General features: G+C 62.6%; 87 protein-coding genes and 1 tRNA gene. 46 read left to right on the top strand and 42 right to left on the bottom strand.

What is annotated here, in order from left to right; genetic code table 11:
- A partial coding sequence (locus ABZ728_RS20950) for an integrase core domain-containing protein (protein WP_366658341.1) occupies positions 1-299 on the top strand: 299 nt, incomplete at its 5' end.
- A 71-nt stretch (positions 300-370) separates the two neighbouring features.
- Here ABZ728_RS20950 and ABZ728_RS20945 read toward each other — a convergent pair.
- Complete coding sequence (locus ABZ728_RS20945; protein ID WP_366658340.1) at positions 371-1405, bottom strand: glycosyltransferase; 1035 nt, start codon at positions 1403-1405, stop codon at positions 371-373.
- Between the two features lie 202 nt (positions 1406-1607).
- Between ABZ728_RS20945 and ABZ728_RS20940 the strand changes: the two genes are divergently transcribed.
- The gene (locus ABZ728_RS20940; RefSeq protein ID WP_366658339.1) at positions 1608-2915 is read left to right on the top strand and encodes a porin; all 1308 of its coding nucleotides are present in this window, start codon (positions 1608-1610) and stop codon (positions 2913-2915) included.
- A gap of 133 nt (positions 2916-3048) precedes the next feature.
- Here ABZ728_RS20940 and ABZ728_RS20935 read toward each other — a convergent pair whose 3' ends face one another.
- The 6 genes from ABZ728_RS20935 to ABZ728_RS20910 form a co-directional block, all read right to left on the bottom strand.
- Positions 3049-3225, bottom strand: coding sequence for an entericidin A/B family lipoprotein (locus tag ABZ728_RS20935; protein ID WP_366658338.1), 177 nt, complete (start codon positions 3223-3225; stop codon positions 3049-3051).
- A gap of 576 nt (positions 3226-3801) precedes the next feature.
- The gene (locus ABZ728_RS20930; protein ID WP_366658337.1) at positions 3802-5127 is read right to left on the bottom strand and encodes a TRAP transporter large permease subunit; all 1326 of its coding nucleotides are present in this window, start codon (positions 5125-5127) and stop codon (positions 3802-3804) included.
- 3 nt (positions 5128-5130) lie between these two features.
- A complete protein-coding gene (locus tag ABZ728_RS20925; protein WP_366658336.1) occupies positions 5131-5628 on the bottom strand; it encodes a TRAP transporter small permease subunit in 498 nt (165 codons plus the stop codon).
- A 94-nt stretch (positions 5629-5722) separates the two neighbouring features.
- Positions 5723-6826: a TRAP transporter substrate-binding protein DctP gene (dctP, locus tag ABZ728_RS20920; RefSeq protein ID WP_366658335.1), complete on the bottom strand. Its 1104-nt coding sequence runs from the start codon at positions 6824-6826 to the stop codon at positions 5723-5725.
- Between the two features lie 111 nt (positions 6827-6937).
- On the bottom strand, positions 6938-8116 hold the full coding sequence (locus tag ABZ728_RS20915) for an iron-containing alcohol dehydrogenase (RefSeq protein ID WP_366658334.1): 1179 nt from the start codon (positions 8114-8116) through the stop codon (positions 6938-6940).
- A 192-nt stretch (positions 8117-8308) separates the two neighbouring features.
- On the bottom strand, positions 8309-8995 hold the full coding sequence (locus ABZ728_RS20910; RefSeq protein ID WP_366658333.1) for a TetR/AcrR family transcriptional regulator: 687 nt from the start codon (positions 8993-8995) through the stop codon (positions 8309-8311).
- A 285-nt stretch (positions 8996-9280) separates the two neighbouring features.
- Here ABZ728_RS20910 and ABZ728_RS20905 point away from each other — a divergent pair, with 285 nt between their 5' ends.
- From ABZ728_RS20905 to ABZ728_RS20865, 9 genes are all read left to right on the top strand, one after another.
- Positions 9281-10681, top strand: a complete 1401-nt coding sequence (locus tag ABZ728_RS20905; protein ID WP_366658332.1) for an NAD(P)-dependent oxidoreductase — start codon at positions 9281-9283, stop codon at positions 10679-10681.
- Positions 10682-10723: 42 nt separating this feature from the next.
- Positions 10724-12004: an NAD-dependent dihydropyrimidine dehydrogenase subunit PreA gene (gene preA, locus ABZ728_RS20900; protein ID WP_366658330.1), complete on the top strand. Its 1281-nt coding sequence runs from the start codon at positions 10724-10726 to the stop codon at positions 12002-12004.
- A 125-nt stretch (positions 12005-12129) separates the two neighbouring features.
- Positions 12130-13362: a Zn-dependent hydrolase gene (locus tag ABZ728_RS20895; RefSeq protein WP_366658328.1), complete on the top strand. Its 1233-nt coding sequence runs from the start codon at positions 12130-12132 to the stop codon at positions 13360-13362.
- A 100-nt stretch (positions 13363-13462) separates the two neighbouring features.
- A complete protein-coding gene (locus ABZ728_RS20890; RefSeq protein WP_366658343.1) occupies positions 13463-14233 on the top strand; it encodes an ABC transporter ATP-binding protein in 771 nt (256 codons plus the stop codon).
- 24 nt (positions 14234-14257) lie between these two features.
- On the top strand, positions 14258-15199 hold the full coding sequence (locus ABZ728_RS20885) for an ABC transporter permease (protein WP_366658327.1): 942 nt from the start codon (positions 14258-14260) through the stop codon (positions 15197-15199).
- Positions 15196-16383, top strand: coding sequence for an ABC transporter permease (locus ABZ728_RS20880; RefSeq protein WP_366658326.1), 1188 nt, complete (start codon positions 15196-15198; stop codon positions 16381-16383). Before ABZ728_RS20885 ends, ABZ728_RS20880 begins: the two co-directional genes overlap by 4 nt.
- 73 nt (positions 16384-16456) lie before the next feature.
- The gene (locus tag ABZ728_RS20875) at positions 16457-17467 is read left to right on the top strand and encodes an ABC transporter substrate-binding protein (RefSeq protein ID WP_366658325.1); all 1011 of its coding nucleotides are present in this window, start codon (positions 16457-16459) and stop codon (positions 17465-17467) included.
- Positions 17468-17569: 102 nt separating this feature from the next.
- Complete coding sequence (gene hydA, locus ABZ728_RS20870) at positions 17570-19006, top strand: dihydropyrimidinase (RefSeq protein WP_366658324.1); 1437 nt, start codon at positions 17570-17572, stop codon at positions 19004-19006.
- An 85-nt stretch (positions 19007-19091) separates the two neighbouring features.
- A complete protein-coding gene (locus tag ABZ728_RS20865) occupies positions 19092-20684 on the top strand; it encodes an efflux transporter outer membrane subunit (RefSeq protein WP_366658323.1) in 1593 nt (530 codons plus the stop codon).
- Here the strand turns inward: ABZ728_RS20865 and ABZ728_RS20860 are convergent.
- The 5 genes from ABZ728_RS20860 to ABZ728_RS20840 all read right to left on the bottom strand — a co-directional run bounded on the left by ABZ728_RS20860 (position 20571) and on the right by ABZ728_RS20840 (position 28197).
- On the bottom strand, positions 20571-21164 hold the full coding sequence (locus ABZ728_RS20860) for a hypothetical protein (protein WP_366658322.1): 594 nt from the start codon (positions 21162-21164) through the stop codon (positions 20571-20573). The genes ABZ728_RS20865 and ABZ728_RS20860 overlap by 114 nt on opposite strands.
- A 50-nt stretch (positions 21165-21214) precedes the next feature.
- Complete coding sequence (locus ABZ728_RS20855) at positions 21215-23242, bottom strand: CocE/NonD family hydrolase (RefSeq protein ID WP_366658321.1); 2028 nt, start codon at positions 23240-23242, stop codon at positions 21215-21217.
- A gap of 59 nt (positions 23243-23301) precedes the next feature.
- The gene (locus tag ABZ728_RS20850) at positions 23302-24597 is read right to left on the bottom strand and encodes an ATP-grasp domain-containing protein (RefSeq protein ID WP_366658320.1); all 1296 of its coding nucleotides are present in this window, start codon (positions 24595-24597) and stop codon (positions 23302-23304) included.
- Positions 24598-24686: 89 nt separating this feature from the next.
- On the bottom strand, positions 24687-27335 hold the full coding sequence (cphA, locus tag ABZ728_RS20845; protein WP_366658319.1) for a cyanophycin synthetase: 2649 nt from the start codon (positions 27333-27335) through the stop codon (positions 24687-24689).
- Positions 27322-28197, bottom strand: a complete 876-nt coding sequence (locus ABZ728_RS20840; RefSeq protein WP_366658318.1) for a cyanophycinase — start codon at positions 28195-28197, stop codon at positions 27322-27324. The genes cphA and ABZ728_RS20840 overlap by 14 nt, the downstream gene beginning before the upstream one ends.
- 238 nt (positions 28198-28435) lie before the next feature.
- On the opposite strand from ABZ728_RS20840, the gene cysG reads away from it, so the two are divergent.
- Genes cysG through ABZ728_RS20815 form a run of 5 tightly spaced genes read left to right on the top strand, consistent with a single transcriptional unit; the run spans position 28436 to position 33195 of the window.
- Positions 28436-29851: a siroheme synthase CysG gene (gene cysG, locus ABZ728_RS20835; protein WP_366658317.1), complete on the top strand. Its 1416-nt coding sequence runs from the start codon at positions 28436-28438 to the stop codon at positions 29849-29851.
- Between the two features lie 46 nt (positions 29852-29897).
- On the top strand, positions 29898-30263 hold the full coding sequence (locus tag ABZ728_RS20830; RefSeq protein WP_366658316.1) for a DUF2849 domain-containing protein: 366 nt from the start codon (positions 29898-29900) through the stop codon (positions 30261-30263).
- Between the two features lie 52 nt (positions 30264-30315).
- Positions 30316-31980 (top strand): nitrite/sulfite reductase, encoded by a 1665-nt coding sequence (locus ABZ728_RS20825; protein WP_366658314.1) that lies wholly within the window; start codon positions 30316-30318, stop codon positions 31978-31980.
- Entirely contained in the window at positions 31967-32479 is a 513-nt protein-coding gene (locus ABZ728_RS20820) for a DUF934 domain-containing protein (RefSeq protein WP_366658312.1), read from the top strand. The genes ABZ728_RS20825 and ABZ728_RS20820 overlap by 14 nt, the downstream gene beginning before the upstream one ends.
- A complete protein-coding gene (locus ABZ728_RS20815) occupies positions 32479-33195 on the top strand; it encodes a phosphoadenylyl-sulfate reductase (protein ID WP_366658311.1) in 717 nt (238 codons plus the stop codon). The genes ABZ728_RS20820 and ABZ728_RS20815 overlap by 1 nt, the downstream gene beginning before the upstream one ends.
- A 33-nt stretch (positions 33196-33228) precedes the next feature.
- Here ABZ728_RS20815 and ABZ728_RS20810 read toward each other — a convergent pair whose 3' ends face one another.
- From ABZ728_RS20810 to ABZ728_RS20780, 7 genes are all read right to left on the bottom strand, one after another.
- Complete coding sequence (locus ABZ728_RS20810; RefSeq protein ID WP_366658310.1) at positions 33229-33468, bottom strand: hypothetical protein; 240 nt, start codon at positions 33466-33468, stop codon at positions 33229-33231.
- Between the two features lie 79 nt (positions 33469-33547).
- On the bottom strand, positions 33548-34552 hold the full coding sequence (locus ABZ728_RS20805; protein WP_366658309.1) for an Rpn family recombination-promoting nuclease/putative transposase: 1005 nt from the start codon (positions 34550-34552) through the stop codon (positions 33548-33550).
- A 79-nt stretch (positions 34553-34631) separates the two neighbouring features.
- Entirely contained in the window at positions 34632-35849 is a 1218-nt protein-coding gene (locus tag ABZ728_RS20800) for a threonine synthase (RefSeq protein WP_366658307.1), read from the bottom strand.
- A 54-nt stretch (positions 35850-35903) separates the two neighbouring features.
- A complete protein-coding gene (locus ABZ728_RS20795) occupies positions 35904-36152 on the bottom strand; it encodes a hypothetical protein (RefSeq protein WP_366658306.1) in 249 nt (82 codons plus the stop codon).
- A gap of 68 nt (positions 36153-36220) precedes the next feature.
- The gene (locus ABZ728_RS20790; RefSeq protein WP_366658304.1) at positions 36221-37102 is read right to left on the bottom strand and encodes a DUF296 domain-containing protein; all 882 of its coding nucleotides are present in this window, start codon (positions 37100-37102) and stop codon (positions 36221-36223) included.
- On the bottom strand, positions 37099-38712 hold the full coding sequence (locus ABZ728_RS20785; protein ID WP_366658303.1) for an acyl-CoA synthetase: 1614 nt from the start codon (positions 38710-38712) through the stop codon (positions 37099-37101). The genes ABZ728_RS20790 and ABZ728_RS20785 overlap by 4 nt, the downstream gene beginning before the upstream one ends.
- Positions 38709-39881, bottom strand: coding sequence for an acetyl-CoA acetyltransferase (locus ABZ728_RS20780; RefSeq protein ID WP_366658302.1), 1173 nt, complete (start codon positions 39879-39881; stop codon positions 38709-38711). Before ABZ728_RS20780 ends, ABZ728_RS20785 begins: the two co-directional genes overlap by 4 nt.
- On the opposite strand from ABZ728_RS20780, the gene ABZ728_RS20775 reads away from it, so the two are divergent.
- The 5 genes from ABZ728_RS20775 (at position 39880) to ABZ728_RS20755 (ending at position 45622) form a co-directional block, all read left to right on the top strand.
- A complete protein-coding gene (locus tag ABZ728_RS20775; RefSeq protein WP_366658301.1) occupies positions 39880-40215 on the top strand; it encodes a DUF4177 domain-containing protein in 336 nt (111 codons plus the stop codon). The genes ABZ728_RS20780 and ABZ728_RS20775 overlap by 2 nt on opposite strands.
- A gap of 205 nt (positions 40216-40420) precedes the next feature.
- Positions 40421-41110, top strand: coding sequence for a metal-dependent hydrolase (locus ABZ728_RS20770; protein WP_366658300.1), 690 nt, complete (start codon positions 40421-40423; stop codon positions 41108-41110).
- Positions 41111-41146: 36 nt separating this feature from the next.
- Entirely contained in the window at positions 41147-41596 is a 450-nt protein-coding gene (locus tag ABZ728_RS20765) for an RbsD/FucU domain-containing protein (protein WP_366658298.1), read from the top strand.
- A gap of 22 nt (positions 41597-41618) precedes the next feature.
- Entirely contained in the window at positions 41619-43376 is a 1758-nt protein-coding gene (locus ABZ728_RS20760) for a metallophosphoesterase (protein ID WP_366658297.1), read from the top strand.
- Between the two features lie 371 nt (positions 43377-43747).
- Entirely contained in the window at positions 43748-45622 is a 1875-nt protein-coding gene (locus ABZ728_RS20755) for an acyltransferase family protein (RefSeq protein ID WP_366658295.1), read from the top strand.
- 55 nt (positions 45623-45677) lie between these two features.
- On the opposite strand, the gene kynU is transcribed toward ABZ728_RS20755, so the two are convergent.
- Positions 45678-46922 (bottom strand): kynureninase, encoded by a 1245-nt coding sequence (gene kynU, locus ABZ728_RS20750; protein ID WP_366658294.1) that lies wholly within the window; start codon positions 46920-46922, stop codon positions 45678-45680.
- A 116-nt stretch (positions 46923-47038) separates the two neighbouring features.
- Here kynU and ABZ728_RS20745 point away from each other — a divergent pair, with 116 nt between their 5' ends.
- The 7 genes from ABZ728_RS20745 to ABZ728_RS20715 are packed head-to-tail and all read left to right on the top strand — an operon-like array spanning position 47039 to position 54019.
- On the top strand, positions 47039-47731 hold the full coding sequence (locus tag ABZ728_RS20745; RefSeq protein WP_366658292.1) for a TetR family transcriptional regulator: 693 nt from the start codon (positions 47039-47041) through the stop codon (positions 47729-47731).
- A gap of 32 nt (positions 47732-47763) precedes the next feature.
- A complete protein-coding gene (locus tag ABZ728_RS20740) occupies positions 47764-48840 on the top strand; it encodes a C4-dicarboxylate TRAP transporter substrate-binding protein (RefSeq protein WP_366658291.1) in 1077 nt (358 codons plus the stop codon).
- A 38-nt stretch (positions 48841-48878) separates the two neighbouring features.
- Entirely contained in the window at positions 48879-49460 is a 582-nt protein-coding gene (locus ABZ728_RS20735) for a TRAP transporter small permease subunit (protein ID WP_366658290.1), read from the top strand.
- Positions 49457-50773: a TRAP transporter large permease gene (locus ABZ728_RS20730; RefSeq protein ID WP_366658289.1), complete on the top strand. Its 1317-nt coding sequence runs from the start codon at positions 49457-49459 to the stop codon at positions 50771-50773. Before ABZ728_RS20735 ends, ABZ728_RS20730 begins: the two co-directional genes overlap by 4 nt.
- Positions 50774-50830: 57 nt before the next feature.
- Positions 50831-51613 carry a cyclase family protein gene (locus tag ABZ728_RS20725; RefSeq protein ID WP_366658288.1) on the top strand — a complete coding sequence of 261 codons (783 nt, stop codon included), beginning with the start codon at positions 50831-50833 and terminating at the stop codon, positions 51611-51613.
- Positions 51600-52577 (top strand): 3-keto-5-aminohexanoate cleavage protein, encoded by a 978-nt coding sequence (locus ABZ728_RS20720; protein ID WP_366658287.1) that lies wholly within the window; start codon positions 51600-51602, stop codon positions 52575-52577. Before ABZ728_RS20725 ends, ABZ728_RS20720 begins: the two co-directional genes overlap by 14 nt.
- Before the next feature lie 11 nt (positions 52578-52588).
- The gene (locus tag ABZ728_RS20715; RefSeq protein WP_366658286.1) at positions 52589-54019 is read left to right on the top strand and encodes a M20/M25/M40 family metallo-hydrolase; all 1431 of its coding nucleotides are present in this window, start codon (positions 52589-52591) and stop codon (positions 54017-54019) included.
- Positions 54020-54022: 3 nt separating this feature from the next.
- On the opposite strand, the gene ABZ728_RS20710 is transcribed toward ABZ728_RS20715, so the two are convergent.
- Together ABZ728_RS20710 and ABZ728_RS20705 are read right to left on the bottom strand one after the other, a co-directional pair.
- Positions 54023-54589 carry a PAS domain-containing protein gene (locus tag ABZ728_RS20710; RefSeq protein WP_366658285.1) on the bottom strand — a complete coding sequence of 189 codons (567 nt, stop codon included), beginning with the start codon at positions 54587-54589 and terminating at the stop codon, positions 54023-54025.
- 6 nt (positions 54590-54595) lie between these two features.
- A complete protein-coding gene (locus tag ABZ728_RS20705) occupies positions 54596-55543 on the bottom strand; it encodes a DMT family transporter (protein ID WP_366658284.1) in 948 nt (315 codons plus the stop codon).
- A gap of 218 nt (positions 55544-55761) precedes the next feature.
- On the opposite strand from ABZ728_RS20705, the gene ABZ728_RS20700 reads away from it, so the two are divergent.
- Positions 55762-57174, top strand: coding sequence for an amidase (locus ABZ728_RS20700; protein WP_366658283.1), 1413 nt, complete (start codon positions 55762-55764; stop codon positions 57172-57174).
- Positions 57159-57770 (top strand): helix-turn-helix domain-containing protein, encoded by a 612-nt coding sequence (locus ABZ728_RS20695; protein WP_366658282.1) that lies wholly within the window; start codon positions 57159-57161, stop codon positions 57768-57770. The genes ABZ728_RS20700 and ABZ728_RS20695 overlap by 16 nt, the downstream gene beginning before the upstream one ends.
- Here the strand turns inward: ABZ728_RS20695 and ABZ728_RS20690 are convergent.
- The gene (locus ABZ728_RS20690) at positions 57765-58658 is read right to left on the bottom strand and encodes a DMT family transporter (protein ID WP_366658280.1); all 894 of its coding nucleotides are present in this window, start codon (positions 58656-58658) and stop codon (positions 57765-57767) included. The genes ABZ728_RS20695 and ABZ728_RS20690 overlap by 6 nt on opposite strands.
- Positions 58659-58863: 205 nt before the next feature.
- Here ABZ728_RS20690 and ABZ728_RS20685 point away from each other — a divergent pair, with 205 nt between their 5' ends.
- Positions 58864-59883, top strand: a complete 1020-nt coding sequence (locus tag ABZ728_RS20685; protein ID WP_366658279.1) for a DUF3137 domain-containing protein — start codon at positions 58864-58866, stop codon at positions 59881-59883.
- On the opposite strand, the gene ABZ728_RS20680 is transcribed toward ABZ728_RS20685, so the two are convergent.
- Both ABZ728_RS20680 and ABZ728_RS20675 read right to left on the bottom strand, forming a co-directional pair.
- Positions 59868-60971 (bottom strand): AI-2E family transporter, encoded by a 1104-nt coding sequence (locus tag ABZ728_RS20680; RefSeq protein WP_366658278.1) that lies wholly within the window; start codon positions 60969-60971, stop codon positions 59868-59870. The two genes, ABZ728_RS20685 and ABZ728_RS20680, sit on opposite strands and share 16 nt — an antisense overlap.
- A gap of 110 nt (positions 60972-61081) precedes the next feature.
- Positions 61082-61981: a LysR family transcriptional regulator gene (locus tag ABZ728_RS20675; RefSeq protein ID WP_366658277.1), complete on the bottom strand. Its 900-nt coding sequence runs from the start codon at positions 61979-61981 to the stop codon at positions 61082-61084.
- A gap of 350 nt (positions 61982-62331) precedes the next feature.
- Here ABZ728_RS20675 and ABZ728_RS20670 point away from each other — a divergent pair, with 350 nt between their 5' ends.
- On the top strand, positions 62332-62658 hold the full coding sequence (locus ABZ728_RS20670) for a hypothetical protein (protein WP_366658276.1): 327 nt from the start codon (positions 62332-62334) through the stop codon (positions 62656-62658).
- A gap of 183 nt (positions 62659-62841) precedes the next feature.
- On the opposite strand, the gene ABZ728_RS20665 is transcribed toward ABZ728_RS20670, so the two are convergent.
- Positions 62842-63378 (bottom strand): peroxiredoxin-like family protein, encoded by a 537-nt coding sequence (locus ABZ728_RS20665; protein ID WP_366658275.1) that lies wholly within the window; start codon positions 63376-63378, stop codon positions 62842-62844.
- A 113-nt stretch (positions 63379-63491) separates the two neighbouring features.
- The gene (locus ABZ728_RS20660) at positions 63492-64283 is read right to left on the bottom strand and encodes an IclR family transcriptional regulator (protein ID WP_366658274.1); all 792 of its coding nucleotides are present in this window, start codon (positions 64281-64283) and stop codon (positions 63492-63494) included.
- Positions 64284-64412: 129 nt separating this feature from the next.
- Here ABZ728_RS20660 and ABZ728_RS20655 point away from each other — a divergent pair, with 129 nt between their 5' ends.
- The 6 genes from ABZ728_RS20655 (at position 64413) to ABZ728_RS20630 (ending at position 69326) form a co-directional block, all read left to right on the top strand.
- Positions 64413-65084 (top strand): amino acid ABC transporter permease, encoded by a 672-nt coding sequence (locus ABZ728_RS20655; protein WP_366658273.1) that lies wholly within the window; start codon positions 64413-64415, stop codon positions 65082-65084.
- Positions 65081-65731, top strand: coding sequence for an amino acid ABC transporter permease (locus ABZ728_RS20650; protein ID WP_366658272.1), 651 nt, complete (start codon positions 65081-65083; stop codon positions 65729-65731). The genes ABZ728_RS20655 and ABZ728_RS20650 overlap by 4 nt, the downstream gene beginning before the upstream one ends.
- Positions 65718-66449 (top strand): amino acid ABC transporter ATP-binding protein, encoded by a 732-nt coding sequence (locus ABZ728_RS20645; RefSeq protein WP_366658271.1) that lies wholly within the window; start codon positions 65718-65720, stop codon positions 66447-66449. The genes ABZ728_RS20650 and ABZ728_RS20645 overlap by 14 nt, the downstream gene beginning before the upstream one ends.
- A gap of 27 nt (positions 66450-66476) precedes the next feature.
- On the top strand, positions 66477-67265 hold the full coding sequence (locus ABZ728_RS20640; protein WP_366658270.1) for a transporter substrate-binding domain-containing protein: 789 nt from the start codon (positions 66477-66479) through the stop codon (positions 67263-67265).
- Between the two features lie 94 nt (positions 67266-67359).
- Complete coding sequence (locus ABZ728_RS20635) at positions 67360-68385, top strand: succinylglutamate desuccinylase/aspartoacylase family protein (protein ID WP_366658269.1); 1026 nt, start codon at positions 67360-67362, stop codon at positions 68383-68385.
- Positions 68382-69326, top strand: coding sequence for a pyridoxal-phosphate dependent enzyme (locus tag ABZ728_RS20630; protein ID WP_366658268.1), 945 nt, complete (start codon positions 68382-68384; stop codon positions 69324-69326). Before ABZ728_RS20635 ends, ABZ728_RS20630 begins: the two co-directional genes overlap by 4 nt.
- 634 nt (positions 69327-69960) lie before the next feature.
- Here the strand turns inward: ABZ728_RS20630 and ABZ728_RS20625 are convergent.
- Genes ABZ728_RS20625 through ABZ728_RS20610 form a run of 4 tightly spaced genes read right to left on the bottom strand, consistent with a single transcriptional unit; the run spans position 69961 to position 73619 of the window.
- A complete protein-coding gene (locus ABZ728_RS20625; RefSeq protein WP_366658267.1) occupies positions 69961-70611 on the bottom strand; it encodes an HD domain-containing protein in 651 nt (216 codons plus the stop codon).
- A gap of 27 nt (positions 70612-70638) precedes the next feature.
- Positions 70639-71925: a TRAP transporter large permease gene (locus ABZ728_RS20620; RefSeq protein ID WP_366658266.1), complete on the bottom strand. Its 1287-nt coding sequence runs from the start codon at positions 71923-71925 to the stop codon at positions 70639-70641.
- A complete protein-coding gene (locus ABZ728_RS20615; RefSeq protein WP_366658265.1) occupies positions 71925-72536 on the bottom strand; it encodes a TRAP transporter small permease in 612 nt (203 codons plus the stop codon). The genes ABZ728_RS20620 and ABZ728_RS20615 overlap by 1 nt, the downstream gene beginning before the upstream one ends.
- A 15-nt stretch (positions 72537-72551) precedes the next feature.
- Positions 72552-73619, bottom strand: coding sequence for a TRAP transporter substrate-binding protein (locus ABZ728_RS20610; protein WP_366658264.1), 1068 nt, complete (start codon positions 73617-73619; stop codon positions 72552-72554).
- Between the two features lie 156 nt (positions 73620-73775).
- On the opposite strand from ABZ728_RS20610, the gene ABZ728_RS20605 reads away from it, so the two are divergent.
- The gene (locus ABZ728_RS20605) at positions 73776-74675 is read left to right on the top strand and encodes a LysR family transcriptional regulator (RefSeq protein WP_366658263.1); all 900 of its coding nucleotides are present in this window, start codon (positions 73776-73778) and stop codon (positions 74673-74675) included.
- Positions 74676-75372: 697 nt separating this feature from the next.
- Positions 75373-76563, top strand: a complete 1191-nt coding sequence (locus tag ABZ728_RS20600) for a DUF3644 domain-containing protein (RefSeq protein WP_366658262.1) — start codon at positions 75373-75375, stop codon at positions 76561-76563.
- 509 nt (positions 76564-77072) lie between these two features.
- Here the strand turns inward: ABZ728_RS20600 and ABZ728_RS20595 are convergent.
- Positions 77073-77159, bottom strand: a tRNA-Leu gene (locus ABZ728_RS20595).
- Between the two features lie 123 nt (positions 77160-77282).
- Here ABZ728_RS20595 and ABZ728_RS20590 point away from each other — a divergent pair.
- On the top strand, positions 77283-77465 hold the full coding sequence (locus ABZ728_RS20590) for a hypothetical protein (protein WP_366658260.1): 183 nt from the start codon (positions 77283-77285) through the stop codon (positions 77463-77465).
- Between the two features lie 18 nt (positions 77466-77483).
- On the opposite strand, the gene ABZ728_RS20585 is transcribed toward ABZ728_RS20590, so the two are convergent.
- Positions 77484-78236, bottom strand: a complete 753-nt coding sequence (locus tag ABZ728_RS20585; RefSeq protein WP_366658259.1) for a competence/damage-inducible protein A — start codon at positions 78234-78236, stop codon at positions 77484-77486.
- An 87-nt stretch (positions 78237-78323) separates the two neighbouring features.
- On the opposite strand from ABZ728_RS20585, the gene sfsA reads away from it, so the two are divergent.
- The 4 genes from sfsA (at position 78324) to ABZ728_RS20565 (ending at position 81041) form a co-directional block, all read left to right on the top strand.
- Positions 78324-79055: a DNA/RNA nuclease SfsA gene (gene sfsA, locus ABZ728_RS20580; RefSeq protein WP_366658257.1), complete on the top strand. Its 732-nt coding sequence runs from the start codon at positions 78324-78326 to the stop codon at positions 79053-79055.
- Positions 79056-79147: 92 nt separating this feature from the next.
- On the top strand, positions 79148-79966 hold the full coding sequence (map, locus tag ABZ728_RS20575) for a type I methionyl aminopeptidase (protein WP_366658342.1): 819 nt from the start codon (positions 79148-79150) through the stop codon (positions 79964-79966).
- On the top strand, positions 79963-80703 hold the full coding sequence (gene radC, locus ABZ728_RS20570) for a DNA repair protein RadC (RefSeq protein WP_366658255.1): 741 nt from the start codon (positions 79963-79965) through the stop codon (positions 80701-80703). The genes map and radC overlap by 4 nt, the downstream gene beginning before the upstream one ends.
- Before the next feature lie 2 nt (positions 80704-80705).
- Complete coding sequence (locus tag ABZ728_RS20565; protein ID WP_366658254.1) at positions 80706-81041, top strand: GIY-YIG nuclease family protein; 336 nt, start codon at positions 80706-80708, stop codon at positions 81039-81041.
- 416 nt (positions 81042-81457) lie between these two features.
- Here the strand turns inward: ABZ728_RS20565 and ABZ728_RS20560 are convergent, their stop codons facing one another.
- The 9 genes from ABZ728_RS20560 to ABZ728_RS20520 form a co-directional block, all read right to left on the bottom strand.
- Positions 81458-83107, bottom strand: a complete 1650-nt coding sequence (locus tag ABZ728_RS20560; RefSeq protein ID WP_366658253.1) for a GMC family oxidoreductase N-terminal domain-containing protein — start codon at positions 83105-83107, stop codon at positions 81458-81460.
- Positions 83108-83117: 10 nt separating this feature from the next.
- A complete protein-coding gene (locus ABZ728_RS20555) occupies positions 83118-83891 on the bottom strand; it encodes an SDR family oxidoreductase (protein ID WP_366658251.1) in 774 nt (257 codons plus the stop codon).
- Positions 83892-83933: 42 nt separating this feature from the next.
- Entirely contained in the window at positions 83934-85064 is a 1131-nt protein-coding gene (gene ugpC, locus ABZ728_RS20550; RefSeq protein ID WP_366658249.1) for a sn-glycerol-3-phosphate ABC transporter ATP-binding protein UgpC, read from the bottom strand.
- Positions 85065-85125: 61 nt separating this feature from the next.
- Positions 85126-85944 (bottom strand): carbohydrate ABC transporter permease, encoded by an 819-nt coding sequence (locus tag ABZ728_RS20545; protein ID WP_366658248.1) that lies wholly within the window; start codon positions 85942-85944, stop codon positions 85126-85128.
- A gap of 7 nt (positions 85945-85951) precedes the next feature.
- On the bottom strand, positions 85952-86830 hold the full coding sequence (locus ABZ728_RS20540; protein ID WP_366658246.1) for a sugar ABC transporter permease: 879 nt from the start codon (positions 86828-86830) through the stop codon (positions 85952-85954).
- A 107-nt stretch (positions 86831-86937) separates the two neighbouring features.
- Complete coding sequence (locus ABZ728_RS20535; RefSeq protein WP_366658244.1) at positions 86938-88257, bottom strand: sugar ABC transporter substrate-binding protein; 1320 nt, start codon at positions 88255-88257, stop codon at positions 86938-86940.
- 234 nt (positions 88258-88491) lie between these two features.
- Positions 88492-88959, bottom strand: coding sequence for a DUF2269 domain-containing protein (locus tag ABZ728_RS20530; RefSeq protein ID WP_366658243.1), 468 nt, complete (start codon positions 88957-88959; stop codon positions 88492-88494).
- Positions 88959-90263: an SDR family oxidoreductase gene (locus ABZ728_RS20525; protein ID WP_366658241.1), complete on the bottom strand. Its 1305-nt coding sequence runs from the start codon at positions 90261-90263 to the stop codon at positions 88959-88961. Before ABZ728_RS20525 ends, ABZ728_RS20530 begins: the two co-directional genes overlap by 1 nt.
- A gap of 66 nt (positions 90264-90329) precedes the next feature.
- Positions 90330-91529 carry a GYF domain-containing protein gene (locus ABZ728_RS20520; protein WP_366658240.1) on the bottom strand — a complete coding sequence of 400 codons (1200 nt, stop codon included), beginning with the start codon at positions 91527-91529 and terminating at the stop codon, positions 90330-90332.
- 135 nt (positions 91530-91664) lie between these two features.
- Here ABZ728_RS20520 and ABZ728_RS20515 point away from each other — a divergent pair, with 135 nt between their 5' ends.
- The gene (locus tag ABZ728_RS20515; RefSeq protein ID WP_366658238.1) at positions 91665-92711 is read left to right on the top strand and encodes a DUF4339 domain-containing protein; all 1047 of its coding nucleotides are present in this window, start codon (positions 91665-91667) and stop codon (positions 92709-92711) included.
- Positions 92712-92860 lie beyond the last annotated feature (149 nt).

Below are 92860 nucleotides of genomic sequence, written 5' to 3'. Positions count from 1 at the left end.
CGGACAACGGTACGGAACTGACGTCGATGGCCATCCTCAGATGGTGTCAGGAGGCGAAAATCGAGTGGCATTATATTGCGCCGGGCAAGCCAATGCAAAATGCGTTCGTGGAGAGCTTCAACGGCCGCCTGCGCGACGAACTCCTCAACGAGACGCTGTTCTCATCAATGCCTGAGGCGCGCACCGCCATTGCCCAATGGAAGGAAGACTACAACAACCACAGACCACATTCAGCACTCGGGAACATCCCGCCAGCCGAGTTCGCGGTGAAAATCAGGCTGGAAAATCAGGCGGCATAGGGCCAGAAAAGAGACCCGGGACTCTCCAAATTGCTGGAGGGAAGACGGGGCTCAGGTCACAGGGTCAAGGGTCACGCGCTCCAGGGAACCAGAACGCGTTCATAGGCGTCGATGATCCGGTCTCGGGCATACGTCGTTTCTGCCTGTTGCCTGCCATTGGCCGCCAGCCTGCGCGCCTCGTCCGGCGAACTGATCAGCGCGGCCAGTTGCTCTTGCAACGCATCCACATCCTCGGGCGGGGCCAGCAGGCCGGTTTCCCCGTGATCGATCAGCCAGGCGGGCCCGTCGACGTCCGAGGCGACGATCGGCTTGCCGCCGGCCCATGCTTCGACCACGACGCTGCCCAGCGGTTCTCTCCTTGACGGGAAGGCGATGATGTCCGCGGCGTTGATCAGCCCGGCGCGGTCTGACCGCCAGCCGAGGAACCGGACGCGGTCAGCCGCACCCAGCTCGCGGGCGAGGGCGGCGAGGGCCGCCTGTTCGTCACCGTCTCCCGCCAGCCATAGATACACGCCGTCCAGCCGGGCAACAGCGCGGATCAGAACGTCAAGCCCCTTTACCGGGTGCAGGCGGCTGAGGGCGAGTATCACCGGGGCGTCGGCCGGCGTCGCCAGTGATTCGCGATTGACCGCGGGAACGTTGAAATCGACGGCGCAGAAATTGGGGATGATCGACAGTTTGTCTTGTGGCCAGCCCTGGGCGGTCAGGTGATTTGCGATTTGCGGCGCAATGGCGATGATGTGATCGCAGTTGCGATAATATTTGACGTTATAGAATCCGCCCACGCGCGCGACGACTCGGGGGCCTGAACGGCCGGCGGCGGGCGCATGCCAGCTTGCCCGCGACATCCAGGTCAGGATCGTGTCGGCGCCAGCCTGCGCGGCTGTGCGGGCGATGATCCGTTTGGTCATGGGGTCGACCAGGCCGCCGAACGGTGCGGTCCTAACCGACACCCCCATGGCCGCCAGGGCTGATTGCCGGCCCTCATGCTTCTTGATCACGGCGGTTTGCCTGATGTTCCGGGCGTGCAGCTCCTGAATCAGCGATACGAAGAAGGTTTCGGCGCCGCCGTTCCGGGCGCTTCCGATCGCGTGGAGAAGGGGCATGAGAGACCTTTGGCAGAGGGGGGCAGGGCGGGTTGTGGCGAAAAGATCACACTGTGTCGCGCACGCACTTAGAAGACATAGTTTTCGTTTTCGAATTGTTAGCAACCGATGTATCTACAGTCTCAAGGGATGAGCGGTGCAGGGCAGCGCGCCGGGTCGGTCCTGATCGGGCAAGTCAACCTAATTCGGAGATGAGGGCAACATGAAAAAGAATTTGCTTCTGGCGACATCGGCGATGGTAGCCACCGGCTTCTTCGCCACGCAAGCCGCCGCACAGATCGAAGTCACCCTGGGTGGCCAGATTGAGTTCCAGGCTGGTTACGCGTTCAGCGAAGACACATCAGCCACCGGCGGGGCCGGCATGGGTGGCGCGCAGGCACTCGGTGGCGGCGTCATTAACAATGATCCCAACGACGCCAACTTCGGTAACGTTGTGTCTGCTGACGACATCAATAACGGCGTCTACAACCCGATCGGCAACAACCTCGGTGTGGCCGCCAACCGGTCTGGCGATTTCACGACGATCACCGATAATATCGCCATCGGCATCTCCAACACTGCCGACAACGGCCTGACCTATGGCGGTCAATACCGTGTCGATACTGGCCGAGTTCGTCTGTACGTCAGTGGTGCTTTCGGTCGGGTCAGAATGGGCCAGTGGGATACTGCCGCTCACGAACTCCGCGTTCGGGTACCCTTCGCCGGTACCGACCGTTTTGGTGGCGATGCAGAAGACTATGTCTTTAATGCTGGCATCGTCGGCGATGGACTGAACGATACGGGCGGCGCGCTGATTAGCTACACGACCACCGGTACGGCGCTGGATGACACAGGTCTGACCCTTGGTCTCTCCTACACACCGAGCACGACCGCTGCGAACGGCATTGATCGTACCGAATCTGCCGGTGGCGAATATAACGACGTCGGATCGGTCGCCTTCAACTACGACAACGAGTTCAGCGGCGTTGGCGTTCGCTTCGGTGCCGGCTACTCCTTCGGCTCGGCTGGCGGAACGGCGACGGTTGGCGATGCTGGCGGTGCAAACTACTTCGTCGACAACAATGGCAACAACGACGTCTATTCGAACCGCAATCTGAGCGCCTGGAATGTTGGCGCCGGTCTGGCCGTTGCCGGTTTTGATGTCGGCGCGCAGTACATCGATCGGAGCGAATCGGGCAACATCAGCGGATTTAACGACGAGACCTGGTTGGTCGGTACTTCGTACACGGTCGGTCCGTGGGTCTTCGGTGTGAGCTACGCCGACGCCAGCCAGGATGTGTCGGTTTCCGGCGTAGACGCAGGCAATGCTACGCGGGCTGGATACTCCGTCGACGAGCAGCGCTTCGGCCTCGGCACGGCCTACAGCGTTGCGCCGGGTCTGGATGTCAAGGGCGACCTGGCCTACATCGACAGCCAGTGGAGCACTTCGGGCGACAACGCCTACGGCGAGAACGTTAGCATCGAGAACGATGCTTGGGTTGGTGTCGTGACCACGGCTCTCAGCTTCTAAGCATTGCCCCGTCAAACGGGCGGCTTATAGCCGAGACGAGAAAAGGGGAGGCCGCTGGCCTCCCCTTTTTCTTTGGTAAACTGCCTGACGCTCCGGCAAACCGGCGCGGCGGAATCCGAACTGCTCGATCCGGTCAGTTCATGTCCCGCTGCACGTCTTCCGACGAGTCTTCCACAGCTTCGCCGCCGGACTGAACGTCACGGCCGAAACCTTGCATCGTTTCGCACGCCGACAGCGCGAACGAGCCGATGAGAATCGCTGCGACCGCCATGGCGCTTTGCGCCCTGCTTCGTGTGAGGCTCCGCGTCATATCGGTTCTCCTTTGCTATTATCATTGCATCGGCCGGTATGGCCGCCATTTCCTAAACACGAACACCCCGCGCCGTGTTCCATTTCGTTGCCATTCCAATGCGGCGGCGGGGGTGGTGATCGGGAAGGGGGCGAGGCGGGAGCGAGCAGCACGAACGCCAATTCCTCGGATGCAAAGCAGCACAAAATGATGCGCCACCGGTCCGGGAACCGCGCAGCGAAGGTTCTTCTGGCTCGTGTGGACCCCGGACGACGCGCTTCGCGCATCTCCGGGGATGGACGTGGCGAGTTCCTGTTTCGTCCCCTGAGAATGTCCGCACGCGGCCATTTTCAGAACGGGGCCATCGGGAAAGGGGCGAGGCGGGAACCAGTAGCACGAACGGCAATTCCCGGATGCGATGCAGCACAAAACAATGCTCTACACCAGTCCGGGAACTACTCAGCCAAGGCTCTTCCGGCTCGTGTGGACCCCGGACGACGCGCTTCGCGCATCTCCGGGGATGAGGAATGAGGCGGCTGTCGTCACTGCCCGCTCAGGGCGGAGTCCCGGGGCGATCAGGGGGCGATCAGGGGGCGATCAGCGTAGCAGCAGTCCGGGCAGGCCGGTCGCGAGACCGGGGAAGACCGCCATGGCGATGCACATCAGCACGATCAGCAGGCAGAATGGAATCACCGCCAGATACAGATCGACGATCCTGATTTCCGGTGGCGAGACGCCCTTGAGGTAAAACAGCGCATAGCCGAAGGGCGGCGTCAGGAACGACGTTTGCAGAATGACCGCCGTCAGGACGATGAACCAGAGCAGGTCGATTCCCATCGCCTCGATGATCGGCAGCATGATCGGGAAGCTGAGCAAAACGATGCCGGTCCAGTCCAGGAACATGCCCAGCACGAAGATGATCGCCAGCATCAGCGCGATCACCCAGAAGGGTGTCAGCCCGGAGTCGAGCAGCAGCTCCTGTATCAGCTGCATGCCGCCGCCGCTGGAAAAGACGCCGGTGAACGCGGTTGCGCCGACGATCACGAACATCACCATGACCGTCGTCTTGCTGGCTTCCAGAAACGTGTTGAAGACTGTTTTGACCGACCGGTCGCCGAATATCAGATAGAGGATAAAGGCGAGAAAGGCCCCGATCGCAGAAGCCTCGGTCGCCGTAGCCAAACCGGTGAACAGTGCACCCAGAACGCCCAGGATCAGGCCGATCGGCGGTACGACGAATTTCGCCAGCATGGCGATCAGCTGCCCCGTCGAGGTCAGCGCCCGTTCCTCGGCCTCGACCGGCGGACCGAAATCGGGGCGAAAATGGCACAGGATAAGCACATAGGCGGCATAGAATCCGCCCAGCAGCACGCCCGGCACCAGCGCGCCGGCGAACAGCTCGCCCACCGAAACGGGCGAATAGCTGGCCATCAGGACCAGCATGATGCTTGGCGGAATAAGGATGCCCAGGCTGCCGCTGGCCATGATGACGCCGGTGCTGAGATGCTTGTTGTAGCCGTATTTCAGCATCGGGGCGAGGGCGATCATGCCCATGACGGTGATGGAGGCGCCGACGATTCCGGTGGTTGCCGCAAGCAGTACCGAGACGATGACGACCGTCAGGGTCAGTCCGCCGCGAAGACGGGCGAGCAGCAGGCGCAGCGCTTCGAACATGCGCTCGGTCACGCCGGAATCGTTCAGGAAACGGGCCATCAGAATGAAGAGCGGTATCGCGACCAGGACGTAATTGTCCATGGCGCGGCCATAGATATTGTTGACGATAATGCCGAAGACCTGCGGTCCCGGGCCGAGATAGGCGCCGATGACGGCGATGCCGCCCAGAACGAACGGCAGCGGATGACCCATGAACAGGCCGACCAGCAAGCCACCGAACATGAGAATTGTAAGGTATTCCGGTCCCATGGGCTATTCTTCCTCGCGAAGGCGGCTGATGGCGCGAAGGACGATTGCGAGGGCCTGGAGTGAGAGGATAACGCCGGATATCACCATGATCATCTTCAGGGGATAGATCGGAATCGAAACAACGCCGTATGTCGTTTCACCTCGTGTCCAGGACCGCCAGGCGAAGCTCCATGTATAGCTCAGATAAATCGCCATGAACGGCACGAAGAAAATCAGATAGCCGAGTATGTCGAGCCAGGCTTGCGTCTTCTTCGACCCGAGATCTTTCAGAACATCGACTTCGACATGGGCACGCGCATAGAGCCCATAGGCCGCCAATAGCATGAAATGGGCCGCGAAGAGCTGCTTTGAGATGTCGAAAGCCCAGTCGCTGGGCCGGCCGATCACGAACCGGACACCAATGTCATAAACGATAACCAGCGTCAGAATGGCGATGATCGGGGCCAGAAGAAATCCGATCCAGCGATTCAACCGGTCGATCGATTCCGCGACGGTGTGCATCGGCGCATAGCCCTTTGTTGGAAATTTTCACCGGGGTGAACCGCCGAAGGCGCCCCCACCTCGGGATCGGTGGGGGCATCGCGGTTTCAGTCCATTACATGCAGGCTTCGATTTCTTCAAGCGAGGGCAGATTGTCCATCGCCCGGCTCATGTTGAACGGTGCCGAGATATCGCGCCACGTTGCATATTCCTGCAGATAGCTGATCTGGGAATGGTAGACGGCGGCGTGATCCGGGTTTTCGCACGCCCCCTCGATGATGACGGCGTTGGAAATCTCCTGGATCCGGTCGAGATCCTCGTCCGGAAGCGGATTGATCTCTGTCCCGGCATCGAGGAAGTCCTGCGTCCCCTGGGTCGAACTGCGCTCGGACCAGGCGATCGACCACGCCATGTTGGCTTGCGCAGCGATCCGAAGCTTGTCCTGAGTTTCTTCGGACAAGGCATCCCAGGCATCGCGGTTGATCATGACGCCGAAGACACTGGCGGATTGGTGCCAGCCCGGGACCGACCAGTAATCGGCGACCTCGTGGAAGCCGGCTTCGAAATCGACGCCCGGCGTTGAAAACTCCGCACCGTCGACGACACCGCGTTCGACCGCCTGATAGATCTCCTCGCCCGCCAGCGTGACCTGAGATCCGCCCAGTTGTTCGAGCACACGACCCTGATCGCGCCCGGACAGGCGCAGGCGCAGGCCTTCGAGATCGGCGATCGACTCGATCGGCGTATTGCCGCGGAAGCCGGACTCGTTGTTGGTGATGCCATAGGGAAGATAGACCATATCGAACTGGCCGTAGATTTCGTCGTAGAGTTCAGCGCCGCCCCAGCCGTAGATCCAGTTCAGGTAGTCGACGCCGTTGAACAGCATCGTGTGGGTTGCCAACGGCGAGAAGGCGGAATTGGTGCCGGCCCAATAGCCGGGCCAATCGCCCGCCGCCTCGATGCTGCCGGTCTCGACAGCGTCGAATACCTGGGTGCCGGGCATGAGGGTGCCGCCGGCCCGGAAATCGATCTGCAGGTCGTCGCCGGTGATCCGGTTGACCATATCGACCCAGTTTCGGTCGATTTCGATCAGGGCGATCGAGTCGGGCCAGGTGCTGGTCATGGTCCAGTTTTCCTGGGCCGAGGCCTGCGCGGCGGTCAGGGCGACGGCGGCCGCCATCGTGCCCATGACAACTGTGCTCTTCTTGATCATCGTCATGAAAGTCCTCCCATTTTGCGTTTGGACGCCGGTATGTGGCGTATCGTGATGATATCGGGGACCAATACGTGGCAACTTCTCCGGGAAAGGCGTTCGAGGCTCATCGGTCTCTCATTCGCCCCAGACGGAACGGTAAAGGCCGACGATTTGTTCGTGAGCGGGTACCACGGGATTGTTGGCCGGGCTGCCGGATGCCAGTGCCTGGTCGGCCATGACGTCGAGGACGGCGTCATACCGGCTGCGATCGATTCCATAGGCAGCGGGCGTCGGCACCTCAAGATCGTCGTTCAAGCGTACCAGACCCTCGATCAGCGTCCGCCCGGCTGTGGTATCGTCGGCGTTCGGTTCCGCCCATCCGGTGGCGCGGGCGCAATCGGCATAGCGACCCGGCGCCCCCGCAATCGAGAACGCGGTGACGGCCGGCAGCAGCATGGCGTTCGACAGCCCGTGAGGTACGTGGAAAAAAGCGCCAATGGGCCGACTCATCCCGTGGACGAGACAGACGGAAGCATTGGAAAATGCCATGCCGGCCTGCATGGCGGCCAGCATCATGGCCTCCCGCGCGGGGGCATTGCCGGGGTCGAAACAGGCCGTGCGAATATGGGCCGCAATCAGGCGCATGGCGTTCAGCGCAAGCATGTCTGTGTGCGGATTGGCCTTGCGGCTGACATAGGCTTCGATGGCGTGAGTCAAGCTGTCGACACCGGTATCGGCTGTCAGTCGAAACGGTTTCGCCATGGTCAGCGTGTAGTCGACGATTGCCGCGGCCGGCAGTGCCGCCATCCCCATGATGAGCATTTTCTCGTCGGTTTCGACATCCGTGATGACGGTGACACGTGTTGCTTCCGACCCCGTGCCGGCGGTGGTCGGAATGCAGATCAGCGGCATCACCGGCATGTCGGGCGACGCCGGAACCTTGTGGTCGCGCATGCGTCCGCCGCCGGCATGCAGGATGCCCATGGCCTTGGCCGTGTCCATGGAGCTGCCGCCGCCAATGGCGATCATGCAGTCATAGGGTCCGTCCGCCGCCCCCCTTGCCAGAAGATCGACTCCGGCGGTAACGGCCGTCGTCGTCGGATCGGGCACGGTGTCGGAATAGCTGTCGTGGGGGATTCCGGCGGCGGTCAGGGCATTGGAAAGACGCTGATAGGGCGGGGCCGTGGCGATGAAGGGATCCGTCACGATCAGCGGTCGGGACACATGAAGCCGGGCCATCACGTCAGCGATACGCTCTACCGCGTCGGCGCCGATCAGCATCAGTTCTGGTGATGTCACCGTTGCGATCGTCATCCATCCCCCGGTTCACAGGCCCAGTTCACGGGCTCTGATTTCGCTGACCGTGCATTTGCCTGCCAGCGTTCTGGTGGCATGCGTCGATCATCAGCGCTTGCCAGCAGGAGAACATTTTCGCGCGTACCCTGCAATGCGGAAGATCGTTTGCGGGCCGGTTCCCGCAGCACGGAGGAAACGACGGTCTGCGCGTCAGCCGCCTTTTGGCGGTGCAGCACGATCGAGGCCGCAGCCGCGCAGTACGAAGTCGATGGCATGATCGGTCGCGCGGTCGAATTCCGCGTCGGACAGTGCGTCGACGGCCAGGACGTGGCGGATCTGGACGTCGAAATCGGCATAGGTCTGCGTCATTGCCCAGAGCGTGAAAAACAAATGGTGCGGCGCGACCGGTGCCATCCGGCCATCGTCGATCCATTGCCGGATGATGCCGGTACGATAGTCCAGGGTCTGGCGCAACTTCGTCGATAGATAATGCTCGACATGCTGGGCGCCGTGGATGATCTCGTTGGCGAAGACCTTCGATGCCAGCGGACGCTCACGCGACCACGTCATCTTGTCGCGAATATACCGTTCCAGCGCCGTCGCCGGGTCGGCGTCGGGCGTGAAATGGTCGAAGGCGTCGACCCACATGTCCAGAATCGTGTCCAGCAGCGTCCGATACAGGACTTCCTTGGTGCCGAAATAATAATGGACATTCGCTTTCGGCAGGCCCGCCCGCTCGGCAATTGCCTGCATCGTGGCGCCGTTGAAGCCGGCTTCGGCGAAGACGGCTTCGGCCGCCTGCAGGATCCGTGCTTCGTTGGCCCGGCGGGTCCGTCCGCCGGCCGGCCGCGACGGGGCGAGGGCGGCATGGCTTTCCCTCGGGCGTCCCGCGTCCATTTTCGATGCATTTTCTGCGGATGATTTCATCATCGTGCCTATCTGCGCAACAGGTGGTCAAATTTTCAACAGCAGAGACAAGAAAAATTTTGACCGATCGGTCAAGTTCTGGCTAGCCTACAGTGAGATGGGCGAATATGGAAAACGTCCAGTTCGGCGTGGCCCATTTCGGGTTGGCGATGAACCGGGGTCAAGCTCGGGCCGAAACAGATAATAGCGGCATTGGCCGATAGAGCCAGCCGGGAACAGGAACGGGGAACAGGCCCGAGAAGAGGAAGGTCGGAGATGTCGATCGGTGAAGAGACTGCGGACGCTGTCCGCCGCGATGCGGGGCCAGACATTCGTTCCGGCCGACTTGCGCCGGCGCGGCTGGCGGAGAATTTCGGCGACGCCCATCCGCCGCTGTCGGCGCAGCAGGCCGTCATCGAGGCAAGCCGCTGCTATTTCTGTTACGACGCCCCCTGCGTCGAGGCGTGCCCGACCGGCATCGACATCCCCTCGTTCATTCGATCGATCCAGACCGGCAACACGACCGGCGCGGCGACCACGATCCTTAATGCCAATATCATGGGCGGCATGTGCGCGCGGGTCTGTCCGGTGGAGGAACTGTGCGAAGAAGCCTGCGTACGCAACCTGGCCGAGGACAAACCGGTCGGCATCGGCGCGCTTCAGCGATTCGCCACCGATCACCTGTTCGACGAGGGGCGGCAGCCGTTCACGCGGGCCGCGCCGACCGGGCGCCGTATCGCGGTGGCCGGTGCCGGGCCTGCCGGTCTGGCCTGTGCGCACCGGCTGGCGGTTCTTGGGCACGACGTGACTGTCTTCGAAGCGCGGGAAAAGGGCGGCGGCCTGAACGAATTCGGCATCGCGGCCTACAAGACGGTCGACGATTTCGCCCAGCGGGAACTGGCGTTCATCCTGTCGGTCGGCGGCATTACCCTGAAAACGGGTGTGGCGTTGGGGCGCGACATCGCGCTGGCCGATCTGCGCCGCGACTATGACGCCGTCTTTCTGGGGCTCGGACACAATGCGGTCAACGCGCTCGGCGCCGACGGTGAAGACTTCGACGGTGTTGTGGACGCCGTCGACTATATCGAGGCGCTGCGCCAGGCGCCCGACAAGGGCACGTTGCCCGTCGGACGCAAGGTCGTGGTCATCGGCGGCGGCAATACGGGCATCGATATCGCCACGCAGATCAAGCGCCTTGGCGCGGAAGACGTGACGCTGGTCTATCGCCGCGGCCCGGAAAGCATGTCCGCCACCTGGAAAGAACAGGAATGGGCGCAGACCAACGACGTCCGGATCAAGCACTGGGCGCGCCCGGTGCGCCTGATCGGCTGGCCCGGCGGGAACGGGCGCCGCGCCGTCAAGGAGATCGAGTTCGAATACACCCAGCTCGATGACCGGGGCCGTCTGGCCGGAACGGGCGATACCTTTACGCTGCTGGCCGACCAGGTGTTCAAGGCAATCGGCCAGACGTTCCAGGCATCGACCGCGTTCGGCGGCGAGGGGGCTGAAATCCTCGACCGGGCCGGCGACCGGATCGCCGTCAACGAGGACCGGATGACCTCGCTGGCCGGGGTTTTTGCCGGCGGCGACTGCGTTCCCGGCACGGATCTGACCGTCGCCGCGGTCGAGGATGGAAAGATCGCCGCCAACGCCATCGACCGACTGCTGCGCAATTGAGCCACCGGTGCCGGATTTGAGGCCAGATTTAAGGGGTTAGCCATGTCGAGCCTTGCCAATGACTTTCTCGGGATCAAATCCCCCAATCCGTTCTGGCTGGCCTCCGCACCGCCGACGGACAAGAAATACAATGTCGAGCGTGCGTTTCGCGCCGGCTGGGGCGGCGTCGTCTGGAAGACGCTGGGGGAAGATCCGCCGATCGTGAACGTCTCGTCGCGCTACGGGGCAGTCTCCTATAACGGAACGCGCGTTGCCGGCCTCAACAACATCGAGCTGATCACCGATCGGCCGCTGGACATCAATCTGCAGGAAATCGCCGAGGTCAAGAAGGCGTGGCCGGACCGGGCCGTCGTCGTGTCGCTGATGGTGCCGTGCGAGGAAGAGAACTGGAAGTCGATCCTGAAGCGGGTCGAAGCGACAGGTGCCGACGGCATCGAGCTGAATTTCGGCTGTCCCCACGGCATGTCCGAGCGGGGCATGGGGTCGGCCGTCGGGCAGGTTCCGGAATATGTCGAGATGGTCACGCGGTGGTGCAAGCAGCACAGCCGCATGCCCGTGATCGTCAAGCTGACCCCCAACATCACCAATATCCTGGGGCCGGCACGGGCGGCGCGACGCGGCGGCGCCGATGCGGTATCGCTGATCAACACCATCCAGTCGATCGTATCGGTCGATCTGGATCTGATGGCGCCTGAGCCGGTCGTCGACGGCAAGGGCACGCATGGCGGCTATTGCGGCCCGGCGGTCAAGCCGATCGCGCTGCGCATGGTGGCGGAGATCGCCCGCGACCCCGAATGCCGCGGAATGGCGATATCGGGGATCGGCGGGGTCTCGACCTGGCGCGAGGCGGCGGAGTTCATCAGTCTGGGCGCGGACAACGTTCAGGTCTGCACCGCCGCGATGACCCACGGTTTCAAGATCGTCGAGGATATGAATCTCGGGCTGGCCAACTGGATGGACGAAAAAGGCTATCCCGACACGCCGGCGTTCAAGGGCCGTGCGGCGCCGAATTTCGTCGAGTGGCAGGAGTTGAACCTGAACTTCGCGACGGTCGCCAACATCGATCAGGACCTCTGCATTCAGTGCGGGAAATGTTATATTGCCTGCGAGGATACCTCCCACCAATCGATTGCCGCTCTGCGCACCGAGGCGGGCACACGGCGATATGAAATCATCGAGGAGGAATGCGTCGGCTGTAATCTTTGCATGCATGTCTGCCCCGTCGATGACTGCATCACCATGGTGCCTGTCGAGTCGGACAAGCCGTATCTGAACTGGGGCGGGCATCCGAACAATCCCATGCGCCGGGACGCGGCAGAATAGGTTTCCGGCAGGGTATCGAGTGAGTCCGATGGCATGGCATTTGCGGGCGTGAATGCACAGAATACGTAAACCGGGGCGAACCGGGGACGAAACCAGGACGAGAACAGGAAGGCCAGGATCGAACGATGCAAAACCTCAGAATCAATGCCGAGCGGCTTTGGGACACGCTGATGGAGACGGCCGAGATCGGCAAGACTCCCAAAGGCGGTATCAAGCGGCTGACACTGACGGATCTCGATCGTCAGGTGCGCGACTGGTTCAAGGCCAGGGCCGAAGAGGCCGGCTGTACGGTGCATATCGACGACATGGGCAACATGTATGCCATCCGCCCCGGCCGGAACAACGATCTGGCGCCGGTAGCCTGCGGGTCGCACCTGGATACCCAGCCCACCGGGGGCAAATATGACGGCATCCTGGGCGTTCTGGCCGGTCTGGAAGCTGTCCGCACGCTGAACGATGCGGGCTATGAAACCGAAGCGCCGATCATGGTCGTCAACTGGACGAACGAGGAAGGATCGCGGTTCGCCCCGCCGATGCTCAGTTCCGGCGTCTATGGCGGCGCCTTCACCCTGGACTGGGCTTATGCACGCGAGGACCGCGACGGTACGAAATTCTCCGAGGCGCTGGAGGGGATCGGCTATCGCGGGACCGAGCCGACCGGCGAGCGGCCGATGCAGTGTTTCTTCGAGATCCACATCGAACAGGGGCCGATCCTTGAGGCCGAGGGCAAGCAAGTCGGCGTCGTTACCGACGGTCAGGGCCAGCGCTGGTACGAAGTGACGTTCACCGGATTCGAAAGCCATGCCGGTACCACGCCGATGCCGCTGCGCAAGGATGCGCTGGTTGCGGCCTCCAAGCTGGTGCAGGGCGTGCAGGATATTGCGCAGTCGAAGGCACCTGATGGTGTCGGCACGGTCGGTCTGATGGAAGTCTCACCCAATTCGCGCAACGTCATTCCCGGGTCGGTGTTCATGACGGTCGACTTCCGGCACCCCGATGATGACAAGCTGTCCGCGATGGACCGGGAACTCAAGGCCATGGCCGCCGAAATCGCCAGGGAACAGGGCGTCGAAGCCGAGGTCAAGGACATCTGGTACTTCCCGCCGGTGCGTTTCGACGAGGACTGTATCAAAGCGGTCCGCGAAGCGACGAAACTCTGCGGTTACAGCACGCGCGACATGGTTTCCGGCGCGGGGCACGACGCCTGCTACATCGCCCGCAAGGTTCCGACATCGATGATTTTCGCACCCTGCGAAAAGGGCATCAGCCATAACGAGGTCGAGAACATGACCTCCGAAGAGGCGGAAGCCAGCGCCAATGTCCTGCTGCACGCACTGTTGTCGCGTGCGAATGCCTGAGGCGAGGGAGGGATCGGTGGCTCAGGCAACAGCGATCGACAGCACCGAAACGTACCGGCGGGGCTCCGGGGACAACCGGGAACCTGACAGGGGTGAACCGGTGGTCCAGGCCGAGGGGTTGTCGCTTGTGTTCGAGACGCCGGACGCCCCGATTACGGCGTTGTCGGACATCGACCTGACGATCAGGCAGGGCGACTTCGTCTCGCTGATTGGACCGTCGGGCTGCGGAAAAACGACGCTGATGCGCGCCGTTGCCGATCTGGAGCAGCCGACCGCCGGAACGATGACGGTCAATGGCGTTTCGGCCCACGAGGCGCGGCTGCGGCGGGCGTATGGCTATGTGTTTCAGGCACCGGCGCTTTATCCCTGGCGGACCGTGGCACGGAACGTCCAACTGCCGCTGGAAATCATGGGTCTGGACCGCGAGGAACGGCGGCGACGCTGTGCTCAGGCGCTGGAAACCGTGGGGCTCGGCGGTTTCGAGCGCAAGTTCCCCTGGCAGCTTTCCGGCGGCATGCAGCAACGGGTATCAATCGCCCGGGCGCTCAGCTTCGACCCGAAACTGATGCTGATGGACGAACCGTTCGGGGCTCTGGACGAGATCACCCGCGACACGCTCAATCTTCATTTGCTCAAGCTGTGGAATCAGACGGGGCTGAGCGTGATTTTCGTCACGCATTCGATCCCCGAGGCGGTCTTCCTGTCGTCGCGCATTGTGGTGATGAGCCCGCGGCCGGGGCGAATCCTTGAGGTCATCGACAGCGATCTTCCGACGGAACGGACACTGGATATCCGCGAGACGCCGGAGTTCCTGCGCATCGCCCAGCAGGTTCGCGACGCCTTGCGCCGGGGGCATTCCTATGACGAGTAGCGCGTTACTGCGGGGGAGGCCGTCATGACGGCGGCATCGATGACCACCGTGCCCGGCGCGCCGGGTGGCATACACCGGCGCACGCTTTGGACGCGCCTTTACGAAGGCCGTGTTCTGCCCGTCGTTACCGTGCTGTTCTGCATGTTCGTGATCTGGATCGTTGCGGCGACCTGGATGAACATGGCCCGGACCGTGCCGATGCTGGAACGGACCATGCCGGGCTATGGGCTGACCGACCTCATCGCCGCAACCTGGTCCATGGACCGCCCGGTGCTGCCGACGCCATTCCAGGTCGGCGCCTATATGATCGAGGCGATTTTCTTCGAGCCACCGACCGGCGTGCGCTCGCTGGTTTATCACTCCGGCGTAACGATGGCCTCGACGATCGTCGGTTTCGTCCTGGGAACCGGCTTGGGCATTATCATCGCGATCGGCATCGTGCATGTCCGCACGCTGGACAGGTCGCTGATGCCCTGGGTCATCGCCTCGCAGACCGTGCCGATCCTGGCGATCGCGCCGATGATCGTCGTTGTGCTCGGCAATGTCGGGTTCACCGGGATTTATCCCAAGGCCGTCATCTCGGCCTATCTCAGCTTTTTTCCGGTGACGATCGGCATGGTCAAGGGCCTTCGCGCCCCCGATCCACTTCAGATGGATCTCATGCGGACGTATAACGCCAGCCGCCCGCAGATTCTGGGCAAGCTGCGCTGGCCATCCTCTCTGGGTTTCCTGTTTCCCAGTCTCAAGGTCGCCATCGCGCTGTCGCTGGTTGGCGCCATCGTCGGCGAGTTGCCGACAGGCGCGCAGGCCGGCATCGGCGCGAGGCTGCTGATCGGCTCCTATTACGGACAGATGACCCAGATCTGGGGCGCCCTGATCACAGCCGGCCTGTTGGCGATGCTTTGCATCCTGGCGATCGGGCTGGCCGAGCGGCTGACGGCGGCAAGCCGTGGAGGACGGTTATGACGGGCGCCGAAACCTCTGCCGCATTCCCTGCCCGAATCCCGGGCGTGAGATCGCTGTCGGGCGGCGACTGGTTCCTTTGCTCGATGATGGTGATCATGGCGGTGGCATTCCTGATCGCGCCCGCGGCCACAACCGGCACCGACGATGGCGATGCTGTTGCCACAGCGATGATCGGCGGGTCGGGCTGGGCCCTGTTCCTGATCGGTGCGGGTGCATTCGTGGCCGGTGTCGCGCCGGTGGGGCATCGCGGCATTCGAGGTGTGTTGTTGACGTCCGCCGCCGTGATCATCGGCATTGCCGTGGTCGGGCGCCTTTGGGACGGCTATGCCTTCTCCGGTGCCGGAATGTGGGCGCTTGCCGGCTTGGCTGCCCTGACCGTCCTGGTCTGGGCCGGCATGTCGGCGCTGGCGCGGCATCCGGGACGGATCACCGATATTGCCGTGCCGCTGGTGTTTGGCGGCATCCTGCTGTTTCTATGGGAGATGCTGGCGCTTGGGTACCAGATCCCGCGCATCCTGCTGCCGGCGCCGACGGCGGTGCTGGACGCGATGTCCGCCAATGGTCCGACGCTCTGGGTCGATTTCTACCAGACATTCATTCGCTCGGTCATACCGGGGTACCTGATGGGCTGCGGGGCCGGATTTCTGGTGGCCGTCGCCATCGATCGGTCGCCATTTCTGCAGCGTGGCCTGCTGCCGATCGGGTCGATGGTTTCGGCCATGCCGATCGTCGGCATCGCACCGATCATGGTGATGTGGTTCGGCTTCGACTGGGAATCCAAGGCGGCGGTCATCATCGTGATGACGTTCTTTCCGATGATGGTCAACACACTGGCCGGGCTGCAGTCGGTCGGCGCGATGGAGCGCGATCTGATGAGGTCCTATGCGGCCAGCTATCCGCAGACATTGTCCAAGTTGCGGCTGCCCGGCGCGCTGCCATACATGTTCAACGCGTTGAAACTCAATTCGACCCTGGCGTTGATCGGCGCGATCGTCGCGGAATTCTTTGGCACACCGATCTATGGCATGGGCTTCAGGATCTCCACCGAGGTCGCCCGTCTGAACATCGATATCGTCTGGGCGACCATCGCCGTGGCGGCGGTGGCCGGATCGGTCAGCTACGGTCTGCTGGCCCTGCTGGAACGATCGGTCACCTTCTGGCATCCGTCCCAGCGATCCGGGTGACCCGCCGGCGCCGTGTCGCAGGCGCTTGGTGCGGCATGGGTAAATAATCGCAACGATAGGGAACAGGGTAAGGATGAACATGATGAAAAACGCATTGACGGCCGCAGCGGCCTGCGCACTGGTGTCGGGCGTCTCGTTTGGCGCGCAGGCGCAGGACGATTTCACCTTGCAGCTCAAATGGGTCACCCAGGGACAGTTCGCGGGATATTTCGTTGCCGACGAGCAGGGGTTCTACGAGGAAGCGGGTCTCAACGTCACGATCCAGCCCGGCGGTCCCGATATCGCGCCGCCGCAGGTGATTGCCGCTGGCGGCGCCGATGCGATCGTGGAATGGATGCCGGCGGCGCTGGCAGCGCGCGAACGGGGTGTCGATCTGGTCAATGTGGCTCAGATTTTCGACCGGTCGGGCATGATGCTGACCTGCATGGCAGATAGCGGGATCTCGTCGCCGGAAGATTTCCCCGGCCATACCCTGGGCGTGTGGTTCGCCGGCAACGAGTATCCGTTCCTGTCCTGGATGGCGCGGCTGGGCTTCAGCTTCGAGGGGCCGGACGCCGAGGTTACGGTCTTGCGTCAGGGATTCAATGTCGACCCGCTGCTTCAGGGCCAGGCATCGTGTATTTCGACCATGATCTATAACGAATACTGGCAAATTATCGACGCCGGTATTCCCGAAGAGGATCTCGTTACCTTCTTCTACGAGGATCAAGGCGTCGCAACGCTCGAAGACGGGATTTATGTTCTTGCCGAGAATCTCGAGGACGAAGAATTCGTCGACAAGCTCAGCCGGTTCATCGCCGCATCGCTGAGGGGCTGGGAGTACGCCGCGGAAAATCTGGACGAGGCGGCACAGACCATTGTCGACCGCGATCCTTCCGGCGCCGCGACCTTCGACGTCCAGCGCCGCCAGATCGAGAATGTCGTCGGCCTGATTACCTCGGAAACACCGGGCTACCTTGATCCCGAAGCGTTCGATCAGACCGTGGAAGTTCTGCTTTCCGGCGACAGCGCCCCGGTCATCACCGAGGATCCGGGCGAAGCGGCCTGGTCGCACGCCGCCTACGATCAAATGGCCGACGACTGACCCGTCTGCAAATCAGCCTTGCCGGGGCGGCGCGGATAACGCGACCGGCCCGGCGGCCCACGCTGCTGTAGTATCAATTTAGAGACAAGAAGGGGTTCCGCCATGTCCGTCGTGATCAAGGGTGGCACCATCGTCACCGCGGATCGGACGTATCGTGCCGATGTCCTTGTGGAAGGCGAAACCATCGCCGCCGTCGGTCCCGATCTTTCCGGCGACGAGGTTATCGATGCCGCTGGTGCCTATGTGATGCCGGGCGGCATCGATCCGCACACGCATATGGAAATGCCATTCATGGGCACGACCGCGACCGACAATTTCGAGTCCGGCACCGGTGCGGCCCTTGCGGGCGGAACGACGACCATCGTCGACTTCGTCCTGCCGTCGAATGGGCAGTCACTGATCGCCGCGCTCGATGATTGGCACCGGAAAGCGGAAATGGCGCGGACCGATTTCTCGTTCCACATGGCGATCACCTACTGGGGCGACAGCGTCCGCGACGAAATGGAGGCCGTGGTCAAGCGCGGCGTCACAACCTTCAAGCATTTCATGGCGTATAAGGGCGCCCTGATGGTCGACGATGACGAGTTGTACCAGTCTTTCTGCCGGGTCGGTGACCTTGGCGCGCTGGCGCTGGTTCACGCCGAGAACGGCGATGTCGTCCTGCGCCTGCAACAAAAATACATGGCCGAGGGCGTCACCGGTCCCGAAGGGCACGCCTATTCCCGCCCGCCCGAAGTCGAGGGTGAGGCGACCAATCGCGCGATCATGGTGGCAGGCATGGCGGGGACGCCGCTCTATATCGTGCATACGTCATCCATTCCGGCCCATGAGGCCATCGCCCGGGCGCGCGCCAACGGCCAGCGCGTCTTCGGTGAGCCGCTGATTCAGCATCTGGTTCTGGACGACAGCGAGTATCAGAACAAGGACTGGGACCACGCCGCCCAGCGGGTGATGTCGCCGCCATTCCGCAACAAGAAGCATCAGGAAAGCCTGTGGAACGGTCTGGTGTCCGGATCTCTGCAGGTCGTGGCCACGGATCACTGCGCTTTTTCCACCGAGCAGAAGCGGATGGGCAAAGACGATTTCACCAAAATCCCCAACGGTACCGGAGGGTTGGAGGATCGCATGCCGGTGCTCTGGACCCACGGCGTCGGAACGGGACGCCTGACGATGAATGAGTTCGTCGCCGTAACATCGACGAACATTGCGAAGATTCTGAACATGTATCCCCGTAAGGGCGCGATCATGCCCGGCGCTGATGCCGATATCGTCATCTGGGACCCCGAGGCGACGAAAACAATCTCCGCGGCGACGCAGAAATCGGCCATCGACTACAATGTTTTCGAGGGCATCGCCGTCAAAGGCCTGCCCGCCGTCACGTTGTCGCGCGGGCGGGTTGCCTATAAGGACGGGCAAGTGCAGGCCAAACCGGGCGATGGCGCCTTCGTCCCGCGTGAGCCGTTCACGGCGGCGACCCGGGCATTGCGTCATCGGTTCGAGGCGGTCGCGCCGCAGCCCGTTGACCGCTGGGTTCCCTGATTCCGGTCGCTGCTGCGTTCGCTCAATCTTTACGATCGTCGGCTATCAAGGCCCGGTCTGAAGAGATTGTGCGGCGAGGCGTGTGATGCTGAATGATTGCCGGGTTCGGGGCCGGTTCGGGTTGCCGGCGTATGGCATCGTTCCGGCGTTGCCGGGGGTGGCGTTGGCCGCAGGCCTGCTGGCGGGCTGTGCCGGCGGCACTGGTGGGTCGGCCGACCTGCCGGCCCCGGACCGGGGCGTTCCGGCCGACTACGCCGCGACGCCGGTGGCGGACGACCGGCTGGCGACTGCCGATGTGGATTATGCGCCTGATTCCGGCTCGCTTTGGTGGACCGTCTTTGACGATCCGATCCTGAACCGACTGGTCACCGGTGCGTTGCCGGACAATCCTGACGTCATGGTCGCTCGAAGCAGGCTGCGCGAGGCGCGTGCGCTGGCGCGGCAGGACCGGGCGGGTCTGTTCCCGACCTTCGATTTCGGCGCCACGGGCGAGGGGCGGTCGAATATCGGCCTGGACCCGACGGCACCGGCGGACAACACGGGGCTGTTCGACGCCGGTTTCGACGCCGCGTGGGAGATCGATCTGTTCGGTCGCGCGCGCCGTTCGGCCGAGGCGGCCGATGCCGGCGCACAGGCGGCCCAAGCGCGCCTGGCGGGTGTTCTGGTCAGCCTGACGGCCGAGGTCGCGACCGCTTATATCGACCTGCGCAGCGCCCAGGCCACTCTTGCCGTGGTCGACGAATCGATCGATCTTCAGCGCCACACCCGCGATCTCGTCCATGAACAGATGGTCGTGGGGGTGGCCTCGCCCCTGGACGCCGACCGGGCCGAAGCCGCCCTGTTGCGACTGCAGGCCGGACGACCGTCGATACGGGCCGAAATCGACCGGGCCATCAACCGGTTGGCCGTGCTTTCCGGCCGGCCGCCGGGGACAATGAACCCCACGCTTGCCAATCCTCAACCGATACCCGCCGCGTCGGCTGCGCCAGATCCGGGCGTACCGGCGGATCTGCTGCGCCAGCGTCCGGACCTGCGCGCCGCCGAGCAGGATATCGAACAGGCGGCGGCCGGACTCGATGTCGCCGTCGCCGATCTGTACCCGCGACTTTCGATACCGGGGTCCATCTCGATATCGGCCACCGGACTGGGGACCGGCTCGATCGTGCAGACCGTGGTCAGCAGTCTCAGTGCCGTGCTGTCGGTGCCGCTGTTCGATGGCGGGCGTCGCCGGGCGGCCGTCGATGCTGCCGAGGAACAGGCGCATCAGGCGCTCTTTACCTATCGCCGCACGCTGCTTCTGGCGCTGGAGGAGGTCGAGACGGCGCTGGTCGAGCACCGGGAGGCGAGCGACCGTCTGGATATTCTCGAACGGACGCTTGATACCACCGCGCGTGCGACGAACCGGGCGACCGCCCGATTCCAGGGGGGCATGGCCGATTTCCTTGAGGTTCTCGACGCGCAACGGGAGCGCGTGGAAATCGCGCGCGAACGTGCCCAGGCCCGGGCCGATGCGGCGCGTGCCGTCGTCAGGCTTCACAAGGCAATCGGCGGCGGGGTCGGATGGCTAGAAGCGACGCCGCACGCCGATGCTGAAATAGTTGGAGCCGCCGATAACGCTATCGTAGAGCCCGAAGACGCCGGAGCGGTGATGCAATCGGGTCGTCACCGACCAGGGTGACTCGGCCGATGGGGCGGCCTCGATTTCGATCCCCAAATATTGCAGCGCCCGGCTTGTCCTGGTTTGCCGCGTCTCTTCGACACCGGAACGGCCTGTATTATAGGATGTCCCCGTCGTAACGGCCAGACCGGTATAAAGCCGGTCCGACCAGGGAAAACGGTCCCACCGCGCACCCACCGCCGCGACACCTTCCCAATATTCGCCGCTACCGTAGTGACGGTTGATATGGCCTTCGAGATCGAACGACAGGCCGATGCCTGTATCGAAGAGACGATGCGACACCATTACGCCGGTAAAATACGCGTCAGTGAAGTTCCATTGGAGGGACGAAACTTCATGAATGCCCGACAGTGTACCAAAGCCCTGGTTAATCGTGATCGATGTCCGCGGATCGTCGGCAAACGCGGCTGAGGCTGGACCGAGGATGGCATGGATCGCCGCCCAGCCGATGACGAGGCTCTGTCGTATCCCGGATCCCATCACGGAAGTCTCCTCTGCCGGTGATCACGTGCCGGACGTCGGACAAGACCTCAGACCAGAACACGGGCGATCGTTTCGTCCCATTCCTGCTCGTGGACGAGTGTCTCGCCCTCCCATGCGCGCAGTGTTGCTTGCACACGGAAGGCGGTCGGCGTCGAGGTGAGCGTCGTCTGCGTATGCGTCGTGATCGACCAGCCGTCATGGGCCAGGCCCATCGTCCATTCCGCGCGGCCGCTGACGCCTTGCGGATCGGCGGGGTCTGCCACGTACCGCTCGCGCGCCGTCTTGGTAACGGTGATACCTTCATCTACGAGGCGATATTGGCCCGAGCCATCGCGAACGTCCAGAGTGCAGGCGTCGGTGCCCAGATCGTGGGTCAGCTGCCACCCGCCGCCGGACTCCTCGATCTGCTCGATCGCCGGGCGCGGTGCGCTTTCCGGCGGGTCGAACGCCGGCAATTCTGCATCGGCCGGCGAGGTTGTGCGCACCGGTAAATCCAGAGCGCTGTCGTGCGGGAATACGGTGAGCGTCACCGGCTCCGGCGACGGCCAGATCAGCGGGAAATAGTTGGTCGATATTGCCAGACGCAGCCGGTGCCCCGGCGCGAAACGCTGGGCGACCGGCTTCATCGGCACGCGCACCCGATATGTGCGTCCGGGAACCAGCGGCTCCGGTGTCTCGTGACCGTTTCGATGAGTCAGGTTGAAGACGCCATAGGTGACGCGCGTCACCGCCCCATCGGGTGCGACGTCGCCCAGCCGCACCGCGACCTGAGCAACCGGCCGATCCACCGCCAGTGAAAGGTCGAGTGCGGCGTCGCCGGCGATCTCGAACGGTTCGATCAGCGGGTCGGTCTCGAAGACAAGGGCACCGCCGTCGTCGATCCGCTGATCCACCGGCTGGTCGCCAGGTACTGCGTAGGAACACCACTTCCCGGCCGCCTTGCCGCCCATGAGCGGCGACCGCACGGCAAGCGGTGGGCCGGCCGGTTCGGTTCCCGCGGCAAGCGTGAGCCGTCCCCCGGTCGCGAGGCCGAAGGCCGTGCGCGTCACGCTCGATGACGGCCAGGACGGTTCAGCCACCCAGCGCCCGGCGCGGACGGCATAGCCACCCTGGGGCGGAGCGGAATCCTGCATGAACAGCCGCAACATCGGCTCGTCCATGATGCCGGTCTCGCGGCCTTTCAGCCATTGGTCCCACCAGCGCAGCGTTTCCTGCATGAAGCCGACCGCCGGGCCGGGCTTGCCGAGATGGGGGTATTTGTGAGCCCAGGGCCCGATCAGGCCTTTGCGTGGGCCCGACAGATTCTCCATCAAACGAAAAACCGACCGGCAATAGCCGTCGGCCCAGCCGCTAACGGCATAGACCGGAACCTCGATGCGGGTATAGTCTTCTGCGACAGAGCCGTGCCGCCAGAATTCGTCGCGCGTCTGATGCTCCAGCCAGTTCTTCAGCCACAGCCCGCTGTGCCGCAGCCGGTCGAGCCATAACGCGCGCCACGACTCGCCGCGGCTATGCGGATCGGGGGGCAGGGAATTGCGCGCGAACATCTGGGACGCCCAGGACAGATTATCGAGCAGCAGACAGCCGCCCATATAGTGCACGTCATCGGCATAGCGATCATCCGTCGAACACACGGTGATGATGGCCTTCAGCGCCGGCGGCCGGAGCGCGGCAATCTGCAGCCCGTTGAACCCGCCCCAGGAAATGCCGATCATGCCGACATTGCCGTCGCACCAGGGTTGGGCGGCAATCCAGGCAATGGCGTCGACCCCGTCCTGAAGTTCCTGTGCCAGATATTCGTCCAGCAGCAGCCCCTCGGAGTCGCCGGCGCCGCGCAGGTCGAGGCGGATATAGGCATAGCCGTGACCGGCCAGATATTGGCCGTTCATCCGGTCTTCGGGTGCGCACAGGTCGTTCTTGCGATAGGGAATGTATTCCAGCACCGCCGGGACCGGCGCATGCTCTGCGCCCTGCGGCGTCCAGATGCGCGCGGCCAGCCGCACACCGTCGGGCATGGGTATATCGACATGCCGCCATTCGCACACGGCATGCTCGAATTCGGTCACGGCTTTCATATGGATCTCCGGTGTTCGACAGACGGCGCCCGGTTCGGGAGCCTTGCCGTCTTCACTGTCTATCCATCGATCTCGGCGAACTCGAAGTCCAGTCCTTTCAGGACGCGGTCGTAATTCCACAGCAGCGTCGACTGCTTGTTCGCGCCCATCCAGATGCAGGCGACCGCATAGCTGTAGCTGTCCTGTTCGGGAAGATCGGACAGGCGCATGCCTTCGGTCACTTGCGGCGCGATGAAGGTGCCCGGGACCTTCGCGGCGGCGGCAGCCACTTCCTCGGCCGTCGGCACCCGGGTGACCGTGGCGTCAGCGAAGAAGACGCGATAGAAGAACTCCGCGCCGACATTATAGGCACCCTCGCGGTGAGGCATGACCGGACGCCGTCCAAGTCCGAGATCGATGGTTACCTGCTGGTGGGACAGGCCGTCGACCTTTTCGAACAGGTCGCAATGGGATTGCGCGACCCGGGTATTGATTTCCAGCAGCCATATCCGGTCCTGCACCTCGTCCCAGAAGAACTCGATGTTGAACGCCGAATTGTCATAGCCGACATGAGACATCACCGTGCGGGCAAGGTCGCCCATCTTTTTTTGAACCCGCTGCGGCAACTGCGACGGATACAGATAGTAAAAGAAGCTGAGCACCTGCGGATAACGGATCGAGTCGACAATGCCGTAGGGGACGACGTCACCCTCGTAGACATACCCTTCGAGTGTGCATTGACGTCCGCCGATCACCTGTTCGGCCATGCAGCAACGGCCGCTGACGGCGCGGATTTCCTCCGGCAGATCGGCGTGGTCGAGGACGAAGTCGAACGATTCCGCGACCGAGGCGATGCCCTCGCGAAGCCGGCCGATCGCGAAGTCGAAGTCTTCCGGTGAATCGATCCGGAATGCCAGGCGCGAGCCCGAGGATTTGATCGGCTTGACGAAGAACGGGAACGACATGCCGGCTTCGCCGATCCGGGCAAGTGCGGACTCGTCGAACGGGTCGAACCAGGTGAAACCGGGGATGTGGTCGGGGATCACTTCGCGCTGGACGGTTCGGCTCCAGTATTTGTGCTCGCATTTGAGCAGCGATTCCAGAGAGGTGGCGCGGACACCGAATTTGCGGCACAGAATCGGCAGCATCGTGGAGACCGGGAAATCCATATACCCCACGATGGCATCGATGGTGCCGTCGAAGGCGCTGAGCGTTGCCTCGGCTTCCGCCAGCATGGCCGGAATGTCGTAGTCCTCCATCTCGTAGACCCTGGATGGATCGATAACGCCGTGGAACGTGATATCGTCGACGCCGCGCAGTCTCTGCAGCCGTTGGCGGTTGATCTCGTTGAGACCGATGACGAAGATATTTTTCACGATGTTTCCCTTTCCGGCGGGCCGGGTTTGTGGCGGGGATAAAGGCGATCCAACTGCCCGCGGTCCTATCGGTTCCCGTTTGGGCGCGGTCAGCCCGCCAAAGGCGCCGGCCGCGAAAAGCTGCGACCCTTCAGGCGCTGGACGACGCCGTCGATGTCATCGACCAGCAACAGCAGCAGATCTCCCTGGACCGCCGCGTCGATCGCCTTTTCCACCGCTGCATTCTCGGCCATGACGATTTCGACGGTACAGCCGCCTTCGGCTTCGGCGCCGCGCCGGATCAGATCCGCCGCTTCGCCAATCTTGCGGCCGCGCGGATCGGACTCGCAGATATAGAGATGATCCAGCATCCGGGCAATCTGCGCGCCCAGGGCCATCAGATCGTCGTTGCGCCGGTTGCCGGGCGCGCTGGCCACGCCGATTCGACGTCCGCCCCCGCTGAGGCCTGTCACGAGTGGTTCCAGCGCCGTCAGCGCCGGGACATTGTGGCCGTAGTCTATGAGACAGCGAACGCCGTCGGCCTCGATGAGATTGGTCCGTCCGGGGAGCATGCCCGGTGTGGGGAAGAAGCTCTGCAATCCCATTTTGATGTCGCCCAGGGTCAACCCGAGTGCGAAGCCCGCCGCCGCCGCCGCCATGGCGTTTTGAACGTTGAATGGCGCGTGACCCTCGAAGGCGATCGGCATGTCGTCGATCGCGACCACGTCGGCCTCTACCTGACCCTGGCGCATGACGATCCGGCCGCCGGCAAGGCTGCTGCCGCTGCCGCCGGCGACGGTGAACAGGATGCCGTGATCGGCGACATGGGCGCGCAGCGCTTCGGTTTCCGGGCGCATCGAAAAATAGACGATCCGGCCGCTTGCCCAGTATGTTCCCTGATCCATCACCCGCGGGTCGTCGGCGTTGAGCACCGAGGTGCCGTCCGGCTTGACCGCGTCGACGACCACTGTCTTGCAGCGCGCCAGCTCGTCCAGCGTATGAATGTCGTATTCGCCCAGATGGTCGCTGGCGATGTTGAGCAGCACACCCACGTCGCAGGTGTCGAATCCCAGGCCCCGGCGCATGATACCGCCCCGGGCGACTTCGAGCACAGCGTGGTCGACGGTGGGTTCCCTGAGCACGATCTGGGCCGCCATTGGTCCGCTGTAGTCACCGCGCATGATGACGTGATTGTCGATCTCGATCGTGCCGGTGCAGGCCATGCCCACCTGGCGCCCGGACTGGCGCAGCAGATGCGCCAGCAGCCGCGTCGTGGTTGTCTTGCCGTTGGTGCCGGTGATGGCGGCGATCGGAATGCGGCCGTCGTCCGCGGGGTCGGGAAACAGCATGTCGGTGACGGCTTCGCCGACGGCACGGCCCTTGCCGTGGGTCGGCGATAGATGCATGCGGAAGCCCGGCCCGGCATTCACTTCGACGACGCCGGCGGACTGCTCGTCAAGCGGCCGGGTCAGCGTTTCGGCAAGCAGGTCGATGCCGATGATATCGAGGCCGATCAGGCGGCCGATGCGTTCCGCGGCGTATTTGACCTCGGGGTGGACATCATCGGTCACGTCCGTTGCCGTTCCGCCGGTCGAGATGTTCGCGGTCGGCTTCAGCCAGACGACCTCGCCTTCGGGGATCGTGCTGTCGAGGCTCAACCCGGCCTGCGCAATCAGGCGTTCGGTCTGCCGGTCGATGTCGATCTGCGTCAGCAGGTTTTCATGGCCGATGCCGCGCCGTGGATCGCTGTTCTCGCTGTCGATCAATTGCTTCAGTGTCGACCTGCCGTCGCCGGTAACATGGGCCGGACGGCGGCGGGCGGCGGCGACAAGCTTGCCGTCGATCACCAGCAGCCGGTAATCGTCGCCCCTGATGAAACGCTCGACGACCACAGTCTCGTGGCGGGCGAGGGCCGCTTCATAGCCGACCCGCAACTCGGCCTCGTCGGTCATATCGGTGCTGACGCCGCGACCATGATTGCCCACGAGCGGCTTGGTGACGACCGGATAGCCGATGGCCTCGGCCGCCAACACCGCTTCTTCCCAGGTGTGGCAGACACGGCCTGCGGGAACCGGTATGCCGGCGTCACCGAGGATCTGCTTGGTCCAGTCCTTGTCATCGGCGATGCCGTGGCCAAGGATCGACGTTTTCCAGGTGACGGTTGCCTGCAGGCGCTGCTGCCTGGCGCCGTGGCCAAGCTGGATGTAGCTCGTATCATCGGTCAATCGGTACCAGGGTATGCCGCGGGCCTTGGCGGCATCGACGATGGCGGCGGTCGAGGGGCCGAGCATATGCGCGTCGCGGACAACCTTGAGGCGCGCGATGACGGCGTCCATGTCGGCATCGCCGCCGTTGAAAAGGCGGTCGACGATGTCGACTGCTTCGCGCCCGGCGGCCAGACCGCAGGCCTCGTCGCGATAGCGATAGCAGACATTGTAGATGCCGGGATCATAGCTATCGACCGTCTTGCCGTAGCCGACCGAGAAGCCGATCATGTTCTGCAACTCGATCGCCACATGTTCCGTGATGTGGCCGGCGTAGGTTCCGTAAGCGACCCGCTGCAGGAACCCGCCGCGTTCTCCGACCGAGCAGCGGTGTTCGACGATGCCGGGCATCAGTTGCTGCAAACGGTCGACCATTCCGGGAACCTGGTCGCTGGGTCTGGTCTCAAGTGCGCCGATATCAAGGCGCATGAATATCGTCAGGTAGCGGTTATAGTAGTTCGGGCCGCGAAGTGCCCGTTGTTCAAGAATCTGCAATTCTGGCGTCCCTTTTTGCCCGATCGACCTCGTCGGGCTGGAGAAATCGACGTGTGCCGACGTCGAAACCATGGCCGCTGGTCAGGGCATGCATAATGACGTGTTCTAGTGCCAGCGGATCGCCGTTATGCGCATCGGTTACATTGGAACTGCGCAGGTCGGAACTGTCAACGACGATAATATGGCCCGGCCCGATCGCTTCGAGTATCGGTCCGCGGGATCCGGGATACAGAATTACCGCTGCGTCTTCGCCGATTCCGACGCCGGTGTACTCCGGATTGGTCGCACCGACCTCCATCAGCCGGGTGAATCGGCCGCGTTCCAGGAAATGACTGTCGATAACGATGCCTTCAACGAAGCCCAGACCTGCACTCATGTTAACGGCCCCCTTTTTCAGGGCGTCGGCGGCAGCGCCGTTATAAATCATCGTGGCCGACATCGCGGCGGCACCTGCGCTGGTGCCGGCGACCACGGCGCCTTCTGTGCGCCTTTTTCGAATGGCTTCCAGCAAGGGCGAGCCGCCCAGAACATGGGTCAGGCGAAGCTGGTCGCCGCCGGTGATGAAGATCGTGCCGCAGGAGCGGACAGCGTCGATAGTAGCTGAATCGCGTGCATCCTCGCGCTTGCGAACGTTCAGGTGAATTACCTCCGTCGCGCCCAGCTCTTCGAACACGGTTTCATACTGTGGATAGACTTCGTCGGGTATGCCGCTTGCGGTTGTGAGGACGCCGACCTTCGCGTTGTCGGGGGGCGCATAACTGAAGAGGCGCTTCATGATTTCCGAGTCGGACGTCTTGTCTTCCGCGCCGCCAATGGCGATCAGCGCCCCGATCGACAATGATCCTTCATTTGTTGCTGTCATTCGTGACCACTTTCGATCCTCGGGAACTCGATGGCGGTGGCGATGCCGGAGCCGCCCATGGCGAAGCATCATACCATGCGAAAGGTTAACGGTGTTCGCACCGCACAACCATCATAATCCGGCATTTTAGCCACCTGCATATACAACATAATTTGCATGTAAAAATGTAAAAACTCTTTTCTCCACGCTGTGAATGTGTTTATGTCGGAAATGCACCTTCGAACTGGAATATATAGATATGCTGCACTTTCCGGTTTTCATGAAATTCAGCCGCCGCCCGGTCCTGCTGATCGGGGCGGGTGACGCCGCGGCCGCCAAGGCGTCACTGCTTTTGGCGGCGGGCGCCGATCTGCGCGTTCTGCCTGCTGGCGACACGCCGGTGGCGGCGATGGAAAGCCATGTCCGTGACCGCGGCGTCACCATCATCGATGGCGCGATCGAAACCGTCGACCTGACAGACAAACATGCCTGCGTGGTATCCGCCTGCGGCGATGGCCGCGACGAAGTGGTGGCCGCGCGCATGGCCGGATCCGGCACGCCGTTCAATGCCGTTGATCGGCCGGATCTGTCGACCTTCATCGTTCCGGCCATCGTCGATCGCGGTGATGTCGTCGTGGCCGTCGGCACCGGCGGTGGCGCACCGGTCCTGGCCCGGCGGTTGCGCGAACGGATCGAAGCACTGCTTCCCGAGGGCATAGGCCGGCTTGGTGCCTTCATCGCCGCCCATCGCGCGCCGATTGCCGCCTGGTCGACCGCCGCCCGGCGCCGGTTCTGGGAGCGGGTGATCGACGGTCCGATCGGCGCGGCGGTGTTGGCCGGCCGCGAGGGCGAGGCGGCAGCAGGTGTCGCGTCGTTGCGCGATGCGCAAACAGGCGAGGACGCGGTCGGTTCGGTGCAACTGGTCGGCGCCGGTCCCGGCGATCCGGATCTGCTGACGGTCAAGGCCCTGCGTGCGTTGCAGGACGCCGACATCGTCCTTTATGACGATCTGGTGACCGCACCGATTCTGGACCGCATTCGCCGGGACGCCGAAAAGGTGTTCGTCGGCAAGCGCGCCGGGACGCCCGGTCTCGGGCAGGAGGCGATCCACCGGCTGATGATCGACCACGCCCGTTCTGGTCGCGCGGTGGTGCGGCTGAAGGGCGGCGACCCCTTCGTTTTCGGTCGTGGTGGCGAAGAAATCGAAGCTCTGCGGGAAGCGGGGATCGCGTTCGACGTCGTTCCCGGCATTACGGCCGCAGTTGGCTGTGCAGCGTCGCTGGAATTGCCGTTGACGCATCGGCGCCTGGCGTCGCGGCTGGCGACGGTTGCCGCGCACCGGCGCGCCGACGCAGAGGCGGTGAACTGGCAGCCCCTGGCGGACGAGGACACCACCGTGGCGGTTTATATGGGGCGGAGTGCCGCCGCGACGGTCGCCAACGGGCTCATCGCCGCCGGACGCGCGCCGGACACACCGGTTGCTGTCATTGCTTCCGGGACCCGCCCTGATGCCGTGACGCATGTCGGCCGCCTCGACGGTCTGCCGGCATTGGCCGCGCTGACCGCCGCGACGCCGTCGGCGCCGGTGCTGTTCATCGTCGGCGATGTCGTAAGCCTGTCGCGACCCTGGATCGACGCTGCCGAGACGCGCTTCCTTGCTGTCGCTGGCGAATAGCCCGTCCTTTTCCAATCATGTTCGAACCCGCAAGCACGAGGGCAGAATGACGTCTCCCCATCAACAGAAGCTCCGCGTGAAGGGGCCCGTCGTGGTGACCGCGAATGGTTTGGCCGATGGTGGGGTTCTCTGGTGGACCGGCAGCGGCTGGTCGCGATCGTTGCCGGGCGCCATCGTCGTGACGACGGAAGACGCGGCCAGGGCGCTGCTGGTCGATGCGGACGCTGACCCACGCGCCGTGGGCGCCTATGTCGCGCCGGTCATTCGGGACGATGACGGCACGGTCCGGCCAGGGAACCTTCGCGAGCGCATCCGCGCGTCGGGTCCGACAACGCCGATACCGAAATATGCCGGCGACCGGTCAGCCACGGCGGCGGCTGGGCTGGATCCGACAGTCGGCCCCGTTTCCTGAGACCGGCGTTCCGGCTTTTCAGGCCCCCGGCAATGCTATCGAGAAAGCGACCATGTATCAGTACGACGAACACGATCAGGCTCTGGTCTCCGCCCGCGTTGACCAGTTCCGCGACCAGGTGGCCCGCCGTCTTTCCGGAGAACTGACCGAGGACGAATTCAAGCCGCTGCGGCTGATGAATGGCGTTTATCTTCAACTCCATGCCTATATGCTGCGCATCGCCATCCCGTATGGCACCCTCTCGTCGGACCAGATGCGGGTGCTGGCGCATGTCGCGCGGACCTATGACCGCGGCTACGGCCATTTCACGACGCGGCAGAACATCCAGTTCAACTGGATCGCGCTCAAGGATCTGCCCGACGCGATGGCCGATCTGGCGGCGGCGCAGATGCACGGCATCCAGACCAGCGGCAATTGCATCCGCAACGTCACCACCGACGCCTTTGCCGGTGTCGCGCCTGACGAGATCGCCGATCCGCGCATCTGGGCGGAGATCCTGCGCCAGTGGTCCAGCCTGCATCCGGAATTCTCGTTCCTGCCGCGCAAGTTCAAGATTGCACTGACCGGATCGCCCAACGACCGGGCGGCAGTACAGGTTCACGACATCGGCCTGCGCATGCGCCGGCGCGATGGCAAGGCCGACGGGGATGTCGGCTTCGAAGTGCTGGTCGGCGGCGGTCTCGGCCGGACGCCGTTCCTGGGCAAGACGATCGCCGAGTTTGTCGAGCCGTCGGATCTGCTGAGCTATGTCGAGGCGATTCTGCGCGTCTACAACGCCCACGGACGGCGCGACAATATCTACAAGGCCCGCATCAAGATCCTGGTCCACGATCTGGGTATCGACGCCTTCCGCCGCGAAGTCGATGCGGTGTTCGAGACGATCCGCGGCGGGGCGCTGACGCTGACCGATGACATGATTTCGGCGGTCGCGGAGCGCTTCACGGAGCACGCTTATGAATCGCTCGACGGCGACGATCCGGCGCTGGCGGGCGCGCTGATGGAGCCGGCTTTTGCCCGATGGCATCGGGCATCGGTGAGCCCGCACCGCAAGCCCGGCTATGCCGCAGTGACGGTGTCGCTGAAGCCGGAAGACGGCGCGCCGGGGGACGCGACCGCCGCCCAGATCGAGGCCCTGGCCGATCTGTCGGACCGGTTCGGCTTCGGTGAACTTCGGATTACGCACCAGCAGAACGTGGTTCTGCCCCATGTCCGTCAGCGCGATCTTCCGGCACTTTACGCCGCTTTGGCCGAGTCCGGACTGTCGACGGCCAATGTCGGCCATCTGACCGACATCATCGCCTGCCCGGGGCTGGATTTCTGCAGTCTGGCCAACACGCGGTCCATTCCCATTGCCCAGGCAATCACACGCCGCTTTGCCGATATTGACCGCGTGCACGGCATTGGTCCCGTCCGCATCAACATTTCTGGCTGCATCAATGCTTGCGGACACCATCATGTCGGGCATATAGGCCTTCTCGGCGTCGAGAAGCAGGGCCAGGAAGTCTACCAGATCACGCTTGGCGGCCGGTCCGACGACGATGCCACGCTTGGTCAGTTGCTGGGCCCGGCCGTGCCCGCCGACCGCGTCGTCGACGTGGTTGAAGACCTGATCGACACTTATCTCGCCCATAGGCACGGACCCGAAGAGCGGTTCATCGATCTGGTCGGGCGTCTGGGGATCGAGCCATTCAAGGAGCAAGCCAATGCCGCTGCTTAAGCACGGTCGACCGGTAGCGGATGTATGGATTGCCGTTGCGGATGCTACGGCGCCGCCTGCGGGCGACCACCTTCTCCTCACGGCCGACCAACTGGCTGACTACGGTGCGGTGCCTGTGGAGGCGCGGCCCGATGCCCGATGGGGGGTCACATGGCCCAACGACCGGCCGGTGTCGGATCTGGCACCCCATCTGGATCGACTGTCGCTGGTCTGTCTGTCCTTTCCGACCTTCAAGGACGGCAGGGCATACAGCCAGGCGCGTCAACTGCGCGAGCATTACGGCTTCAGCGGCGAAATCCGGGCGACCGGTCAGGTACTCCGGGACCAGTTCGCCTTCATGGTGCGTGCCGGCTTTGACGCCTTGCTGGTCGCCCGCGATGCCGACGCGGACGCGTTCGACCGCGAGGTTGCGAGCATTCCCGTTGTGTATCAACCCGGCGCCGATAACCGCATGACAGCATTCAGAGCCCGCGTAGGCGGGGCGGGAGTGGCCAGCTGATGGTGGACCTGGACGCATCTCTGACCGAAAAGGCCCGCATCCTGAACGCGAGCCTGGAAGGTGCGGCGCCGGAAGTCGTGATCGATGCCATCCGTGAAACCGTTGCCCCCGGCAGGTTCGCGGTGGTGTCATCGTTCGGTACGGAATCGGCCGTGCTGCTCGACGCGATGGCGCGGGTGGATGGCACCATCGAGGTGTTGCTGCTCGACACCGGCTGGCTTTTCCCGGAGACGCTGGACTATCGCGACCGGCTGGTGGACCGCCTGAGGTTGACGAATGTCCGCTCGCTGCATCCCGATGCCGCAGATCAGGCGGAGCGCGACCCGGAGGAATTCCTGTGGGCTTCGGATCCCGATGCGTGCTGTCACATGCGCAAGGTAAGGCCGCTGGAACGCGCGCTGGACGGGATGGCGGCGTGGGCCAATGGGCGCAAGCGCTATCACGGCGGCCAGCGGTCACGCATACCGGTCGTCGAGGTCGAGGGGCCGCGCCTCAAAGTCAATCCGCTGGCAGCGCTTGATCCAAAGGACGTCGAGCAGAGGTTCGAGAGTCTGAATCTGCCGCGCCATCCGATGCAGGACAAGGGGTATGACAGTGTCGGCTGCATTCCCTGCACCTCGCGCCGGCGTCCCGGCGAAGAGGTGCGGGACGGCCGGTGGCGCGGTATGGCCAAGACCGAGTGCGGCATACACATGCTCGGCCCCGTCGGCTGCTGATCGTCTGCTCGTCGCGACGATCAGGCGACGGCCCTAATGCTGCGAGAATCCGTCTAGCACGTGATCAAGTGTCGGTGCGGCCAGCGCCCGCCCGGTCGCTGTTTCAAGCGCCTCGACAGACTGCATTCTGATCCGGTTTTTCACACTCTGATCGAGCGGGTGAAAGCGGGCTTCGAGGACCCGGATGAGGCTTTCGGCCATTCCTTCGGCCTTTCCCTGCACCAGCCCCTGCAGGCGGCCTTCTTCCTGCCATTGACGGATCGCGATCGACATGAAGATATTCTCTTCGTGTGTGGCGGGGCGGGGTGCCAAAGTGACCTGACAAGGATCTCTCCCCGGCAGATCCCTGTCGCTAATGGTGCGTCAATCCGTCGAGCGCCTGCTCAAACGTCGGTGCGACGAGTGCACGTTTGGTCGCCATGCTGAGGGCGTCGGCTGATTGGTTCCGGATCCGGCTCTTGACATCCTCGTCGAGTTCGTGGAAGCGGGTTTCAAGGATCTGGATAAGGCTATCGGCCATTCCTTTGGCCATTCCCTCTGTTATTCCTTCGGCTTTTCCCTCGGCCTTCCCCTGTACCAGCCCCTGCAGGCGGCCTTCTTCCTGCCATTGACGGATCGCGATCGACATGACGGTGTCCTCCTCCTGCGGTCGGGCTGCGGATATCAGCTGTTGCCAGCCATCGCGGTCGATGGAAGGCTGGGTCGTCAGGATATATTGGATCAGCTGTTTCAGCAATTGCGTGTCGGCTGCCGGCAGCTCAAGGATCCGCACCAGGGTGTCGAACGCCGCCGGTTCCTCGCGCAGATGCTTGAGCGCCAGGAACACCGCGGCGACGTCGCGATGGTTGGACAGGGCGTTGTCGGGACGTTCGTTCAGGTGATGGACGGTGTAGCGGAGGTCGCGGAGCTGCTCCTTGAGCGGCGCGTCGGCATCGATGCAATCGATGATCGCGGTCGGGACGCTCCACGGCTGGCGGCCATGGTAGAACACGATCGGGATGATCGGCGGCAGCCGGCGGAAATTCCCGTCCGGAGCATCGCCATGCCGGCGCCAGATGCGCAGCAGATAGGTGCCCAGCTGGATCGGCGTCGCCGGGTCGACCGAACTCTTGTGCTCCAGCAGGGCATAGACGAAGGCCGATCGCCCGTCGCGGGTCTGCACCCGGAACAGCCGGTCGCTCTGGCTGTTGGCGAGGTCCTCGTCGATGAAGCTGCCGTCGATCGGCTCCGGCAGCGCATGCCCCAGCATCGGTGCGATCTCCGGCGGGAGATAGTCGTTCAGAACCGCTGCCGCACGGCGCGGGTCGTCGAGCAGCGCCTTGAAAAGGTCATCATGAGGAGTAGTGGGGGGCGGCATGTCACCAGCGGGGCGGTTCGCAATGTAACGCCCGCACTGGTAGTGGTTTCGATGGGATGTTGCAATTTTTTCTTGTTTACTACAGTGCCGCGTAATCGATCGGGGCGTGCCGGTCGATGCTGCGGGTGACCTCGGGCAGGGGGTATTTCAGGCCGGTGGCGCAGTTGAACAGGACGCAACGATCGGTCGCCGCGACCTTGCCGTCGGCCAGCGCCTGACGATAAGCCGCATAAGTGGCCGCCCCTTCCGGGCACAACAGTAGCCCTTCGCCCGCCGCCACTTCGTCACGGGCCGCCATGATCGTGTCGTCGTCGATGGCGATGGCGAACCCGCCGCTTTCGCGAACAGCGCGCAGGATCAGGAAATCGCCGACTGCGACCGGTACGCGAATGCCGGCGGCGACCGTGTGGGCGTTTTCCCACAGCGGGGCGTGCTCCTCGCCGGCCTCATAGGCCTTGACGATCGGCGCGCAACCGGTGGCCTGGACGGCGACCATGCGGGGTTTCTTCCCCGATATCCAGCCCATGGCCTCCAGTTCGGCGAAAGCCTTCCACATGCCGATCAGTCCGGTGCCGCCACCAGTGGGATAAAAAATGACGTCGGGCAGTTCCCAGCCGAGTTGCTCGGCCAGTTCCAGGCCCATCGTCTTTTTACCCTCGATCCGATACGGCTCCTTGAGGGTGGAAACGTCGAACCAGCCGGCAGCGGCCTTGCCGTCGCCGACGATCTTGCCGCAATCGTTGATCAGGCCGTTGACCCGGTAGACCCTCGCGCCCTGGGCCTGGATCTCGCGGACATTGATCTCGGGCGTGTCATCCGGGCAGAAGACCGTTGCCCGCTGCCCGGCCCGGCCGGCATAGGCCGCCAGAGCGGCACCGGCATTGCCGTTCGTCGGCATGGCCAGATGGTTCAGTCCCAGTTCCTTTGCCATCGCTACCGCCATGACCAGCCCGCGTGCCTTGAAACTTCCGGTCGGCAGATGGCCTTCATCCTTGACCGAGAGTCGGCCGGCCCCGCCGGCGAGCTTTGGCAGGTCGATCAGGGGGGTGACGACCTCGCCCAGCGAAACCCGGTTCTCCGCCCGGCGCACCGGCAGCATCTCGCGGTACCGCCAGAGCCCCTCAAACTGGCGTCCCGCCAGCACATCTTTGGAGAAAGCGGCTTTCAGCGCATCCAGATCGTAACGCACCAGAAGCGGCTTGCCCGCCTTCGAGAGGTTGTGCGGCTGGTCGGCTTCATACCGCTCTCCCGTCATCGAGCATTCGAGATGGGTGACGAAGGTAGGTGTTTGGCTCATGTCGCCGCTATCCTCGGGTCGCTGGGGGTGTTCCATTTGCAGGGCCGCCACCGATCAGTACGGACGGCATTCCGCGCGGGAGACGGTGGCGCCGTCATAGGGCAGAAACGCCCCTGAGTCATCCTCGCGTATTTTGTCGATGAAGGCCTCGCACGTTTCCGCATCGGCAAAGCCCATGATTTCCACCGCCATCTCGGCATTGCCGGGGTCGGCCAGAAGGTCGCGATACGGCGCTCCGTCCGGTACCGTCCAGGATAGAAACAGCATAGCCACGAATGCGACTGATGGTCCTGTCATCATCATACTCTGATCTCCGTTTCCAGTGGCTACAGTTGGAGTGGCGGGCTCGCGGCGAGCAATGACTCCCGGCACTATCGGCTCACGCTACTCTGGCATTGCGTCAGAACGACTTCGAGCGTCATCAGGATCGGGTTGTCCTCGGGCACGAGGCTGCCGCTGCTAAGCGCGCCGGTCAGATCGACGAGGCCGGTTTCGAGATGGCTGTGGTCGCCAAGCGGATCGATCATGCCGTCGGTCAGGAACATTTCGGTCGCGAACGGATCGACCGGCGGCGCGTCGATGTAGCGGGCGCCGATGATGCTGCCGACGCCACCGTGCACACGCGCCCGTTGCCAGCCTACGGCCCGCACCACGCCTTCGAGACTGGTGACGATGTCCTCGTGCGGTTTGAGACGCACGGCCAGTGCCGGGATCAATTCCGGGGCCGGGATTGCGTCATGGCTCCCGGCCGGGACCGGCGTGAACAGAGGGAAGCCGGTCTCGGCATCGGCGTGTGTTTCGAAGGCCGCGCCCTTCAGGCCGATGCCGACGACACGAATGGCGCCGGCGACGATGGTTTCGAACGGCAGGATGTGGCCGCCAGCCGATTTGCCCCCGCTTTCGGTCCAGAAGGCGTGGCAGTGAAAAAAGGGTTCGCCGTCGCGCAGACCCATGGTCACTGCGCCCTGCGATAAGTGCGATGGGCCGGCCGGGCGGAACGTCTCACTGTAATAGGCCGCGTGCTGTTCGTTGGGCGACAGCGCCGGAATCACATAGGCGAACGGATCGAGCGTGCCGCCGGTCATGTGGAACACGCCGCTTTCACATCCGTGCCGGCGGAGGAGGTCGTACAACTGGTCGAGCAGCGGTGCGCCGGGCGCCAGCGTCGCATCGATGTCGACGGCCCCGGCCGGAATTGCGATGGTTCGCGGGTCCGTCGCAGGGCCGGGTTGGGAAACGCAGCGCATCATCATGTCTCCCCGGTTGGTTCCGGCAACAGGCCACGCTCTTCAAGCGTCTGGCGCACCAGCCGCTTTGGCACCTTGCCGTAGCCGGATTTCGGCAAAGCATCGAGAAAAACCACACGTTTGGGCAACTTATAACGCGAAATATGAGTCTCCAGCCATGTCAGCAGCTGGGTCTCGGACAATGCCGTTCCGGGCTTCAGCGCGCAGACGGCGATACCGCTTTCGCCCCATTTCGCATCGGGTACGCCCAGCACCGCCACTTCGGCGACGGCCGGGTTCGTCAGAATCTTTTCCTCGATTTCGCGTGGATAGATGTTGGACCCGCCGGAAATATACATGTCGGACTTTCGGCCGGTTATATAGACAAAGCCCTCGCGGTCCATGTGGCCGACATCGCCGGTGCGAAACCAGCCGTCGCGAAAGACCTCGGCATTGGCCTTTGGATTGTCGAAATAGCCCGGGAACACCGCCGGACCGATAACGCAGATTTCGCCGGTCTCCAGCGGCGGCACCTCCTTCCCACGGTCGTCCTGTACGCTCACCTGCATGCCCGTACGCTCGATGCCGCAGGTGCCGATGCGGGCGTCTGGTCCGTCGTCGAGGGAATGCAGCGCCGGGGGCAGAACCGTGATGTTGCCGGTGACCTCGCCCAGACCGAAATACTGGACGATCACGGGGCCTATCGTGGCAAGGATTCGCTTCTGGTCCTCGCGATACATCGGCGCCCCGGCATAGATGACGTATCGAAGTGATGGATGGGGGCGTGCGGCGGCATCGGGGTGGTCAGAGAGCATGGTCAGAATTGTGGGCACCGTGAACATGTTGGTGATCCGGTGCGCGTCGATCAGCCGCCAGAGCAGGGCGGCGTCGAAGCGGTCGGAATCGGGAAGCACCGTCCGTGCCGCCCGGGCGACCTGATTGAGCATGTGGACACCGGCGCCGTGCGACAGTGGGGCGACGACCAGGGAGGCGTCGTCGCTGTCGGTGCCCGGCACCAGATCGGCCAGATGATTGGTGATCACGAACGCCATCTGCCCATGGGTCAGGATGGCGGCCTTGGACTTGCCGGTGGTGCCCGAGGTAAAAAAGAACCAGCAGGGATCGTTGTAGGTCACGGCTGCCGCCGGTCGGACCGCGTCCGGCGGACAGGTCTCGATCAGCGACGCCAGCGTCGTGTCGCCAAACGTGCCTTCGCACATGCGCACGATGTGCCGAACGGTGGACGCGCGCTCGGCGACGGCCGCGGCGTGCTCGGGAAAGCCACCGTCGCACAGGAAGACGCAAGCGCCCGCGGTCTCGGCCTGGTCCACAACCTCGCCCGGCGTCAGCCGGAAATTCGTCGGCACCCAGATGGCGCCGATGCGGAACACCGCGAACATGGCAATGACCAGCTCGTGGCCGTTGCGCGAATGCGCAAGGATGCGATCGCCCTTGCCGATACCAAGTCCGATCAGCGCCGCCGCCAGACGGCCGGTGTCGCGTTCGAGATCGGCCCAGCTCCAGCGTTGCTCGCCCTTGATAAGTCCCGGGTGCGGCCCCCGGCGCCGCGCCGCCTGGGTCAGCAGAGTCGCCAGATTCATGACGCGCTGGCCCGCCGGGCCTCCTGTCTCGGTCATTTCATCCGCTCCAGGATCGAAACGCAGTTGGCCACCGCCGCGCCGCCCATATTGAATACGGCACCCAGTTCGGCGCCGCCGATCTGCATGTCTTCGGCTTCGGCCATCAACTGCATGCAGGCCATGATATGCATGGAGACGCCGGTTGCGCCGATCGGATGGCCTTTGGATTTCAGCCCGCCCGACGGATTGACCGGCAGCCGGCCGTCCTTTTGTGTCCAGCCTTCGCGGATGGCGCGCGCCCCCTCGCCGGGCGCGGTCAGCCCCATGGCTTCATATTCGATCAGCTCGGCAATCGTGAAGCAGTCATGGGTTTCGACGAAATCGAGATCTTCCAGCGTCGCACCGGCGTCTGTCAGCGCCTTCTGCCAGGCACGACGAGCGCCGTCGAATGCGGTCGGGTCGCGGCGCGACAGCGGCAGCGCGTCGTTCTGCAGGGTCCGGGACCGCAGCCGGATCGCTCGGTCGAGATCGGCGGCGACCGACTCCGACGCCACGACGATGGCCGCCGAACCATCGGAAATCAGCGAGCAATCGGTCCGCCGCAACGGGTTGGCGACGATCGGGTTCTTGTCGGAAACAGTGTTGCAGAACTCGAATCCCAGATCCTTGCGGATATGGGCCAGCGGGTTGGCCATGCCATTGGCGTGGTTCTTGGCCGCGATGCGCGCCAGATCGGCGCTGTGGTCGCCATAGCGCTGGAAATAGCTTTGCGCGATACGCCCGAAGATCCCCGCGAAGCCGCCGTCGATATCGGCCTCTTCCTTGCGATAGCTCGCCGAGAGCAGGATGTCTCCCACCTCGGCCGTCGGCGTGGCGGTCATTTTTTCCGCGCCGACGACCAGTGCGACCCGGCCGCGGCCGCTTTCGATGTGGTCCATGGCGGCATAAAGCGCAGTCGAACCGGTGGCGCAGGCGTTCTCAAGCCGCATCGCCGGAATTGCCGCCAGTTCCGGCGTGGCCGCGCCGACCAGCCCGGCCTCGAATCCCTGGCGCGAGAAACCGTTGTTCAGCACGCCGACGGTGATCAGGTCGATATCCGCAGCGGTCAGGCCGGCATGCTCGATGGCCGAGGCCGCGACACGGCCGGTCAGCGATTCGACGTCCGGGTCGTCGAGCTTGCCGAAGGGGGAATGGGACCAGCCGACGATTACGGCGCTTTCTGACATGACCGATACCCTTGCGCTGATGTTCATGCTTCACTGGCGTTTCCATCTTTGTGCCGCCGAGTTGGACGTTACGCAATCGCATTCGCTGGCACCACGCGATCATGCCGGCCCGCCCTTGCACAATGGGAGACCACCGATGGAAAAATGGGAATACAGGGTCGTGACCCGAAAGGCCGAGGGATGGGTCACCAAGGACATTCCCGAAGACGCCGCCGAGGCGGCGCTGAACGACCTCGGCGCCGACGGCTGGGAACTTGTCGGCGTCGCGCCGATCGTGGGCGAGGGCATGACAACCAAGTCCGTGATGCTGTTCCTGAAGCGACGGCTGGCCTGACGGATCCGTCCGGCCGCCGCAGAGATTCAGGGGAGAGATTGACGGACATGTGTGTACGGTTTGCAACGCGGCCCCGTCGGGTGCCTGCGGCTGTGCCGGAGATCGATCCCCAGGTTGATCCCCAGATTGATCCCGGGATTGATCAGGGACCAGTGATACCCCAAACTCCTGACAGCGAATACCATCAGGTTGAGGTGACGAGGATATGAAGATTACATGGCTGGGTCATTCGGCCTTTCACATACAGACCGACGGCAAGGATATTCTGGTCGACCCGTTTTTTACCGGCAACCCGTCCTTTCCCGAAGGGTACGAAGACACGCTGACAAAGGTCGATATCATCGCCCTGACCCACGGGCATGGCGACCATTTCGGCGATACTCTGCGCCTGGCGAAGGCGTATGACGCGACCGTCGTCGCCATGTACGAGATCGTCCAGTATCTGGGTGCGCAGGGACTCGAAAAGCTGGAGCCGATGAATATCGGCGGTTCGATCGTCACGGGCGGTATCAAGTTCTCGATGGTCAATGCTCAGCACAGCTCGGCGATCATCGAGGACGGCAAGCCGATCACCATGGGTGACCCCGCCGGTCTGGTGATCACAAGCAGCGAGCATGCCGTCTATCATGCCGGCGACACCGGACTGTTTTCCGACATGCAATTGATCCAGCGGGTGTTCAGGCCGGATATCGGCATATTGCCGATCGGCGACCGCTTTACGATGGATCCGGAACAGGCGGCGATTGCCTGCAACGAGTTTCTGGACCTCAAGCTCGTGCTGCCGTGCCATTATGGCACCTGGCCGCTGGTTCCCGGCGATCCGCAGCAGTTCAAGTCTCTGGTAAACAAAGGCGAGGTGCGCATACCCGGGCCGGGCGAAACCATAGACGTCTGATACTGTGTTCGACGCTATCGAAAACTTCGGGAGAGCATGATGCTGAAAGGCGTATCGCCGTTGTTGAGCCCCGACCTGCTGTGGGTTTTGGGCGCAATGGGGCATGGCGACGATGTGGTCGTGGTCGACCGGAATTTTCCCGGTACGGCGATTGCGCCGGAGACGGCGTCGGGGCAGTTGATCCGCGTCCAGGGCGCCGGGGAGGCCGAACTGCTGCAGGCGATCCTGTCGGTCCTGCAGCTCGACGGATTCGTCGAAGCGCCGATTGTCGGCATGGAGGTCGTTGGCGAGCCGGAGACGGAACTGCCGATCCACCGCGAAATGCTGGCCATCGCCGAAGCGGCCGAAGGCCGGTCGCTGACATTGGAGCGAATGGAGCGATTCGCTTTTTACGAGGCGGCCAGGTCGGCATTCGCCATCGTGCAGTGCGCCGAGGCCCGTCCCTATGGCTGCTTCATGCTGAAGAAAGGCGTGATTTTCGGTTGATCCATGACGCGGGGGGCAAGCTGTGCCCCGGTTGAACCGTCGCCCGTTGATCGATCCGCGCAATGGCGATGCCGAGGACGACGTATCGAGCCTGCATGGCCGGTCGCTGCTGACGATCGGCGGGAGTTTGCTGAGTGAGATAAGCTCGGTAAAGCTGGTGATCGCACTGGTCATGCTCGTGATTCTGCCGGCGGCGGCACTGGGCGTGGCGCCGCTTGTCGTCACCGGCTGGATCGCGGCCGTTTCGCGCGGGGTCCTCGATCCTTTTGCCGGTATCTGGCCCCTTTTGGTTCTGTTCATCGGCCTTGTCGCGGCGCGATATTTCGGGCGGTCGCTGCTGCGTGCCGCCGAGCGCAGTTTCTGGGCGCTGAACTCTCTGGCGGTACAGCCGTTCTACGCCATGGGGCGCGAGGGGATACGCCATCTGGTGGAATCCCTTCTGGCACGGCACGAGGATCGGTTATGGCGCGCCCGGCTGCGGTCGCTGGCGGCGATCGGCGCCGGCGTTCTGGTGGCGATTGCCGCGCTGGGGCTGGCCGCAGCCGCGTGGCCCGGCACAAGATGGGTCGGCAGCGTTGCCGATCTGCTGTTTCCTTATCGACTGCTGCTGCCGGCGCTGGCCAACAGCGTCGTGATCGTAGCCGCGTATCTGGCTGCGGCGGCACTCGTGTGGGGTTTTGCCGACGGCACGATGGACCAGCCCCGCGATCTGGAGGCGTTTGACAAGATCGGCGAGGGGGCCGGCCGGGTGTGGCGCGTGGCCCATCTTTCGGACTTTCATACGGTGGGCGGCCGATACGAGTTCAGGATCGAAAGCGGGCGTAACGGTCCGCGCGGCAATCACCAGATGGCCCATGTGCTGGACCGGCTTGCCGAACGACATGCGCAATCGCCGCTCGACCTGATCGTGATTACCGGCGACATGACCGATGCAGGACGGTCCTCGGAATGGGCCGAGTTCCTGGACGCGGTCAACAGGCATCCGTCGCTGGCCGAGCGCATGCTGATGCTGCCGGGCAACCATGATCTGAACGTCGTGGATCGGGCCAATCCGGCGCGCCTCGATCTGCCCACCAGCCCCGGCAAGCGGCTGCGTCAGATGCGGGCGTTGTCCGCGATCGACGCCATACAGGGCAGCCGCGTGCATGTGGTCGACGCCGAGACCGGGCGGGTTGGCGCCACATTATCCGACATGCTGGTCCCGCTGCGCGACGACATAGCCGAATTTGCGGCCCGGGGAACGATGCGCCAGTCGTTCAGGCTCGCCCAGGTCTGGTCCGACGTCTTTCCCATGGTTCTGCCGCCGCCAACGGCAGACGGCATTGGCGTCATGATCCTGAATTCGAATGCGGAATCGCATTTCTCGTTCACCAATGCGCTCGGCGTCGTGCCGGCCGAGCAGGAGCGACAGGTTGTGGCCGTGGCGCAAGCCTATCCGCGGGCGGGATGGATCGTCGCCCTGCATCATCATCTGGTGGAGTACCCGATGAAGTCGCGCGGACTGGCGGAAAGAATCGGCACGGCGCTGATCAATGGCAGCCGGTTCGTCCGGCTCTTGCGGCCGATTGCCGGACGAACGCTGGTAATGCACGGTCATCGGCATTTCGACTGGATGGGCGAGTGCGGTGAATTGCGGATCGCCTCGGCCCCGTCGCCGGTGATGAGCCGCCCGCCGTCGCCGCACTTCCACATTCAAAGGCTGGCAACGGGACCCCACGGTCGGTTGCACCTGCTGCCTCCTGAAGAGGTCGATATCACCCAGGTGCCTGAATACGGCTGATCCGGATCCGAGGGAAAGAGCCCCCGCAGCAGCCGGCTCAATTCCGCTGTGGCTTCAGGCGAATTCTCCGCACCCATTTCGGGCCGGTGCTGTGCGACGGCGTCTACATGAAAATGGTATCCGAAATAGTAAACTATTGTCGAACCAGGCGCTCGTTTCAATTAATTCACCTGGCCACTCCTGCTGGAATCCATTGCCATGATCGGCCAAGGGATTCGCAAAAAAAGAGTGATTTTAGCAAAATAGCCTTGCGCTCGGTTGTACAGATTTTGTACGACGCGGGACGATGCGGAACCGGAGGTTGCGATGCGCTTCTTTCCACTTCGCCAGAAGCATGGTTTCGGATGTAGCTAATCAACATTGGAACGCCAATGATCCCTGAAACTTCGTATCGAGGCGACATCGACGGGTTGAGAGCGCTGGCCGTCGGCGGTGTGGTTCTGTACCACGCAGGCTTCGATTGGATTCCGGGCGGATTCGTCGGCGTCGATATCTTTTTCGTGATTTCCGGCTATCTCATTACAAGTATTATCCTCGCACACGAGGGGTCGGTGCGCGAATTCCTCTTGCGCTTTTACGAGCGCCGGATACGCCGGCTGATCCCCCCGACCATTCCGGTTTTCTGCTTTGTCGGCCTTTTTTCGTGGTTGTTGTTTCCGGGCGAGGGCTTGCGCGATCTCGGGCAGAGCTTCCTGTCTTTTCTTTTTTTCGCTTCAAACTGGTATTTCTGGCTTGGCGATGGCTATTTCGACGCCCCAAGCGAATTAAAGCCCCTTCTTCACACTTGGTCCCTGTCTATAGAGGAGCAATTTTATATACTGTTCCCGGCACCAATATTGTTGCTGAATCGATACGGTATATGTGCAGTACGTTGGTTTCTGTGCGCTGTTTTATTTATTTCGCTTTCTTATGGTGCGACATTAATCGCTATAGAGGATAGTTCCGGGGCGTTTTTTAACTCTTTTGCGCGGTTTTGGGAAATTGCCGTGGGTGGGGTGCTGGCAACTTTGACGTTTCGGGGTTGGTCCCGGTCGGTACGTCACATGGTTGGCGGCGCGGGGCTTTGTGTCATTCTTTTCAGTCTTTTTTACTACGCCGAAGGCATGGCGTTTCCGGGGCTGACAGCGCTGGCACCTACGCTTGGGACAGCTATGGTGATAGCCAGCCGGGGAAGTTTTGTATCCAGGTTACTTGAAATTCGGCCTGTCGTCTGGCTTGGATTGATATCCTACGCTCTGTATCTTTGGCATTGGCCGATCTTTGCTTTTCTTGATTTTGCGCTGATAGCGCCTGCAGCCCATCATCTCTGGGTCGGGATAGCCGCTTCTGTCGGGCTTTCCATCGCCTCCTATTTCCTGATTGAGGGACCGGTGCGCAGGCGAAAGTTCTTCCAATCCGGCAAATCCCTTGGCATCACTTACTTGACATCTACTGCAGCCCTGGCTTCGCTGGGAATTGCGGTGGTCTTGGGTGACGGTTTTCCTGCGAGGTTCCCGGCGGCAGTTGAGTACGAAAGAACTCTTGCAGGCCTGAGGTCTGCGCAACGACAGGCAGCTAGTCGCGCCGACTGTTGGATGGGAGGTGTTGTTGACATGGAGGCTCTCATACGTCGGTGTCTTGATCCAGCATCCAATCAGACTGACGTGCTGCTCGTCGGTGATTCTCATGCGGCGCAGTTCCGAGCAGGGTTGGCATCTGAGTGGCCGAGTATCAACGTCGATCTCCTGGCGACTGACAGTTGTACGATGAATTACGGCTTCAGGGAGGCCTGCGATGAAACTCTCGAGTGGTTGAGTGGTGACGATGTCATAAAATATGAAAGGGTAATAATTAGCGTCTTTGGAAATTCTCGTGAAGACGCCGACGGAATGGCGGAGTTTGCGATTGAGCTTTCAGAGACAGTGCCGGTTACGGTGTTGGGGCCAATTCAGTTTTATCAGCCAAATCTTCCGAGCTTATTTCCAAGATTTTACTCTAGTGTGCCAAGTGAAGATTTGAATTCTTTGCTTGATCGGGCCATTCAGTCTGATCAATTTGAAATTAGCAGGGATTTAGAAGATCTTTTTGACGGTTCTGGCGTACAGTTCGTTTCTCTGCTCAAATATACGTGCCCGTATGGTCCGGTTACATGCATGAATCTGGACAGTGAGGGACTTCCGGTAACCATCGATAATTCGCATTTGAGCGTCAATGCGGCGGGAGTCCTGGTGTCTCAATTCGCGCCACAAATCGTAATTTCGAATTGAATCCGGCGCATCCCGACCAAAGACGAAGAATCACAAGGCGGCTTCGGTCTCTCAGTCAGGTGACCTTGCGCCGGTGCCTGAACTGTTCCTGATCCCAGAGCCGCTCGTTGACGACGCGTTCCAGCATCTCGGCGGCGGCGATGACGTCGTGATAGCGCAGGTAGAGCGGAGTAAAGCCGAAGCGCATGATGTCGGGTGCGCGAAAATCGCCGATCACGCCATGGGCGATCAGCGCTTGCATCATGGCGTAGCCCTCAGGCGTCCGGAATGACACCTGGCTGCCGCGCCGGTCGGCCTCGCGCGGGGTCACCAATTCCAGTTGCGGGCACCGGCGCTCCACTTCGTCGATGAACAGATTGCACAGTGCCACCGATTTCCGGCGTACGGCCTCCATATCGACGTCCGCGAACACGTCCAGCGCCGCATCCAGTGCCGCCATGGCCAGGATCGGCGGCGTGCCGACCTGCATCCGCCTGATGTCAGGTGCCGGGCGGTAGTCGGGATCGAAGGCGAAGGGGGCGTCGTGGCCCATCCAGCCGGCGATCGCCGGGCGCAGGTGGGCCTGGTGTTCCGGTGCAACAAAAAGGAATGCCAGCGCACCCGGGCCGCCATTCAGGTATTTATAGCCGCACCCGACCGCGAAATCGGCGCCGCAGTCCTGAAGGTGAACCGGAAACGCGCCTGCACTATGGGCCAGATCCCAGATGATCAGCGCACCAGCGGCATGGGCGGCACGGGTCAGGGCCTTCATGTCGTGGCGGCGTCCGGTGCGATAGTCGACCTCCGTCAGCATGACCACGGCGACATCGGCATCAATGCGGCTTTCAACGGCGTCCGGCGTGACCGTTTCGAGCTGGTAACCGCTGCCCAGAAGCGCGGCCAGTTCCTGGGCGACATAAAGGTCGGTCGGAAAGTTTCCTGTATCCGACAGGATGGTTGTGCGCCCCGGGCGAAGGCGCAAAGCGGCCGATAGCGCCTTGAAAACATTGATCGATGTTGAGTCTCCGGCGACGACGCTGCCGGCCGGGGCACCGATCAGCCGGGCGATCTTGTCGCCGACCGTCGTCGGCAGATCCATCCAGGCATGGTCGTTCCAGCCACGGATCAGGCTTGTCCCCCACTGGTCGGCGACGGTGGCGGCGACCCTGTCGGATACCCCTCGCGGCAGCGGGCCGAGCGAATTTCCGTCGAGGTAGATGACGCCCTCGGGCAAATCGAACCGTTCGCGATACGGTGCCAGCGGATCGTCGGAATCGCGGATGTCAGGCGTCGTCGATGGGGTCATGAGCCGTTCGATCATCTGTGGTTTGCCGGGTCTGCATCATCGAGGATGGCGAATTGAAGGATATTGACAACGAGTGGCGTCATGTAATCAACTGATTAAATCAGTCGAATAATTAATTCCGGGAGGAGGGGATGGAGCAGCCGGCGGTTTCGGCGTCCGCCGGGGCGGAACCCGAAAAACGCGACGCGGCGACGGCGATCCTGGATGCCGCCGAGGCCATCTTTGCCGATCGGGGCTTCGACGGGGCGTCGACGCGGCCGATCGCCGACCGCGCCGGGGTTAATCTGGCGCTGATCCACTATTACTTCGGCAACAAGGAAAAGCTGTTCAACGCCGTGTTCGAGCGTCGTTCGGACGCCATCAATGCGCGCCGCCGGTCGATGATCGCGGATCTTCATGCCGGCGGATCGGGCCCGACGCTGGAAGCGGTCCTGGACGCCCTGTTACGCCCGACGATCGAACTGGGCCGTGATACGGCGCGCGGTGGTCAATTCTATGCCCGGCTGGTGGTTCATGTCGCCAGCGGTACCGATGATCGCTCCCAGCGCCTGACGGCGGCGCAATACAACGATATCGCGCGTGTCTTCATTGCCGAGATCCAGGCTGCGGTGCCGGGATTGTCGAAAACTGATGCCGCATGGGCCTATCTGAATGCGATCGCCGTTGCGCTTTCGCTGATGGCGCGAACCGGGCGGGCGGCCGCGCTTTCCGACGGCGAGTGCCGGGACGATGATGTCGAGGACGTAATGGGTCGGGCGATCGCCTTTATCGCGGCCGGCACTCGTGCCCTTGCGGGCCGGGACCCGCATAAACAACCGCTATAACAATAATCATGCAATCACGGAGGAAACCCTTGATGACATACCGTATTCGCCACGCCCTGCTGGGCGCCACAGCGGCCGTGATCGCCGCGGGGGCCGCCGCCGGTCCGGCCGCGGCCGATGATTTCAACATTACAGTGGTCAATGGTCACCCGCCGATCTTTCTGTGGGTGAAACACCTGACCGAAACCTTCATTCCAGCCGTCGATGCCGCGCTTGAGGGGAGTGGGCATTCCATAGCATGGCAGGAAGCGTATGGCGGGTCGCTGGCGGCAGTCGGCGGTGAGCTTGAAGCCCTGGAGATCGGCCTGGCAGAAGTCGGCGTCGTCCCGACGGTGTTCGAGCCCAACTCCCTGCCGCTGCAGAACGTCACCTATTTCACGCCGTTCGGCACATCGGATGCCGAGCTGGTGCTCGATGTCGTCAACGACCTGCACGAGACGGTTCCGGGCATGGTCGAAAGCTGGCGTGAATACGACATCGAATATCTCGGCGGCGGGTTCGCATTGGATAACTACCTGCTGATGACGAATTTTCCGGTTGAGACGCTCGACGACCTGCAAGGTCGGCGCATCGCGGCGCCGGGACCGGCCGTCAACTGGCTGGAAGGCACGGGCGCGGTCGGCGTTTCCGGCGATCTGACCAGCTATTACAATGATATTCAAACAGGCGTGTTTGACGGCGTGATTGTGTTCCCGACGGCGGCCGCACCGGCCCGCTTGCACGAGGTAGCGCCGCACCTGACCATCACCAATTTCGGCGCTCAGTATGCTGGCTCCGTCGTCGCCAACGGGCCGTGGTACGACAACTTGCCCGAGACCGTACAGAATGCCCTGCGGACGGGGGCCGGCGCCTATACCGAAGCTTATATCGCCGAGCAGTCCGAGCGTGTCGAAGCCGCCTTCGAGACCCTGACCGGGGGAGACGGCTCGGTCAGTGAACTGTCCGCCGGGGAACGGGCGCGTTGGGCGGAGGCGCTGCCGGACGTCGCCGGCAACTGGGCCGAGGATGCCGAGTCCCGGGGCTTGCCGGCAAACGCCGTGCTGGACGCCTATATCGCGGCCTTGACCGAAGCCGGTGTCGAACTGCCACGGGACTGGTCGGACAGGTAATAACCGCCCGGTCCGGCTTGCGACATAGTGGAGGCAACGTGGCAACGACGCAGAATCTCTCGACCGGCATCGGGTTGCTCGATCGGGTATCGGTCGCCCTGGACCGGCTGACTGCGATCATGAGCGCGGTCGGTACGGCCATCATCCTGGTCATCATGATGCTGATCGTTGCCGACGTGGTCGGGCGGGCGGCGCTCGGCGCGCCGATCGCCGGGGTGCCCGAGATCGTGGCCATGTCGATCCTCGCCATCGTGTTCCTGCAGATCGCGAATACGCTGGCGCGCGGCAAGCTGACCCGATCCGACGCCCTCCTGGGCGCCCTGTACCGGCGTTCTCCCAGGGCCGGCCGACTGCTGGACGGCGTGATGCATCTTGGCGGCGCCTTCCTGATCGGCGTCCTGATCAACGCGTTCTGGCCGCTGTTCCTGCGCAGCTATGGCCGCAACGAAATGGTCGGCGCGGTCGGCCAGTTCAACGCGCCGATCTGGCCGGTCCATGGCATCGTTCTTGCCGGTTCGGTGGTGCTCTGCATGGTCTTCCTGTCCCGCACCGCCGCTTTGTTCGTGCTGGCCTTTCGCGGCGAAGTGAACAGGAACGGGCTCGGGGAAGCGGCGGAATGACGGGCATGGAGATCGGGCTTGGATCGCTCGCCGCCATCCTGATCCTTATCTGGCTGGGGATGCATGTCGGCATCGCGCTGTCGCTGGTAAGCTTTGTCGGTATCTGGTTGCTGCGCGGCAACGCCGATCAGGCGGCCGGGATCCTGTCCCTGGCCGCGCGAGAGAGCATCTCCAGCTATCTGTTCGGTGTCGTGCCGCTATTCGTTCTGATGGGGCTGGTGGTCAGCCGGGCGGATATCGGCCGGGATACCTTCGACGTCGCCAACCGGATCTTTCGCCGCGTGCGCGGCGGGCTGGGCATGGCGACGGTCGGAGCCAACGCGGTATTTGCCGCTATCACCGGCATCTCGATCGCGTCGGCGGCTGTTTTCGCCAAGGTCGCCGTGCCGGAAATGCTGCGCATCGGTCATACGCCGCGCTTTGCGACCGGCGTCGTGGCGGGCAGTTCCGTTCTCGGCATGCTGATCCCGCCCAGCCTGCTGCTGATCCTGTATGGCATCATCGCCGAACAGTCGGTTGGCCTGTTGTTCATCGCCGGTATTCTTCCCGGCATTCTGCTGGCGGTCGCCTTTTGCGCCGGCATCTGGGTAATGGTCAGGTTCTGGAGCGGGTTTACCGGTGTCCCGGTCGCGCCTGCGCCGGATACGTCAGCGCGGCGCGGGTTGCTCGCGGACAGCATCGGCAAGCTGCTGCCGATCCTGGCTCTGGTCACACTGGTGCTTGGTGGCATATATGGCGGCATCTTCACGCCGACCGAAGCCGGGGCGGTGGGCGCGCTGGGCGCCATCGCGATTGCTGTGGTCAAGCGCCGCATGGGGGTTCGCGCGCTCTGGGGCGTGACGCTGGAGACGGGTCATATCACAGCGGCGATCTGCTTCCTGATCATCGCCGCGACCATGTACAGCCGCATGCTCGCGCTTTCCGGCCTGCCGGCGGCAATGACACAATGGATCATCGCCCTCGATTCCGGAATCTACGGGTTCATTTTCTTCTATGTGCTGGTGCTGATCGTGCTGGGAACGATCCTGGACAGTTCGTCGATCATGCTGATCACCCTGCCCCTGGCGTTGCCGGTTGCCGGGGCGATGCAGATCGATCTGATCTGGTTCGGCATCATCACGGTGCTGGCGGTGGAAATCGGATTGCTGACGCCGCCACTCGGCCTGTCGGTCTATGTTATCAAGGGGGCATTGGACGACCCGGAGATCGGACTGGGTGACGTATTTGCAGGGGCGGCGCCCTTCGCGGTGATCATGCTGTTCGTGCTGGCCCTGATCGTTGCCTTCCCGCCCATCGCCACGGGTCTGTTATAGCGGGCTCGTCGCAGCCCGATGCCCACGGCTTGCCAATACGCCAACGGAGCCACCGCCATGTCTCGCCGCATCATCGACCTCTCTGTCGCCCTGGAAACCGGAATTGCCTCCGACCCGCCGGGTTTCGAGCCGGAAATCACGTATCTTGGGCACGAGCAGACGGCCGAGCAGGTCGCCGGGCTGTTCCCGGGTCTGCGCCCGCAAGATCTCCCCGGCGGCGAGGGCTGGGCGATCGAGAAGCTCGACATCATCACCCACAACGGCACCCATCTCGATGCGCCTTATCACCACCATTCGACCATGGACGGGGGCAAGCGGGCGATCACCATCGACGAGGTGCCGCTGGACTGGTGCTTCCAGCCGGGCGTAAAGCTGGACTTCCGGCACATGCCCGACGGCTATGTGGTCACGCCGGACGATGTCGAGGCTGAACTGGCGCGGATCGGCCATACCCTGTCGCCGCTGGAAATCGTGGTCGTCAACACGGCGGCTGGTGCGGCTTATGGCGACGACGACTATATCGACCGGGGCTGCGGTGTCGGCCGCGCGGCGACGCTATGGCTGCTGGAGCAGGGCGTTCGCGTCACCGGCACCGATGGCTGGAGCTGGGATGCGCCATTCTCGCATACGCGCCGGCGGTTCGAGGAAACCGGCGATCCCACCCTGATATGGGAGGGTCACCGCGCCAGTATGGAAATCGGCTACTGCCACATCGAAAAATTGACCAATCTCGACAAATTGCCCGCAACCGGGTTCACGCTTTCGTGCTTTCCGTTCAAGATAAGGAACGCGTCGGCCGGATTCGTCCGGGCGGTCGCGATCCTCGATGACGATCGATAACCTCAACAGCCGGAGCAGCGCCGCCATGGCCAAACCGAAACGCAAAGTCATCGTCACCTGCGCCGTCACCGGCGGGATACACACGCCGACCATGTCGGAGGGGCTGCCGTATAAACCGGCCGATATCGCATCCCAGGCGATCGCTGCCGCCGAGGCCGGCGCGTCTATCCTGCATCTGCACGCCCGCGACCCCGACGATGGCCGCCCGACGCCCGATCCGGACGTGTTCATGCAGTTCCTGCCGGTGATCAAGCAGAGCACCGATGCCGTGGTAAACATCACCACCGGCGGCGGCATGGGCATGACCGTCGATCAGCGGCTGGCCGCGCCGATGAAGGCGGCGCCGGAAATGTGCTCGCTGAATATGGGGTCGATGAATTTCGGCATCTTCCCCATGGCCGCGCGCTACAAGGACTGGAAGTTCGATTGGGAAAAGCCGTTTCTCGAAGCTTCCGACGATTTCATTTTCCGCAACACCTTCAAGGATATCGACTATATCCTGCGCGAACTGGGCGAGGGGCACGGCACCCGCTTCGAGTTCGAGTGCTACGATGTCGGGCATCTTTACACTCTGGCGCATTTCGTGGATCGCGGCATGATCAAGCCACCGTTCCTGGTCCAGACGATTTTTGGCATTCTGGGCGGAATCGGGGCCGATCCCGAGAACGTGACCTTCATGAAGCACACCGCCGACAAGCTGTTCGGCAATGATTTCGTCTGGTCGGTTCTGGCGGCCGGGCGCCACCAGATGCCGAGCCTGACCCAGGCGCTGGTCATGGGCGGCAATGTCCGTGTCGGCCTGGAGGACAGCCTTTATCTCGGGCCGGGGCAACTGGCGGCGAACAACGCCGAACAGGTAACCAAGATCCGCACCATCATCGAGGCGCTCGACCTGGAAGTGGCGACGCCGACCGAAACGCGGGAAATGTTGACGCTGAAGGGCGGCGACCGGGTCAATTTCTGAGAAAGCGAGCCATGTCCACGACGCCTCTGCCATCCGGTACCGACGATCCGGTGCTTAACGATCTGCTGGGCCGGGTCGACGAATTGGTCCATCGTCTGGCCCATTATGTGGCCTTTCCGTCGGTGGGGACGGATTCTGCTTATGCCCAGGGCATGGCTGACGCCCGTGCGTTTCTGGTCGACCGGCTTCGGGCGTTGGGATTTTCCGGCGTCACGACACTGGAAGCCGGCGGCGAACCGGCGGTGTATGCCCAGTCACTGGAGGCGCCGGGTGCGCCGACGTTGCTGATCTATGGCCATTACGACGTCCAGCCGCCCGATCCGCTCGACTTGTGGACGACGCCGCCCTTTACCCTGACCGAGCGCGACGGCCGCCTCTATGGCCGGGGCGTGTCGGACGACAAGGCCCCGGTTCTGACGGCGATCGAGGCACTCGGCGCCTTCATATCGATAGAGGGGCGGCTGCCGATCAATGTGAAGATCCTGCTGGAAGGCGAGGAAGAGACCGGCAGCCGGAGCCTGGCGGCGATTTGCCGGCACCATCGCGACCGTCTGGCCGCCGATGCCGTCGTTTCCGCCGACGGCGCCCGCTGGCGCGCCGATCTGGCGACTGTCAATGTCGGTTCCCGCGGCAACAACGGCTTCGAGGTGACCGTCACGACGGCGGTCAAGGACCTGCATTCGGGCCGGTACGGCGGCGCGGTGCCCAATGCCCTGCATGTCATGGCGGGACTGTTGGCGGGCCTGCACCGTCCGGATGGGGCCATCGCCGTTTCGGGTTTCACTGACGGCCTGATTCCGCCGACCGACGCCGAGCGCGAGGCGATGATGGCGATCCCGTTTGACCGGGCGGGATTCTTCGACGCGTTGGGAACGGTCGATACCGGCGAGGCCGGATTCGATGTGCTGGAGCGGCTGTGGTACCGCCCGACGATCGAGGTCAACGGCATGTGGGGCGGCTATACCGGCGAGGGGTCGAAGACTGTCATTCCCAATCGGGCCACGGCAAAACTGACCATGCGTCTTGGTCCGGGCCAGGATCCCGACACCGCGCAGGCCGCCGTCGTCGCTCATCTGAAAGCGGCCTGTCCGGCGGGTGCTTCCGTGGCGATCGACGACAATCGCGGCGGCTGCGCGGCCTATTCCACGCCGCTGGACCACCCGCTGCTGGCCGCTGTCGAGACGGCTTTCGCCCGGACTCTCGGTACCCAGCCGCTGCGTGTGCGGATGGGCGCGACGCTGCCACTGACGGCGATCATGAAAACCGAGTTGGGTCTCGATACCGTGCCGCTGGCCTTTGCCACCGCTGACGAGGATTATCACGCGCCCAACGAATTCTTTCGAATGAGCGGCCTGACCGACGGCCTGGCGGCGTGGGTGCATTTCGTGCGCGTGGCGGCGACGCAGACGGCGGATGACTACGCTGCGTATTCCGTCACATAAGCTCTAGCCGTCGCCCTGGATGCCGGCGAGCCGCGCTGCCTCTCCGGTCGGATAGGACGCGCCAACCAGCCACAGTTCCGAGTTGTCGGGACTGTGGACGGGCAGCGACATGGTTTCCAGTTCACCTGAGAAATTGCCCGAGACGAAGCGGGCCCTGAGGAACAAAGGGACGCGCGTTCTCACGACACTGTTCGACAGCGCGATGCACTGTTCGGCTTCGTCGGGATAAAAATGCACCGTAAACGGCACATTCGTCGTATCCTCGCCGAACAACCATGTAATGCGGGAGCCGACGAGGCGGTAGCGCCAGTCCCGGCCGCCGTCCATGGGCTCGATCACGAAGAAATACCCCATCGAACCGCATTCCTGTATGCGCTCGAAGGTAAAGGCGGTCCGGTTAGGCAGGTCCCCCGGCGGCGAAACCTCGCGCCAGAGATCGAAGAGCGCCCGGGCCTTCGGGCCGACCGGCGCGGCCAGTTCTTCGAACATCGGGTCGATCAGCTTCGAGCGCGCCGGTGCCCGGTCGATAAATCCCCATCGTTTACCGGGAGCCTCGTTCGTCAAACTCAATCTCCGTCATCCTTCGTCGGCTTCGCTACGCCGGGCTGCGGCATGGCCGGTTGTCGTGTCGCGGGTCCTTTCGGCCGCTGCCTGCCGGCTCAGTTTGCGCTCCCTGTAAATTGTAAACAACCCCGTCATGACAACGATTGTAATCCCCAGCACGGTCCAGACGTCGGGAATATCGCCGAAAACCACCATGCCCAGGATAATCGCCCAAATCAGGATCGAATAGCGGAATGGCGTGACGAAGCCGATCTCGCCGACCCGCATGGTCATGACCGCGAGCACATAACCGGCGAACAGGCACAGGCCAGCGCCGGCAAGGACGATCACGCCGTAAGCGGTCATTGGCGTCCACGGGCCGAGCGTCGAGCCGCCGGCCCCCAGCACCAGGATCGCTGCCGAGGCGACGAAGGCGACATGCAGGGACGGAATGCCCGGTGACAGTCGGTAAGTCGTCAACTCGCGCAGAACGATGAACCCCACCGCCGCCAGGGCCAGCAGTGAATAGCTGTTGAAGTCGGCCGCACCGGGGCGAACGATCATCATGACGCCGCCGAAGCCGATGATGATGGCGGCGTATCGGCGCCAGCCCACCGGTTCCTTTAGAAAAATGGCGGCGGCCAGCGTCAGCGCCAGCGGGACCGATTGCAGGATCGCCGTCGCATTGGCCAGCGGCATGTTGATCAGCGCGGTCAGAAAGCAGACCGTCGCGCCTACTTCGCCGGTGGTCCGCAGCACGACCAGACGCCGGTCGTTCGGCGGCAGGCGGACGAGCAATGCCTTTTGCCGCCACGCAACGACGGCGATCAGCAGCGTCGCGAATATGCCGCGCACGAGGATCGCCTGAAAAAGCGACATCTCCTGTGATGCCAGCTTGATCAGCGTGTCGTTGGTCACGAAAGCGGCCATGCTGCCCATCATCAGAGCGGCGCCGCGCATGTTGTCGCTCATAGGGGCCATGCTTGTCCGCAACCTGGCGTTTGTTTTTACCGGCGAGGGTGACCGTCGGGAAAGTCGACGATACAAGCCGCATCCGCCCGAAGTCCAGGGTTTCGGAACCTGCCGATCGGGCAGCGCGGTCGATGTTGACACTGAAAAGAGAATATATTATTCATTATTCTTCTGGCGAAGAGGGGGCGGTTATGCAACCAGGACAGTCCCGCGACACGCAATCGCGAATGGATGAATTCGTCCATATGGATGCCACGGAGCAAGGGCGGCTGGTCCGCGACGGCGAGGTCACGGCGCTGGAACTGACTGAGGCTGCTATTGGCCGCATTGAGCGGCTGAATCCGCGGATCAATGCCCTTGCGTCGGCCGATTTCGATCTTGCGCGTCAGCATTCGCGAGATGCGGCCGGGCAGGGCGTGTTTGCCGGGGTGCCGACCCTGCTCAAGGATCTGCTTGCCTATCCCGGTTATGAATGTGCCTTGGGATCGCGCCTGTTCAAAGGGCAGAAGGCACAGGGCGGGTCGCCCTATACCGAAGCTCTCGACGAAAGCGGCCTTGTCGTTCTGGGCAAGAGCGCGACCTCGGAATTCGGTCTGCTTGGCACGACCGAGACGGCCGCCAACGGCGCGACGCGCAATCCGTGGGATCTTCGCCGCTCGCCCGGCGGATCATCCGGCGGGGCCGTGGCTGCCGTCGCATCGGGCATGGTGGCGATCGCGCATGCCTCCGACGGCGGCGGATCGATCAGGGGGCCGGCATCGTTCTGTGGCCTGTTCGGCTTTAAACCGAGCCGGGGGCGGACGGTGTCGGCCGGCATGCCCGCCGATCTGCCGACCGCAGGATTGGTCAGCGAGCATTGTGTGAGCCGATCCGTTCGCGACAGTGCCGCATGGCTGGAAGCGACCGAGCAGCCCGACCAGGGTCGATCCTCGTCCCGCGATTCCGCGCCAGCGCCGCTGCGGATCGGCGCCTATCGCTGCGACGCGTTCGGCCGGCCGCCAAGCCCCGAAGCCGACGCCGCCCTGGAGACGGCCTGGCGCCTCTGCCAGGATCTGGGCCATGAGGTTGTCGAGATCGAATCCCCGCCATTCGATGCCGATGAAACCAGCCGGGCGTTCTTTGCCCTTACCGGACTGGTTCTGAACGGTATGGTGGCCCAGTTCAGGGCGATGATGGGAGCGGCCTTCGACGACACGCTGCTGGAGCCACATACCCGCGAAGTCATCCGGCGGGCGCAGGGTCTTGGGCCCGAGGCATACGAGCGCTCGCAATCCGCGTTGACCGACGCCGAGCGCGGTTTGATCGACGCGATGGCGCCGTTCGATGCCGTCCTTTCTCCGACCGTGCCCTTTGCCGCCTTTGAGTTGGGGCAATACGGGCCGGATCGTGACACCGACGCCCTGATCGACTTCACCGGGCGATTGGCCGGCTATAGGTTCGCCGCATCGATGGCCGGTTCGCCGGCAATGTCCGTATCGCTGTACTGGACAGACGAGGGGCTGCCAATCGGCTGTCATTTCGCGGCATCGCCGGGCCGGGACGAAGTGCTGTTTTCACTGGCATATCAGCTGGAGGCCGCGGCGCCCTGGCAGCCCCGGCTGGTGGCGCTGGCGGAGGCACTGGCGTGCCGCAGCGACTGAAGCCGGAAATCCGCGCAGGGATCGTTGCCGCCGCCGCCGCCGTATTCGCCGAAAAGGGATACACCGGCGCCAGGTTGTCCGACATTGCGGCAAAGGCCGATCTCAGTACCGGGAACATCTACAAGTATTTCGGCGGCAAGGACGACCTGTTCAATGATGTCGTGACCCCGCCCACGGCGGCGCGGCTCCTGAGGTTGCTTCGGGCGCGGGTCCGCGAATTGGGGACGATGGAGGATTGGCCGGCCGCGGATGCGCAAGGGTCGCGCCGGGCCGACGCGCTGCTGTCATTCTGGATCGAGCAACGACTGGCGGTTCTGATCCTTCTGGACGGATCCGACGGTACGAGGTACGAGCATGTCCGTGTGCTGATCGCCCGGGAAATGGAACGTCTGGCCGTTGCCTGGCTGCGGGAACGGCAAGGTCCGGAGTCACTGACACCCGAAATGGTGTTCGTCATTCGCCAGACATTCGACCATACCGTCGGCATGATCGCGGCGATATTGCGCCATTCCGGGGATGCCGACTCCATCCGTCGGGCGTTCGGTCTGTTCTGGCGCTATCAGCTTGCCGGGCTGCAGGCATTGTTCAGGTCATAGGGCAGGGGTCTTGCGCGTTTCCCGAACGACGATATAAATGCCGCTGGCGATGATCACGGCGGCGCCGGTATAGGTCCAGACGCCGGGCATTTCGCCCCAGATCAACCAGCCGAACAGGCTGGCCCAGACAAGAGCGGTATAGTCGAAAGGCGCGACGATCGCTGCCGGTGCCATGCGAAAGGCCTGGGTGATGAAGGTCATGCCCAGGGTGCCGAACACGGCCATGCCGAAGAACAGCGGCAAGTGGTTCATTTGCGGCGTCTGCCAGGCGAGCGGCGCCAGGGCCGCGCTGATCAGCAGCGGAAAGAAGACGACGTGGAACATCATCGTCCAGACCGTTTCGTCGCGGCTGATCCAGCGTGCGCTGATCATGGCGAGGGCATATAACGCGGCCGTGCCGACGACGAGAAGGGATGCGGGCTGGAACGCGGCCGCGCCGGGCCTGACGACGATCAGGACACCTGCGAACCCGACAATCACCGCCGTCCAGCGCCGCCAGCCGACCTGCTCGCCCAGAAACGGCACCGAAAGCGCGGTGATGAAGATCGGCGCGGCGAAAATAAGCGACGTCGCTTCTGCCAGCGGAAGGAACGACAGCGCCATAAAGAATGCATAGGCGCCGCCGACCAGAAACAGCCCCCGCAGGGCGTGAAGTCCGAGATGGGGCGTCAGGAACGCCGATCGACCGCCGACTGCGAAGACGATACCGGCAATCATCGGCATCGCCAGCAGATTGCGCAGGAAGACGATCTGAAGCGGCGAATAGAAATCGGTAAGCCATTTTGCCATGGCGTCGTTCACGACCAGACACAGAATGCCGGCGCTCATGACGGCGATCGCCTGGCCGTTGGATCGGGTCCCGCCCCATAGGCTCGAAGATGTGCTCATTCAGGCTCCACACCCTTGTTCAGGTTGCGCACCGGGCGCATTTCCGCCCCGCATTTCCGCCAAGTCCCTGCAATCCTCATTCATCTGATCCGGTGGGGTTCCAGTATAGGCCCGCCTCCGTTATCGTGGGTTGGCGTATATAAGTGCTGACCAGTGGCAATCCGCGCGACCATAACCTACCGATACATAAATACAATGGGGCTTCATGACCGCAACATTTACCGAACGTTCGCCGGCCGAAGGTGGCTTTGCGGCCGTCTTCGCTGACCGTGTCGCGCCTGAGCTCGATCGCCTCGAAGGTGTCCGCCGTCAATTGCTGGCAACGGCCAAACGTCATATGGCAATTGCGGTCGGCATCGGTTTGGTTCTGGGCCTGCTGCTGGTCTGGACCGGGGGCAATTCGGCCGGCATAGCCGGCTATGCGTTCGGTTTCGGCATCCCGGTGGCGATCAGCGCTGTGGGCGCGTTCATCCTGTGGAAGCGCCAGGAGAAGCAATGGGAAGGATCTGTCGCTCAGGCCGTGATGCCGGCCGTGTGCGATTTTGTCGGCGACCTTGCCTATGATCGCGAGGCCGACAAGGGGTTTCCGCTGGAGCGGATGCAAAGACTTGGCGTCATAAAGTCGTTCCACGAGTCCACGCTCAGCGACCGGCTCGAAGGCCGTTATCGTGAGACCCCGTTCGAAATGGTTGAGGCGAAGCTGAAAAGCAAAAGCAGCAACAATGACGACAACAGCAGCAGTTCGTCGAAGACGCTTTTCGACGGCCTGTTATTCAGCATCGGCGTGCCGGAAACCCTGCGGACGCGAATTCTGATCGCCCGGGATTATGGCGGCGTGGGAAACAAGCTGACCGAGATGTTCTCCGGCAAGTCCGGCCGCGGCATGCCCAAGGTCGCACTGCCGCATGAGAAGTTTGAATCACAGTTCGAAGTGTATGCCGACGACCCTGAGGCAGCGCGCGCCGTTCTGGCCCCGGCTTTCCTGGACAATCTGATCGCGATCGCCGAGGCCGAGGGCGGGTCCGAGGGACCGCGCGGCCTGCAGGCCGGTTTCCATGAGGATCGCTTTTTCCTGGCCCTCAGCCGCAAGGAGGATTTCCTCAAGATGGGATCGCTGCAGACGCCGGTGACCGGGATCGAGGACGATCTCCACGCCGTCTTTGACGACCTCGCACTGGTGTACCGCATCATCGACCGTCTGCACGGCATTCATCCCGCCTCGTGATGATCGGGCGACAGGTGTGACGACTCGGGCAGATTGTCCGGCGGCTCACCGTCGGCCGACAAGAGGACGGCCAGTGGCCGCAGGGGCGTGACATGGGCGCAGATGATCATCAGCATCACGGTAATAGGCACCGCCAGGAACATGCCGACGATCCCCCACACCGCGCCCCAGAATGTCAGTGACAATATGATGGCGAACGAACTGAGGTTGAGGGTCCGCCCCATCAACATTGGCTCGACGATGTTGCCGATCACGAACTGAAGAGTTCCGAGGCCGAGGAACACGACGAGCACCGGCGTCCAGATTTCGAATTGCACCATCGACGCCAGCGTCGGCAGGACCGAGGCGATGATCGAGCCGATATTGGGGATGAAATTCAGAAGGAACGCCAGCAGCCCCCACGTTTCGGCAAAGTCGACGCCGATCGATTTCAGGGCGGCGTAGGTGAGCAGGCCGGTCAGGGAACTGACGATCGTCTTGACCAGAATATACCGCCGAATGCTTGAGCCGATCGATTGGACGACGCCGCGCACGACCTCGGCCCGCCTGGGGCTGGTAAAAAGGCGGTCGAACTTGCGCGACGCATGGGAGCGTTCGGCCATGAGAAAGCCGATATAGATGACGATCAGGATGACCGTGGTCAGGCCATAACCGGCGGAGCCGGCGACCCAGCGGGCGTGGAAGCCGAAATCGATCTCGGCGACGCTGTCGACCAATCCGGCCGATATGTCATCGCCAAGCCACGAGAACAGATCGATCACGATTTCCTGAACTCTTGCAGCATAGTGCGGGGCGGCCGCTGCAAATGCGTCAATCTGACCGGCCAGGATGCCGGCGATGATCAGGATAAAGAGCGCGCTGACCGAAATGACGATGATGTTGGACAGCCAGTAAGGCGCCGAAACCCCCAGAATCCGGACTCGCGTGATACTGTCGGCGGCAGCGGTCAGCAGGCTGAAGATCAGGATCGCGATCGCTAGTGGCAGCAGGAACGAGCGGCCCTGTTCGAGGACGATGAGCATGAAGCCGGTGGCGATGATCGCCAGCAACCATGTCTGAACCCGGTCCGTTCCAAAAGGGTGTTTCACGCGGTTAGCCTGTCCGGGTTTGCCGTGGGTATCGTGCAGCACGGCGGAGCCGCCGAGTCGCGCATGGACGAGGATACCCCAACTGCCAGTCGCAACCAAAATCGCCGCGATCAGGCGGACCGAACCTCGACGTCTTCACGGGCCGCGCGGCGAAGCCAGGAGGTGAAGCTCTTGAGTGCGGGCCGCATTACGCCGGGGCGATAGACGAGACGATAGCCCGTGGGTACGGCCGGATCCTCCTCGAACAGAACGACGAGCCGGCCCGCCCGGACTTCTTCCTCGACGAAGACTCGCGCCACGCTGCCGATCCCCTGACCGTCGCGCAGGGCGTCCAGTAACATGTGTCCAGGCAAGTGGGTTATGTCGTGCTTGTTCTCGACCTTGACGCCGCGCACGCCCAGCCAGCGAATGAACTCGTCGGTACCCAGTTCCTGTAGCCACGGCACGCGCATCAGATCCTCCAGCGTCGCGATTTTCTCGCGGTCGACCAGTTCCCGGGCCGCCACGACGACGAAGTTCGAGGGCACCAGCAGTTCTTCGTCCAGGCCCGGCCAGCCGCCGGTGCCGAAGCGGATGGCGAGGTCAAACGTCCCGCCCTTGATGTCGACCAGGTCGACGGACGGATTAAGCATCAGTTCGATGTCGGGGTTTTCGGCGCGGAATGAGGCGATGCGCGGCATCAGCCAGCGTACCGCAAAGCTCGGCGTCATGGAGATCCGCAGTGGCCGGTCAGCCTCCTGCGCAATCAGCGCGGAAACTGCGTCGTGAACGATGCCGAAACCTTCCGACAGCCGGGCCGCCAGAGCTGCGCCTTCCTGCGTCAGCGAGAGCCGCGAGCCGTCGCGCTGCATCAGCGGCATATCGAGACACGACTCCAGCCGCCGCACCTGCTGCAGGACAGCGGCGTGGCTGACGTTCATCTCGCGGCCGGCGGCGGTATAGCTTCGATGCCGTGCCGCGGACTCAAACGCCTTCAGGCAGGAAAGCGACGGCAGGGCAGACCAGTCCATCTGTAACTCCAGCTTACGATTGGTAACCATTCATGATTCACGTTTCGTCACGGAAACGGAGATGCTGATGGTCGCACAATCCTAGCAGGAGTTACGGCGATGTTCGATGTTATGGCGAGCAGTTTCATGACAGCAGCGCGGACCGAAACCGTTGCACGATCGGAATTCAGCAGTAATCAGCGCCGGGAGAGCGATCCGAATGATCGGGTCCCTGCGCAAAGGGGGCTACCCGAGAAAACATGGGGGGCAGCCTTGATATTGCTATTGAGTGCCAGCCTCTAGCATACCATGTAATGCCGAGGATCGTAGGGGCGCTCTATTTAACGAATATGACGAGAAGGTAGTCGATCATGAAACGGCTTTCAGCAGCGATTGTAGTCGGCAGCGCCGCGATTTTCGCGTCCGCGGCGGTCATGGGCGCCGCGCCGGAAAGAATACAGCAGTCCGTATATGGAGTCATGCAGCAGCATGGTATTCCAATGAACAGCGGCAGTCTGTCCATCCATGAAATGAAGGTCCGGACCGGTGACAACGAATATTCCGACGGCTACAGAGCCTGGGTGGAGATCCCCGGCGGCGAGCCTGGATATCTTGTTGTTGAACTGCGGCCAAGCGGCAGCGTCAAGCAGGTCTACACCCGGTTCGGCGGGCGGATTGCCGGCGTTCCGTCCTACTGACCCGAAGGGTACTGGCCTGAGGCCAACCGAACTTGCGGCAATTTGACGTCCGGGGGCCATACAGACCGGGAGAACGCCGGTCGTGTGGTCCCCGGTCAGTCCTGGATGCTTATCTTAAAACAGCTGATCCCCCGTGTAGCCAGCCATCTGAACGTCCCCGCCACAAACCGGGCGAGCCGCATGTCAAACCGGGCCGTCATACTCGCCGCGCGCCGGGTAATTCTTTTCGATCACGTTATCGAGCGCCTTCAGCAGTTCCCGGAAATCCGGTCGGACGAACGGCATCGTCTGGATATAGCTGTAATAGAGGCTTCGGTCGGGCCGGACGAGGAAGACGCCGGGTTCCGGGAACAATGGGGGTTCCTCGATTCCGATCGAGGTTTTGCCGCGTGATGTCGAAAGATAAAGGCCCCAGGCCCGGGCCGTTGACAAAGGCAGGTCGTAGCCGATCCTCAACGCTCTGGTTTCGAGTTGCGCCGCCATTCCGGCAGCTCGTTCCTCGCCGTCGCCGCTGATGGCGATGGTTTCGACGTCCCGTTGCGCGAATTCCGGCGTCAGCTTGTCCAGCGTTTTCAGATAGGTCGCGCAGATCGGGCAGTGCAGCCCCCGATAGACGCAGATCAGAACGCCGCGAGGCGACGAGACCGCATCGATGTCAAATCTGTCACCTTCGATCACGTTGACCGACAAGTCTGGCGTCTTCTGTCTCGGCAAAATCATTCCGGCTCTCCCCCAGGTTCGGATTCTTGAGAGGGCGCATCCTATAGAATTCCCTGCAATGGTGCCCGGTCGGTTTTCCCCTAGTCGCACGGCCCTTTCATCGGTCCATGCTTTTATTGCCTGGCTTGCATTGCCGGCGGACGATAATCCTCCAGCCCGGCGGCGATATCGGCGCAGGCATCAATGACTTTTTCCCGAACCGCTTCGTAGTTTGCTGTCGTTTCGCGGCGGTTGAGATAAGCGACGATAAGAGAGGCGACGGCGCGGCCGTCATTCAGCACTACCGGCGAGGCAATGTCGGTGATACCGACGATGTCCCGGCTGTCGCGGACGAGCGAACCTTCCTGCCGAACTGCGTCGAGGTCGGCTTCCAGCGCCGCCATGTCGACGTCGCTGCGCATGAGGATGATGCTTTCCTGGATCATGCGGCGGCGGGTTTCTGCGGGCTGGAAAGCGATCAGCAACAAACCGGAATGGGCGTCGATCAGCGGTCGGCGATATCCCAGGCGCAATGTGAACATCATGTCCGAACCGCCCGACGCGGCTGCGATGACAACCGTCTCGCCGCGGTTGGCCACGACCAGATGAACCGACTGGCGGGTTTCTTCGGCCAGATTTTCGACCACTGGTCCGGCAACAGCGACGAGATCGCGGGTCTTTGCCGTCTGCATACCCAGTGCGAAAAGTTTGTTGGTCAGCGTCAGCCCTTCGCCGTCGCGGTCGCGGGCGATATAGCCCCGATTGATCAGGACGCGAACCATCCGGAAAATCTCGTTCTTTGAACGGCCGAGCCTTTCGGCGATGTCGCGGGTTGTCAGAGCACGGCCCTCTGCCGCCAGCAATTCCAGAATGTCCAGGCCCTTTTCGAGCGCGGGGGCCGCATAAGTCGCCTGTTCCTTTGTCATGCGATCGCACCAGGATTCGTTTCATACATGAGTCTTGACCTTACATATGAACCAGATATAGCATTATGGAAACGCTGAGCCCCAGAATAATCGCGATTAAGCAGGCATGGCAGGGAGTGGGCTGCGCTAATGAACTACAACTTCAGATTTGGGGCGCTCGCGCCTTATTGGGACGACATCGTCGAAGGCGTGGTGCTGACCCTGCAATTGTCGGCGATCGCCATTCTCATTGGACTCCTCATCGGTATTCTGGTGGCTGCGTTGCGGACTGGCGGTCCCCGGCTGCTGCAGATACTGGCGAAGTCGTATGTCGAAGCTTTCCGGAACACGCCGCTTCTCGTCCAACTATTCATCGTGTTTTTCGGTCTTTCGAGCCTTGGCCTGCGGTTTTCGGCCAACGAGGCCGCACTCCTGGCGCTGTCACTGAATCTGGGCGCCTATAGTGCGGAAATCATCCGCGCCGGTATCGAATCCGTTCACAAAAGCCAGCGCGAGGCGGGTTTCGCGCTGGGGCTGAACGGATTCCAGGTATTCCGATACGTCATCCTGTTTCAGGCACTCAAGGCGATTTATCCGGCACTGACGAGCCAGTTCATACTGCTGATGCTGACCACGAGCATCGTGTCGACGATCGGGGCGAACGAGCTGTTCCACACCGCCTCGTTCATCGACTCCCGCACCTTCCGCTCCTTCGAGGTCTATACCGCCATCACGTTGATTTATCTGGTGCTGACCCTTGGGTTCCGATCGGCTTTTGCCGCCTTTTACTGGATCGTGTTTGTGAGGAGGCCCGCCCGATGATGCGCGAATTCGGGTTCGACGATGCCGTCTATCTGCTTCTCGCGGCGCGCTGGACCGTGCTTCTGACCGTTGTTTCCGCCCTGATCGGCGGCGCTATCGCCCTGTTCGTCGCCATTCTGCGGATCGTACCGTTCCGTCCGGCCAACTGGCTGGCGATCGGCTACATCAATCTCATTCAGGGAACGCCGATCCTCGGCCAGCTCTTCGTTTTCTTTTTCGGTCTCAGCATTTTCGGCCTCAATGTCGATGCCTGGACGGCGGCGGTAACCGCATTCTCGATCTATGCCAGCGCGTTTCTGGCCGAGATCTGGCGTGGCAGCCTGCAATCCGTGCCGAAGACTCAATGGGAAACATCGGCGGCCCTCGGACTGAAATACGTGCAGCGTCTGCGCTATGTGATCATTCCCCAGGCCGTCCGGATCAGCATCCCGCCGACTGTCGGGTTCCTGGTGCAACTGGTCAAGAACACGTCGCTGGCATCGGTCATCGGTTTTGTCGAACTGACCCGCGCCGGCCAGATCATGAACAATACGACCTTCGCGCCGATGACTGTCTATTTGACCGTTGCGGCGATCTATTTCGTCATCTGCTTCAGCCTTTCGCAGGCCAGTGTCAAATTCGAACGGAGATACCATGTCGCTCGTTGAGCTTGAGGGCGTTTACAAGGCGTTCGGTAAGGTCGAGGTGCTGAAGGACATCACGCTGGACATCGAAACGTCGGAGATCGTCACGATCATCGGTCGCTCCGGCTCCGGCAAGTCCACGCTACTGCGCTGCGTCAACGGCCTGGAACCCGTTCAGAAGGGCCGCATCACGGTTGACGGAACCGACGTCACCGCGCCCGGCGCCGACCTGAATGCGCTCAGGCAGCGGGTCGGCATGGTGTTCCAGAGCTATAACCTGTTCCCGCATCTGAATGTTGAGCGTAACGTCATGCTGGCGCTCAAGGTCGTCCGCAATACACCTGACGCCGAAGCCCGCGACATCGCCGCCGACATGGTCGCCAAGGTCGGGCTGGCCGACCGGCTCAAGGCCTATCCCGAAGAACTGTCCGGCGGGCAGCAACAGCGGGTGGCGATCGCCCGGTCGCTCGCAATGGGGCCGAAGATCATGCTTTTCGACGAGATAACCTCGGCCCTCGACCCGGAACTGGTCGGCGAGGTTCTGCGCACGCTGGAATCCCTGGCTCAGGACGGGATGACGATGATGCTCGTCACCCACGAAATGAACTTCGCCAAGACTGTCGGAACGCGGACGGTATTTATGCACGAAGGGCGCATCCGCGAAGAAGGGAAGGCGGCTGAAACGCTGACCGACCCCAAGACGCCCGAATTGAAGAGCTTTCTGAACGCCGTTCTCCATTAACGGCAGAACCGGGAGAAGGAAAATCATATGCTGAAAAAATTGACTGGCTTCGCGGCACTGGCCCTGACCGCCGCCCTCGCATTCGGATCGCCGGCCAAGGCCGACCTTCAGGATATTCTCGACGCCGGCACGATCCGTATCGGCGTGCCGGTCGATGTGCCGCCTTTCGGCTATCTCGACGAAAGCAACGAGCCGATCGGCCTCGACATCGAGGTCGCCCGCATGGTGGCCGAAGCCCTGGGGGTCGAACTGGAGTTGCAGCACGTTACCAGTGCGAACCGGATCTCGTATCTCGCCACGGGGCGGATCGATCTTACCATCTGTGCCATGGGCGCAACGCCGGAGCGCGCGCTCCAGATCGATTTTTCGTCGCCCTATTCGGCGCTGTCCATTGGTCTCTACGGCCCGCCGGACATCGACGTTTCGGGCGTCGAAGACATCGGCGACTACTCCATCGCCGTGGCCCGGGGCACGACCCAGGACATCGAACTGACCGCCATGGCGCCGGACGCCAATATCAGCCGGTTCGACGATGACGCGACGGCGGCGTCGGCCTATCTCTCCGGTCAGACCGATCTGTTCGCAACGGCCAACATCATCGCCAAGGACCTTACCGAGCGCGATCCCGACAATCCCCTGGAATCGAAGATCGTCTTCCGCTACTCGCCGACCCATGTGGGCGTGCCCAAGGGCAACCCGGAACTGCTGCGCTGGGTCGATACCTTCGTCTTCTATAACCTGAACAACAACCGCCTTTCGGATCTGACCGAGGAATGGCTGGGCGAGCCGCTTCCCGACGCGTTCCCGAGCCTCTGACCACGATGCTGATGGGGCGCGTCTCGATGCGCCCCATTTTTCCGCCCGATTTTTATTCGCCCGATTCTGGCAACTGAAACATGAAGATCTGAACATGGCGCGCAAGTCCACGGCCTTCACGGATATCGATTTCGAGAAACAGGGCAAACAGACCGGGTTTCTCCATATCCCGCATTCTCCCCATGAAGATGCCTGGGGCGTGACGCGCATCCCGCTCGCCGTCATCGCGAACGGCAGCGGCCCGACCGTCATTCTGCAGGGCGGCTGCCACGGCGACGAATACGAAGGACCCATCGTGCTGGGCGAGATCCTGCGCGATCTTGATCCCTCCTCGATACAGGGCCGCCTGATCATATTGCCCGCGATCAATGTGGCCGCGGTCGAGATGGGGCGCCGGACGTCCCCGGTCGACGGGCTCAACATGAACCGGACCTATCCGGGCGATCCGGCCGGCACCATCACACAGCAGATATCCGCATATGTCACCGACGTCATTTACCCCATGGGTGACGCATTTCTCGACCTGCATTCCGGCGGATCGTCGCTGATGATTCTGCCCAGCGCCATCGTCGAGCCGACCGTCGATCCGGAACATCACAAACGAAATGTCGCGGCCGTTCTGGCCTTCGACGCGCCGTTGACCGTGGTCGTGGACAATCTCGGCGAAGCGCGCACTTCGACCGCGACATCCGTCAGGGCAGGGTTGACGACCGTCGGCACCGAAATGGGCGGCGGCGGCACGGTCTCGCTCGACGCGCTGAAAGTGTGCCGCCAAGGGGTCCGGAATGTGCTGGCGCATCTGGGCGTGCTGCCGGCGCCGGAAAAAAGTTCGGCTTCCAGCCCGGCCGGCGAGCGCCGGATCCTGAAGATCCCCGGCCCGTCGGGCTATGTCTTCGCGCCCACCAGCGGCGTGTTCGAAAGCTTTCACCCGTTGGGCACCATGGTTCGGGCCGGACAGGAAGCAGGCCGTGTTCATCACCTGACCGACCCGGCAAGGCCGCCGGAGATTCTGCGTTTCGGCGCTGACGGGTTACTGTATGGCTGGCGTCAGCCCGGCCGGGTCGTGCCCGGGAACTGCTGCTTCGTCGTCGCCGTACCGTATGAGGGTGAGCTGAAATGATCGATATCGAGGATATCCGCGCCGCCGCTGCCCGCATCGACCGCCACGTCCGGCATACACCGATGGTCGAGGCGAGCCATTTCAAGGCCCCGGCCATCAAGGGAAGCGACCTGCTACTGAAACTCGAACTGCTGCAGGTGACGGGCTCGTTCAAGGCGCGCGGCGCCACGAACAAGCTGATGGCGACCCCGGAGGAAACGCTAACGAAGGGCATCGTGGCGGCATCCGGCGGCAATCACGGACTGGCAACGGCCCGAGCCGGCTATCTGGCCGGCGTGCCGACGACGATCTTTCTGCCGGAAAACGTGTCGCCGTCGAAGGTGACCAAGCTTCAGGCCTGGAATGCAGAGACCGTGATCACCGGGTCGGTCTGGGACGAAGCCAATGCCGCCGCGCTGAAGCGTGTGGAAGAGACAGGCGCCGCCTATTTCCACCCCTTCGCCGATCCGCTGATCGTCGCCGGGCAAGGCACGACCGGACTGGAGATTCTGGAGCAGATGCCTGATGTCGATACCGTCATCATCGCGATCGGCGGCGGCGGGCTGATCGCCGGCACCGCCACCGCGCTGAAGTCACTGGCACCGTCGGTGCGGGTCGTGGGCGTCGAGGCGGTGGGCGCGCCGACCCTGAAGAATTCGCTGGAAGCCGGCGGCGTGGTGACGCTCGACCGGATCACGACGTCTGTGCCGACACTGGCCTGCAGTCGTACCGATGAGGGCATTTACGAAATCGTTCGCGACCGGGTCGACGAGATTGTTCTCGTCGACGACGACCAGATGCGCGACACGGCGGCGTGGCTGTGGTTCGAGATGGGCCTTTCGGCCGATCTCAGCGGCGCGGCGGCTCTGGCGGCACTCCGCCACGGGGCGATCACCATACCGCCGGGATCGCGGGTCTGCGCGCTGGTCTGCGGGGCCGGGCCGGAAGGGGCCCAGGGTTAGGAGAAGTCCCGGGAGCGGCCGGCCCAACGAGGGTCACCACTCTATGCGATTCACAGATCGCCAGCGGCAACGCTATCCCCTCCTGATCGTCCCCGACACCGATCGGGGACCCCGAGACGCATGAGCCCGGTTCGCGTGTCACGATCGAGAGTTGCCGCACGAGGTCCCAGGTCGGCAGCGCGTCACTTCATGGCGGCGCAGCGCCCGGGACGATCAGGGGGTGGAACTCACCGTTTCCGCTATCGATCACATTGTGGGAATGCCCAGGACCCCGATCGGGGACCCCGAGACGCATGAGCCCGGTTCGTGTTTCACGACCGAGAGTTGCTGCACGAGGTCCCGGGTCTGCAGCGCGTCACTTCGTGGCCGCGCAGCGCCCGGGACGATCAGGGGGCGGAACTCACCATTTCCGCTATCGATCACGTTGTGGGAATGCCGTAGGACACCGATCGGGGACCCCGAGACGCATGAGCCCGGTTCGTGTTTCACGATCGAGAGTCGCTGCTGCCGAGGTCCCGGGTTGGCGGCGCGTCACTTCGTGGCCGCGCAGCGCCCGGGACGATCAGGGTGCAGAATCACGGTTTCCGCGATCGATTTCGTTGTGTGAATACCGTCGAGGTCACCACCGGGAGGGTCACTTCCTGGACTGATCGAGCCACGGGTCGGTGTCGGAGAGCTGGCCGCCCGCTTCGGCGATCTGCCAGAAGCTGTAGTCGGCCCAGTGCAGGATGGTGTTTTCCTTGCTGCGGGTCAGCAGATCGCCCTCGCCGGAATGGGCGCCGGCCATATGGGCCACGGCCTCGGGCAGATCGCAGGTCAGGCAGATGTGAATGCCGTAGCCGGGATGGCGCATCGACGGCTGGCCGACCCTGGAGGGGTCGTCGGTCCAGCGTGCGACATTGGCCGGATCGAATTCCCAGACCTTGCCGATATCGTGGCACAGCGATCCGGCGATCAGGATATCGCGGTCATAGGTGAAGTCGGGGAACAACTGGTCCATCTCCTCGGCCATCTTGACCGCGAGGCGCGTCACCGAGCGGATATGGTCGGCCTGGGTGCCGACGCGCAGCGGCTTTGAGTTATAGTTGCCCGACGGCTTCAGGTCGCCCAGGCGGTTCAGGCCGCTTGCGGCCAGGGCCGCAGCCCAGGCGTTGAGCACCTTCGTACGCAGGTCGGTGGATTCGATCCAGTCGATCTCCGGCATTTCTTCCAGCATGGCCATGCGCATGGCCTCTGTAACGACGACCGTGGTGCCGCGAAGGCGAACGGTGAATTCCTCTGACATGGTTTCCTCGGTTGTGAATGCCGCACGTCAGCCCCGGATCAGTTCCGGCAGCCACAGCGCGATCTGTGGAAAGGCGATAAGCAGGACAATCATGAGGGCGAGCGCCAGCATGAACGGCATGACGCCGGCCATGATGTCGACGATCGATCCGCTGCGGCGAACGCCCTGGACGACGAACAGGTTCATCCCGATCGGCGGCGTGATGAGGGCCGTTTCGCAAAGGACCACGATGAGAATGCCGAACCAGACCGGGTCGAACCCCGCATTGACGACCAGCGGCGTCAGCACCGGCACCGTCACGATCATCATCGGCAACGGGTCCATGAAGCAGCCGAGCACGAGATAGATGGCGATGATGGTCAGCAGCAGCCCGAACGGGCTCAGCCCCATCTCGGTGACCGCCTGATTGACCGCCGTCACCAGCCCCATCGCCGACAGCACGAAATTCAGGAACCACGCCGCCATAACGATCAGCATGATCATGCCCGTGGTTCTCATGGTGCCGTCGAGCACCTCCAGCAGCATGCGCCCGTTCAGGCGGCCATTGAACGCCGCCAGCACAAGGGCGGCAATGACACCAAGCGCGGCGGATTCCGTCGGCGTCGCCACACCGGCATAGATGCTGCCGATGACGACGACGAAGATCGCCAGCGGCGGCAGCAGGTCGGGCAGGCTGCGCAGGCGGCCGCCCCAGTCGGTCTCGACCCGCCGCCCGCCCAGCCCGGGCCGCAGGACGCACAGCACGATAATGGCAAACGAAAAGACGGCGGCCAGAAGCAGGCCCGGCACGAACCCGGCCATATAGAGCGCGGGTACCGATGTGTTCGTCAGCCATCCGTACAGGATCAGGTTGATCGATGGCGGGATCAGGATGCCCAGCGTTCCGCCGGCCGCGATCGAGCCGTAAAACAGGGGCTCGCTGTAGCCATAGCGGTCGACCATCGGCCGGGCGACGACGCTGACGGTTGCCGCCGTCGCGACGCTGGACCCGGACGTCGCCGCGAAGGCGGTGCTGGCGCCGATATTGGCGTGCATCAGACCGCCCGGAAGCCAGCCGATCCACTGCGTCATCGCCCCATACAGCCGTTCCGCCAGCCCCGACCGCAGAAGGATCTCGCCCAGCATGACGAACAGGGGGATGCTGACCAGCAGATAGTTCGACGACGACACCCAGCTCAGTTCGCCCGCCGCGAGATAGAGCGGCATGGGAGAATAGATCCAGTCGAGGCCGAGCGCCAGGATCAGCATGACTGCGGCGACCGGCAGGCCGAGTGCCAGCAGCCCGAACAGCAGGGAAAGTGTCACCGGCACCATCAGACGGTCCCCCTGTCGTCGGCTCTATCGGGGGATTTCCCCAGCCATTGTTGCGTCTCGCTGATTGCTTCCTCGACCTCCTCTTCAGTGCCGGGCGACCCGGCGATGGTGTCGACGCGGGCGAAGTCCGCCGCGATCATGGCGACAAAGGCCCGGCCCGTGCGCCAGGCCGCGATGGCCGTGAACCAGAACAGCCCTGCCGTCCAGGCCCCCTGTGGAATGACCAGCGGAGTGCCAAGCGGCGTGTTGGCTCTGGCCGACAGACCCCACGACGTCTGGAACATTTCCAACGCCCCGGCCGACAGGACGAAGCCAATGCCGGCCAGACTGGCGAGGCCGAGGATGTCCAGAACGGCTTTCGCGCGCGCCGGCAGGCGCTGGGGCAGGACGTCGATGCGCACATGGCCGCGTTCGAACACGACATAGGCCAGCGCCCAACTGGCGCCGACGGCCAGGGCGTATGACGACAACTCCGTGCCGAGGCTGAAAGCCCCCAGACGCGAGTAGCGCAGGATGACTTCCGTCCCGATCAGGATTGCGGCGCCCAGTAGCAGGGCGCCGCCGATCCTGGCCATCAGCAGAGAGACAAAGGCGAAGAACCGCTCGATCATCGTGCCGATTCGGCCCTAGTTGACGGCGACGTCGATACCGACGACCGAGCCGACCTGCGCGTTCCAGGCTTCGGCACAATCGGCGCCGCAACGCTCGGCCCAATCCGGCAGCACGCTTTCCAGCAGCAGTTCGCGGGCAAGCGCCTGGTCCTCGTCGGACAGTTCCACCAGGGTCATGGCCGGCTCTGCCACGATGCCGTCGTTGCAATCACCTTCGGCCGTGTTGCAGTTGATGCCGTCCTGAATATCGGCGGCGGCCTGCTCCCATTGCCGGTCTTCCATGCCGGCGAACTCTTCGCGCAGGAAGTCGCGCGTTTCCTCGTCAAGACGATTCCAGTTCTCGGAATTGGCGGCGAAGAAAGTCATCGCCCAGCCCATTGGCAGCATGACCAGATGGTCGGTCACCTCCCACCAGCGCGCCGTATTGCCGGCCGACGTGCCGGTAATGGCGCAGTCAGCGACACCGCGTTCCATGGCGGGCACGACTTCGGCAAAGGGAATGTTGACGGGCTGGGCGCCGATCGCTTCGACCAGTTCCGACATCGAACGGTTGAAGGTGCGCACGGTCCGGCCTTCGAGATCGGCCAGTTCGTTGACCTCCACGCTGCAATACAGCACCTGCAGCGCGATCGGCGACATGGACAGCAGCGTGACGCCGAAATCGCGCTCCATCACTTCGGCCAGTTCCGCCCGGAAGGCGTCGGTCATTTCCCGCTGTTCGTCGATGTCAGCAGTCAGCCCGGGCAGGTCGAGGGCCTCGAAATGGGGTGCCTCGCCCGCCATGTAGCTGAGCGTGCCCTCTGATATGTCGAACATGCCGAGGCGCAGCAGCCTGAGGACCTCCGGGCCCTGAATACCCAGATCGTCCAGCGAATTGAAGGTCGTGGTGATCGCGCCGCCGGATGCTTCGGGCAGATGGTCGTTGAAGAACGGCTCCTGCACATAGCGGAACTGGTTCTGGGTCTGGTTGCCGCCGGAAACCTTCAGGTCGACGCTCTGAAGGTCGTCGGCGAAAGCGCCACCCGACGCGGCGGCCAATGCGAGAGCGGCAACGGAGCCGGTGATCCCTGGGAATTTCAACATCTCAAAGCCTCCCTTGAACGAAGCCCTGCTATCGGGCCGGTCCGGCCGGTGGAGCCAGCGGCCTGCAGAGGATGGTATTCAGGAAGGATCGTATCAACATAGGGAACGCTATGCTAATTAGTATATCCGTGGATGGGGTATTGAAGAAACTTATGGATGAAGATCAGTCTCGCGCAACTTGAGGCGCTGTTCTGGGCGGTGCGCCTCGGCAGCATTTCCGAGGCGGCCCGGCACCTGAACGTGACGCAGCCAACCGTTTCCCTGCGGTTGCGCGATCTGAGCACGGCGGTCGGCAAACCGATCATGAGCCGCGAAGGGCGCGGCGTGCGCCTGACCCCCGACGGCCTTGCAATTCTGGACCATGCCGCGCGCGTCGTCGGCGAGGTCGAGGAGATCTATCGCAAGGCGCGGCCGGAGGAAACGTCGGGGCTGGTCAAGGTCGGCGTCAGCGAGGCCTTTGCCCTGGCCGGCCTGTCGAAAATGCTGCCGGATCTGGCAGCCAGACATCCCGCCCTGCGCCTCGACATCGAAATCGGCACCAGCGGCGCCCTGGAGCGGGATCTGTTGAGCGGCAAGATCGATCTGGCTTTCGGGATCAATCTCAGCTCCGCGCCGAGGCTGAGGGTAACGCCGCTGGGTGTCCAAGAGGCGGCGTGGTTCACGGACGGCACGGCCGATCTGCCGCCGGTTGTCCGGCCGCACGACATCGCGCATTACCTGATCCTGACCACCCCCAGCCCGTCGCCGGGCTTTCAGCAGACGACGAGCTGGTTCAGCGCGGCAGGGCTGGAGCCAAAGCAGATTTCGCTCAGCAACAGCATCACGGTCATCGCCCATCTGGTCGCCGCCGGCGTCGGCATCGCCATCCTGCCCCGGCGGCTGGTCCAGAACCGGCTGGGTGCCGGCGATCTGACGGCACTACAATGTCGGCCGCAGATCGAGCCGTCGCTGATGTGCGCCGCCTATCGCAGCAACGATTGGCGGCCGGCCGTCAATGCCGTCGTCGATGCCGCGCAGACGGTGCTGGATCAACTGGACTGGCTGAAGCCGATCTGAGTGGGCCGTGTTCTGACTGACGCATCCCCACTCGCTAGACACCCGTGGATTAATTGGCATTTTGCCCCTGCCCTCGCTCGGGCGGAGCGTCACTTGCGTGCGGCGCAGGGCACAGTCATCTCGAATGGTGAGGTGTATTCTTTATAGATAGGCAGAATTTGGGGTCTTGAGAAGTGAGCCCCGAATCTGGGCAAAAGCCGTTGGTTCTGATGATGATCTGCACTCTGGCGGCTTTTCCCGACGCCCGTAAATATGCAAGCTGGGTGATTGAGTCAAGACGGCAAATCTTATGGTTGTGTATATGCGTGGCGATTAACTCTAGCGTGCGCACCATACATCGGCTTAGAGTACGATGTATGACAGTTGGCCGAGAAGGGAGTCGCTGAGTCGAGTGGGAAAAAAATCTTATTGATCCATCTCTCTGGACCTAATGATAATAAAAATTTGATTCTAATCCATTAAAACATTCATTATATTCTATATTATGTTTAATATACTATTAAAACAAAATATTTAATTATAAAAATTAGCTAAATATATAAACTATACTAGTAACGTACTGATAATTTTGCGCAACTGGCGAATATTTTAGTATTTAAGAAGTATGATTATTACGACTGAATTCATAGTAATGTAAATTTGCCACCACTATACAGATCTCGATTTCCGATTTTAGATGATCTATGGAGAAAGAACTATGGTGATACGCAAACCACAGGGCGCACTCACCTGTGAAGAGAGGTGCATCGTTAAGGCTTTGCTCGCAAAGGGGTGGCGCAACCAAGACATTCAGCACCTTATTAACCGAGGCCGCATTGCGACCGTTAACAGTGCACGGATAACCGAGGTAAAGAATAGTGCCGACGTCGAGCCGGCGGCATCCGATCACCTAGAGTTCTATATGCATAAAAAAAATTCCTACGATCCCGTAACTGGTCTAAATTTATATGATGACGAACGTCTCATTCGGGCACGTGAGGCTATGATTCTCGCAGTGCAAAGCTTTAATAGTCCTAGTCTTCGTTTTAAAACGGAACAATTTGCTGTTCAGTCAAATATAGCGTGGACCTATCTTTTGCATGAGTACTATATTCGTAAAGATAAAAATATTGTTCACAAAAATGGCAGAACATTTTCTCTATCAAAAATGGTTGAAAGAAGTGATTTTCCTCTGAGTGACGGCATAAGAAATAATATCAGAGATATCAACGAAATTAGAGATGCCGTTGAGCACAAACTTCTTGGTCGATCAGATGTAAAATTTTTCTCATTATTTCAGGCCGCATGTTTAAATTTCGATCAATCTATATGCGAATTATTTGGAAATAGCATATCTCTTAAATCTGATTTATCAATTGCGCTACAGTTTGCAAAGATGAATTTCACGCAGTTGAATGATCTTCAGAAGTATGACATTCCGGAGCACATTTCCGCCTTGGATGCAGAGCTGGAAGGAAGGTTATCGGAGGCAGAAAAGGCCGACTTGGAATATCGTTTTCGCGTTGTATATTTATTAGAGGGAGCGTCGAAAAATAAAGCGAACTTTGAGTTCGTTAGACCTGAATCGAAGGAAGGTAAGAAGATACATAATATTCTCGAAAAACGGGTTATTGCGGACGATGACTATCCTTATAAGCCGGATCAGGCGAGAGAAAAAATACGCGAAATGTCTGGAAGGAAATTCACACTATATAATCACAAGCAAGCTTGGAAAAGGTATAAGGTTAGACCTCAATCAGGTGCGACTGAAAAGAGTAATACAGACAAGAGGTATTGCATATTCCACAAGGCCCATGGTGATTACACGTATAATGATGCTTGGGTTTCCTTGGTTGTTGAGAAAATTTCATCAGAGGAAGAGTATAATGCACTAAAGGAGACAAGATAGAGCAAATTTTTGTCGGAATCATGACGTGCGTACATTTATTACGAATTTTAGTGACGCCCAAGTTTCAGTCAATCACAAGATTACCCAACTTATAAGCGGGATTTTTTCTTAAGTATGATTGCCGGCTCGCTATCGTCAGAAAAAAAGGGCCTGCCACAAAATTGGCTGCTACTGGACTTCTTCATATCCTGCGCTGGATCCGGGCGTTTTGCGCCGAGGACAGCTTCATGTTGCGTGCGTTCAGGCGGACTTTGGGTCCGGCTCAGGCAAAGGCCAGAAGCTTGGTTCCCGGTCCGCCGTGGAAATTCGATTCTGGTCGCTCGGCCGATTAAAGCCACAGCGAACCCGGAGCATGGACCGCCACGTCCTTTTCTGATCAGGCCCCGGTGATGGAGGCATGGCATTCCTCGATTTCATGATACATGTGCTGCGCACAGGTCATCCTGGGCCAAAAAACAGGCAAATCATGTGGCTGTGTTCGGCCGCAGAGGCGACCTTCGGTGACCGAGTGGTGCGGACGGGGGGACTTGAACCCCCACTCCCAAAAGGGAAACAGATTTTAAGTCTGGTGCGTCTACCGATTCCGCCACGTCCGCCCGCAATCACGCCCGATTTCTTACCGGCAGCAACGGGTGGACGCAAGGGCTCTCGGTCGTTAAGGATGTCGGGACGTCGTGCCGACGGGTGGCGCGAGCCGCAGCAGAAGGGGCCGCTCAGACATGACGACCGTTCAGATTCTGGCGCTGATCAGCATGGTGGCGCTGATCGCGTGGAACTTCCCGCGCATGATCGCCATGTCGCGTGGCAAGCCGGTCCTGCTTTATGCCGCGATCTGGCTGGGGGTCATCGTCGCGATCGCGGCGGTGTACCAGTTCTTCGGTGCCGATATGGGCTGGCGCTGAAGGCGGGGCATCCGCGCGCTATTCGACCCGGTATTCGGTGTCGAGTGCCTTCAGTTCCCCCTCCATCGCCGCCACCGCCAGTTCCAGCTTTGCGGCGTCGTCACAGCGGAAGACGAGGCTGACCCCGGCGTTGTTCGGGCTCATATACGGATAGCTGCCGATCTCGACGTCCGGGTGGGCTGCCTGCACCCGTCCCAGCGTTTCGGCGACCGTGCCTTCCATGATCCGGCAGACGAGCGTCCTGGACAGCATGACCCGGCCACCCTTGAGCGTCTTGATCAACCCTTCGGCCATGGCCTGCATGATCTTCGGCACGCCGGGCAGCACATGGACGTTTTCCAGGGTGAAACCGGGCGCGGCGCTGACCGGATTGTCGATCAGGCTCGCCCCGACCGGAATCTCGGCCATCTTCAGCCGGGCCTCGTTCAGCTTGCTGGGGTCGTTGTAGTGCCGTTCGAGCCGGCCGATGGCGTCGGCATTGCGTTCCAGCGGCACGCCGAATGCGCGGGCAATGCAGCCGGCCGTTATGTCGTCATGGGTCGGGCCGATGCCGCCGGTGGTAAAGACGTGATCATAGCGGGCGCGGCAATGATTGACGGCGGCGACGATCTCCTCCGGATCGTCGGGGATCACGCGCGCCTCGCGCAGGCGGATGCCCGCCGCGCCCAGTGCCTCGGCCAGCCAGGACAGATTGGCGTCCTTGGTGCGGCCGGACAGGATCTCGTTGCCGATCAGCAGCAGGCAGGCGGTAACCGTGGTGTCGGATGTCATCGGGTGTTTCCTCGCTTTCGTCCGCTGCACCATACGACAGCACAAGCGGACTTGCACTCCGGGCGCTGCGTTTCTAGGGTCGCCGGCATGAATTTTCCCGCCCCGTTGATCCCCGGTCGGCTGCAACGCCGGTACAAGCGGTTTCTGGCCGATGTCACGCTGGACGATGGCCGGGATCTGACCGTCCATTGCCCCAATCCGGGGGCGATGCTGGGGCTGGCCGCGCCGGGTCTGCCGGTATGGATCTCCGAATCGGCGGTGGCGACGCGCAAATATCCGCACACGCTGGAACTGGTGGATTTGCCGTCCGGACTCGTCGGCGTCAATACCGGGCTTCCGAATCGTTTGGCGGCCGAAGCAATCGCGGCCGGTACCCTTTCCGAACTTTCCGGCTATGCCACCGTTCGGCACGAAGTCAAATACGGCACCAACAGCCGCGTCGATCTGGTTCTGTCGGGGGCGGCGGACGCCCCGGCGCGCGAGGTCCCGGACTGTTATGTCGAGGTCAAGAACGTCCATCTCCGCCGCGAGGACGGGCTCCATCCGACCGCCGCTGAATTTCCCGATTGCGTCACCGCGCGCGGCACCCGGCATCTGCGCGAACTGGCGGCGGTGGTTGCCGGGGGCGGACGGGCGGTGATGTGCTTTATCGTTCAGCGGATGGATTGCGACCATTTCCGCCCCGCTGCCGATATCGATCCGGTCTATGCTGCCACCCTTTCCAGGGTAGCCGAACAAGGGGTGGAGATCGTATGTTACGCTTGCCGGATCGCTGTGGGCGGTATCACGGTGGATCGGCGGCTGCCGGTTGTTATATAGAAGCAGGCGGGCCGGGCAGCATGTCTGTTTGACGGCCTGCGCGGGGATTTTCGGTGGAAGAATTCGGGGATGGTCAGGTGATCGAGGCGGCAATCGACAGGACGGCGGAGGCCGGAATACCCATACATGGCCCCGATGACTTCGAGGGCATGCGCCGTGCTGGCCGTCTGGCCTCCGAGGTGCTGGATTACATCACCCCGCATGTCGTTCCGGGCGCCACGACCGGGGAACTTGATGCGCTGTGTCATGCCTATATTCGCGATAACGGTGCCGTGCCGGCGCCGCTTGACTATCGCGGCTTTCCCAAGGCCACCTGCATTTCGCTCAATCACGTCGTCTGCCACGGCATCCCCGGCGATCGGCGGCTGCGCAATGGCGATATCCTGAATATCGATATCACGGTCATTCTGGATGGCTGGCATGGCGACACCAGCCGGATGTTCATCTCCGGCGACAAGGTCAGCATCAAGGCACGGCGCCTGTGCGATGTTACCTATGATTGCCTGATGGCGGGCATCGACGTCGTCAAGCCGGGCGCCACGCTGGGCGATATCGGGCACGCCATTCAGACGCTGGCGGAATCGCAGCGCTTCTCGGTCGTGCGCGATTTCTGCGGCCACGGTCTGGGCCGGCAGTTCCACGCTCCGCCCAGCGTGCTGCATTACGGCCGACCAGGTGAGGGCGCGGTGCTCAAGCCCGGCATGTTCTTTACCATCGAGCCGATGATCAACACGGGCAAGGCCGACGTCAAAGTGCTGTCGGACGGCTGGACGGCCGTGACCCGCGACAAGGGTCTGTCGGCTCAGTTCGAACATTCGATCGGCATGACCGATACCGGCTGCGAGATTTTCACGCTGTCGCCCGCCGGATACACCCGTCCTCCCTATACAGCCGATACGTCGAGCCGGTGACCGGGCTCGACGACAACGGGGCCGCCGTCGGCGACGGTGAGGCCCCGGCGGCCACTGGCGCCGTCGAACACGCCAATAGCGGGCATAGAAAGCGGCTGAGATCGCGTTTTCTGGATAGCGGTGACGATGCGCTGTCCGATCACGAACTGCTGGAGGTGTTGCTCTTCGGGGCCATTCCCCGGCGCGATGTCAAGCCACTGGCCAAGGCGCTGATCAAGCGGTTCGGTACTCTTGGCGGCGTGCTGAACGCCGAAGCCGGCCAGTTGGAGCGCTCGGCCGGTCTAAGCCGCACACAGGCGGCACAGGTCAAGATCGTCGCGGCCTGTACGCGACGTATGCTGCGCGAGGATTACCAGGGCAAGCCGATCCTGTCGAACTGGCAGGCGGTGATCAATTATCTGGCGCTGTCAATGCAATACCTCGAAACCGAAGAATTCCGCGTCATCTATCTGAACAAGAAGCTCCGCGTCATCCTCGACGAATGCCAGCAGAAGGGAACCGTCGACCACGCACCCGTCTATCCGCGCGAAGTTGCCCGGCGCAGCCTTGAACTGAATGCGTCGTCGGTGTTGCTGGTCCACAACCACCCCTCCGGCGATCCCAAGCCGTCGACCGCCGATATCGAGATGACCCGCGTCGTTGCCCGCGCCCTCAAGACCGTTGAGGTCCACCTGCACGACCACGTGATCATCGCCCGCAATGGCTATAACAGCTTGAAAGCCATGGGGCTGATCTGAGGGTGCCGACGGTCGGCCACTGTCCAGCCGCCTGGGTCTACATTCTTGCCAGCAGGCCCCATGGTGCCTTGTATGTCGGTGCGACCGAATTCGTCGGAAAGCGACTTTGGGAGCATCGCAACGGTCTCGTTGCCGGACATACGCGCAAATACGGGATCTGTCGGCTGGTGTACATCGAGTGCCATGCGTCCATGATCGCGGCGCTTCGCCGTGAGCGCCAAATCAAGAAATGGCGTCGGCAGTGGAAAGTGGAACTGATCGAGAGTCTGAATCCGGACTGGCGCGAAATCGACCAAGATTGGGGCTCGCCGGTTGAAAGTGCATTGCCGCCGTCCTGATCGTTCGCGTCGCCACCCCCTGATCGTCGCCGCCTTGAGCGGGGACCTCGGCAGCAGCAACTTGGGATGTCGACACGCGGGCCGGGCTCATGCGGATCGGGGCCCCTGATCGGTGTCAGGGGCGATCAGGTAGGGGGTAATAGCTTAGCCTGATCGTCCGCGCCGCCACCCCCTGATCGTCCCCGCCTTGAGCGGGGACCTCGCGCGACAACTTGCGATACCGACACACGAGCCGGGTGCATGCGGCTCGAGGCCCCTGATCGGTGTCAGGGGCGCTCAGGTAGGGGTAGGAAACTCAACCTGATCGTCCGCGCCGCCACTCCCTGATCGTCCCCGCCTTGAGCGGGGACCTCGAGCAGCAGCTTGCGATGTCGCAATGCGAGCCAGGTGCATGTAACTCGGGCCCCTGATCGGTGTCAGGGGCGATCAGGTGCGGGTGTTGCGGCGGGAACAGGCTCCAGCGGCGGGGTGCCGGTGATCAGGTCGACGGCCCGGTCTGCGACGGCCAGCACCGTGGCGTTGGTGTTGCCGGAGACGATGTTGGGCATCATCGAGGCGTCGATCACCCGCAGCCCGCGGACGCCGCGCACGGCCAGATCCGGCGTCAGAACCGCCATCGGATCGTCGTCGGCGCCCATGCGTGCGGTGCCGCTGGGGTGATAGTTGGTCTTGACCGTCCGCCGGCAATGGGCGGCCAGCGCCTCGTCGTCGGTAGCGCTGTCGCCGGGGTGGATCTCGGAGGTGATCATGGATTTCAGTGGTTCCGCGGTCAGCATCGCGCGTGAGGCCCGCAGCCCGGCGATCGACAGGCGCAGGTCGTCCGGGTCACCCAGATAGTTGTTGTCGATGACGGGCAGGGCGGTCGGATCGGCACTTTGCAGGCTGACGGTTCCTCTGGCTTTGGGGCGCAGCAGGCAGGCGTTCAGCGTTACGCCATGGGTGGCGTCGACGCCGGCCACGTCACTGTCGAGATAGACGGTCGGCACGCAATAAAGCTGGATCGTCGGATCGGCCGCCGGATCGTCCGGGTTCAGAAACACGCAGGCTTCGACGCCGTTGGACGTCACGGGCCCGGATTTGAACAGCAGCCATTGCAGGCCATTGGCGACCATGCGCCAACCGGAATCCTGGCCGAAATAACCATAGGCGCCGTTGGTGGCCGCCACGATCGGCACCTCGTGGTGATCCATCAGGTTCCGGCCCACCCCCGGCAGATCGGTATGCACCGTGATGCCATGGTGGCGCAGCTGGTCTTCGGGGCCGATGCCCGAGAGCATCAGAAGTTTCGGCGTCTGGTACGCCCCGCAGGCCAACAGGATTTCGCCGTCGGTTTCGGCGCGTTCGGTCCGTCCGCCGGTGACATATTCCACGCCGGTGGCGCGATCGCCGTCCATCAACACTCGGGTGACGGTCGCCCCGGTCTGAACCGTCAGGTTCCCATTGCCCATTTCCGGTTCGAGAAAGGCCTTGTAGGCATGGCAGCGCTTGCCCTTTTCCGTCGTCAACTGCATGAAGCCGACACCGGCCTGGCGTGCGCCGTTGAAATCGGGATTGAGCGGATAGCCCATATTCTGCAGGGCGGCGACGAAGGCATAGGACAGATCGCATTTGTGGATGTGGTCGGACACCTTGAGCGGGCCGAGCACACCATGATACCGACCGCCGAGACGCTGATTGCCCTCCTGACGGATGAAATAGGGCAGCAGATCGTCATAGCCCCAGCCGGCGCCGCCGGTGGCCGCGTCCCAGGCGGCGAAGTCGCCCGGCTGGCCCCGGATATAGACCATGCCGTTGACCATGCTGGACCCGCCCAGCGCCTTGCCCTGAGGGACGATGGGTTGCCGACCGCCGAGCGCGGCCTGCGGCACCGGCTTGTGCATGGTCAGATAGGGATGGCCCTTGAGAAACTTGATGAAGCCGGCCGGCATGTCGACCAGCATGCCGCGCGCCCTGTCGCCTTCTTCCAGCAGCAGCACCCGCGCGCCGTGATCGCGGACCAGACGCGCGGCGGCGACGCAGGCCGAACTGCCGCCACCGCAGATGATGTAGTCGTACCCGCTCGTCATACCGATCGGCCTACCAGCAGGTATAGCCGAGATCGGCCATGACGATCGATCCGGTCATCACGCTGGCGGCGTCCGATGCCAGAAACTGAACGACCGATGCGACTTCTTCGGGTTCGCCCATCCGGCGCATCGGCGTGCCGTCCATCCAGACCTTGAACATCTCCTTGTCCTCGGCGCCAAAGGTGGTCAGCGGCGTGGCGATATAGGTCGGCGCGACGGCATTCACCCGGACATTGCGGTCGGCCCATTCCGCCGCCAGCGATTTCGTCAGCTGGTGCACGCCCGCCTTCGAAGCGTTGTAATAGGCCTGCTGCTGCGGCTTGTTGACGATGAACCCGGACATCGAGCCGATATTGACGATCGCACCGGATTTCTGTTTCAGCATCGGTGCGCCGAAAGCCCGGCAGCACCAGAAGACGCCGTTCAGATTGATATCGATGACGTTGCGCCAGTGTTCGTCGGTGACATCCTCGGCCGGAGTCCCGCTGCGCGCGATGCCGGCATTACAGACCAGAATGTCGACCCGGCCGTGGCGTTCGATCACCGTCGCCGCGGCCGCATTGACTGCGTCGGGATCGGCGACGTCGCATTCCACGCTGTCGGCGGTGTATCCCTGTTCAGCCAGAAAGGCGGCGCCGGATTCGATCGCCCTGGGGTCACGTTCCGCCATGATCACGGTGGCGCCCGCTTCGGCCAATGCGTGGCAGCATCGAAGGCCGATGCCGCCGCCGCCGCCGGTCACAACGGCGATGCGGCCGTCCAATCTCAGTTTTTCAAGATACATGGCTTCTTTCCTTCTCGAATGGTCGTCGCGGCCGATTGCCGGCTAGCGGACCTTGCGGCCCGTGCGGGTGCCGCCGGCCAGACGGTGACGTTCCAGAGGCTCCAATGCCCGGCCCTCGGCGTCGAACAGGTGGCAAAAGCGGCCGTCAACCGAAAGATGGATGGAGTCGCCGGCCTCCGTCTCGTCCTCGCCGTCGCTCTGAATGACCAGTTGTCGGCCGTCCGGGGTGTCCAGGTGCAGATAGGTCTCGTCGCCCAGCCGCTCGACCACCGATACATCCGCCGCGATCGCGCCGTCGGGGTCGACGCGCAGATGTTCCGGCCGGATGCCGAGGGTCAGCGTCTGTCCGACCCTGGCGTCGCCGGCGTGGACCGGCACCGGTACGGTCGCGTCTTGCGGCAGCCGGACATCGATGCCGTCAGAACCAACTCCGGTGACTTCGACCGGCATGGTGTTCATCTTCGGCGATCCGATGAACTCGGCGACGAACAGGCTTTTGGGATGGTGATAAATCTCCAGCGGCTGGCCGACCTGCTCCACGACGCCGTCGCGCATGACGACGATCTTGTCGGCCAGGGTCATCGCCTCGACCTGGTCGTGGGTGACATAGATCATCGTTGCGCCGAGACGCTGGTGCAGCCGGGCAATTTCAAGGCGCATCTCGACCCGGAGCGAGGCATCGAGGTTGGACAGCGGTTCGTCGAACAGGAACACCTTGGGCTCGCGCACGATGGCGCGGCCGATCGCCACCCGCTGGCGTTGGCCGCCCGACAGCTCGCGCGGTTTGCGCTCCAGCAGTGGCTCAAGGCGCAGGATCCGCGCGACCTCGTGCACCTTCTCCATGCGCTGGTCCTGCGGCACGCCGGCGAGTTTCAGGCTGAAGCCCATATTGTTGGCGACCGTCATATGCGGATAGAGCGCATAGGACTGGAACACCATTGCCAGGCCGCGACGGGCCGCCGGTGTATCGTTGACCACCGTGCCGTCGACGCTGATCGTGCCTTCGTTGATCTCTTCCAGACCGGCGATCATCCGCAGCAAAGTCGACTTGCCGCAGCCGGACGGGCCGAGAAAAACGACGAATTCCTCGTCGTCGATATCGAGATTGACACCGCGAATGGCTTCGAACTGGCCGTAGCGCTTCTTGACGTCCTGCAGTTTTACGACCGCCATTTAAAAGATCTCCGAATTGCGGGCCTGTTCCGCGAGGGTGCTGCTGCCTGCTGCCGGTGGGTCACTTCACGGCACCGAAAGTCAGGCCCCGCACCAGTTGGCGCTGGGTAAGCCAGCCGAATACCAGGATCGGCGCGATGGCCATGGTCGATGCCGCCGACAGTTTCGCCCAGAAAAGCCCCTCGGGTGCCGAGAACGAGGCGATGAACGCCGTCAGCGGCGCGGCTTGCGATGTGGTCAGGTTGAGGCTCCAGAACGCCTCGTTCCAGCACAGGATGACCGACAGCAGGAAGGTCGAGGCGATACCGGGCAAAGACAGCGGCAGCAGCAGATGGATCAGTTCCTCGCGCGGCATCGCGCCGTCCATGCGCCCGGCTTCCAGAATGTCGCGGGGGACTTCCTTGAAGAATGTGTAGAGCATCCAGACGATGATCGGCAGGTTCATGAGCGCGAAGATGACGACCAGAGCGATGCGGCTGTCGATCAGACCCAGATCGCGCAGGATCAGATAGATCGGCACCAGCACGCCGACCGGCGGCAGCATCTTGGTCGACAGCATCCACAAAAGCGTGAAATTGGTGCGCCGGGTGGGAAAGAACGCCATCGCATAGGCCGCCGGTATCGCGATCGCCAGTCCCAGAAGCGTCGACCCCACGGAAATGATCACGCTGTTCAGGGCGAAGCGGAAATAGTTCGCCCGCGCCTGGATCTGGACATAGTTCTCCAGAGTCGGATCGAAGAACAGGGTCGGCCGGCCTACCGCAACCACCTCGGTCTTGAAGCTCGCCAGCAGCATCCAGAGGATGGGAAAGAAGATCACCAGTGCGACGGTCCAGCCGACGATGGTGTAGATCACCTTTGTGCGCAGTGTCGACGGCATGACGGCCTCAGTCCAGGTTCTTGGCGACGGTGCGGATCAGGAAGATCGCAACGATGTTGGCGAGGATCACGGCGATCACCCCCCCGGCGGACGCGCCGCCGACATCGAATTCCAGAAGCGCGCGAAGATAGATCAGATAGGCCAGATTGGTGGTGGCCGTTCCTGGACCGCCCGATGTGGTCACGAAGATCTCGGCGAATACGATCAGCAGGAATATCGTCTGGATCATCACGACGACGCTGATCGAGCGGGATAGATGCGGCAGGATGATGTAAAAGAACATCGACACCGGCCGGGCGCCGTCCATTCGGGCGGCTTCGACCTGATCGTCGTCCAGCGATTGCATGGCCGTCAGCAGGATCAGGACCGCGAATGGCAGCCATTGCCACGACACGATAATGATGATCGATATCAGCGGTATGTCGGACAGCCAGTCGATGCGGCCCATACCCAGCGATGTGGTAACATAGGCGAAGAAGCCGTTGACCGGGTGCATCAGCAGGTTTTTCCAGATCAGCGCGCTGACCGTCGGCATGACGAAGAACGGCGCGATGACCAGCAGCCGGGCGACACCGCGGCCGAAGAATTCCTGGGTCAGCAGCACCGCCAGCAACGTGCCGAGCCCGACGGTGATCGCCAGTACGCTGCCAACGAGCAGCAGCGTATTGGAGATCGCCGCCCAGAAGGCGGGATCGCCGAAGAGATAGGTATAGTTGTCGAAACCGGCGAACCCGCCGATCGTCGGGTTGAGCAGATTGTAGCGCTGAAACGAAAACCAGATCGTCATCGCCAGCGGCACGATCATCCAGATCAGCAGGACGATAACCGATGGCGCGACCAATGGCAGGGTTCTGACTTCGCGTCGTTCGCTTTTTGGCCGTGCCATGGCGTCTCGATCCGATCTGGACGGTAGCTGAAGAAAACCGGGACCGGCCGGTAAGAACGCCGGTCCCGCAGTCTGGAGGAACTATGGTGCCCGGTTCGGGCCCCGGATCAGTCGTAATAGCCCGCCTGATCCATGGTCCGCCGGGTGGCGGATTGGGCGCCCTGCAGCGCTTGCTCGACATCCATCTGGCCGGAAAGGGCCGCGGCGATGGATTGCCCCACCTGCGTGCCGATGCCCTGGAATTCCGGTATCGCGACGAACTGGACGCCGGTATAGGGCACCTCGTCGGCGGTCGGATTTGACGGATCGGCCGCAAGGATCGCTTCGTGGACGAATTCAGCGAACGGCGCGGCTTCGAGATATTCCTCGCGCTCATAGGTCGAAGCCCGTGTGCCGGGAGGGACGACGGTCCAGCCCTGAGTCTCACCGACCAGCTCGACGTATTCCTTCGATGTCGCCCATTTCAGGAATTCCTTGGCCGCTTCGACCTGCTGTGACGAAGACGGAATGCCAAGTGCCCAGGACCACGACCAGCCGGCACCGTTGGGGACGGCCTCGGTTGGTGCCGCCGTGAAGCCGGTGACGTCGGCCACCTCGCTGTCGCTGGGATTGAAGATGTATCCGGCGGCCGAGGTGGCGTCGATCCACATGGCGCAGTTGCCGCTGGCGAACAGCGCCCGGTTCTCGTTATGGCCGTTGGACGCGGCGCCGGGCGGGCCATAATTGCCGAGCAGATCGACATAGAAGTTGATGGCGTCGGACCATTCGGCGCTGTCGAGCTGCGGTTCCCAGTCCATGTCGAACCAGCGTCCGCCGAAGGTGTTCACCAGCGTCGAGACATAAGCCATGTTCTCGCCCCAGCCGGGCTTCCCGCGCAGGCAGATGCCGTATTGCTCGTTGTCCGGATCATGGAGTGTTTCGGCAAAGGATCGGATATCGTCGTATGTTGGCTGGTCGGGCATTTCCAGACCGGCTTCCTCGAACAGATCGGTGCGATAGAAGGTGAACGAGCTTTCGGCATAGAAAGGCACGGCATACATCGTGCCGTCATGGGAAAGGCCGTTGCGCACGGGGTCGAGAAGATCGTCGTAGTCGTAGTCGTCGCCGAGATCGTCGACCGGCTCCAACCAGCCTTCCTGGCCCCAGATCGGCGTCTCGTAAGCACCGATGGTGATGATGTCGAACTGACCGCCGCCGGTCGCGATGTCCGTGGTCACGCGCTGGCGCAGAACGTTCTCTTCCAGAACGACCCAGTCGAGTTCGATGCCTGTCTCTTCTTCGAACTGGGTCGACAGCTCCTGCATAATGATCATGTCGGAATTGTTGACGGTGGCGATGGTCAGCGACTGCGCGCTGACCGCACCCGCGGCGAGCAACGCGGCGCCGCCCGCCGTAAGGGCGATGGCGGATACGGTGGATCTTCTCATGGTTTCCTCCCTTGGTTCACGACTGTCGTGACGCGGTGCCCGCCACCTCGGGAGCGTCGCTGTTGATCGAGCAGTTGCTCAAATGCCAGCTATTATCCCTGTAAGCGAGCTTATGCCCATTCTTATAGCAAATGCTCGCAGGTCAGGCGCGCGTTGTCAAACGGCAAATTCAACCGTGCTGGCGTCGTCTGTTGTGCGGAAGGGAGGAATGGACGAGCGACCCTGAAGGAAGGCTCAGAAGATCGGTTTGGTGAGCATCAGCCAGACAATACCGCAAAGGGCGAACAGCGCGGGGAATCCGCAGGCGAACCAGATCTTGTAAAGCCGGTGGTATGCGCCCGGCAGTGGCCCTCCGGCATCGCGCGCCGCCCGCGCCAGATTTCGAAGGCGCAGCTGGATCCACACCACCGGCAGCCAGAAGGCCAGAACGACGCCGTAGAGGCCGATCGACAGCACCAACCAATCCTCGGCCAGGTGCCAGCCGGCCTCCAGGGCGAGGAGCCAGCCCGTAATCGGCTGGGCTATTACGGCGGTGGCGGTGAACAAGCCATCGGCCAGGACGACCGTTCTCGCCGTATGCGCGATCAGGACCGGGTCGCGACTGTGATTGGAAACGACCATGAAGAACGCAATGCCGATGCCAGTGCCGAGCAGCACCGCGGCGCCGACGATGTGCAGGAACAAAAGGATGTCGTAGAGCATCAGCGTTCGTCCAGAAGTGCGGCCAGGATCATGGACAGGACGATGCCGGGCAGGATCTTTACCAGCGGACCCAGGGGGTCGGCCCAGAGGTCGGCGGTCCAGATCGTCGCGCCGGCCAGATAGGCGATCGAGGCGGCGATCATGCCCAAGCAGGCAATACGCGCCCAGGGTCGATAAAGGATCGCCAGTCCGAGGCCGATATCCGCAAGGATTCCCGCCCCGATCGCAACCGCCGCGATAGCGCCTGAGAAATCCCGATCGGTCAGGACTGCCTGGGCTGCCTCGCGGCTCCAGATGCCGATCAGACCTGATGCCAGCCAGAACAGGGCCAGCGTCGCGACCATGACCGGCATCAGCAGATAGAGCCGGGCGAACCACCGTTCCTGCACTGTCGCCGGCATGTCGACGAGCGTCCTGTCCAGCGGTTTGCATGGCTGGCCGCCGGCCGCCAGCCATGCCGAAGGATCGCCGGTGATGCCGTCTTTCAAGGTTCTGAGTGCGGTTGTCCGCAACGGCGACCGCCAGCCCAGCCAGCCAAGGGCGTCGGCGGCGGATCCGACAACCCGCATCAGCGATTCGGGAATGGTGATGGAGAAGCGCCGGGGCGGGAACCCCTGCCACCGCCGGAGGCGTGCGGTGACATCCGCCAGTGTCGAGGCATCCGGTTCCGTCAGGTCCGCGACCGTCCCGCCCGCGATGTCGCCGCGCGCTGCCTGAACAACCGCCTGCGCGACGTCATCGACGGCAACGGTCTGTATCGGTGCATTGGGGTGAATGTTGATCGTGACCAGCGGCAACGCCGCACCGCCCCGCAGCAGGGCCGTCCCGCCATAGGCCTGTGGTCCGATGACGAGGGTCGGACGCAGGATCACCCAATCGAGATCGGACGCCATGACAAGACGGTCGCCGCGCATCTTGGATCGGAAAAACGCCGTCGAGGCGTTTTCGGAGACGCCGGCGGCCGAAATCTGGATAAATCGGGTGCCGGTACCCGACAGCGCCGCCAGCAATTGCGAGATCGCCGTCTCGTGGATGCCGGTCAGATTGTCCCGCGCGCCGTCCTGAAGCGCGCCCGACGCATTGACCACGACATCGGCACCCGCCAGGTCGGTCGCCCAGACGGTGGCGGGCGTGGCCGCGATATCGCGGCAAAGCCACCGAATGCCGGAATCCGTAGCAGCGCCGGCTTTCATCGAGCGCCCCACGCCGACAACAGTGAATCCGTCAGCCTTCAGTGCCCGCAGACAGGCAGCACCGATCAGACCATAGGCGCCGAGGACGACGGCCAGTTTTCCGTCAGGCACTCCTCAAGCACCCGGCGGCCGGTTGGGTTGAACCCGGCTGCAGCCGGGCGGCGAGCAAAGCGCCCCTCATTGCAGCGCGTCAATCGTTCCGGCAGCGACCCAGTCGGGCGTGCCCTGGCGCCAGACCAGCGTCGTCTCCGAAATCCGGCCTTCATCCATCATGCCCCGCAGTTCACCCAGCGAAACCGGCCCCAGGGATTCTCGCTGCAGGGCGTACCAGTATTCCGCGGTCTCGTGCTCAACCGGAGGATCGTCCGCTGACACCTCTTCAGGCGCAGGATCGGCTTCCAGCATTGCGAGATCCTCGCGCGCCGGCTCATAGCCCAGGGCGACGGCCGCATTCAGAAGGCGCCTGGCTTCGTCGTGGTCCTGCTCCACGCCGTCGCCGTGCATGAGGTGGATGGCCAGATTGCGCGTGCCCATCGCATGGTCGCCACCGGCGGCGCGGCGGAACCACGACACCGCCTGTTCCGGATCACGATCGACCCCGGCGCCGGTCGCGAGGATATGGCCGATATAATTCATCGCGTCGGTGTTGCCGGCTTCTGCCGCCCGCTCGAACCAGGCCAGCGCCTGTTCCGGATTCTGCGCCGTGCCCTCGCCTTCGAAGAGGGCCTGGGCCAGTCCGACCATGGCGATGATGTTGCCGGCATCTGCCGCCTGACGGAACCACGAAACCGCCTCGGCCCGATCCTCGGCCACGCCGTTGCCGTTCCACAGCCGATAGGCGTAATTCGATTGCGCCACCACCAGCCCCTGTTCGGCGGCGAGGCGGTAGAGTTCGGCGGCGCGCCTTGCATCTTCTTCGGGGCCGCCACCTGTCGAATGCTGCCCGGTGGACAGCCGATTGGCGAGATTGTTCTGAGCCGCCGCATCGCCTTCCTCCGCGGCTCCCTGCAGCCCCTCGATGTCGTCGATCGTGAAAACAACCCGGTCATCGATGGTGATTGTCAGCCCCCAGCCGGTTGCGTCAATCACCGCCCTGCTGAACCGTTCGATGGGAATTCTCTCGCCATCGACCGTAATAAGGCCGGGCTCGATCGAGATCGCGACGCCGTCCAGGTCGATGCGGGCGACATTGTTCACGGATCGAACGGACTGGTTGCGACCACCGATGACGGTGATCGAGCTGCCATTGACGGTGATTGATGAGGTCGACTGGGCCTTTGTCTCGGGCACCGACAGGGTGGGCAGGGCTATGGCGACGGCGATCGCGAGGGCGACCGATCTGGCTTTGGTAAGCCGGATTGCAGCTTTGAGCATCATGGCCATTTTCCCATCTGCGCGGCCAATCATGGAATGCGGCACGACAACGAGCCGCCAATCGAAAAATACTTGCGCATGTCTTGTCAGGCAAGTAACTTTTGAAAACATAATGAACAAAATGGGGCTGCTGGTGCCATGTCCGTATCCATTGCAATCTCGCGTTATCGGGCCCGTCGCTCTCACGCCGCTGTCTGCGGGGCAGCACTGCTGGCACTGACGTCGGTAGGTGCCGCTTCGGCCCAGAACCTGCCGCCGAGCTACGGAACGCAGACCTTTTCGACCGCTGAAGGCGGAGAGGTCAGTATCGACCTTCAGGCTGGCGGCAATATCAATGCCCAGCAGGTTCTGGGGCCGGCTTGCGTCGGAATGGTCGCCCAGGCGCCCGATTTTCGCGTTCAGATTCAAGGCGCCGGCACGGTCGGCCTTAATGCGTCAGTCCAATCCACCGCCGATACGACGCTGATCATAAGCACCCCGGACGGCCAGTGGCTGTGCAACGATGATTCCGACGGATTGAATCCGGCAATCGGGATCGGTTCGGCGCGCGCCGGTCTCTATGATATCTGGGTCGGTACCTTCGACATGGCCGGTTGGCCGTCGGCCCGGCTGACCGTGGCCGCCGAGGCCAGCACCGGCGCCGGCCCGACAGCGGGTGAAACCGCCGCCGTCTCCGCACCGCCGATCGCCGAGTGGTGGTATGCGCATGAAGGGGAGACGGTCGGACCTGTGCCGCTGAGCGAAATCGAGACGGCGATATCCGACGGCGACGTCACCCGTGACTCCCTGGTCTGGCGTGAAGGCATGGACGCATGGGTGGCGGCGGAAAGCGTCGACGCCGTGGACAACCTGTTCCCGGTTGAGCCGCCGCCGCTGCCGACCACGCCAACGGACGAGGATGCCGAACCGGCGATGCCGCCGCCGCTGCCCCCCGACCTTCCAGAATCGGACGATGCCGCTGGCGGAGAAACGGCCGCCGACGACATGTCCGGACCCGCCGAAACTGAGGCTGATACCGAAACTCCCGCCGACGAGATGCCTCCGGCTGACGATATGGCAGGAGAGGGCGAGGGTGAGTACGATTCAGGTACTGATACCGATCTCGAAACCGACGAAGAAGACGACGGGGCCGACGAAGACGCGCCGGAGCCCCCGCCGGCTCCCGCCAAACCGGGCGTGAACTGAGGGTCCAGGGGGACTGCGGATTCCGTTTCCTGTCCCTTCCCCGAATGGTGCTTCGTGCTTCCGGGGAGGGGAAGAGGTGGTTCGGGCGGCTTCCACCATCTCCAATTCCCGTGCGCTGCGCGGTCACGAAGTGACGCGCTGCAGACACG

It is taken from the genome of Fodinicurvata sp. EGI_FJ10296 (genome assembly GCF_040712075.1).
Lineage (GTDB): Bacteria > Pseudomonadota > Alphaproteobacteria > DSM-16000 > Inquilinaceae > JBFCVL01.
Note: the sequence above shows the minus strand (reverse complement) of the source record. Positions and strands in the feature narration are given on the sequence as shown.

Coding starts and splice junctions, on each gene's coding strand:
- ABZ728_RS20905 (WP_366658332.1), top strand. CDS start 9,281: ATGTCGATCGGTGAAGAGACTGCGGACGCTGTCCGCCGCGATGCGGGG.
- ABZ728_RS20590 (WP_366658260.1), top strand. CDS start 77,283: ATGACGACCGTTCAGATTCTGGCGCTGATCAGCATGGTGGCGCTGATC.
- ABZ728_RS20720 (WP_366658287.1), top strand. CDS start 51,600: ATGACGATCGATAACCTCAACAGCCGGAGCAGCGCCGCCATGGCCAAA.
- ABZ728_RS20815 (WP_366658311.1), top strand. CDS start 32,479: ATGGTGGACCTGGACGCATCTCTGACCGAAAAGGCCCGCATCCTGAAC.
- ABZ728_RS20800 (WP_366658307.1), bottom strand. CDS start 35,849: ATGAGCCAAACACCTACCTTCGTCACCCATCTCGAATGCTCGATGACG.
- dctP (WP_366658335.1), bottom strand. CDS start 6,826: ATGACGATGATCAAGAAGAGCACAGTTGTCATGGGCACGATGGCGGCC.
- ABZ728_RS20555 (WP_366658251.1), bottom strand. CDS start 83,891: ATGTATCTTGAAAAACTGAGATTGGACGGCCGCATCGCCGTTGTGACC.
- ABZ728_RS20585 (WP_366658259.1), bottom strand. CDS start 78,236: ATGACATCCGACACCACGGTTACCGCCTGCCTGCTGCTGATCGGCAAC.
- ABZ728_RS20935 (WP_366658338.1), bottom strand. CDS start 3,225: ATGACGCGGAGCCTCACACGAAGCAGGGCGCAAAGCGCCATGGCGGTC.
- preA (WP_366658330.1), top strand. CDS start 10,724: ATGTCGAGCCTTGCCAATGACTTTCTCGGGATCAAATCCCCCAATCCG.
- ABZ728_RS20895 (WP_366658328.1), top strand. CDS start 12,130: ATGCAAAACCTCAGAATCAATGCCGAGCGGCTTTGGGACACGCTGATG.
- ABZ728_RS20530 (WP_366658243.1), bottom strand. CDS start 88,959: ATGCTCTACGACATCCTTTTGTTCCTGCACATCGTCGGCGCCGCGGTG.
- ABZ728_RS20520 (WP_366658240.1), bottom strand. CDS start 91,529: ATGATGCTCAAAGCTGCAATCCGGCTTACCAAAGCCAGATCGGTCGCC.
- ABZ728_RS20615 (WP_366658265.1), bottom strand. CDS start 72,536: ATGATCGAGCGGTTCTTCGCCTTTGTCTCTCTGCTGATGGCCAGGATC.
- ABZ728_RS20610 (WP_366658264.1), bottom strand. CDS start 73,619: ATGTTGAAATTCCCAGGGATCACCGGCTCCGTTGCCGCTCTCGCATTG.
- ABZ728_RS20600 (WP_366658262.1), top strand. CDS start 75,373: ATGGTGATACGCAAACCACAGGGCGCACTCACCTGTGAAGAGAGGTGC.
- kynU (WP_366658294.1), bottom strand. CDS start 46,922: ATGATCGAACGGCTCATGACCCCATCGACGACGCCTGACATCCGCGAT.
- ABZ728_RS20825 (WP_366658314.1), top strand. CDS start 30,316: ATGTATCAGTACGACGAACACGATCAGGCTCTGGTCTCCGCCCGCGTT.
- ABZ728_RS20805 (WP_366658309.1), bottom strand. CDS start 34,552: ATGCCGCCCCCCACTACTCCTCATGATGACCTTTTCAAGGCGCTGCTC.
- ABZ728_RS20940 (WP_366658339.1), top strand. CDS start 1,608: ATGAAAAAGAATTTGCTTCTGGCGACATCGGCGATGGTAGCCACCGGC.
- ABZ728_RS20910 (WP_366658333.1), bottom strand. CDS start 8,995: ATGGACGCGGGACGCCCGAGGGAAAGCCATGCCGCCCTCGCCCCGTCG.
- ABZ728_RS20755 (WP_366658295.1), top strand. CDS start 43,748: ATGATCCCTGAAACTTCGTATCGAGGCGACATCGACGGGTTGAGAGCG.
- ABZ728_RS20655 (WP_366658273.1), top strand. CDS start 64,413: ATGAACTACAACTTCAGATTTGGGGCGCTCGCGCCTTATTGGGACGAC.
- ABZ728_RS20885 (WP_366658327.1), top strand. CDS start 14,258: ATGACGGCGGCATCGATGACCACCGTGCCCGGCGCGCCGGGTGGCATA.
- ABZ728_RS20670 (WP_366658276.1), top strand. CDS start 62,332: ATGAAACGGCTTTCAGCAGCGATTGTAGTCGGCAGCGCCGCGATTTTC.
- ABZ728_RS20785 (WP_366658303.1), bottom strand. CDS start 38,712: ATGACCGAGACAGGAGGCCCGGCGGGCCAGCGCGTCATGAATCTGGCG.
- ABZ728_RS20840 (WP_366658318.1), bottom strand. CDS start 28,197: ATGACAGCAACAAATGAAGGATCATTGTCGATCGGGGCGCTGATCGCC.
- ABZ728_RS20540 (WP_366658246.1), bottom strand. CDS start 86,830: ATGGCACGGCCAAAAAGCGAACGACGCGAAGTCAGAACCCTGCCATTG.
- ABZ728_RS20930 (WP_366658337.1), bottom strand. CDS start 5,127: ATGGGACCGGAATACCTTACAATTCTCATGTTCGGTGGCTTGCTGGTC.
- ABZ728_RS20645 (WP_366658271.1), top strand. CDS start 65,718: ATGTCGCTCGTTGAGCTTGAGGGCGTTTACAAGGCGTTCGGTAAGGTC.
- ABZ728_RS20560 (WP_366658253.1), bottom strand. CDS start 83,107: ATGACGAGCGGGTACGACTACATCATCTGCGGTGGCGGCAGTTCGGCC.
- ABZ728_RS20765 (WP_366658298.1), top strand. CDS start 41,147: ATGATGCTGAAAGGCGTATCGCCGTTGTTGAGCCCCGACCTGCTGTGG.
- ABZ728_RS20790 (WP_366658304.1), bottom strand. CDS start 37,102: ATGATGATGCGCTGCGTTTCCCAACCCGGCCCTGCGACGGACCCGCGA.
- ABZ728_RS20630 (WP_366658268.1), top strand. CDS start 68,382: ATGATCGATATCGAGGATATCCGCGCCGCCGCTGCCCGCATCGACCGC.
- ABZ728_RS20925 (WP_366658336.1), bottom strand. CDS start 5,628: ATGCACACCGTCGCGGAATCGATCGACCGGTTGAATCGCTGGATCGGA.
- ABZ728_RS20860 (WP_366658322.1), bottom strand. CDS start 21,164: ATGGGATCCGGGATACGACAGAGCCTCGTCATCGGCTGGGCGGCGATC.
- ABZ728_RS20855 (WP_366658321.1), bottom strand. CDS start 23,242: ATGAAAGCCGTGACCGAATTCGAGCATGCCGTGTGCGAATGGCGGCAT.
- cysG (WP_366658317.1), top strand. CDS start 28,436: ATGCTGCACTTTCCGGTTTTCATGAAATTCAGCCGCCGCCCGGTCCTG.
- ABZ728_RS20915 (WP_366658334.1), bottom strand. CDS start 8,116: ATGACGATCGCAACGGTGACATCACCAGAACTGATGCTGATCGGCGCC.
- ABZ728_RS20820 (WP_366658312.1), top strand. CDS start 31,967: ATGCCGCTGCTTAAGCACGGTCGACCGGTAGCGGATGTATGGATTGCC.
- ABZ728_RS20770 (WP_366658300.1), top strand. CDS start 40,421: ATGAAGATTACATGGCTGGGTCATTCGGCCTTTCACATACAGACCGAC.
- ABZ728_RS20685 (WP_366658279.1), top strand. CDS start 58,864: ATGACCGCAACATTTACCGAACGTTCGCCGGCCGAAGGTGGCTTTGCG.
- ugpC (WP_366658249.1), bottom strand. CDS start 85,064: ATGGCGGTCGTAAAACTGCAGGACGTCAAGAAGCGCTACGGCCAGTTC.
- ABZ728_RS20780 (WP_366658302.1), bottom strand. CDS start 39,881: ATGTCAGAAAGCGCCGTAATCGTCGGCTGGTCCCATTCCCCCTTCGGC.
- ABZ728_RS20640 (WP_366658270.1), top strand. CDS start 66,477: ATGCTGAAAAAATTGACTGGCTTCGCGGCACTGGCCCTGACCGCCGCC.
- ABZ728_RS20660 (WP_366658274.1), bottom strand. CDS start 64,283: ATGACAAAGGAACAGGCGACTTATGCGGCCCCCGCGCTCGAAAAGGGC.
- ABZ728_RS20545 (WP_366658248.1), bottom strand. CDS start 85,944: ATGCCGTCGACACTGCGCACAAAGGTGATCTACACCATCGTCGGCTGG.
- ABZ728_RS20690 (WP_366658280.1), bottom strand. CDS start 58,658: ATGAGCACATCTTCGAGCCTATGGGGCGGGACCCGATCCAACGGCCAG.
- ABZ728_RS20775 (WP_366658301.1), top strand. CDS start 39,880: ATGACCGATACCCTTGCGCTGATGTTCATGCTTCACTGGCGTTTCCAT.
- ABZ728_RS20665 (WP_366658275.1), bottom strand. CDS start 63,378: ATGATTTTGCCGAGACAGAAGACGCCAGACTTGTCGGTCAACGTGATC.
- ABZ728_RS20635 (WP_366658269.1), top strand. CDS start 67,360: ATGGCGCGCAAGTCCACGGCCTTCACGGATATCGATTTCGAGAAACAG.
- ABZ728_RS20675 (WP_366658277.1), bottom strand. CDS start 61,981: ATGGACTGGTCTGCCCTGCCGTCGCTTTCCTGCCTGAAGGCGTTTGAG.
- ABZ728_RS20880 (WP_366658326.1), top strand. CDS start 15,196: ATGACGGGCGCCGAAACCTCTGCCGCATTCCCTGCCCGAATCCCGGGC.
- ABZ728_RS20725 (WP_366658288.1), top strand. CDS start 50,831: ATGTCTCGCCGCATCATCGACCTCTCTGTCGCCCTGGAAACCGGAATT.
- ABZ728_RS20515 (WP_366658238.1), top strand. CDS start 91,665: ATGTCCGTATCCATTGCAATCTCGCGTTATCGGGCCCGTCGCTCTCAC.
- ABZ728_RS20620 (WP_366658266.1), bottom strand. CDS start 71,925: ATGGTGCCGGTGACACTTTCCCTGCTGTTCGGGCTGCTGGCACTCGGC.
- ABZ728_RS20605 (WP_366658263.1), top strand. CDS start 73,776: ATGAAGATCAGTCTCGCGCAACTTGAGGCGCTGTTCTGGGCGGTGCGC.
- ABZ728_RS20715 (WP_366658286.1), top strand. CDS start 52,589: ATGTCCACGACGCCTCTGCCATCCGGTACCGACGATCCGGTGCTTAAC.
- ABZ728_RS20705 (WP_366658284.1), bottom strand. CDS start 55,543: ATGGCCCCTATGAGCGACAACATGCGCGGCGCCGCTCTGATGATGGGC.
- hydA (WP_366658324.1), top strand. CDS start 17,570: ATGTCCGTCGTGATCAAGGGTGGCACCATCGTCACCGCGGATCGGACG.
- ABZ728_RS20535 (WP_366658244.1), bottom strand. CDS start 88,257: ATGAGAAGATCCACCGTATCCGCCATCGCCCTTACGGCGGGCGGCGCC.
- ABZ728_RS20740 (WP_366658291.1), top strand. CDS start 47,764: ATGACATACCGTATTCGCCACGCCCTGCTGGGCGCCACAGCGGCCGTG.
- ABZ728_RS20945 (WP_366658340.1), bottom strand. CDS start 1,405: ATGCCCCTTCTCCACGCGATCGGAAGCGCCCGGAACGGCGGCGCCGAA.
- ABZ728_RS20810 (WP_366658310.1), bottom strand. CDS start 33,468: ATGTCGATCGCGATCCGTCAATGGCAGGAAGAAGGCCGCCTGCAGGGG.
- ABZ728_RS20865 (WP_366658323.1), top strand. CDS start 19,092: ATGCTGAATGATTGCCGGGTTCGGGGCCGGTTCGGGTTGCCGGCGTAT.
- ABZ728_RS20830 (WP_366658316.1), top strand. CDS start 29,898: ATGACGTCTCCCCATCAACAGAAGCTCCGCGTGAAGGGGCCCGTCGTG.
- ABZ728_RS20700 (WP_366658283.1), top strand. CDS start 55,762: ATGGATGAATTCGTCCATATGGATGCCACGGAGCAAGGGCGGCTGGTC.
- ABZ728_RS20730 (WP_366658289.1), top strand. CDS start 49,457: ATGACGGGCATGGAGATCGGGCTTGGATCGCTCGCCGCCATCCTGATC.
- ABZ728_RS20650 (WP_366658272.1), top strand. CDS start 65,081: ATGATGCGCGAATTCGGGTTCGACGATGCCGTCTATCTGCTTCTCGCG.
- ABZ728_RS20795 (WP_366658306.1), bottom strand. CDS start 36,152: ATGATGATGACAGGACCATCAGTCGCATTCGTGGCTATGCTGTTTCTA.
- sfsA (WP_366658257.1), top strand. CDS start 78,324: ATGAATTTTCCCGCCCCGTTGATCCCCGGTCGGCTGCAACGCCGGTAC.
- ABZ728_RS20875 (WP_366658325.1), top strand. CDS start 16,457: ATGAACATGATGAAAAACGCATTGACGGCCGCAGCGGCCTGCGCACTG.
- ABZ728_RS20745 (WP_366658292.1), top strand. CDS start 47,039: ATGGAGCAGCCGGCGGTTTCGGCGTCCGCCGGGGCGGAACCCGAAAAA.
- ABZ728_RS20625 (WP_366658267.1), bottom strand. CDS start 70,611: ATGTCAGAGGAATTCACCGTTCGCCTTCGCGGCACCACGGTCGTCGTT.